We start from the raw sequence: 112,443 nt of genomic DNA, 5'->3' as shown, positions 1-112,443 counted from the left end.
CGCCGATCAGCCCGAGCAGAGGGAAGGTCGAGCGCACTCGCACGTGGACGGTCTCCTGACCCCGAGCGCCCGAGGAGCCGATCCGGATGTCCTCGGAATACGACGCGCCGACCGCGCGGGTGATGACTTCCCTCGTGCGCTCGATCCCCTCCTCCTGCGTCGTGTCGGCGAGGGCCGCGTGATACGCACCCTCCACCGCCGCGTCGTGGACGACGTTGCGCACGTACACGGCGAGCGCGAGCTGGAGGACTCCGAGCGTCAGCGCTGTGAGGAGCGTCCCGACCAGCAGGAACTCGACCGGGCTGGATCCCCGGTCGTCCGCGAGTGACCGCGCGAAGCGCATGTCAGAGACCGGAGACGCGCTGGATCGCCTGCTCGAACAGCGCGGTCAGTGCGGGGCCGGCGACAGCCCAGATCAGCACGACCAACCCGGCCGTCATCAACGTGACGAGCACCCACCCGGGTACATCTCCGGTCTCGTCGCGGGCGAACGCATCGAGACGGCTCACCGCAGAGCGCCACGGGCGTCGACGGGTGCTCTGGCCGCGATGGGTGTCCTGCGATGGTGCGATCATGGTCGTCCTTTCATAGCCGATCAGCCGATGCCGAGTCGGAGGATGAACAGTCCCGGATAGACGGCGAACAACACCGACAACGGGAGGATGAGGAAGACGAGCGGCAGCAGCATCAGGATCTCCTTGCGCCCCGCCTGCTCGATCAGCGTTCGCTTCGCGTCTTCCCGCGCGTCTCCCGCCTGCGCGTGCAGCACTGCAGCGAGCGGCGCGCCATGTTCGAGGGCGGCGATCACCTGGTCGACGGCGCGCGACAGCGCGCTCAGGTCGAGGCGTCGCGCCATCTCGCTCAGCGCGTCGGACAGCGGCGACCCGGTGCCGACCGCGAGCACCACCCGGCGAAGCTCACCGGTCAGCTCGCCGGAGCCGACTGCGGCCACACGACGCAGAGCATCCAGGAATCCCTCGCCGGCCGACAGGCAGAGGGCCAGGAACTCGAGAGTCGTCGGAAGCTCCTCGGTGAGACGCACGCGGCGCGCCTTGACTCGCGCCGACAGCTGCAGGTCATATGCAGTGGCGGCGGCCGCGCCGCACAGCAACGGCATCACACCAGTGGGAACGGAAAATCGTCCGAGAAGGGCGAGCACGATCAGGACGGCCGCACCCGCACCGATACCGGCGAGCGCCCAGCCCAACTGCCTGCCACGGAACGTCGCCGGTTCCAAGGTGGCACCCGCTTGGGAGATTCGCTGTCGAAGCGCCTCTCCCCCACCCACCATGCGCGCGAACGCATCTCGCGATCGACCCCACAGCGTTCGGGCGCTCGCGGGCAATGTACCCGCGAGCGGGAGAACTCCCCGCGGAAGGTTCTCATCCGCGACCACGTCACGGATGTAGGGCCCGATCCGCACGCTCAGCGAGGCGGCCCTCCAGCGCGGGAGGCCGGTGAGAATGCTCAGCACACCGGCGGCGAAGGCTCCACCGACGAGCACGGCACCGGCGAGTGCAGAGAACCCGCTCACCCGAACCACCGCCGAGGTTCCGGGAGCCGGCCGATACGGACCATGATCTGGAAGGCGATGACCGAGACCCCCGCGCCCATGCAGATGACGATCACGCCTTCCGGTGTGCCATATGCCGAGGCTCCCTCCGGACGCATGACCAGCAGGCCGAGGATGACCCACGGTGCGATGGCGCCGAGGACCGCCGCGCCACGGATCCATGACTGTCGCGCCTCGACCTCGCCCCGCAGCGCGGCGTCCGCGCGTACGGAGGAGGAGAGCGCTCGAAGCACACCGACCAGTTCGGTGCCGCCCACCTGACGTGCCATCCGCAGGGTCTCGACGATGCGATCGCCGATCGGATCCGCCAACGACGACTTCAGCCGGTCGAGGCTCGTCTCGAATCGACCACTCGCCTGCAGGTCTCTGGCGAACACCGCGAATGCGGGTCGCAGCATCGACGGCGCGGACTCGGCCAGGCTCGCCACGGCATCGGGGAGCGAGAGTCCGACACGGATCGACGCGATGAGGAGATCGCAGACGTCGGGCCACAACTGCCGACGCAGGCGGCGCAGTCGCAACCGTCGTCCACGCAGGAACATCATCGGCGCCATCGCTCCGGCCGACGCGGCGAGCAGCGCCAGCACCGGCAGCCCGGTCAGCAACCATGCCGTGGAGGCGGCGATGAGCGCGGCGGCGGCGATCACGACGATGACCGCGCGGGACGCCACGTCGTCGTACCCCGCCTCGGCGATCAGCCGGACCAATCGCGCCCTGGGGACCGTCGGGGTGGCATCGGGCCGCGGCGGCCACATCCACGGTGATACGCAGAGGAGGACGCCGGCGGCGAAGACCGCCCCGATCAGGAACGTCACGACGCGACCCCGGCAAGGTACACGCTGTCGGTGAGGATGCGTCCGTCGTCGACATCGCCGGTGGGCGCGACGATCTCGTGCACGCGCCGACCCCCGGCATGGTCGCGAACGCAGTGCACCACGAGATCCACCGATGCCGCGAGCGCGGGTGCGATGAACCCGCGGTCGATGTTGCGGCCGGCCAGCAACGGCAGGATGCTCAGCTTCTCGAGCGCCTCCGTGGCGGAGTTCGCGTGGACGGTGCACGCGCCCGGCACGCCGGTGTTGAGCGCGAGCACCAGGTCGAGGGCCTCGGCGTCACGCACCTCGCCGACGACCAGGCGATCCGGCCGCATGCGCAGTGCCTCCTTGACCAGTCGGCGCAGGGTGATCTCTCCCGTGCCTTCCAGGCTGGCCTGACGACCCTGGAGTGCGACGAGGTCCGGGCCGTCCACGGCCAGCTCGAAGGTCTCCTCGACGGTCACGATGCGCTGAGATCCGGCGCACGAGTCCAGCAGCGCACCGAGCACGGTCGTCTTGCCGGCATGCGTCGCTCCGGAGACGATGACGCTGCGGCCCTCGTTCATCGCGATACGCAGCAGGTTCGCCACCTCATCCGGCATCATGCCCTGCTGGGTCAACGCCTCGAGCGACCGGTACTTCGGCAGGAACTTGCGGATGTTGACTGCCCAGGAGCCGCGCACGACATCGGCGATGGCCACGTGCAGACGAGAGCCGTCGGGCAGCGACGCATCGACGAACGGCTGGCTGATGTCGACGCGTCGTCCGGTGGACTGCAGCATCCGCTCCACCAGGTCGCGTACCGCGATCTCGTCGAGGCGCAGTCGGGTCCGTTCCGCTACGCCTTCCCGCGCCACGTGCACGTGCCCGGTGCCGTTCAGCCAGATCTCCTCGACCTCGGGATCGTCCAGCAGCGGCTGCAGCGCCCCGAATCCGCTCAGGGATGCCAGCACGTCGCGCACACATGCCGCCTCATCCTCGATCAGCGCCTCCCCCCGCGCCAGGGCGAGGTCATCATGACGACGCACCTCCGCATGGGTGATCCGCCACGCCGAGTCCGGATCGACGGTCGGATCGATCCCCTCGGACCGCAGACGCATCCGCACACGTTCGGCGACGAGGGCGGAAGGATGACTCACCCCGGCATCCTCGCAACAATCCGCAACCCGGGTCCGAAGTTATCCACAGTCGTCCTTGGTGGCAGGCGTGGAAGACCCGCCTCACCACATCCCTCACCGCAGCGCAAGGGAGCAGACACCGCGGTCGCGCCCTGCTGAACTCGCCTGGAAGACCCTGTCGCCGTTCTTTCTGACCTGGATGCAGCTTGACGCCGTCGGGCGACGGTCTTTGGTCCGAACGCACGCTCCGGCGCTTGCTCGACTCCGGATTCGCGGCAGTACTCATCAGCACCACGGGGAGACAAAGCGGGGCATCCACGCACCACTCATCGCGCCCGAGGAATGGGATGCGTACCTCGAAGCCCGCGGCCGTCGGCGCGTGTATCGAAGGAGCGAGCGGTCTCTCTACGCATTCTCCGGAATGGTGTGGTGCGCGTGCCGCTCGAAGATGCACGGGGGTGCTGATGGAGCCGACCCCGCGGCGGCCTACCGATGCAAGGACGCGAAGGAAAAGGGCAAGCATTCGGGGAGCTACGTGCAGGAAAGCACCATCGACCGCGCGGTGCGGGGATGGCTGAAGGAGCGCGAGGACAGGATTCGGCAGGAGACGGCCGAAGCCATGGTCCAGCGCCCTCTACGCATCGCCAGCGACCCGACCGAGGGCATCAAGCGCAGACTCACGCAGCTGACAAGCAAGCAGATTTCACTCATTGAGGGTCGTCTTGAATTGGAATCCCGCAGGCGGCGTACGAGACGCTTCGCGATCGCTATGACACAGAGCAGGAGTCATGGAGCAGGAGCTCCGTACGACGGAAGCGCGGCAGGCTGCTCCGCTCCGGGTGCTCCCGATTCTTCTTGAACGCTGGGACGACCTCGACATCGGAGAGCGCCGAGAATTCCTCCGGACGGTCATTGCAACGGTCACCGTCACGCCGGGCAGGCCGCGAGCTCGCATCGACATCGCGGGGCACGGCGACGACTAACGGATCAGGCACCGGTCAGATTTGTGACTCGTGCCTGATCCCTGTCGCTAGGGTCAGAGCATGGAATGGCTCACTCTGGTCACGGCTCTCATAGCGGTCGGTGGAACGCTCGGCGGTGTTGCGCTGACGCAGCGCGCCGCAGCCAAGCAAGCGGAACGGGATCGCGAGGTCGTGCAACAGAAAGAGCAGGATGCTCGGCTCCGAGACGCGGCGCTCGTGACGGCGAAATTATTCAGGAAGGAGCTCGATGCAGTCCTGAGCATCACGAGGGACCAGTCCGACGAGGACATCGACCGCCAGATGAAGATCCTCGACAAGAAACTGGAGGAGCACATCCATAGCCCGAGCACGAGCGACCTCCGTCTGGCGATCATCCTGATTCCTGATTCTGAGGCGCGGGAGCAACTCTCGGCGATCATGGGTGCGTACGCGCAAAGCCTGTCAATTGAGGGTGGGCTTGCTGGAGCGCACTCTTCGTTCATCGCTGGGTCGATTCTTCAGTCAGGGAACCAGATCAGCGCTGCATACGCACGAGGAGAGAAGCCCGGCGAATACGAGATGCGGCAGTACCAGAAGTTCACGACCTGGGCGCCGGGCGGAAAGGTAGATAGCCCTTCGCCCAGATGACGGTGTCGCAACCGTCGGCATAGAATCGACGTCTCAGCCGGAGGAAGGACATGCCGGCATGGGGAACCCTGGGATGACGCTCTCTGCGTACCGCGACCTGCACTCACAGGCACGTTCGATCCTTGAGGCGGCGAAGCGAGCTCCGCTGCAGTCGCTCACCGCGCGCGAGATGGACACGCGCGAGCAGCCGATGACGATCTACCCGCGACCGAAGCGTGTCCGCGCGTGGGTCAGGTTCGGCCCCGAGGCAGTGCGCGTCGACGCGACACTCGTCCGCTCCACTCCCCGCCGGCATCGAATTCCGTGCCGAGGACCAAACCTTCCGCTGCTGGGTGTGGGGAAACGCCGTGCAGCTCGACGACGTCGACGGCCAGGCGTAAGGTCGCTGCCAAGTCCGGACGATTCGCGAACGATGCCATGACGGACGAGATGGTCCGGGAGTACGTTGCGGAGGGTGGCAGGCCCGAAGACTGGGACACGAAATCCGCACTCGCTGGCCGGGATGGGCCCGTGAAGGTGAACGACCACTCGCTCGACGGCGGGCGGTACGTCATCGCCACGACCGATTCGATGTGGCGACCGGCGCTGAACTGGTCGCTCGCGGCCTGAGTCCGTGGCTACACGAAGTAGTTCGTGCCGAGCGCGCTGATCGTCTCGACGTGGCCGAGAGGGCTTGCCCAGTGGATCACGTAGGCCGTTCGGTCGAAGATGCGTTGGTCGACCTGCGTGAACCCGTCCTCATCAGTAAAGGTCGCCACGTCAGGCACCTCGTAGCGAGCTTCCTCACCGGGGCGGAGGTTCCCGAGCTTCCGGAGCACCCGCTGGTTGTTGTGGTTCAACGCGAGGGTCACGTCTTTCGCTTCTGTCAGACCATCATTGAGGACGAGAAACGCGACGTTGCCCTCGACGTCGGTCTGCCACCCGCACCGCCAGGAGACGTCGCGAAACTCCCGCTCGCGTTCATCAATCCTCGCCTGCAACGCGAGCGCCTCCCTGGATGTCTTCGTGGCCTCGCCAGCAATCGCGTTCGCCTCAGCCGACTTCCCGTTGGCACGGATCGCGACGATCCAAGCCCCAACCGCAGCGAGTCCGCCGATCACGCCACCAATCGCGCCGATCCAGGCTCCAGCAGCTGCGTCCATCACCAGCCGCCGGTGACCTTCGACGCTTGGTCGCTGCAGAGCAGAACCCCGGCGCCCATGATCACGTTCTCGGACAGGACGGCGGATATCCCGCTGTCGACGAGAGTCGTCTCGATCTCTGCAGGGCTCACGTTGGCCTCCAGCGAATCGCAGATGCCGTGCCCGAGCTTCACGGGGCTGGCGTCGGGGTAGGTGACGAGTCCTGCTTCGCCGACCTGCTCGTGCACCGTCTCGACAAAGCCCTCCTCGAGCGCACGCATGTCGATCGTGTTGGCTGATGCTGTCGGTGTCGGCGTGGACGACTCGGCTGCCGGCGTCGTGGGTGCCGCGTCCGGCGTCGGATCAGCGCACCCGGCGAGGGCGAGAACACACACCAGGACAGCGGGGACGATGAGGCGACGCATGCTGCGAGCCTAGTTCCCGCCGGTCGAGGTCACAGCAACGATGATCGACACTATGGCGCCGAGGAGCGCCGCAGAGGTCAGGACGATGATCGCCGTCTGCTGTCTGACGCTCGTCTTTGCGTCCTTCTCGTGCTGTGTCGCCTGAGTCCTAGCCAGATCCAGCGAATCCCGCAGCAGCCTGATCTGCTCGGCGCGCTGATCCATCGCATGCTGCTCGTTCGTACGCAGAAGCTCGGCGGCAGTCTTGATCGGTGCGAGCGGGGTCGTGTCCTCGTCTGCCGGAAGCTCGACCTCATGGGGCTCGTCAGGCTCAGATTCTGGCGCTGACAATGTGACGTGGGTGTATCCCCATGCGCTGTCGGCCATCGGGAGCGGGAATCTCACCGACGGCGACATGGCTTTCGCGAGCTTCTCGGACCACTCGGTCGACTGCTTGGCGAGCATCTCGCGGACCGGAGAGAACGCGGCCAAGAGCACCTTCTGGGCATCGCCATGCAACGGGTTCGTCTCATCGTCGAGCGCAGCCTGCAGGTCCTCCAGAGGCGCGTCCCACAACGGCGAATCCGCAACGGATGGGTCGATCGCCTTGTAGTCGTCGTCCGGATCGTCGGCGCTCACCGTGCTCTTAGTCATTGCCGCCCTCTTCTCGCTTTCCGCTCTCACCGTAGGCGCCCGCAATTGAAGGGCATGACGGTAGCGCAGCCTGTGAGATGACGCATGCGCTCAGCGTAATAGACCAGCTAGAAATGGCGCTTCGTCTTGTATTCGAACGGGTCGCCTTCGACTGACCAACCGATCGTCGCGACAGCCCCGGCTCCAGCCCTGTCACCAGAGATCGCGGTAAAGGTCAGGACGTCACCGTATTCGACGTAGGCAGGCAGATCCTGCGGGAAGAAGAGCTTGACGTCGCCTCCTTCCACATCCAGAGCGTTCACGATGACTGCCTGTCCCGAAGTGTTGGGGATGCCGTAGCCGGACTTGTCGTCTCCTAGCCTGAAAGGAACGCCCCACGGCGCCGGCAGAGTGCGGCGCTGAGCGTCGAGCGCGTCCTTCGCAATCTGGTTTGCTTCCACGAGCGCAGTCGCAGATGCCTTCTGCGCCGCAACAGCTTCGTTCTTCGCGTTCTTGGCCGCCTCCGCGTCATGTAGCGCTGCCCGAGCCTGCACGAATGCGACGAGAGCCATGGCTCCGGTCAGGACCAGGATGCCGACGTTGACGAACAGGGCGGGCAGGTCAGTCTCGTTCATGAGGCGAGATTGTCCAGGAAGCCCGGCAAACCGAGGATGACGCTGACAAGCAGAGTCACGACCGCGACGATGAGCGTCGCCCATGCGATCCGGCGGCCCGACTTCTCACGCTCCCCGCTCTTCGCTGCTTCGTCTTTCTGATGCGACAGCTGATCCGACTGGAGATCGCGCTGGGCTGTCTGGAGGTCGACGAGGCGTTCGAGGTACTGGTTCGCCGCGAGCTGTACGGCGTCCTGCACCTGCGCGGCCGTCTCCGTAGGCGCTTCGTCCGCCGCAAGGTCGACCGACACCTCGGCATTGCCCGTCACGGTCAACTCACCCTTCGCCGTCCGGTAGATCATCGGGATTCCGGTAGCGGGGTCGATGGTGCTCTTGGGCAACGTCGAAACGAAGTCGGTCAGCGACTCCGTCGCCCACTTCCCCAGACCGAGATTTACGGGCTTGGCGAGTCCCAAGTCGAAGTGCTTCGTCAGGTTCCAGCCCGGGTGTATCTCGAATAGCGGTCGCATCGGCGCGATCACCTCGCGCGCGACTTCCTTCGCCTTCTCGTGTAGCGGGTTCTCGGGGTCGGTCTCGATTTCAGCCAGTTCGCGAAACGACATCTTCCACAACCGCTGATAGTCCGGGTCACTCGACTCCCGCGTCGACGGTTCATCTGCCATGCCGCGATCGTAGCGGTCCGCGATACTTCCCGGCGCGATGCCGGGTAGGCCCCGTGACGGGGCTCTCACAGGAAGGGCGACCATGCCTAGAGAACAGATCACCCACAACCGCATCATGCCCCAGCCTTCCGAGGTGCCGGTCGGCACGAGCACCCCTGACGGCGAGACGGTCGCTCCGGCGATTGTGCAACAGGAAGTTGCACGCCGGAACCTGCATGTCAGATGGAACCGCGACGCCGGATGGATTCAGGTCGCGGTCGATATGACGGTGGCCGAGATCCGCAGTCTGCTGGAGCACGCCGAGCACGAAGCCACAGCGGCGGCGCGGGCAAACGAGCACATCGGCGAGTACTTCACCGAGCAGCACCAGGTGAAGGTCTGGTCCGACGTCCTGGACCGCGGTGAGACGAACAAGGCGATCCTCGCGCTGCGCCGAGCACGCGACGCCGCCTACGGGAAGGACGCGTGATGGGCCGCCGCGACGCGATCTCCGCCGTCTTCGCCTGGGTCTTCATCGTCGGATTCGTGATCGCGCTCTGCGCTGTCACCTTCGGCATCCGTCTCGCGATCACCGGCGGCGACGTCGGTTGCGTGTTCGTGACCGACCCCGCGCTCTGCGTCGTTGTGAAGGGAGCCGACCAATGAGCGAGTCCGTCCACCATTGCCCGACGTGCGCCGTCCCCGGGCCGACCTGAGGGAGCGGGGTGCACCCGTGCCTAACGGGTCCGCTTACCTCTCCCTCTGGCCGCTGCCGCTTTCTTGCGAGCGTCGTCGTACGTCTTACGGATCTGCTCGGCGTTGTCTTCCCGCTCCTTCGCAACCGCTGCGTCATCCGATGCGAGTTCACCCTCGACCGCTTTCGGGTCTCTCGCCCACGCCGTGAGCAGGGGTGCTAGCTCCTCCAGCTCGTTGTTCATTCGAGAGGGGTGGCGACGTTTGCCCACTTCAACGGACGGCAACGCGCGGATCTCTCGGTCCAGGTTTCTGAGTCGTCGCTGGAATAGCTTCATCAATCGAAGGCCGTTCTCCTCGCCCTCGCGCTCTAGCCGCTTCTCGATCTGCTTGCGCTGTTCCTCAAGCTCCTCACCCCGGGGATCGTCGTAGCTCACGTAGACCCCGAACTTTGCCCGCCAGGTTGCTTCCGCCAGCCACTCACGAGCATCCACAGCAACCCCGCGCCGAAAGCGCGCGTCCTTCTCAGCACGATCCTGCTGTCGGTGCGTCTCGACTATCTGGTTAGCTCGGCGCGATGTCCTCCACGAAAACACCGCGACCACAACAGCGGCGAGTGCCAGCACGATCGTCGCGATCGGAGCTACAAATTCGTTGATTGCATTGTCGGGAAACCGCTCGTCGACGAGTCGGACGAGGTCGCGCACCGTCTCCGTCAGTTCTCTCAGGTCTGGTGTCGGCGTCGGCGTCGGAGTCGGAGTCGGCATGGGGAGACCCTAGCGCGTCAGGGGAACTGCCCGACGACGTCCCCGACGCGGCTCAAGACGGCCAGCAGCGCGATCACAGAGCCGCTGGCGATCACGATGCCGACCGCTCCGCCAACGGCTGTCCAACACTGCGCGAGGGTCGTCTGAGAATCCGCGAAGGATCCCATGAAGCCACCCCAGCACGGCGAAGACACCCTGCGCCCCTCCACACCCTCACCATCGCCCCGGAAGGAGCCACCATGCCGCTGCCCGAAGGGAACGCCGTCTGGCCGCCGAAGGAGTTCGACCCGTACCTGGATCTCCTCGAAGTGTTCGACGGCTGGTACACCGGCGACATCGAGGCTCTGGCGAGCATCTACCCGTCGCGGCCGATCACGCACCATCCGCTCAGGGATGCCAGCACGTCGCGCACACATGCCGCCTCATCCTCGATCAGCGCCTCCCCCCGCGCCAGGGCGAGGTCATCATGACGACGCACCTCCGCATGGGTGATCCGCCACGCCGAGTCCGGATCGACGGTCGGATCGATCCCCTCGGACCGCAGACGCATCCGCACACGTTCGGCGACGAGGGCGGAAGGATGACTCACCCCGGCATCCTCGCAACAATCCGCAACCCGGGTCCGAAGTTATCCACAGTCGTCCTTGGTGGCAGGCGTGCAAGACCCGCCTCACCACATCCCTCACCGCAGCGCAAGGGAGCAGACACCGCGGTCGCGCCCTGCTGAACTCTCCTGTTCATGGCGTGATTCAGCGAAAGGACACCGACATGACCGACACCTCCCCCTCCCCGTCGAATCCCGACGAGCCCTCACCGCTCTTCCCCGACGAGCCGCTCGCCCCGAACCCGGAAGAGCCGCTCGCCCCGAACCCGGAGGAGCCGCTCGCCCCGAACCCGCAAGAGCCACTGGCGCCGAACCCCCAGGAGCCTCTCGCGCCGAGCCCGTCGGAACCCGGCATCCCGCCCTCGACCCCTCAGACGTGAAGGGAGGGCCGCCGGACGGCAGGCAGGAACTGCGGGCTGATCCTCAGATACACCGTTTCGGCGGTCACTAGAATGATTCCACCGCGCGGGAGTGGTGGAATTGGCAGACACGCAGGATTTAGGTTCCTGTGCCCCAGGGCGTGTGGGTTCAAGTCCCACCTTCCGCACGAGAGACGATGGGGCCGTCCTGCGACCGCACGCGTCGCTCAGCTGCACCGCCGACCAATCACGACCGACGGGACTCCCCTGTGCTCGAAACCATGCTGCACGCGCCGACCGCCCTCATCCCCTGGCTCGACCCCGCAACGATCATCGGGACCGCCGGGCCGTGGGCGCTGCTCGTGGTGTGCTTCATCATCTTCGCGGAGACCGGTCTGCTCGTCGGATTCCTGCTGCCAGGAGACACGCTCCTCGTGATCGCGGGACTCCTCTCGCACCCGATCGCAGGCTCGGAGCACGGGGTCTTCGGCATCAGTGTCTGGTGGGTCGCCCTCCTCATCGGTCTCGCCGCGTTCGTCGGTGGGGAGGTCGGATACGTCATCGGCCACAAGGGCGGACCCGCCGTGTTCGAACGCAAGGAGTCGGGTCTCTTCAGCAAGAAGAACGTCGAGCGCACGAACGCCTTCTTCGAGCGTTTCGGCGGCATCACCGTGATCCTCGCGCGCTTCGTGCCGATCGTGCGTACCTTCGCCCCGGTCGCCGCCGGCGTCGGCCACATGCCGTGGCGCAAGTACACCCTCTACAACCTGATCGGTGCGGTCCTGTGGGGATTCGGGCTCACGATGTTCGGCTACCTCATCGGGTTCATCCCCCCGGTCGCCGAGTTCGTCGAGAGCTACATCGACCTCATCCTCCTCGCCGCGGTCGGCGGCACGGCGCTCGTCACTCTGTGGCACTATCTCTCCGAGCGCCACAAGGCGAAGAAGGCCGCAGCGGCCGGTGAAGACGTCGTGACGGATGCCGAAGAGGCACAGGAGCTCGTCCTGGACGCCGACGTGTTCGACCGCGCGCCCGACCTCGACGGCGACGGCAAGCACTGATCTCGATCGGCGCCGCCACCGCGGCGCCGAGGTCTCAGCCGGCGTTCTTGGCTCGCTCCTCCTTGGTGCGCGCGACGCTGGCGCGGAGCGCCTCCATCAGGTCGATGACCTCTCCACCCTCGGCGGCCTTCTCGGCCTCGCCGAAGGTCTCGGCCACGTCGAACGTGTCGCCCGCCTCGATCTTCGCGTCGATGAGCGTGCGCAGCTCCTTCTGGTATTCGTCGACGAACTCCTCGGGGTCGAAATCGGCCGAGTAGCTGTCGACGAGGGATGCCGAGAGCTCGAGCTCTTTCTTCGAGATGCGCACGTCCTCGTCCAGCGCGGGGAACTCGGCTTCGCGAACCTCATCGGCCCACAGCAGCGTCTGCAGCACGAGTACCTTCCCCCGCACGCGGAGCGCGGCGAGTCGCGTCTTCTGCCGCAGAGTGAACCGGACGATCGCGGTGCGGTCGGTCTGTTCCAAGGTCTTGCGCAGCAGCACGTACGCCTTGGGAGACTTCGAGTCCGGCTCGAGGTAGTACGGCTTGTCGAGCGTGAGCAGATCGACCTGATCCGAGGGGACGAACTCGACCACGTCGATCTCCCGGCTCTTCTCCGCGGGCAGAGCTGCGAGGTCGTCCTTGGTGAGCACGACCGTCTGGCCCTCCTCGACGTAGGCACGGTCGATGTCGGCGTATGCCACGGTCTCGCCGCACACCTCACAGGTGCGCTGGTAGCGGATGCGCCCGCCGTCCTTCTCGTGCACCTGATGCAGCGGCACGTCGTGGTCCTCGGTCGCGGAGTACACCTTGACCGGCACGTTCACGAGGCCGAAGGTCAGCGCACCCTTCCAGATCGTTCTCATGTGACCAGTGAACACCAGCCGACGCCGTCGCGGCCAGACCCTTGACTACGCTGGCTGCATGGTCGGACAGGGGCAGGTGGTGCAGGTCGACGGTCGTCGTCTGCGCGTCACCAACCTCGACAAGGTCGTGTATCCCGAAACCGGCACCACCAAGGGCGAGATCATCGCTTACTACAGCGCGATCGCCCCGCTCCTCCTCCCTCTGCTGGATCGGCGCCCGGTGACCCGCAAACGCTGGGTGGAGGGCGTCGGAACGGCGGATGCGCCGGCCGATGCGTTCTTCACGAAGCAGCTCGAACCCGGGGCGCCCGACTGGATCCCCCGTCAGGCCATCCAGCATTCGGACGGCCCGAAGGAGTACCCGCTGGTCGAGGACGTGCCGACCCTCGTGTGGCTCGCGCAGGTCGCCGCGATCGAGCTCCACGTGCCGCAGTGGCGCTTCACCGCGGATGGGCTGCCCGGCCGTCCGGATCGACTCGTCCTCGACCTCGATCCGGGCCCCGGGGTGGGACTCGCGCAGTGCGCCGAGATCGCCCGATTCGCCCGCGTCATCCTGGCCGACATGGGTCTCGATCCGTTCCCCGTCACGAGCGGCAGCAAGGGCATCCACCTCTATGCCGCTCTTCCGGGCGAGCAGACCAGCGACGAGATCTCCGCCGTCGTGAAGGAACTCGCGCGCCTGATCGAGAACGACCACCCCGACCTCGCCACCAGCGTCATGTCGAAGGCGGTGCGCGGGGGCAAGGTCTTCCTCGACTGGAGCCAGAACAACGGCAAGAAGACCACCATCTCGCCGTACTCGCTCCGTGGTCGCGCACGCCCCTGGGTCGCCGCCCCTCGAACGTGGGAGGAGCTCGATGACCCGTCACTGGGGCAGCTCGACATCGACCAGGTCCTGGCCAGGGCCGCCTCAGGGACCTACCCGCTCTCGAGTCTTCGGCCCCTGGCCGACAGATCCACGCCGACGCCGCCCACGGCGACGATATCGCCCCGTCGGCCGTCACGCCATCCGCGCGGCGGCCCCGCTCCGGCGGTCGACCGCACCGCCGCGACGCTCGCACCGATGCTCGCGGAGAACGGCACCCCCGGCGTCGCCCGCGCGCTGAGCGATCCCTCGTGGGTCGAGGTGAAGTGGGACGGCATCCGCGCGATGGGCACCTGGCACGACGGCCGGATGCTGCTGCACGCGCGTCGCGGCACCGATATCACGGGCCGTTACCCCGAACTGACAGCGGATGGGGCACCGTTCCTCCCGATCACGGATGCCGTTGTCGATGGCGAGATCGTGGCGTTCGACGCCCACGGGCGGCCGAGCTTCTCGCTGCTCCAGAATCGGATGCACCTCACACGACCGCGTGAGATCGAACGCGAGGTCATCCGCACGCCGATCGTCTACATGCTGTTCGATCTGCTGCGCCTCGACGGCCATGACCTCACGGGTATGCCGCTGCGCGAGCGACGCACGCTGCTCGAGGACGTGATCGCCGACCTCGATGCTCCGGTCCAGCTCCCGCCGGTCTTCGACGACGTCGATGCGGCCCTGGCTGCGAGCCGGGAGTTCGGGCTCGAGGGGGTCGTGGTCAAGGATCCGCAGTCGCGATACCGCCCGGGGCAGCGGAGCCCCTCCTGGCTGAAGCTCAAGCACACGCGGATGCAGGAGGCCGTGATCGTGGGTATCCGCCCGGGAAAGGGCGATCGGGAGAGCACCCTCGGCTCGCTCCTGCTCGCGGTGCCCGACACCATCGGCGGATCGACGCAGCTCCGCTACGTCGGCCGCGTGGGCTCCGGATTCACAGACCGCATCCTGCGCGACCTCCTCGCTCGCCTCGAGCCTCTCCGAGTGAAAACCGCGCCCCTCGACGGGGTCCCGGCCCCGGACGCGTCCGACGCGCTCTGGGTGCGTCCCCAGCTCGTCGGCGAAGTGGAGTTCGCGAACTGGACCCCAGACGGAGTGCTGCGACACGCGCGGTGGCGCGGGCTGCGCCCGGACAAGGAGCCGGACGACATCGTCGTGGAGCTCTGACCTCGGCGCTCGTCGGGCCTGCTCAGGCGTGATGCGGTTCGCAGTCCGACTGCTCGGCCGGCTCGATCTGGAACGTCGAGTGCTCGACATCGAAATGATCCGCGAGACACGCCTGCATCTCGGAGAGCAGCCGCGTCGATCGTCCGTCGGCGAACAATTGCGGATCGACGCTCACGTGAGCCGTGAAGACGGGCGCCCCTCGGGTCAGCTGCCACACGTGCACGTCATGCACCCCGACGACACCCGCGTACCCGAGCAGGTGAGTCCGGATGTCGCTGACGGTCGTCCCCTTCGGCGCGGACTCGGCGAGGACCGAGAAGACCTCGCGCAGGAGCGTGATGGCCCGCGGGATGATCATCGCCGCGATGAAGAGCGACGCGATGGCATCCGCCGGCATCCATCCGGTGAGGAGGATGACGATCGCCGCGACGATGACGGCCGCGGATCCGATCAGGTCGCCCATCACCTCGAGATAGGCGCCGCGCACGTTGATGCTCGTCCGCTGCGCGCGGCTCAGCAGCCACATCGAGATCGCGTTGGCGAACAGGCCCACCACGGCGACGACGAGCATGAGCCCCCCGGCCACCTCGACCTCTCCCGGGTTCACGAGGCGACCGATGCCTTCGACGGCGACCCAGACTGCCAGGGCGATCAGGATCAGGGCGTTGATCAGCGCACCGAACACCTCGGCGCGCTGATAGCCGAAGGTGCGTCGGTCGTCGGCCGGACGCGCCGCCACCGTCGCCGCGATCAGCGCGATGACGAGAGCGGACGCATCCGTGAACATGTGGGCGGCGTCCGCGAGCAGCGCCAGCGATCCGGTCAGAACCGCGCCGACGACCTGCACGACCATCACGGTCGCGGTGAGCGACAGCGAGATCGTCAGCAGGCGGCGACTACTGGCCGAACGGATGCCGCCGGCGGCGGGTGCGTGATCGTGCATGCCCCCAGGCTAGACCGCGAAACCGGGCCCGAAGCCCGGTTCCGGCTAGTCGGGAAGGGTAACGATTCTCACCGTCATCTGCGATTCAGCGACGAACTCTCCGAGGGTCAGAGTGCGCCGAGGAGCGGCAGCAGCTCAGCGAACGCGCGGGCACGGTGCGACTGCGACTGCTTCTCCTCCGCGGAGAAATCGCCTACGGTCCGCTCCTGCCCTTCCGGCTGGCCGTCCGGGACGAAGATCGGGTCGTAGCCGAAGCCGCCGCCCCCGGAAGCCGACGGCGCAAGCCGCCCCGGCCACCGCCCCTCCACGACGTGCTCGCGCCCATCCGGCAGCACGAGGGCGATCGTCGAGGTGAAGTGGGCGGCCCGGTGCGGATCGGCGATGTCGCGCAGCTGATCGAGCAGGAGCTCGAGGTTCGCCGAAGCATCCTTCTTCTGTCCGGCCCAGTAGGCGGAGAAGACGCCGGGCGAGCCGCCGAGCACGTCGACGCAGATCCCGGAGTCGTCCGCCAAGGCCGCGAGTCCGGTGTGCGCCGCAGCAGCGCGCGCCTTGATGAGGGCATTCTCGGCGAACGTGACGCCGTCTTCCACCGGCTCGGGGCCGTCATAGCCGACGACCTCGAGATCAGGTCGAGCCTGAGCCACGATCTGCTGGAACTCCGCGACCTTGTGCGCGTTGTGGGTCGCGAGGACGACCTGCATCGTCACTCCCCCGCCAGTGCGGCGAGCTGCTTGCCCTTCAGGTCCTCGCAGCCGGCCACACCGAGCTCGAGCAGCGCATCGAGTTCGCGCTTGTCGAACGGTGCGCCCTCCGCGGTGCCCTGCACCTCGACGAAGAGTCCGCGACCCGTGACGACGACGTTCATGTCGGTCTCGGCCCGGACATCCTCGGTGTATGCCAGATCGAGCATTGGCTCGCCGTCGATGATCCCCACCGACACGGCGGCCACGGAGTCGAGCAGCGGCGTGGAGTTCTTGCCGATGAACTTCTTCTCGCGACCCCACTCGATCGCGTCGGCCAGGGCCACGTAGGCACCCGTGATGGCCGCGGTGCGCGTGCCACCGTCTGCCTGCAGCACATCGCAGTCGATCACGATCGTGTTCTCTCCGAGCGCCTTCGTGTCGACGACGGCGCGCAGCGCACGACCGATCAGGCGGGAGATCTCGTGGGTGCGACCGCCGATACGACCCTTGACGCTCTCGCGGTCGTTGCGGCTGTTCGTGGCGCGAGGAAGCATGGAGTACTCCGCCGTCACCCATCCCTTGCCCTTGCCGGTCAGCCAGCGCGGCACCCCGTTGGTGAAGGACGCCGTGCACAGCACCTTCGTGCCGCCGAAGCTGATCAGCGCGGACCCCTCGGCGTGCGCGCTCCAGTTGCGCTCGATGGTGATCTCTCGCAGCTGATCGGTGGAACGGCCGTCGACGCGGACGATTTCGGACATGTGCTTCTCTCGGTCGGGGTGGGACGAATCGACGGACGATTCGAGGAGGGGCTTACTCGGAGGCGATGTGAGGAAGAGCGATGACTCCGGTCTGCACGAGCTGCACGTCCCGCACCTCGCGGCCCATCAGTCGGTTGGCCAATGCCGTGAATTCATCGGCCGAGGCACCGGTGGCCTCGTAGACGTAGGTCGCCGCCGCATCGGGCGACGCCAGGAGGTCGCCTCTGACCAGTTGGCGGTACACATCGCCGGCGGTCTCGTCGTCGCTGGAGACGAGGGTGACGCCCTCTCCCATGACGTAACTGATGGCACCACGCAGGAAGGGATAGTGCGTGCATCCGAGCACGAGGGTGTCGACCTCCGCGTTCCGCAGCGGCGCGAGGTACTCCTCGGCGACCGCGAGAACCTCGGGTGTGCCGGTGATCCCCGCTTCGACGAACTCGACGAACCGCGGACAGGCCGCCGTGAAGACCTGCAGCCTCTCGTTCACCTCGAGCATGTCCTGATAGGCGCGGGACCCGATGGTGCCCACCGTGCCGATGACGCCGACCCGTCCGTTGCGCGTCGTGGACACGGCTCGGCGCACGGCCGGCCCGATGACCTCGACGACCGGGATGTCGTAGCGCTCGCGAGCGTCACGGAGCATGGCGGCCGACGCCGTGTTGCACGCGATCACGAGCATCTTGACGCCCTGGTCGACCAGGGTGTCGAGCACCTCGAGGGAGTAGCGGCGGACGTCCGCGATCGGCTTGGGCCCGTACGGGGAGTGCGCGGTGTCGCCGATGTAGACGAACGACTCCCGGGGCAGCTGGGCGCGGATGGCCCGCGCCACCGTGAGCCCGCCGACACCGGAGTCGAAGATCCCGATCGGCGCGTCGTTCATGACTCCCCAGCCTACCCGCGTGCGACGCGTCGCGCGCATCAGCGCGCTCAGTATGCTGAGCGCATGACCACGTCGACGGCGCTGCTCACCGACCGTTACGAGCTGACGATGCTCGCCGCTTCCCTCCGGGACGGGACCGCCTTCCGCCCCAGCGTCTTCGAGCTGTTCTCCCGTCGATTGTCCGGAGGCCGTCGATTCGGCGTCGTGGCCGGCACGGGCCGTCTTCTCGGACTGCTGCGCGAGTTCCGCTTCGGCGAGGAGGAGCTGCGATTCCTCCGCGACGCGCAGGTCGTGGATGCCGAGTCGCTGAAGTACCTGGAGGACTACCGATTCACCGGGTCGATCCGTGGTTACCGCGAAGGTGAACTGTACTTCCCCGGTTCCCCCATTCTCACGGTCGAGGGAACATTCGCCGATGCGGTGGTCCTGGAGACCCTGGCGCTCAGCGTGCTCAATCACGACTCCGCCGTCGCCACCGCCGCCGCGCGGATGAGCATCGCGGCGGGCGAGCGTCCGCTGGCGGAGATGGGTTCGCGGCGTGCGGCCGAGCGCTCAGCCGTGGCCGCCGCCCGCGCCGCCTACATCGCAGGGTTCGGCGCGACGAGCAACCTCGAAGCCGGCAGAAGCTGGGGCATCCCCACGATGGGCACGGCCGCCCACTCGTGGACGCTGCTGCACGACACCGAGGAGGAGGCGTTCCGCGCCCAGGTGGCGAGCATGGGCACCGACACCACGCTGCTCGTCGACACCTACGACATCCGCACCGGCGTAGAGACGGCGATCCGCGTCGCCGGCACCCGTCTCGGCGGCGTGCGCATCGACTCCGGCGACCTTCCGATCGTCGCCGCGGATGTGCGCGCGCAGTTGGACGAGCTCGGGGCCGCCGACACGCGCATCACCGTGACCAGCGACCTCGATGAGTACGCCATCGCGGCCCTCGCCGCGTCGCCGGTCGATGCCTACGGTGTCGGTACTTCCGTGGTGACCGGATCCGGCTACCCCACGGCGAGCATGGTCTACAAGCTCGTCGCCCGGCAGGATGGCGCCGGCTCGTGGATCGGCGTCGCGAAGGCATCTGCCGACAAGGCGTCGTACGGAGGTCGCAAAGCCGCATTCCGCACGCTGGTCGACGGGGTGGCGACCGCCGAGACGGTCGTCGTGTCCGACGGGTTCGAGGAACTCGATACGCCGGATGAGCACCCGGATGGTCGCCCGCTCCAGGCGACCTTCGTCGAGGTGGGCGATATCGACACCGCCCACGAGGGATCAGAGGGGACGGCGGCCGCACGGGCGCATCACCTGCGCGTGCGCGAGGAACTTCCGGTGCGCGCTCTCGCGCTCAGCAAGTCCGACCCGGCGATTCCCACCGTGTACGTCGAAGCCGACTGACGTCAGCTGATCATCGACTCGTAGATCTCCTTGCACGTGGGGCAGATCGGGAACTTCTCCGGGTCGCGACCCGGCGTCCACTTCTTGCCGCACAGTGCGCGTACCGGCTTCCCGGTGATCGCGGATTCGAGGATCTTGTCCTTCTTCACGTAATGCGAGAAGCGCTCGTGGTCGCCCGGTTCGAGATTCTCCTCGCGGAGGAGCTCTTCCAGTTCGCGATCAAGCGTTGCCACGCCGCCCTGATCGGGGCTGTCCAGCGGAGTACTCATCCCGTGAGTCTAGCGGCGTCGACGGCGTCGCGGGCGGTCGTCACGCGGTCTCGACGAACTCCATCAGCCGCTCGCCGCTGCGCTCGAAGATGCGTCCGCCGATGACCGATCCGGCCGCCAGCACGGCAAGCCCGACGAGGAGCCCGACCCAGAACGTCGCCGGTGCATAGGCCGAGCCCTCGAGGAGGGTGGCCGCGAACAGCCAGATGGTGGGGATGCTGACCACGATCGCTCCGAGGAAAGCCGCCGCCGGTCCGTACGTGCCCCGAGAGGTGGGCCGCTGCGGCTGCTGGAAGGGACTATCGCCGGGACGGGAGACCGCATACGGGGCCACGACCGACACGATGCTGGAGATACCGAGAGCCGAGAACAGGAGGCTCGCCGCCAGGCCCCCGAGCGGCAGCAGGAGACTCCAGTCGCCGACCAGGAGGAGTGACAGCGGTGTGGCGATCGCGAGGACCGGCACAGCCACCAGCAGCACCGGGATCAGGCGACCGAGGCGATCGGGAAGTCCGCGCACGCCGCTGGCCACATGGGTCCACAGGGCCGTCGAGTCGTAGGCGACGTCGTTGTGCGGCAGCCAGCCGAAGAACAGCGCCATCACCGGGACAGGCACCAGCGCGGCGACCTCGACCGGCACACCGGCGACGATGAGCGGCAGCACCGTCAGCACCCCGGCGACCGGGACGACGATGAGGTTCATGATGTATCGGCGGTCTCGGAGCCAGTAGACGAGACTCCGGGCGGCGATCGCGCCGAACGCGTTGGACGGCAGCAGACCGAACCAGCCGAGCCCGGTGCGCTCGCGCGCGGCGACCGGGCGTTCGGTCGTCGTGAGCAGCCGACGCACGAGCCATGACCACGCGAACCAGAGCAGACCGACGGTGACGACCGCGACGATGCCGCTGACCCATGCGGTCGCCGTCTCCCCCGCGGCCGACGAGAAGAGGAAGGCGGGCGAAGCTGCGAACGGACTGAAGCCGAGCACGGTCGACAAGGTCGCGAGCGAGTGGGGCACGAGGCCGTCCCACCGCAAGGATCCGAAGAACACGGCGACCGGGAAGGCGATCACGAGCAGCGCGAGGGCGAACAGCGCGGTGAGCTCGCGAGAGCGGCGCTCCGGCAGCAGGAGGGCGTTGACCGCCATGCCGATCCGCGAGATGAGCACGGTCGTGACGACGCCGAGAAGGGTCATCAGGACGGCGAGGGGCCACGGCGTCCCCGCCCCGATCGCGACGATGCAGACGCTGACGTAGACGGCGAGCAGCGCCAAGCTGGGGACACTGACGAAAGCAGCCAGGAGGAGCACCCACGGCATCTGGCGTTCGTCCACGCCGAAGACGGCGAACCGTCTGGGGTCCAGCTGGTCGACCGCGCCGACGAGGATCGGCCCCACGAGGAAGCCGAGGAGCAGGGCGGCCCCACCGAGCACGGTGACCGCGCGTGCGACCGGAACTGGAGCATCCGCGAGGCTGAACACCGCGAAGCAGACGACGACGGTGACGGCGACGACCGCTGCGAGCAGAACCAGCATCCGAACCCGACGGTCGCTGCGCAGCGCTCCGATGAGGAGCGCGAGTCTCAGTCGGAGAACGTGTGCAGCCACTCGAGCCCCTCCACCTCTCCGCTGGAACCCGCGAGTTCCACGAAGCGCGCTTCGAGGGTCTGCCCTGCGCGCACCTCGTCGATCGTTCCCTCTGCCAGGACCTCACCGTTGACGATGATGGCCACGCGCGAGCAGACGCGCTCGACCAGGTCCATGCCGTGGCTGGAGAGGATGACGGTGCCGCCGTGCGAGACATAGGCGCGCAGGATGTCCAGGATCACGGCGGACGAAACCGGATCGACCGATTCGAACGGCTCATCGAGCACGAGGACGCGCGGCGAGTGGATCATGGCCCCGGCGAGCATGATCTTCTTCGTCATGCCTGCCGAGTAGTCCGACACCACCCGGCTGAGCGCATCACCGAGATCGAAGGCACGAGCGAGGTCCGCCGCCCGCTTCTCGATGACGTCGGCCGTGAGCCCCCGCAGCAGCCCGTAGTAGTAGAGGAGCTGACGGCCGGTGAGCCGGTCGAACGTGCGCAGCCGGTCGGGCAGGACGCCCATCATGCGCTTCGCCGCCTGCGGCTTCACCGCCTGATCGATCCCGCAGATCACGACGCTGCCCTCATCGGCTCGCAGCAGACCGGCGACGATCGAGAGCGTGGTGGTCTTGCCTGCACCGTTGGGCCCGACGACCCCATAGAACGACCCGGCCGGGACGGTCAGGTCGATCCCGGCGACGGCACGATTGTCTCCGAACTGCTTCACGAGGCCGCGGATGCTGATCGCCTCGCCGCCCGATGCACTGTCGATCGCGCCGACGGCGTCCGACGCCGCATCGTCGGAGTCGACGGCGGCTTCGACGACCTCGACCGACGTCGTTTCCTGCGCGAGTTCGGTCGCGTCGGCGGCGGTAGCTACGGTGACATCGTCCTCGACGGTCATTGCGGGCGCGTCGGCCTCACCGAGCTTCGGGAACACGGAGGCGTCCTCGACCGCAGGGTCGGAAGCCACGGGCGGCATCTCGTCGACGGCCGGCGATGCCTCGACGACGGGCGACGCGGGGATGACGGCACGCGTCTCGACCGCGACCGCCTGCTCTGCCGCAGCCCTGTCTGTCACAGCCTGCTCGGCCGTTGCCTTGTCCGCCACAGCCTGCTCGGCCGCTGCCTTGTCCGCCACAGCCTGCTCGGCCGCCGCCTTTGCGGCAGCCGCCTTCGCCGCGGCCGTCTTGGCTGCCGCTGTCTTGGCTGCCGCCGTCTTCGCTGCCGCCGCCTTCGCGGTCGTCGACCGGGCCGTGGACTTGGCTGCCGCAGTCTTGGCTGCCGCAGTCTTCGCCGCCGCCGTCTTCGCTGCCGCTGTCTTCGCCGCGGCCGTCGTCGAAGACGGCGGTTTCGCCGCTGCGGCCCGTGCGGCGGTGTTCTTCGCTGCAGCAGTGCGAGCCGCCGCCGGGACCCGCTTCGGAGCCGTTTTCGCTGCCGCCCCGTCGAGCATCGCGTTCTTCAGCGGCTCGACGATGACGTCAGCGGTCGGTGCTGCCTTCTCTGCAGCGGACTTCGTGGTCGTCTTCGCGGCCGGCTTCTTCGGTGCGGCACGTTTCGCGGGGGCAGGCTTCGCCGGAGTGCGGTTCCCCGTGCCGGGTTTCTTCGCGGCAGTCGTCTTCGCGGCAGTCGTCTTCGCGGCAGTCGTCTTCGCGGCAGTCGCCTTCGCGGCAGTCGCCTTCGGCGCAGGCTTCGTCGATGCCTTCGGCTGCGCGGTTTCGGTATCGTCCACCTCGGCGGCGCGGTCGTCAGGGGAGGAAGTCACCGTCCTACGGTATCAATGGGGAGCCGCATGCCAAGGCCGCCGCGCAACATTCACCGCTGAACCCTCAGATCCGACACAATGGGCCGGAGGGCGAGCCTGTGCGTCCGGTGTGTACTCGATCACGAAATGACAACGGGAGGCTCCCCGACCCGGGGCTTCCCAGGGTCCCTCGCTACCATGAACTCGGCACGACGAAGTGTCTGGTCGGTGAATCGACCGTGAACACAACTTCCTTTAGGAGCACTCGTGACTCTTCAGACCGTCATCCTCGCCGCCGGCATGGGCTCGCGCCTCGGCCGCGCGCTGCCGAAGCCGCTCACCGAACTGAGCGACGGCCGCACGATCATGGGCCAGCAGCACGACAACATCCGCGCCGCCTTCGGCTCGCACGCACGTATCACCACGGTGGTCGGCTACCGTGCCGAGACCATCATCGACGCCTTCCCCGCAGTCAACTACGTCCACAACGAGCGGTACGACGAGACGAACACGTCGAAGAGCCTGCTGCGCGCCCTCGGCGCGACCGGCAAGGGCGGCGTGCTGTGGATGAACGGCGACGTGGTGTTCGACCCGATGATTCTCGGACGCGCGGCCGCCTACATCGAGCGCGACCAGTCGTTCGTCACCGTCAACACCTCCAAGGTCAGCGATGAAGAGGTGAAGTACACGGTCACCGCCGAGGGCTTCATCAACGAGCTGTCCAAGACCGTCAAGGGCGGTCTCGGCGAGGCCGTGGGCATCAACTACATCTCGTCCACGCACAAGAAGGCGTTCATGCGCCAGTTGCAGCGCGTCGAGGACCAGGACTACTTCGAGCGGGGCCTCGAGCTCGCCATCGCCGAGGACGGCCTGCTGCTCGAGCCGATGGACGTCTCCGATCTGTACGCGGTCGAGGTCGACTTCGCCGAAGACCTGGAGCGGGCGAACCTCTTCGTCTGATCTCTCGTCACGAAAGCCCGGTCCCTTCCGAGAGACCGGGCTTTCGGCGTTTTCGCGGCCGGGCTTCGTAGGATCACTGCATGGCCCCCAAGGTGCACAAGATCCACTCCCTGCCGGATGACGCCCCGTGGGACAATGGCGTGCCGCCCACAGGTTCCCCGGAGCATCCGATGATGGTGCGCGGACTCGACCGCGTCCTGTCGATCCAGCGCCCCCTCGTCCTGGCCCACATCCGCAGCATCCGCTTGCGCAACCCCCACGCCTCGCCCGCCGAGATCGTCCGCATCCTCGAGCGTCGCTACCTCGCAGCCGTGACCACGGGCGGCGCAGCGGTCGGCGCGACCGCCGTCGTCCCCGGCATCGGCACGGGCGTCACGCTCGCGCTCTCCGGAGTGGAGACCGTCGGTTTCGTGGAGTCGACCGCGCTCTTCGCGCAGTCCGTCGCCGAGGTGCACGGCATCGCGGTCGCGAACCCCGATCGCGCGCGCGCCCTCGTGATGACGCTCATGCTGGGCAAGGAGGGCGTCGACCTCGTCGGACAGCTCGCCGGGCAGGTGGCCGGACGCGGCGGGAGCAGATCGTCCTACTGGGGTGAGTTGGTCACGAAGTCCCTCCCCCGCGCCGCTGTCGGACCTCTGGTCGACCAGCTGAAGAGCATGTTCGTGAAGCAGTTCGCGGCCAAGGGCGGGGCCTCGGTCATCGGCAAGGCGCTGCCGTTCGGCATCGGCGCCGCGATCGGAGGCGCCGGAAACCACATCCTGGGTCGTCGCGTGCTGACCACATCGCACAAGGCATTCGGGGCCGCACCGATCGATCTGCCCCTCGAACTGGAGCCCGTTCCGGGCGCCGAGAAACTCGAACTGCGGATGCTGCGCGGCGCGCGCTACGCCGGCTCCGCGGTGGCGGGCGCCGCCGGGACGACCGTGCGGGGTGTCGAGTGGGTCGGTCGCAAGGCGCTCTCCCTCGGGCGCACCCCGAAGACGGACCCCGCCCTGGAACAGGTGGAGTCCGGGAACACGAGCGTCCCCGCGCCGCCGGAAGTGGCCTCATCGTCCGAATCAGACGACGCGCTTCGCTGAAGTCCGCGCGCTCATCGCCAAAGGATCGGCCGACCCGTTGTGCCGAGCATCCAACGGAGCGCGTCGACCCGACGCTAGGGTGGAATCCGTGACGGACAAGCCCGACCTCTTTACCACCGCCGGCAAGATCGCGGATCTGCGCGCTCGCTATTCGGAAGCCGTCGTCGACGCGGAAGCGAAGGCGAAGGAGAAGCAGCACGCGAAGGGCAAGATGACCGCCCGTGAGCGCATCGAGCTGCTCGTCGACCCCGGGAGCTTCGTCGAGTTCGACGAGTACGTGCGCCACCGCACCACCGCGTTCGGCATGGACCGGTCCCGCCCCTACGGCGACTCGGTCGTCACCGGCGTCGGCACGATCAACGGGCGCACCGTCGCGGTGTACTCCCAGGACTTCTCGACCTTCGGCGGATCGCTCGGCGAGGTCGCCGGCGAGAAGATCGTCAAGATCATGGAGTTCGCACTCTCCGGAGGCATGCCCTGCATCGGCATCCTCGATTCGGGTGGCGCACGCATCCAGGAGGGCGTCGTGGCGCTCGGCAAATACGGCGAGATCTTCCGCCTGAACACCCGCGCATCCGGCGTCATCCCGCAGATCTCCATCATCATGGGCCCGGCGGCCGGCGGCGCGGTGTACTCGCCGGCACTCACCGACTTCGTGATCATGGTCGACAAGACCAGCCAGATGTTCGTCACCGGACCCGATGTGATCAAGACGGTCACCGGCGAAGACGTGGGCATGGAGGAACTCGGCGGCGCGTACACGCACAACACCCGCTCGGGCGTCGCGCACTACCTCGCGGAGGATGAGGACGACGCGATCGACTACGCGCGCACGCTCCTCAGCTTCCTCCCCGACAACAACATGGCGGAACTGCCCTCGTACGAGAGCACGTTCGAGTTCGAGACCACCGACGCCGATCGCACACTGAACACGATCGTGCCGGACTCGACGAATCAGCCCTACGACATCCACACCGTGATCGAGCACATCGTGGACGAAGGCGACTTCCTCGAGGTCCAGCCGCTGTTCGCGCCCAACATCGTGATCGGATTCGGGCGCATCGAGGGACGATCGGTCGGGGTCATCGCCAACCAGCCGTCCCAGATGGCCGGAACGCTCAACATCGAGGCCGGTGAGAAGGCCAGCCGTTTCGTGCGCTTCTGCGATGCGTTCTCGATCCCGATCGTCACCCTCGTCGATGTGCCCGGCTACCTTCCCGGCACCGACCAGGAGTGGACCGGCGTCATCCGCCGCGGAGCCAAGCTGCTCTACGCGTACGCCGAAGCCACCGTGCCGTTGGTCACCGTCATCCTGCGCAAGGCCTACGGCGGCGCGTACATCGTCATGGGCTCGAAGCAGCTCGGCGCGGATGTGAACCTCGCATGGCCGACGGCGGAGATCGCGGTCATGGGAGGTCAGGGCGCCGTCAACATCCTGTACCGAGGCGAGATCAAGAAAGCCGAGGAGGCCGGCGAAGACGTCGCCGCCGTACGCACCCGTCTCGCGAACGAGTACACGTACAACGTGGCGTCGCCGTTCCTCGCAGCCGAGCGCGGCGAGCTCGACGGCATCATCGAGCCGGCGAACACCCGCGTCTCGATCGCCAAGGCACTGCGAGCATTGCGCGGCAAGCGCGCCGACCTTCCGCCGAAGAAGCACGGGAACATCCCGCTGTGACCGCGCACGACACGCCGAGCGGAGTGTCGGGGGATGCCGCCCCGATGCTCGAGATCACCCGCGGGGCGGCCACCGAAGAGGAACTCGCCGCACTCATCGCGGTGATCAGCGAGGCGTACGTCACCGAGGCTGCGGACGCCGTGGTGGAGGAGCCCTCGATCTCCGCCTGGACCCGCACGCAGCGCCCCCTCCGCCGTCCGCTGCGTCGCGACATCCCCTGGGGAAGATTCTCCGGCTGATCCCGGCTCAGTGGCCGAGCAGCAATGCCGACGCCCGCGGGCTGAGAACCGAATCGAGCACCACGCAGCCGGCTCCCACGGCGCCGACGTCGTCGCCGACGACCGTGCCGTCGACAGGCAGCGAGCGCACCGCGCGCGTGGCGCTCGCCCGTTCGAGCCGGTCGGGGATCTCACGCAGGTAGACGTCGGCCAGTCGCGACCAGAACGGGCCGCCGAAGACCACGCGATCGACGTCGAGCATGTTCGTCAGCGCGGCCGTCAGCACCGACATGTGCGCCGCGGCCTGGCGCAGCACGCCGTCTGCGAGCGCGTCGCCGTCGGCCGCCCGGTCGCACAACTCCGTGAGACGCGCCTCGACGGCGTCCACATCGCTCATCCCCTGATCCTCGGGGAAGACTCCCGCATGCGCCGCCTGTGCCACGATGGCCTGCGGCGTGCAGACGACTTCGACGCAGCCGCGGGATCCGCAGGTGCACGACGGTCCATCCGGGTCCACGATGATGTGGCCGACCTCTCCGATGTTGCGTGTGCTTCCGCGGACCGCCTCCCCCTCTCGCACCAGCGCCGCACCGATACCCGTACCCAGATACACGAACACGAACGAGTCATCGGCCGACGCCCTCCGCATCCAGAGCTCGCCCACCGCGGCAGCGGTCGTGTCCTTCTCCAGCACCACCGGGAAACCGGTCGCTTCGGCGAGCACTGCCTGCAGCGGCACCCGGTTCCAGCCCCGGAGCTTCGGCGGGTCGATCACGGTCCCCTTCTCCGCATCGAGCGGGCCGGGGGCTGCGATCCCCACACCGGCGATCGATGTCCGGTCGACCCCCGATCCCGTGATGAGCGCGTCGATCGTCGCCGCCATGGCCTCGACGATCCGCCGCGGCTCCATGTCGGGGGTATGCGCGCTCGTCCGACGCACGACCGCACCGGAGAGATCGAGCAGCACGAACGTCATGACCGCGGGGTCCAGATGCACTCCGACCGCGAACCGGCTGTCCGGGACCAGCCGCAGCGTGACCCGGGGCTTGCCCGGCCCGTTGATCGTGCGCCCGGCCTCGCGGATGAGACCGTCGTCGAGCAGCCGCCGCGTGATGTTCGTGACGGTCTGGGCCGACAGGCCGGTGGCCTCGGCGAGCTCGATCCGGCTCGACCCCTCGCCGGACCGACGGATGGCCTCCAGCACGACGGACTGGTTGAAGTCGCCCATCCGTGGAAGATTCGTGCCCCGGCGCGTTCGCATCGTCCCATGATCCCCCATCGAAGGAGAAAACGTGTCCCCCAAAATACCTACAGACAACGATTGGAAGAACCTTCAGACTGAGTGAGACGCTTCGCGTTCGGCTGGTCTCTCTGTCCCAGGGTAGACAGACGCTGATCGGCCACCAGCGGACGGTTTTCGGGTAACTGTCCGCACGGCGAGGGGCAGGCGGATACGCCGCCCCTCGCCCACTCTCTACCGCCTCGACTCCGGTCCCCTCCCCCACCGGAGCCGAGGGGCGGCGATCAGCCCGCTGCGGAGACCCGCAGGATCTCGTGCCACAGGTCGACGGAATCATCGTCTCCGGAGGAGCGCGTTCCTGCTCGGCCGACCACCGTCACCACGACGCGAGGATCACGGGCCGAGCGGATGATGAGTCGAGCGCTCTGCGCGCGGGTGAGCACGGCGGCCAGTTCATCGCGGATCTCGACCCGGCGCGCCTCCGCTATGCCGTCGAAACCACCCTCGTCGAACACCGTGACGACCGCGCCGCGCCGACGCGCGGCATCGATCGCGTTGCGCACGGCATCGTTGAGCAGGTCCGCACCCCGCAACTCGTCCCGCAGCCGCCCCTCGGCAAGGCGCGCATCCAAGCGTTCCTTCTCGTTCAGGGCACCGCGAGACGCCACCACACGGCTCAGCACGGGACCGGCGACAGCCAGAGCGAACTGCGTGCGCAGACGCCGCTCGCGCTGACGCACGCGCTGTGTGGCGTGCCAGGCCGAGACCGCCTGTTGGATCTCGGCGAGGCGCTCGGTGTCGCGGACCGCACGATCCCAGAACATCACCAGCAGTCGGGCGACGACGACCCACATGATCGACCCCACCAGACCGAGGCTCAACGCCACACCGAGGCCCAGATACGCGGATGCCTCCATCACCAGCACCGCAAGCGTCGCCCAGCCGACCAGGAACCGACGACGCACGATGCACACGACCCCGAGCAGTCCGAGCGCACCGATGTACCAGGTCGCGAAAGGCGCCGTGCGGTCGGCGGGGTCGAGCGCGAACGTCACGAGCGCAGGGATCGCGGCGCTGGCCAGCAGCGCCAGCACAGCCGACCACAGCGGCATCCGCACCGAAGCGGCGCCGCCGAGGATCGCGATGTTGACCACGGCGAGGTACAGACCGATCGCGACGACCATCAGCAGCGGTACGGTGGGCTGCTCGATCCACCAGATTCCGCGCGCGACGAAGTACAGCGCGAACCCGACGGCGAGCGAGGTGGCGACGCTGCGGACGGTGCGGTTCACGAGCGCTCCCATCCGAGGACCACGGTCGTGCCGTGCTCGTCCGACCGGATCTCCGCCGTGCCGGCGACACCGGCCATGCGAGCCAGGATCGACGCCCGGATGCCCAGGCGGTCCGCGCCGATGCTCTCGACGTCGAAACCCGGTCCGGTGTCGGACACCGTCACGGCGATCCCCTCATCGCCATGGCCCTCGGCGATGATGTGCAGTCCGCGCCCGTTGGCGTGCGCGACGGCGTTGCCGATGGCCTGACGCGCTGCGAGCACGAGGGCCCGGGCAGCGCGACCGGGGATGAGCCCGATCCCGCCGCGCTCCTCGACGATCGCATCGGCGCCCAGCTCGGAGAGCGCTCGACGGAGCTCCACCACGATCTGCGCCGTTCCGATCGGCTCGTCGCTCCCCTCCTGTGCCACCGCGGCCTCGGTGTTGGCGAGGCGGGTGAGCGCTTCCCGTGCCATCGCGACCGCCAGCTCCTTCGCCCGTTCGCCCTCCGCGCGCTCGGCGGCGATCAGCGCAGCCAGAACGCTGTCGTGCATGAGTGCGGACATGGCCACCCGCTCCTCCTCCGCGGCGGCGGCGGCAGCAGCGGTCGAGTACGACGCGACGGCCTGCCCTCTGGCCTCATCGACGCCTGCCGCGACCGAGCGGAACATCCAACCGAGCGAGATCATGACCACGCCCAGGATCAGCGTGAACGACACATCGAAAGCGGTCGTGACCCAGAACTCCCGCGAGAACTCGCCCTGGACGAGCCGGACGTAGCCGTAGACGAACGGCATCCCGGCCGCCCAGGCGAACTGGAGCCGCAGCGGGAACGCGAGCATGGCCGCGACGACCCCGACGTTGACGAGAAAGAAGATCCACGGCTGATCGCCCGCACTCTTGTCCGTCGGGTCGACGACGGTCGGCCATGCGGCGAGTGCGAGCACGTAGACCACGGCGAAGATGCCGGAGAAGAGGCGAACACCGCGGCCGATCAGACAGGCCGCGAGCATGGCCGCCAGGGGCACGAACACCACGGTCAGGATCATGACGTCCGCCGCGTCGGCCCGTGACGGAGAGCTCAACGCCGCGATCAGAGCCTGCACGCCGAGCGCGGCCGAACCGATCGCCACGACGATCGCGAGGATCCGCTCCATGCGCTTGCCGGTGAAGCGCTCGAAATCGGTGTCCGCGCTGCCGGGCGAGGGGATCTTGCTCCAGGCATCACGGATGCTGAGCGGATCAGCGGGCACTCGGCGCCCCGTCGGCCGCGACGATCCCGTCTTCCATCGCGCGACGGAGGAGGTCGACCTTGGTCGGTGCCGGGCGACCGACCTCTACGTACTTCACCCGGACGCGGGTGATGTTCTCCTTGGCCGTCGAGTACGCGACGCCCAGGCGTTCGGCGACGGCCTTCAGCGGCAACCCCGTGGCGTAGAGCCGGAGCACCTCGCGCTCGCGGGTGGAGAGCTGCGCGTCGGCGAACGCCCGATCACCGTCGACGGCGCTGGCCCACTCGACGTTGTTGAGCGCTTCGCCCTGCGCGACGGTCCGGATCGCATCCAGGACGTCGTCGAGAGCGGATGACTTGCTCACGACGCCGGCGGCCCCGGCCGAGAGCGCCTCGCGCACCGCTGCGGGACGGTCGGCGACGCTGTGGATGACGACGCTCGCCCCGTCGTTCACGAGCGAGGTCACGTTCTCCGTCACGGTCGATCCGTCGCCGAGCGTGAGGTCGAGCACGACCACGTCGGCCGGAGCGGACCCGGAGGCCACTCGCCACTCAAGGTAGGAGACGACCGTGCTGCCGGAGAAGACCACCGTCTGCGAATCGCGCGCGCACGCGGCCTCGAGGCCGAGGCGAACGGACTCGTGATCGTCGATGAGTGCGACCCTGCTCATCCACCCAGCCTAGTGAGTACCGGGCGGCGGCCCGGATCGGTCACCTCGTGAGCAGGGCGACGACCTCGAAGTGGTGCGAGTGCGGGAAGAGATCGAAGCCGCGCAGGCGGTCGACCTTCCACCCGAGGGTCCGGAACGTGCCGAGGTCTCTGGCGAGGGCGACGGGATCGCACGCGACGTAGGCGATCGCCTCCGGCGCGAGGGCGTGCACCGCCTCGACGACTTGGCGACCCGCCCCGGCGCGCGGCGGGTCGAGGATGACGGCTCCGGTGCGCCCCGCGCCCTTCTGCGTGGAGAGGAAGCGGTCCACGCGCGCCGTCACGGCCTTCACCTCGAGCGGGGCGAGGTTCGCGGCAGCGTGCTGGGTGGCCCGGGCGCTCGACTCGACCGTGACGATGTCGGTGCCGCCGAGGTCGGCAAGGGTCGCAGCGAAGAGCCCGACGCCGCCGTAGAGGTCGTAGTGCGTCTTCTCCTCGTCGACGTGACCCTCGAGGACGCCGTAGACGGCGGCGTCGAGCACGGATGCCGCCCGCGGGTGCACCTGCCAGAAGCCCGTCGAGTCGACCTGGAAGCGGCGGTCGCCGACGATCTCCTCGATCACTTCCGGTGTCGGGCGACGACGGAAACCGCGAGCGACCTTCGCGGGCCGCTCGGTCTCCTCCCGCCGGATGACGCGGACCCGGCCGTCTGCGGGCTCGACGAGTTCGATACGTCCCGGTGCCTCGCCGTGCAGGGCGAGTGCTGCCTCGGCGATGGCGGGACGCGAGAGCGGGTAGTTGCTGACGGGGATGACGCGGTGGCTGCGCGCGGCGAAAGGACCGACCTCGCCCGACTCGTCCACGTGCAGGGTGACGCGGGTGCGCCACCCGGTGCCGTCTCCGGAATCGACGGCCTCGATCTCCGGAGCGTCGAGCCCCTGACCCGCGAACCGGTCGAGGGCCTCCGTCAGCACCTGGCGCTTGAGCACCCGCTGGTGTCCGAGGTCGATGTGTCCGAGATCGGCTCCGCCCGGACGGTCCGCAGGATCACGGGAGAGGTCGGCTTCGGCCCAGATGTGCGGGCGGCGGTGCTCCGACGCGTCGAGGACCTCGATCGTCTCGGCTCGCCAGAAGCTGCGCGTCGACGCGTCCGCCCCTTCCTGCGGGGCGATCACCCTGGCGCGCACGCGCTCCCCGGGGATCGCATCTGAAACGAAGACCACGCGGCCCTCATGGCGGGCGACGAAGGTGCCCCCGTGTGCGATGCCGGTGATGTCGAGCTCGAGCACGTCGGCTGGGGAGGAAGTCATCCTTCGAGGATACGGTGGTGGACATGCGCGTCTGCCTCGCCTCCACGTCTCCCGCCCGACTGATGCTGCTGCGGCAGGCGGGGATCGAGCCGCTCACCCTCTCTCCGGACGTCGACGAGGATGCCGTCGCCGCCGCCGCCGAGGCAGAACGAGGCACCCCGCTCGCCCCCGCCGAGCTGGTGCTGCTCCTCGCCCGCGCCAAGGCCGCGGCGGTCACCCGGTCCCTTGCCGAGGCAGGGGAGTTCGACGGTCTCGTGATCGGCGGCGATTCGATGTTCGCCCTCGGCGGGCGGGTCTACGGCAAGCCGTACACCGCGGAGGAGGCGACCCGGCGCTGGCAGGAGATGCGCGGCGCGACCGGCATCCTGCACTCCGGGCACTCGGTGTTCCGGATCATCCCCGGCGAGGACCCCGTCGAGGCGACGGCGGTCGCCGAGGCGGCGGTGACCTTCGCAGACGACGTCACCGACGCCGAGATCTCGGCCTACGTCGCCTCGGGCGAGCCCCTGCACGTGGCCGGAGCGTTCACGGTGGACAGCCTCGGCGGCGCCTTCATCACCCGGGTCGACGGCGATCCCTCGACCGTCGTGGGCATGTCCCTGTCGACCGTGCGGCGCCTGGCCGCAGAGCTCGGCGTCCGGTGGACGGATCTGTGGTCGTAGACTCCCCTCCACGTTTCCCCCACTTTCTTGTGGGGAGTCGTCAAAGGGATCGAGGGCCTTCTCGCTAGGCTGGCAACCATGCCTGCTATCGCCAAGGTGCTCATCGCCAACCGCGGCGAGATCGCCGTACGCATCATCCGCGCCGCCCGAGACTCCGGGATCGCGTCGGTCGCCGTCTACGCCGACCAGGATCGAGATGCCCTGCACTCCCGACTCGCCGACGAGGCCTACGCGCTCGGCGGCTCCACCAGCGCAGAGACCTACCTGCAGATCGAGAAGATCCTCTCGATCGCCCGCCGCGCCGGAGCCGACGCCGTGCACCCCGGCTACGGGTTCCTTGCGGAGAACGCCGAGTTCGCCCGCGCCATCATCGATGCGGGGATGACCTGGATCGGCCCATCGCCCGAGGCGATCGAGGCCCTCGGCGACAAGGTGACCGCGCGTCACGTCGCCGAGAAGGTCGGCGCTCCCCTGGCTCCCGGAACGCCGGGTCCCGTGTCCGGAGCCGACGAGGTCATCGCCTTCGCGAAGGAGTTCGGCCTCCCGATCGCCATCAAGGCGGCCTACGGCGGCGGCGGACGCGGCCTCAAGGTCGCCCGCGAGCTCGACGAGGTCGCCGAGCTGTTCGAGTCGGCGACTCGCGAGGCCGTCGCCGCGTTCGGTCGTGGCGAGTGCTTCGTCGAGAAGTACCTGGACAAGCCGCGCCACGTCGAGACCCAGTGCCTGGCCGACGCCGCGGGCAACGTCGTCGTGATCTCGACGCGCGACTGCTCGCTGCAGCGTCGCCACCAGAAGCTCGTCGAAGAGGCTCCTGCTCCGTTCCTGACCGAGGAGCAGAACGACCTGCTCTACTCGGCGTCGAAGGCCATCCTCAAGGAGGTCGGCTACGTCGGCGCCGGCACCTGCGAGTTCCTGATCGGCGCCGACGGCACCGTCTCGTTCCTCGAGGTGAACACCCGTCTGCAGGTCGAGCACCCGGTATCCGAGGAAGTCACCGGCATCGACCTCGTGCGCGAGCAGTTCCGCATCGCCGCCGGTGGAACCATCGACTACGACGACCCGAAGCCGCAGGGCCACTCGATCGAGTTCCGCATCAATGGCGAGGACCCGGGCCGCGGGTTCCTCCCCCAGCCCGGTCCGATCCACGTCTTCAAGACCTTCGGGGGTCCCGGCATCCGTCTCGATTCCGGGGTCACCGCCGGCGACTCGGTCTCGGGAGCGTTCGACTCGCTGCTCGCGAAGATCATCGTCACCGGCAAGGACAGGGCGGAGGCGCTGGAGCGCTCCCGCCGCGCACTCGACGAGTTCGAGGTCGCCGGCCTCCCCACCGTCATCCCGTTCCACCGGAAGGTCGTCCGCGACCCCGCGTTCACCGCGGAGAACGGTGAGTTCGCCATCTTCACCCGCTGGATCGAGACCGAGTTCGTGAACGACATCCCCGCGTGGGACGGCGAGCTCGAGTCGCCGGCCGCCGGCGAGTCGCGCCACACGGTCGTCGTCGAGGTCTCCGGCAAGCGTCTCGAGGTGAGCCTGCCGGATCGCGTCGCGGTCGCTCCGGGCACCGCGGGTCGCCCCGCCGTCGTACCGCCGTCGCGTCGCAGCCACGCCACCACGGCGAACGCCGGCGCATCCGGCGATGCCGTGAAGTCGCCCATGCAGGCCACCGTCGTCAAGGTCGCCGTCGAAGACGGGCAGCAGGTCGTCAAGGGCGACCTCGTCGTCGTGCTCGAGGCGATGAAGATGGAGCAGCCGCTGCAGGCGCACAAGGACGGCGTCATCGGCAACATCAACGCGGATGCCGGCTTGACGGTCTCCGCCGGACACCAGCTGCTCACGATCAGCTGATCCCTCGCCTCCTCGCCTCGGCGAGGCCCCCGACTACCGCCGAGACCCCGGGTCGCAGACACATGCGACCCGGGGTCTCGGCGTGAAGTAGGGGTTTCGGCGAAGACCCTCCCGTCAGGAGATGTTCACGAGGTGCATCGCGCGGCTCGCGTCGGTGATGCTGCTCGAGAGCGACGGGTACGCGGCGAAGACCCGCGAGACCTGGTCGACCGTGAGGCGACGCTCGACGGCCACGGCGATCGGGTAGATCAGCTCGGAAGCCTTCGGAGCCACGATCACGCCGCCGATGACGGTGCCGGATCCCTTGCGCGCGATGAGCTTGACGAAGCCGTCCTTGATGCCCATCATCTTGGCGCGGGGATTGGCCGCGAGCGGGAGCTTGTAGACCATGCCGTCCGCGACGCCGTCCTCGACGTCCTTGACGCCGTATCCGACGGTCGCGATCTCGGGAGCGGTGAAGATGTTCGAGGTGATCTTGATGAGCTCCAGCGGGATCACGATGTCACCGAGCGCGTGGAAGACCGCCGTGCGCCCCTGCATCGAGGCGACCGAGGCGAGCGGGAAGAAGTTCGTGCAGTCCCCGACCGCGTAGACGTTGGGCACCGAGGTGCGCGCGACCTTGTTCACCCGCACGTGACCCGAGTCGTCGAGCTCGACGCCGGCCTCCTCCAGGCCGATCCCCGCGGTGTTCGGGATCGAGCCGACGGCCATCAGGCAGTGGCTCCCCTCGACCGTGCGACCGTCCGACAGCGTGACGGTCACGCCCTCCTTGGTGGCTTCGACCTTGTCGGCACGGGACTTCGAGAGCACCTGCATCCCACCACGCTTGAACACCTTCTCCAGGACGCTCGCCGCGTCCTTGTCCTCGCCGGGAAGCACCTGCTCGCGGCTGGAGATGAGCGTGACCTTGGCGCCGAGGTTCATGTAGGCGGAGGCGAACTCCGCACCGGTCACACCGGAGCCGACCACGATGAGATGCTCCGGCAGCGCCTTCATGTCGTACAGCTGCGTCCAGGTGAGGATGCGCTTGCCGTCGGGCTTGGCCGAATCGAGCTCACGAGGTGAGGCGCCCACGGCCACGACGATCGTGTCGGCCTCGACGCGATCGAAGTCGGTGCCTTTCTCGCCCGTCGACACCACGATCGCGGTGGGGCCCTCGAGGCGCCCATGCCCGGAGAGGATCCGGACGCCGGCTTCGAGCAGTGTCGCCCGCATGTCCTCCGACTGCTGGCCCGCGAGCGCGATGAGTCGCTTGTTGACAGCGGCGAGGTTGATCGCGATCTCGGGCTTGAGCGGCTTGCCGTTCTCGCCCTTGGCGTAGAAGTTCACGCCGAGGTCGCTCGCCTCGGAGATGGCCACCGCCGCATCGGCCGTGGCGATCAGGCTCTTGGAGGGCACGACGTCGGTGAGGACGGCCGATCCGCCGACTCCCACCCGCTCGACCAGGGTTACCTCGGCCCCGAGCTGAGCGGCCGCGAGAGCCGCCTCGTAACCGCCGGGACCGCCGCCGAGGACGGCGACGCGCTGAGTGCGCTCGAAAGTGGTGGAAGACATGCAACCCATTCTTCCGCAATCCTGGCCCCGGAGCCTGCACCTTCCTAGAGTGGATCCATGCCCGAAACGCACAGCAACCCTCTCGACGACCCGACCGCGAACCCGTTCGAGGTCGCTGCACAGGCCGCCGCCGACATCGCGCGTCTGACCCGAGTCGAGAATCACGACATCGCACTCACCCTCGGCAGCGGCTGGGGCAAGGCCGCCGACATCATCGGCGAGACCGTCGCAACGATCCCCGCCACCGAGGTGACCGGGTTCTCGAAGCCCGCGCTGGAGGGACACGTCGGCACGCTCCGCAGCATCCGCACGCCCGGAGGCAAGAACGTCCTCGTGATCGGCGCGCGCACCCACTACTACGAGGCCCACGGCGTCCGTCGCGTCGTGCACAGCGTCCGCACCGCCGCCGCCACGGGGGCGAAGATCATGGTGCTCACGAACGGTGCAGGAGGCATCCGCGAGACGTGGACGCCCGGCCAGCCGGTGCTGATCAGCGACCACATCAACCTCACCGCCGACTCCCCTCTCGAGGGCGCGACCTTCGTCGACCTCACCGACCTGTATTCGAAGCGACTGCGCGACATCGCGCGCTCCATCGATCCGATGCTCGACGAGGGCGTCTACACCCAGTTCCGCGGCCCGCACTACGAGACCCCGGCCGAGGTGCAGATGGCGAAGCACATCGGCGGACACATCGTCGGCATGTCGACCGCTCTCGAGGCGATCGCCGCCCGCGAGGCCGGCATGGAGATCCTCGGGTTCTCCCTCATCACCAACCTCGCCGCCGGGATCCAGCAGACTCCGCTCAGTCACGCCGAGGTGATCGAGGCGGGCCGCGAGGCCGAGCCCGTGATCTCCGCACTCCTGGCCAGGGTGGTCGAGGCCCTGTGAGCGAGGAGCGGCTCGCGCAGGCACGGGCCTGGCTGCGACAGGATCCCGATCACGAGACGCGCGACGAGCTCGCCGCCCTGATCACGCGGGCGTCCGGCGGGGATGACGCGGCCCTGGCCGAACTCGACGACCGCTTCCGCGCACGCCTCGAGTTCGGCACCGCCGGCCTCCGCGGCGAGCTCGGCGCGGGAAGCAACCGGATGAATCGGGTGCTCGTGGCACAGGCGGCCGCCGGATTCGCCGCGTACCTCGGCGAGAAGGCGGTTCCCGGGCACACCCCGACCGTCGTGATCGGCTACGACGGGCGACGCAACTCGCGTGTGTTCGCCACGGACTCCGCCGAGCTGTTCGTCGGCGCCGGTCTGCGCGCGATCCTGCTCCCCCGCCTGCTGCCCACGCCCGTGCTCGCGTTCGCCGTCCGCCACTTCGGTGCGGATGCCGGAGTGATGGTCACCGCGAGCCACAACCCGCCGAACGACAACGGCTACAAGGTGTATCTCGGCGGGGCAGACCAGGGCTCGCAGATCGTCTCGCCGGCGGATGCCGAGATCGCGGCGCACATCCAGCGCACGGCCGACTCCGGATCCGTGGCGGCGCTGCCGCGCTCCACGGCCTACGAGACCGCCGGCGAGGATGTCGTCGACGCCTACATCGCGGCCACCGCGGCCGTGGCTCCCGCGCCCGCCGGATCTTCCGGTATGCGGTGGGTCTACACCGCCATGCACGGGGTGGGCTGGGAGACGCTGTCGCGCATCGTGCGAGAAGCCGGATACCCCCAGCCGTTCGTCGTCGACGAGCAGCTCACGCCCGACGCGACCTTCCGCACGGTCTCGTTCCCGAACCCCGAGGAGCCGGGGGCGATGGATCTCGCCTTCGCACGGGCACGCCGCGTGAAAGCAGACTTCATCCTCGCCAACGACCCCGACGCCGACCGCCTGGCCGTCGCGGTTCCCGACGACTCCGCCGCGGACGGCTGGCGTCGCCTGACGGGAAACGAGGTCGGGCTCCTGCTCGGCGCGCGGGCCGCTCGCGCCGCCGCCGGGACGCCCGGGGCCTCGTTGGCCTGCTCGCTCGTCTCGTCGCCCGGCCTCGGTGCCGTCGCCGCCCACCACGGGCTGGACTTCCACGAGACCCTGACCGGATTCAAGTGGATCTCCCGCGCCCCCGGCATCGTCTTCGGATTCGAGGAGGCACTCGGCTACCTCGTGAACCCCGAGACGGTGCGCGACAAGGACGGGGTCTCCGCGGCGATCGCCGTGCTGGGACTCGCGGCCGAGGCGCGCGACCGCGGAGCCACGCTCATCGACCTCCTCGACGAGCTGGGCGAGACGTACGGGCACTACGCGAGCGGCCAGGTGTCGGTGCGCGTCGAGGATCTCTCCATCATCGGCAACGTCATGCTCGCGCTGCGCTCGCTGCCACCGACCCATATCGCCGGACGGACGATCGCCTCGGCCGAGGACCTGCTGCAGGCGGCACCGGGACAGCCCTCCGGCGACGTGCTGCGGTATCGCCTCGGCGACGGCTCGCGCGTCATCGTCCGACCGAGCGGCACCGAACCGAAGCTCAAGGTGTACATCGACGCCCGAGCAGACTCCGCCGACGCGGCACGCGATGCCGTGGCAGAGCTCGAGGCAGGAGTGCGCGCCCTGCTCGACGAGCGCTCCTGAGCATGCCCACCCGACGCCTGATCGTCAGCGCGCACAACGGTGCGCACGCCCGGCCGGTGGCAGAGCTCGTACGACTCGCGCAGTCGCACGGCTCCCCGGTGACCCTGCGGACCGCCGACGGCACGACGGTCGACCTGAGCAGCGTGCTGGCGGTCATGGACCTCGGGATCTCGTCCGGTGACGCGGTCGTGCTCGAGACGGCGGCATCCGCCACCGCGGACGACGTGCTGGATCAGCTCGCCGAGGTGCTCGCGCCGCGGGAGTGAGACGCGCGGATCAGCCGTCGATCACCGCGACGAGTTCGTCGAGGAAGGCCTCGAACGTGGTGCCCCTGCGGACGATGCGCTGGACGCTCTCGCGCTCGCTGAACACCTCGACCAGCTGCTCGAACACCGTCTGGAACGCCGCCCGATCGCTCTCGCTGAAGGCGGCGAGCGCGACGACCTGCACGCGCCCGTCGCCCCACGCGGCCGAGCCGTCCGCCACGCCGATCGCGATGGCCGTGCGCGTCGCCGTCATCTGCAGCGCGTGCGGCACCGCGAGCGCATCCGTGAAGGCGGTCGACGACATCCGCTCGCGCACGATGGTGTTCTCGATGTAGTCCTCGCCGATGAGTCCCGCCTGCAGCAGCAGCCCGCCGAGGCGTCTGATGATCGCCTCCTCGCCCTCATCCGGGAGCGGGAAGACGTAGGCGTCGGCCAGGAAGTAGCGTGCGAGCTCGCCGCGCAGACGGGTGAGGCGCCTCCCACGGCGGACACGTGCCGCGGCCTGCTGGATGCGGTCGACATCGGCATCCGTCAGGAACGGCTGGATGCGCACGAAGCGGTCGCCCGTGTCCCCCGGCTCGATCGTGCTGAGCACGAGATCGGTGTCGAACGACGCCCAATCAGGGTCCACGTTCGTGACCACGGTCGTGACCTCGATCGCGGAGCCGAGTGAGCGGTCGACGCTCGATCGCAGCAGCTCGTGCAGCTCCTGGTAGCCCGGGCAGACGATCGTGGCGGTCAGGATCGACTCCGCCTTGCGACTGCGCTCGAGCCGCCCGCCCACGTGCATGGCGATGTAGGCGATCTCGTCATCGTGGATGGGGGTGCCGACGCGATCGTGGAGTCCACTCGCGATCGACACGGCCACCTCGAAGATCATGGGATACGTCGTCTTGAGCGAGCGCGTGAGCGGGTTGCGCGTCAGCGCGCTCTCCTCCGCCCGTCGCAGCAGGTTCTGCACGTGCAGGGCGAGGCGGAGGACGAACGTCTCGTCCACGAGGTCGACCTGGAAGTCGTCGGCGGCTCGGGCGATCTCCGCCCGGACTGCGGCTTCGACCGCCGGCTCCACACCGCTGCGCGCGACCTCCCGCGTCGCATCCTCCCCCGGCGCGACGATACGGGTCAGGACCAGGGAGGCGAGGTGACCGCTGTCGCCGTCGCCGAGGACCACGTCGAAGTGCTCGGCGGCGAGGCGGGCGATCACGGCACCGACCCGCGGAATCTCTTCCCGGGCACCCGCCGGCGACGATTCGAGGGCGTGCCCCGCGGCCACCCGTTCGGCGGCGATCGCGATGTGCAGCAGGACATCGGCGATCGCGAGCTCGTTCACGTAGTAGCCGAGCTCCCCGAGCTCCCGCACGAGCGATGTCTTGAACGGACCGACCGCACTGGCGGCCACGGCCGACCGCGACAGCGCACGTCGGAACGTCTCGGGGTGGAAGGAGGCGTCATCCATCTCGTCGTGCGCGAGCCTGCTGAGCAGACGCCGTTGCGCGGCTTCGTTCCCGCGCAGTCGCACCCTCTCCCGGTCGCGCTCGAGCGCGAGTTCGGTGCCGTCGAGCAGGCTGCGCACCCGGACCAGATCCGCCTCGAGCGTCGCCTCGCTGACGTGCAGCTCGTCCGCCGTGTCGAACACGTCGATCCCGGCGGGCTCGTCGAGCAGCCGCCGCACCAGGGTGTGCAGGCGGTCGCGGGGCGCGGACTCTCCGGTCTGCCGCATCCGCAGCGCGCCGCGGGCGCCGGAACCCGCGCGATACCCGGCCGGGCCGGACTCGATCACCCCGGCGCCCGGAGTCCGCGCGTTCAGCGCCGCGACGTAGGACCGGATGCTGCGCGGCGTGACCCCGAGCAGATCGGCGAGGCTGGCAGCCGTCGCCCAGCCTTCCTGGCGCAACAGAGCGGCGAGGAGCTGGTCCTGGCGCTGGCGCGACATGGTCCTCCCCTTCCCGCATGCTGACCGCACTGTCTCGACGTCGTCTCCATGATGTCAGCATGCCGGCATGCGCGGGCGGAAGGAGGTGTTCCGCGGGGGCGGAAAGGAACCTGTTGGTGCGGTGCACCTCCCGGTTCCCAGACTGTTCTCAGGAAGGTGGGAGTCGATGAGGATCCTCGTGGTGTGCGGCGCCGGGGCGTCGAGCACGTTCGTCGCACTGCGGCTTCGCACTGCGGCAGCCTCGGCCGGTCTCGGCTGGGACGCGGTGGCGGGCACCGAGAGCTCCGTCGCCGGCTCCGATCACGACCTCGTCCTCGTCGGTCCGCATCTCGGCGACCGGCTCGAGATGTTGCGCCGCAGCGTCGAATCGCCCGTGGCCGTGCTTCCGGATGACGTCTTCTCCGACCGCGACGGCTCTCGCACCCTCGACTTCGCCCGATCGATCCTCGCCGCCGCCGGCGACACCCCGAAAGGAACATCATGACCGCCACCCGCACCGTCCGGATCGGCTCCTCCCACGGACTGCACGCCCGCCCGGCGAAGCTCTTCGCGCAGGCGGCGAAGGACTCGGGCATCGCCGTGACGATCGCCAAGGACTCGGGCAAACCGGTCAACGCCGCCAGCATCCTGGGCGTGATCGCGCTCGCGATCGAGTACGGCGACTATGTGACGTTGACGGCCGACGGCGACGGGGCCGAGGGCGTGCTGGACACGCTCACCGAGCTCCTCACCACCGACCATGACCAGGACGCCGCCGGATGAGCGAGCTGCGCGGGGTGGGCATCGGTCTGGGCGTGGCCCAGGGACCGGTCGTCCGCATGGCCGAGGCGATGCCGGCTCCGGAGAACTCGCCGAGCACGGCGGGCACCGAAGCCGAGCGCGTGCGAGTTCGCGAAGCGGTCGCGACCGTCGCCCGCGAACTCAACGAACGTGGTGAGGCGGCAGGCGGCGCAGCCCGAGACGTGCTCGAAGCGCAGGCGATGATCGCCGAGGACCCGACGCTCCAAGACGAGGTCGATACCCGGATCGATGCCGGAGCGACGGCCGAATGGGCGGTGCACGATGCGTTCGCGGGGTTCCGCGCCACGCTGGAGGCCGTCGGTGGTTACCTCGGCGAGCGCGCCGCAGACCTCGATGACATCGCGCAGCGGGTCCTCGCACACCTGCGCGGCGTCGATGCCCCTGGTGTCCCGAACCCCGGGCACCCGTTCGTCCTGGTCGCGCGCGACCTGGCTCCGGCCGACACCGCACTCCTCGACCTGGATCAGGTACTCGCGCTGATCACGACCGACGGCGGGCCCACCTCCCACACCGCGATCCTCGCGAGGGAGAAGGGCATCGTCGCGATCGTCGGCGTCGGCGACGCCACGCCGCTGGTCACGGGCGAGACGGTGATCGTCGACGCCGCCAGCGGGGTGGTCACCCGCGAGCCGACGGAGGACGAGAAGGACCGCGCGGCTCAGCGCGCCGCCGCCCGCCAGTCGGCCGAGGCCGCTCCCCCTACTCCCGGCGCCCTCGCCGACGGCACGCCTGTCGCGCTGCTCGCGAACCTGGGGAAGCCCGCAGACGCGGCCGATGCGATCGTTCGGGGGGCCGAGGGCGTCGGGCTGTTCCGCACCGAGTTCCTGTTCCTCTCCTCGGCACAGGCGCCGACCATCGCCCAGCAGCGGGAGTCGTATCGCGAGCTGCTGGCCGCCTTCCCCGGCAAGAAGGTCGTGGTCCGGATGCTCGACGCGGGCGCCGACAAGCCGCTGGCGTTCCTCAACGACGCGCACGAGGAGAACCCGGCGCTCGGGCTGCGGGGCCTTCGCGCGCTGCGCGCCAGCGAGGACATCCTGCGCGAGCAGCTGACCGCGCTGGCCGAAGCCGATGCCGAGACCGATGCCGATCTCTGGGTCATGGCACCGATGGTCGCCACGGTCGAGGAGACGATCTACTTCACCGGGCTCGCACGCGAGTACGGGCTGCAGACCGCCGGGGTGATGGTGGAGATCCCCGCGAGCGCCCTGCTCGCCGACCGGGTGCTCGCGCACGCCGACTTCGCCTCGATCGGCACCAACGACCTCACGCAGTACACCCTGGCGGCCGACCGCATGCTCGGCTCGGTCGCCGGCTTCCAGGATCCCTGGCATCCCGCCGTGCTGCGCCTCGTGCGCGAGGTCGGCGACGCCGGTGCACGCCTGGCCAAACCGGTCGGCATCTGCGGCGAGGCCGCCGCCGATCCGCTCCTCGCCGTCGTGCTGGTCGGCCTCGGCGCCACCAGCCTCTCGATGGCTCCCTCGGCCCTGGCCGACGTGCGACACGCGCTCTCCGAACGCACCCTGTCCGAGGCGCGGGGCCTCGCGGAGGCCGCCCTGGCCGCCGACGACGCTCCCTCCGCCCGAACCGCCGCGGCCACTCTCGCCGCGGAACTCCCCCTCCACAAGAAAGAGACGACATCATGACGACGACGTCACCTGCCGCCACGAAACCCGGCGGTCTCCGCGTGGGCGTGCAGCGCTTCGGCACGTTCCTCTCCGGCATGATCATGCCGAACATCGCAGCCTTCATCGCCTGGGGCTTCATCACGATGCTCTTCATCCCGGCCGGATTCTTCGGCGCCAAGAGCCCCTTCGGCTGGCACTGGGCGGGTGTGGCCGAGATCATCGGCGGCGGCGGCGACTCCGCCGTCATCGGCTGGCAGGGCGCCATGACCGCGGTGGCGGAGGGCGATGGCGGCAACATCCTCGCGTACGTCGGCCTGGTCGGCCCGATGGTGACCTACCTGCTGCCGCTGCTGATCGCCAACACCGCCGGCCGCATGGTCTACGGCGAACGCGGCGGTGTGGTGGCCACGATCGCCACGGTCGGCGTGATCGTCGGCACCAACATCCCGATGTTCCTGGGCGCCATGATCATGGGGCCGATCGCCGCGTGGATCATGAAGAAGGTCGACAGCATCTGGGACGGGAAGATCCGCCCCGGCTTCGAGATGCTGGTCAACAACTTCTCCGCCGGGATCCTGGGCATGCTCCTCGCGATCGTCGGCTTCTTCGCCTTCGGACCGGTCATGCTCGGCATCAGCGCCGCGCTCGGCGCCGCGGTCGACTGGCTCGTCACCCTGCAGCTGCTGCCGCTCGTGTCGATCATCGTCGAGCCGGCGAAGGTGCTGTTCCTCAACAACGCCATCAACCACGGCGTCTTCACCCCGCTCGGCATCGAGCAGGCGGCGGAGACCGGCAAGTCGATCCTGTTCCTCATCGAGGCCAACCCCGGCCCCGGCCTCGGCCTGCTCCTCGCCTTCAGCTTCTTCGGCGTGGGCGCGGCGAAGGGCTCCGCGCCGGGTGCAGCGATCATCCAGTTCTTCGGCGGCATCCACGAGATCTACTTCCCGTACGCGTTGAGCAAGCCCACCACGATCCTCGCCCTCATCGCGGGTGGTGCCGCCGGCGTCACGACGAACATGCTCCTGAACGGCGGTCTGGCTTTCCCGGCGGCGCCCGGCAGCATCATCGCGGTGACCTTCGCCGCCCTCGGCGCGGGTGTGCCGAACCTGCTGGTCGTGTACCTCTCGGTCATCGTCGCCGCCACCGTGACGTTCCTCATCACCGGTGTGATCCTGCGGGCTTCGCGCAAGCGCGACCTCGCCGCCGAGGGCGACGCCTTCGGCGCGGCGATCGCACAGACCGAGGCGAACAAGGGCAAGTCGTCGGCCGCGATGGATGCGCTGCGCACGTCGACCGCGGCTGCGGCACCCGAGGCCGCCGCGACTCCGGGCACGACCGCCGTCGCCACGGCACCGATCGAGCGGATCGTGTTCGCGTGCGACGCCGGCATGGGCTCATCGGCGATGGGCGCCAGCGTCCTCCGCAACAAGCTCAAGAAGGCGGGCATCGAGGACGTGAACGTGACCAACCAGGCCATCGCGAACCTCGACGGAACGGCCGACGTGGTGATCACGCAGCAGCAGCTCACCGAGCGCGCCGCAGCGAAGTCGCCGAACTCGGTCCACGTGTCGGTCGACAACTTCATGAACTCGCCCAAGTACGAAGAGGTCGTCGAGATGGTGCGATCCCAGCGAAAGGACACAGAATGAGCGTTCTCACCCCCGAGCAGGTCCGCATCCACCCCGGTGGGGCGACCCGCGACGAGGCGCTCCAGGAGGCGACGGACATCCTCGTCGCCGCCGGAGCCGTCACGCCGGCCTACGTTGACGCCATGCGGCAGCGTGAGGAGACCGTGTCGACCTTCATGGGCAACGGACTCGCGATCCCGCACGGCACCAACGACGCGAAGGACGCCATCCTCGCCTCGGCCCTGTCGGTCGTGCGCTACGACGGCGGCGTCGACTGGTCGGGGGATCCCGCGACCTTCGTGATCGGCATCGCCGGCGTCGGCGACGAACACCTGGAGATCCTCTCCCGGATCGCGATCCTGTTCTCCGAGGAGGACGACGTGGCACGGCTCTCCGCGGCGCAGACCCCGGAGGAGCTCTACGCCCTGCTGTCGGAGGTGAACGAGGGATGAAGGCGGTCCACTTCGGGGCGGGCAACATCGGGCGCGGGTTCGTCGGTCTGCTGCTGCGCCAGGGCGGGTACGAGGTCGTGTTCTCCGACGTCGCGGATGCCCTGGTCGACGCGATCAATGCGGTCGACTCGTACACCGTGCACGAAGCCGGCCCCGGAGGGACCGATCACGTCGTCACCGGGTTCCGTGCCGTCAACAGCCGCACCGATCCCGCCGCCGTGGCGGAGGAGGTCGCGACGGCCGATGTCGTCACGACAGCGGTCGGGCCCACGGTGCTGCGATTCGTGGCACCGTCGACCGTGGCCGGACTCGCCCTCCGCTCCCCCGATGCCGCGCCGCTGCAGGTCATGGCCTGCGAGAACGCGATCGGCGCGACCGATCTGCTTCGCCGGGAGATCGCGACGGCTGCGGGGGCGGATGCCGGGACGCTGCTCGCCCGCGCGGTCTTCGCGAACACCGCGGTCGACCGCATCGTGCCGGCACAGCCCGCCGACGGCGGCGTGGATGTCACGGTCGAGCCCTACTTCGAGTGGGCGATCGAGTCGGGGCCGTTCGGCGGCTCCCTTCCGACCATCCCCGGCGCCCACTTCGTCGACGATCTGGCACCGTACATCGAGCGCAAGCTCTTCACGGTGAACACGGGGCACGCCGCCACCGCGTACTTCGGCGCGCGAGCCGGGATCGAACGGATCTCGGACGCCCTGGCCGACCCCGCCATCGCGGCGAACGTGTCTGCGGCGCTGGAGGAGACCTCGGCCGTGCTGGTCGCCGAGCACGGGCTGGATGCGGCGGACCTCGCGGCGTACCGCGCCACGATCCTCGACCGTTTCCGCAACCCGGCGCTGGTCGACACCGTGCAGCGCGTCGGACGCCAGCCGCTGCGCAAGATCTCGCGGCACGAGCGGTTCGTGGGACCAGCCGCCATGGCCGCGGAGCGCGGCCTGCCGACCGAGGCGCTCGTGGCGGCCGTGTCGGCGGCGCTCGAGTTCGACGATCCGGCCGACGAGCAGTCGGTCGAGCTACAGGACCTGCTGCGCGCGGAGGAGCCCGCGGCCTTCACTGCCCGCACCACGGGCCTGGATCCGGAGCATCCGCTGTTCCCGGCCATCCGGGACGCCGTCGCGGCGCGCCGCCAGCACCTCGGAGCCGCCTGACCGGTGGAACTCGACGCCCCCGCCTAGCCGTTACGATCGGTGGGCGGGGGCGTTTTTTCGAGCACACTGACGTGCGGGGAGCAGCATGAACAGATACGCCGTGATCGGCGCGGGTCCATCGGGTCTGGCCGCGGCGCGCGCGCTGCAGAAGCGCGGAATCGTGGTGGACGGCTATGAGGCCGCACACGGCGTCGGCGGCCTGTGGGACATCACCAATCCCCGCAGCACGATGTACGAGTCCGCGCACCTGATCTCCTCCCGCACCACGACGGAGTTCACCGAGTTCCCGATGCGGTCGCGGGTCGACTACCCCGGCCACCGCGTGCTGAAGGAGTACTTCGACGACTTCGCCGATCACTTCGGGCTGACGGGCCTGTTCCGGTTCGACACGCGGGTCACGCGCCTCGAACCCCGCGACGACGGTTGGGACCTGACGAGCGCCGGGCCCGACGGCGAGCACACCCGCTGGTACGCCGGCGTCGTCCTCGCCAACGGAACCCTTGCCGAGCCGAACGTGCCGACCTTCCGCGGGGAGTTCACGGGCGAGCTCCTGCACACCAGCGCGTACAAGTCCCCCGAGCAGCTGCGCGGCAAGCGGGTGCTGCTGATCGGCGCCGGGAACTCGGGCTGCGACATCGCCGTGGATGCCGTGCATCACGCCGTGTCCGTCGACATGAGCGTGCGGCGCGGCTATTACTTCGTGCCCCGCTACCTGTTCGGCAAGCCCAGCGACACCCTCAACCAGGGCCGTCCGCTGCCGGCGCGCCTCAAGCAGGCCGTCGACAGCCGCGTCCTCCGCGCGTTCACGGGCGACCCCGTGCGGTTCGGCTTCCCGAAGCCCGACTACCGCATCTACGAGTCGCACCCGATCGTGAACACCCTGATCCTCAACCACCTCGGCCAGGGTGACCTGCGCATCCGCCCGGACGTCGACCGCTTCGCCGAGCGGACGGTGCACTTCCGCGACGGCAGCTCGGACGAGTACGACCTGGTCCTGCTCGCCACCGGCTACACGCTCGACTACCCGTTCGTCGACCGGGAGCACCTGCACTGGCAGGGCGCCTCGCCCCGACTCTTCCTGAACGTGTTCCCCGCCTCCTTCAACGGGCTCTACGTGATGGGAATGATCGAGGCGTCCGGCATCGGGTGGCAGGGCCGCTACGAACAAGCCGAGCTGCTCGCCGCCTACCTCGACGCGGTCGAGATCGACTCCGCGCGGGCGACCCGCTTCCGCGACCGGGTCACCGGCACCGCGTGGCCCGATGTCACGGGCGGCTATCACTACCTGGGCCTGGACCGGATGGCGTACTACGTCAACAAAGACGCCTATCGGGGCGCGGTGCGGCGCGAGAAGGACGCACTCGAGGCCTCGGCATGAACGTCGACGACGTCGTCCTCTCGTTCACGCCCGGCACGCTCACGATCCTCAACGTGGTGCTCGGACTCATCATGTTCGGCATCGCGTTGGACACTTCGCCGAGTGACTTCCGGGTCGTGGTGAAGCATCCGAAGCCGTTCGCGATCGCGATCCTCGCACAGCTGCTCCTGCTGCCGATCGCGACGTTCTTGCTGACGCTCATACTCCCCGTGCCGCCGTCGATGGCGCTCGGGATGCTGCTCGTGGCCTGCTGCCCCCCGGGGAACATCTCGCAGGTGCTGACTCATCGCGCCGGCGGCAACGTCGCCCTCTCGGTCTCGCTGACCGCGGTGGGGAACCTCATCTACATCGTCGCGATGCCGCTGAGCATCACCTTCTGGGCCTCGCTGCACCCGACCGCCCGCACGCTGCTGCGCGACATCACCCTCGACCCGTGGCGGATGCTGCTGGAGATCTTCCTCATCGTCGGCCTCCCCTTCGCCCTCGGCATGCTCCTGCGCGCCAAGGCACCGGGGTTCAGCGCCCGCGTGCAGCCGTTCGTGAAGTGGTTCAGCCTGATCGCCCTGCTCGGCTTCATCATCGCCGCTCTGGTCGGCAACTGGGCGGTGTTCGTGCAGGTACTCGGCATCATCCTGCTGGTGGTCGCGGTGCACGACGCCGTGGCGCTCGCGCTCGGCTACGGCACGGCCGTGGTCGGGGGTCTCGGCACTCGTGAGCGCAAGGCGATGACCTTCGAGGTCGGCATCCGCAACGCCGGCCTCGGCCTCGGCCTGGTGTTCCTGTTCTTCGACGGACTCGGCGGCATGGCCATCGTGGCCGGCTGGTGGGGCATCTGGGACATCATCGCCGGGCTCGTCCTCGCTGGGCTCTGGGCCCGGCACACGAGGAAGCGCACAGGGTCCAGCACCGGCGACGCGAGCGGCCGCACCACCGTCGAGGCGGTCTGATGCCCCGGGTGCTGATCACCGGCGGCAGCGGTTTCCTCGGCTCGCACGTGGCGCAGGCCCTCTCCGCGAGAGACGACGTGGATGTCGTGGTTGCCGCGGACCTGCGAGCGGGTGCCTCCCGCGCAGGCGTCATCGATGCGCTCCTGGACGTGACGGATGCCGCTGCGATCGCTCCTGTGCTGCGGCAGCATCGCATCGACACGGTGGTGCACCTCGCGGCAATCGTGAATCCGGGCCACGACGTCGACCTGGAGTACCGCGTCGATGTGACCGGATCCGCGAACGTCCTCGCCGCGTGCGTCGAGGCGGGCGTGCAGCGCATCGTGGTCTCGAGCTCGGGGGCGGCGTACGGCTATCACGCCGACAATGCGGAGTGGATCGACGAGAGCCAGCCGCTTCGAGGCAACGACGCGTTCCCGTACGCCCGGCACAAGAGGCTGGTGGAGGAGATTCTGGCCGAGCACCGGGAGAGCCATCCGAACCTCGAGCAGGTGGTCTTCCGCATCGGCACGATCCTCGGCCCGACCGTGCGGAATCAGATCACCGCACTCTGGGACGGGCGGCGCATCCTCCGCATCGCGGGATCGGAGTCGCCCTTCGTGTTCGTCTGGGTGGACGACGTGGCGGCCGCGATGGTGCGGGCGGCGACCGACGGCCCCGCCGGCATCTTCAACGTCGCAGGCGACGGACGGATAACCGTGCCCGAGATCGCCGCTCGTCTGGGCAAGCCGCAGCTCGTGCTGCCCGCCTGGGCGCTGTCGGCCGCGCTGCGACTCGGACGGATGCTGCGCCTCACCCCGCACGGACCGGAGAAGGTGCCGTTCCTGCGGTACCGACCGGTGCTGACGAACCGCCGGCTGAAGGAGGATTTCGGCTATTCCCCGCGTCGCACGACACGCGAGGCATTCGAGGAGTACCTCCGCACCCATCCCGCCGTCGCGCGGACGGGCGCCGACGCGGGGTAGCGTTGATCCGTGCAGAAGAAGCGTGGCCGCCGGGTCCTGAAACGAGTCCTGTGGAGTATCACGATCGTGCTGGTGCTGGCGGTGATCGGCGTCGTCGCATACACGCAGATCGGCGTCATGGCCGCGGAGCCGGAGCCTCTCGCGTCCGTGCGGGAGAACCCCGCGATCACGGTCACCGACGCGGATGAGGGCATCGTGCTCGCCCCCGCCGACGGCGAGTCGGATCTCGGGCTGGTCTTCATCCCCGGCGCCAAGGTCGACCCGTGGGCCTACGCGGCCACCCTCCAGGGGCTCGCCGAGGAAGGAACCACGGTCGTGATCACGCGCCCCTGGCTGAATCTGGCCTTCTTCGATCCGCGTGGACTCGACGCCTTCACCTCGGCTGCACCCGATATCGACGTCTGGGGTGTGGGTGGGCACTCGCTGGGCGGCGTCCGAGCCTGCCAGCTCGCAGCGGATGCCGACGCACTGGTGCTGTTCGGCTCGTACTGCGCGACCGACGTGTCGGACAGCGGCCTTCCTGTGCTCAGCATCTCCGGCAGCGAAGATGGTCTCTCCACTCCGGAGAAGATCGCCGACGCGCGGGACCTGCTACCCGCCGACGCCGAGATGGTGGAGATCGACGGGGCATCGCACGCGTCCTTCGGCGACTACGGCCCGCAGGCCGGCGACGGCACTCCGACGATCTCGACCGAAGAGATGCACGACGAGGTCACCCGGCTCACCGAGGAGTTCCTCGCCCCGCTCGCGCCCTGAGGGTCACTCCCCTGCGTCGACGACCGCGTCCAGCAGCGGATGCAGGTGCCGCGAACGGAGAACGGCCGCGGCTGTCCGCGCGCCCGCCTCGAGTGCCGCGCCGACTCCCGCCCCGTCCAGGCGCGCATCGAGCACACCCGCGAGGAAGGCGTCGCCCGCGCCGTTCGTGTCGATGACCTCGACGGGCACGGCCGCCACCCGATGTTCGACCCCCTCTGCATCCACGGCCACCGCACCCTCGGCTCCGAGCGTGCACACGGCGAGTGAGGCACCGGCGGCGATGCGCGCACGCAGGAACGCGACCGGGTCCGGGAGGCGATCCGCGTTGCAGAACACCGCGTCAGCCGCCGCCAGGAACGGGCGGTGGAACTCGGCGTCACCGTCGTAGTCGTGCACGTCGACCCAGATCGGGACTCCGGTCTCCCGCGCCATCGGCAGGAGCCGCAGCGGCTCGGCGGCGAGGTCGAGCACGATCGCACCCGCCTCCCGCATCCGTACGCGAACCCAGGCATCGTCCTCGCCCGCGGTCGCGGCCGGCGACGACAGGTACAGAGAGACCCGTTCGCCGGCGCGGGTCATGAGGTTCAGATGCCGCTCGGTCACCCCTTCGCCCCAGTGCACCTGGACTCCCGCGGCGTGCAGGGCTGCTCGCACCCGTTCGCCCTCCGCGTCGCGGCCGGCGAGAGCATGGAGCTGCGTCGCACGCCCCAGCCCGGTGAGACTCAGGGCCTTGCCGGCACTCGTTCCGCCGACCGTCGTCCAGGTCTCCTCAGCGAACTGCATGTGGGGCACGGGCTCGGGAAGTCGATCGAGCACCACGATCGTGTTCCACGTCGCGGGACCTGCGATGAAGACGGAGTCGGGCATGCGACCATCCTGCCGCCTCGACGACGGTCAGCCGATGCGCGACACCAGGGCGTCCAGCCCCATGCCGTAGTCGATGCGCACCACGGGGAGGGCGAGCTTGTCGGTACCGATCGTCACGAACCCGGGTTCGATCGTCCGTGCCATCTCGTAGCCGGCCTGCATGACGCCCTGCTTGGCGGTGTCGTTGTAGTGCCCGAAGGGGTAGGCGATGACCTCGCGAACACCCAGGGTGTCGCCGGAGAGGTTCAGATCGGCGGCGATCTGATCCGCGGTCCAGTTGACCATCAGGCCGTCGCCGTTGTCTCCCGCCTTGTGCATGTCGTGCGTATGCGAGCGGCGGAGCACGAAGATCGATGGTGGCGGGTCCGACCGGTACGCGGTCACCATGAAGGAGGTCGCGAGCAGCTTGTGCGCCGCCACCACGGGTGCCCCGAGGTCGAACCAGGTCTGGTCGGCATCGTCGTCGGTGATGATCACGCTCCGCGCGGGCAGCGAGAGCCGGCCGTCGATGAAGGCGCTCAGCTCATCCCAGGTGGGCAGGTAGAAGCCGGTCGTCGCGATGTGGTTCATGTGCGCGTCGAAGTCGCCGATGTAGGCATAGTTCCCGCGCAGCCAGCCGGACTCCCCCTCGGGATTCGCCGTGAACTGGTGGTACATGAGGATCGGAACCTGCACGCCCTCGGCGGTGTTCTGCTCCGGCGTCTTCCACGCGGCGAAGAGCTCGACCTGCTGCTGGTCGCAGACCACGGGGTCCGCGCCGTTCACCCGGGCAGCGACCGTGTACGCCGCGGCATCCGCCGCTGTCGGGTACCAGCCGGCGAACACACGGCCGGCGAGGGCCGGGATCGGGAGCGCCTGGTACAGGCCGTCCTGCCGCTGCAGCTGCGGGTCGGCCGGAGCCCCCTCGCCGGTGAACGTCACCGCACAGGCAAGCGGATCAGCGGCGTCCGCGATGAGCTGCTCGGCGGGAGTCAGCGGCGGCGGAGTCATCACCGGTGTCGGCGTCCGCGACGGCTTCGCTTCGGCTTCGGCCTCGGCCGGTGCGTGGTTCAGCCAGACGTACGCCGTGAAACCGCCGCCCACGACGACGATCACCGCTGCGATGATGATTCCTGCGACGCCCCCGCGCCGTCTCCCCCCGGAGGCCACCGTCAGATGTCGAATCCCTCGGCGATCAACTCGACGAGCTCCTCCCGCTCCTCGACGGGGAGGAACGCGGCCGCAGCTGCATTGAACTGGAACGTCTCGAGATCGTCGAGGTCGTACTCGAAGGTCTCGACGAGCAGGGCGAGCTCGCGGGTCAGCGAAGTGGCGCTCATGGTGCGGTTGTCGACGTTCACCGTCACCGAGAACCCGAGCTGATACAGCAGATCGAACGGGTGGTCGGCCAGGGTGTCACCCCACGCGGCGATCGCGCCGGTCTGCAGGTTCGACGACGGCGAGAGCTCGAGCGGGATCTCACGATCGCGCACCCAGCGGGCCAGGTCGCCGAACTGCACCTGCACCTCGTCGCCCTCCTGCGTGACGACCTGGAGGTCTTCGGCGATGCGCACACCGTGGCCGAGACGCAGCGCCCGACCGTCGATGAGCGCGGAGCGGATCGATGCGAGACCCGCGGCCTCGCCCGCGTGCACGGTCACCGGGAAGAAGTTGTCGGCGAGGTAGTCGAAAGCGGCACAGTGGTTCGACGGCGGGAAGCCGTCTTCCGGGCCGGCGATGTCGAAGCCGACGGCACCGCGACCGCGGAAGTCGACCGCGAGTTCCGCGATCTCCCGTGCCCGGTCGGTGTGCCGCATGGCGGTGATGAGCTGGCCGACGCGGATGCTGCGTCCGTCGCGATCCGCCGCGTCCTCGCCCTCCTCGATGCCCTGCTGCACGGCTTCGACGGTCTGCTCGAGCGTGAGGCCGCGCGCCTGATGCTGTTCCGGAGCCCAGCGCACCTCCCCGTAGACCACACCGTCGGCTGCGAGGTCCTGGACGAACTCGCGCGCGACGCGGGTGAGCCCTTCCTGGGTCTGCATGACGGCGGTGGTCAGGTCGAAAGTCTTGAGGTACTCGACCAGCGAACCGGAATCGCTCTGCTTCGCGAACCACCTGCCGAGGGCGGCGGGGTCGGACTCCGGGACTTCGAGGCCGATGGAGTCCGCGAGCTCGAGGATCGTCGAGGGGCGCAGAGCGCCGTCGAGGTGGTCGTGCAGCGACACCTTCGGGAGGCTCCGCAGGGAGACTCCCTGCAGCGTGACGTCGCCGTTCGCATCGATCGACATGGTGATCCTCTCGGTCGCGGATGTGCTCAGTTCAGGCTAGCGGTCGCAGCTCACGCCGTGATGCGCTCGCGCACGATGGGACCGGTTGCCGGAGCCTCGTCGCCGATCTCCCACGAGCCGTCGAGGGCGTCGAGTGCTCGGCCGAACCGCGCATCGTCGGCGGCGGAGAGCGTGAACAGCGGCTGCCCCGCGACGACGCGGTCACCGGGCTTGGCGTGCAGGTCGATCCCCGCCTCGAAGATCACCGGATCCTCGGCCCTGGCGCGCCCGGCTCCGAGTCGCCAGGCGGCGATGCCGAACGGCAGCGCATCCATGCGCGTGATCACGCCATCCGCCGGGGCCGTCACGACGTGCGTCTCCCGCGCGGTCGGCAGCGCCGCATCGGGGTCGCCGTCCTGGGCGCGGATCATCGCCTTCCAGGTGTCCATCGCCCGGCCCTCGTCGAGCGCGGCCTCCACGTCGGCATCCGGCTGTCCGGCGAGGGCGAGCATCTCCCGCGCCAGGGCGAGGGTCAGCTCGCGGACATCGGCGGGACCGCCGCCGGCGAGGATCTCGACGGATTCGCGGACCTCGTTGGCGTTGCCGATCGCGAGTCCGAGCGGCACGTTCATGTCGGTGAGGAGCGCGGTGGTCGCCACGCCGGAGTCGGTGCCGAGCGCAACCATCGTCCGCGCGAGCTCCCGGGCGCGGTCGATGTCCTGCATGAAGGCGCCGGAGCCGAACTTCACGTCGAGCACGAGCGCGTCAGTGCCCTCGGCGATCTTCTTCGACATGATGCTCGACGCGATCAGCGGGATCGCCTCGACCGTGCCGGTGACGTCGCGGAGGGCGTACAGCTTCTTGTCGGCGGGTGCGAGGCCCGAGCCCGCCGCGCAGATGACCGCACCGACGTCGCCCTGCATCTGCGCGAACATCTCCTCGTTGCTGAGGGCGGCACGCCACCCGGGGATCGACTCGAGCTTGTCGAGCGTGCCGCCGGTGTGTCCGAGTCCGCGGCCGCTGAGCTGCGGGACGGCGACGCCGAACGACGCGACCAGCGGGGCGAGCGGCAGGGTGATCTTGTCGCCGACGCCGCCGGTGGAGTGCTTGTCGACGGTCTTCTTGCCGAGGGAGGCGAAGCTCATCCGCTCCCCCGACGCGATCATGGCGTCGGTCAGCACTCGGATCTCATCGCGCTCCATCCCGCGCTGGAAGATCGCCATCGCGAACGAGGCCATCTGCGCGTCGGAGACGTAGCCGCGGGTGTACGCGTCGATCATCCACCGGAGCGCCGCCTCGGGGACCGCACCGCCGTCGCGCTTGGCGCGGATCACGTCCACCGCGTCGAAGGGCTCAACAGTCATCGTGCTTCTCCTTCTGGTCCCTGAGCCTGTCGAAGGGCGCGCGGCCCGAACGCATCGGGCAGCACCTCGTCGATCGTGCGGATGCCGGAGACGGTCTCCAGCAGCATGCCCGGCATGGCGTGCTCGAACAGCAGTTGCCGGCAGCGGCCGCACGGCATGATCGTCTGCCCGTCGTTGTTCACGCACACGAAGGCGACGAGCTGGCCGCCGCCCGACATGTGCAGATCCCCGACGAGGGCGCACTCGGCGCACAGCGTGACTCCGTACGAGGCGTTCTCGACGTTGCAGCCGGCGACGATGCGACCGTCGCCGACGAGCGCCGCCGCCCCCACGCGATAGCGCGAGTACGGCGCGTACGCCTTCGTCATCGCATCCGTGGCGACCTGGCGCAGTTCATCCCAGTCGATGTCTGTCATTGCGATGCTTTCCTCTTCCGACCGGGCTAGGACTTTATGTAGGGCTTGCCGTCGGCGGCGGGCGCTTTGATCTGCCCGGCGAATCCGGCGACGGCGAGCAGCGTGACCAGGTACGGCAGCATCAGCATGAACTCACCCGGGATCGGCGTCTTCAGGATCGACAGCAGGTTCTGCAGGTTGGTCGCGAAGCCGAACAACAGCGCGGCCAGCGTGGCGCGGATCGGGTCCCAGCGGCCGAAGATCACAGCGGCGAGGGCGATGAAGCCGAGCCCCGCCGTCATGTCCTTGCCGAACTGCGGCACCGAGACGAGGGTGAAGTACGCGCCGCCCATACCGGCGATCGCACCTGCGAGCAGCACGTTCCAGAACCGGGTCGGGTTCACCTTGATGCCGACGGTGTCGGCGGCCTGCGGGTGCTCGCCGACGGCACGAAGCCGCAGACCCCAGCGGGTGCGGTACAGCCCCCACGCCACCACGGCGACGGTGATGAACATCAGGTACCCGATGAACGTCTGGTTGAACAGGACCGGTCCGATGATCGGGATGTCGCTGAGCACCGGGATCTCGACGCGCGGGAACCGGACCGGGGTGTTCAGGGTCGCCTCGTTCGGTGCGAGCAGAGCTCCGTAGAGGAAGCCGGTGAGGCCCGTGACCAGCACGTTGAGCACGACACCGACGATCACCTGCTCGACGAGGTATTTGATGGCGAATGCGGCCAGCACGCTGGCCACCAGCACGCCGCCCACCATCGCGCCGATCAGACCGACGAACGGGTTCCCGGTGATGCTCGAGAGCAGAGCGGCGGAGAAGGCGCCGAGCAGGAGCTGCCCCTCGATCGCGACGTTCACGACACCGGCACGTTCGCCGATGACGCCGCCCAGCGCACCGAACACGAGCGGCACCGACAGCGACACCGCTCCGAACAGCAGGCTCGTGACGGGCACGAGCCCCCCGGCGGACGCCCAGACGAGGAACGCGAAGACGGCGAGCACGCCGTAGGCGACGACCAGCCACAGTGAGGGCTTGCGGTAGGTCCACGCCCGGAGGAAGGCTCCGACCGTGAGGACCACCAGGATGCCGAACACCACCCAGAAGGTCGAGGCGGTCGGCAGGGCCACGTCGGGCAGCGAGAGTGCCGAGGACTGGTCGGAGAGGCGGAAGGTGCTGGTGCCCGTCCGCGGCACCGCGAGGAACAGCAGCGCCAGCAGCGCGGTCGCCGCGGCGAGGACGATCGGCGCCTTGAGGTGCCGCTCCTTGACCGTCGCGAGCTGCACCGTGCCGTCGGCGGCCTGGGTCTGAACGAGGGACATCATGCCATCACCGCCTTCTTCGCGGCCTTGGCTCTGGCCTTGGCCGCCTTCTCCGCATCGGTCTTCGGAAGGAAGAACACCGTGCGCAGCAGCGGCGGCGCCGCGATGAACAGCACCACGAGGGACTGCACCACGAGCACGATGTCGACCGGGATGTCCTGCGCCTGCATCGAGAACGAGCCCGCCTTGAGCGCCCCGAACAGGATGCCGGCCGCGAACGTGCCCCAGGCGCGGCTGCGTCCGAGGAGGGCGACCGTGATCGCGTCGAAGCCGATGCCGGCGTCGATCGTCTCGGTGACGCCGGTGGTGACGGCCCCCTGGATCTGGTTCATGCCGGCGAGACCCGCGAGCCCTCCCGCGAAGAGCATGGCGTAGACGTAGATGCGCTGCACGCTGATGCCGGCGGCGCGCGCGGCGTGCGGGTTCTCACCCACGGCGCGCATCCGCATGCCGAGCGACGAACGCTCGATGAGCCACCACACGAACAGGGTCGCCACGATCACGATCACGAAGCCGAGATCGAGGAGGGGGAACTGCGGGCCGAGCAGGGTCGGGAACTGCGCGCTCTGCGGCGTCGCCGATCCGAGGGCCTGGTTGGTGCCCGGCTTCTGCAGCAGGCCCGGCGTGCGGATCATCCACAGCAGCAGGTAGTACGCGATGTAGTTGAGCATGATCGTGAGGATCACCTCGTGCGCACCGGTGCGCGCCTTGATGAGTCCCGCGATGGCGCCCCAGAGCGCACCGCCGGCGATGCCGGCGATCAGCGTGACGGGGATGTGCAGCCAGATCGGCAGGTCGAGGGAGAACGTCAGCAGTGCCGCGACCGCGACACCGATGAGCATCTGGCCACGGGCACCGATGTTGAACAGGCCGACGCGGAACGCGAGCGCGACGCCGAGACCGGCCGCGATCAGCGGTGCCGCGAAGCCGAGGGTGTTCGTCAGCGGGCGGATCTGAGCTGCGAAGTCCGCGCCGCGGGCGTTGAAGATCGCCCCGCGGAAGAGTGCCTCGTAGCCGTTGTACACCGCGTTCCAGGCGGCGACGAAGGTGTCGCCCGGCTGCGCGAAGAAGTACACGGAGGCCGTCTGCACGTCTTCGTTCGTGAAGGCGATGAGGATGCCGCCCACGATGAGCGCCAGGACGATCGCGAGGATCGTGGTGACGGCGTTGCCGCGGAGGATCTCCTTGAGGATGACGTTCCCGCGCGGAGGCGGCGGCACGTCGGAGGGGTCGCGCGGGACGGTGCCGGTGCTCGTCGCGAGCTCCTGCGGCGGGATCCCCTTGGTCACATCTCCTGCGCCGGGCGTCGCTCCGCTCACGCGGCCACCTCCCCTTCGGCCGCTCCGGCCATCATGAGTCCGAGTGTCTCCCGAGGCGTGTCGCCGGGGACGATGCCGACGATGGTGCCGCGGTACATGACCGCGATCCGGTCGGCGAGAGCTGCGACCTCGTCGAGCTCCGTGGAGACGACGATCACGGGGATGCCCGCATCGCGCGTCTCGATGATGCGCTTGTGGATGAACTCGATCGAGCCGACGTCCACGCCGCGGGTCGGCTGCGCGGCGACGAGGAGCCGCAGGTCACGGCTCATCTCCCGGGCGATGACGACCTTCTGCTGGTTGCCGCCCGACAGCGTGCCGGCCGGAGTCTCCGGCCCCTGCGTGCGGATGTCGTACTCGGTGATGCGGGCGCGGGCGAACTCGTCGAGCGCCGAACGGCGCAGCGTGCCGGCACGGCTGAATGCCGGGTCGTCCGAGCGGTCGAGGATGAGGTTCTCCGCGACCGAGAAGCCGGCGACCAGGCCGTCCTCCGTCCGGTCTTCCGGGACGAAGCCGACACCGGCGTCGAGGATGGCGCGCACGCTCTTGCCCACGAGCTCCTTGCCGTCGAGCACGATGCTGCCCTCGACGCGGGCGGCGAGGCCGACGATGGCCTCCACCAGCTCGGTCTGGCCGTTGCCCTGCACACCGGCGATCGCGAGGACCTCACCCGGTCGGACGGCGAGGTCGACACCATCGACGACGATCGCGCCCGTGGGTGTAAGAACGCGCAGTCCCTTGACTTCGAAACCGCCCTCGCCCAGGCGGGGCGGGTCCTTGTGCACGGTCAGTTCGACCGCGCGACCGACCATGAGGGAGGCGAGCTCCGCGTTGGTCGCGGTGGGAGATGCCTCGCCGACGACCTTGCCGAGGCGGACGATGGTGATCTTGTCGGCCACCTCGCGCACCTCGCGCAGCTTGTGCGTGATGAACACGATCGCCGTGCCCTCGTCGCGCAGCTGACGCATGATGTTCATGAGCTCATCGGTCTCCTGCGGGGTGAGCACCGCCGTCGGCTCGTCGAAGACGAGCACCCTCGCGTCGCGCGACAGGGCCTTGATGATCTCGACCCGCTGCTGCACGCCGACGGGCAGGTCGCCCACGAGTGCATCCGGGTCGATGTCGAAGCCGAATCGGGACGCCACCGACCGCACGTGCTCTCGCGCCTTCGCGATGTCGAGCGTGCCGAGGGCCTTGGTCTGCTCGTGACCGAGCATCACGTTCTCGGCCACCGTGAAGACCGGGACGAGCATGAAGTGCTGGTGCACCATGCCGATCCCTGCAGCCATCGCATCACCGGGACCGCGGAAGCGCTGCACCTCGTCATCGAGGAGGATCTCTCCCTCATCGGCCTGGTACAGGCCATAGAGGACGTTCATGAGCGTTGACTTGCCTGCGCCGTTCTCACCGAGGAGCGCGTGGATCTCCCCCGGCTCGACCACCAGATCGATGTGGTCGTTGGCCACGAGGCTACCGAATCGCTTGGTGATGCCGCGAAGTTCGAGCTTCATATCTGCACCTTATCCAGAAGAGTTATCCAGAAGAGTCATCCAGGAGAATCATCGTCCGTCCACGGCACGGGGCGAGTGGCAGCCTGCTCACCACTCGCCCCGTGCTGGACCGGTTACGACTTACGGGGAGTTCTCGGACTCCACCGTGATGTCACCGGCGATGATCTGCTTCTGCAGCTCGGCCAGCTCGTCGACCAGGCCCTCGGGCAGGTCGCCCTCGAAGTCGCCGAAGCCGGAGAGCTTGACGCCCTCGTTCTCGAGCGTGCCGACGTACGGCGCTGCGTCGAACTCGCCGGCGGCAGCCGCGACGGTGGCGTCGTGCACGGCGACGTCGATCGCCTTCATGATCGAGACCAGCGTCATGCCGGCCACGTTCGGGTCAGCCACAGCGAGGTCGCTGTCGACGCCGAGCATCAGCGTGTCCTTGCCGCTGTCGGTGATCGCCGCAGCCGCGCTCTGGTAGACGGGGCCGCCGACCGGGAGGATGACGTCGACGCCCTGGTCGAGCACGCCCTGCGCGGTCTGCTTGGCGGTGTCGTTCGCGTCGAAGCCGCCCGTGAACGAGCCCTTCTGCGTCGCGGCATCCCAGCCGAAGACCTCGACCGCGGCCGACTTGTCCTCGTTGTACTTGTCGACGCCGAGCTGGTAGCCGTCCATGAACACGGCGACCGACGGGATCTGCATTCCGCCGAAGGTGCCGACCTTGTTCACGCCGCTCTGCGCGGACCATGCTGCCGCGGCGTAGCCGCCGAGGTAGGCCGCCTGCGCGGTGTCGAAGACGAGGGGCTTGATGTTCGGAGCATCGGTGGTGCCGTCGAAGTCGTTGTCGGCGTAGTCGTCGATGATCGCGTAGTCGATCTCGGGGTTCGCGAGCGCGGACTCGACCGTGGCTGCGGAGAGCTTGAAGCCGACCGCGACGATGAGCGAGCAGCCCTCGGAGACCGCGGTCTCGAGGTTCGGGGCGTAGTCGTTGTCGTTCGCCGACTCGAACTCGAGGGGCTTGATGCCGAGCTCGTCAGCCGCGCTGTCCATGCCCTCCTTGGCCGACTGGTTGAACGACTTGTCGTTCCAGCCGCCCGCGTCGGAGATGAGGCAGGGAAGGAAGTCGGAGTCGACCGGCTTCTCGGAGCCCTCGGGCTTGTCGGTCGGCGCCTGGCCGCAACCGGCGAGCGCGAAGATGACGCCCGCGGCGACGGTCGCGCCGAGCAGCTTCTTGGTGGTGGAGATGGTCAACTGATGCCTCCCTCAACGAAACCGCGGCCATCGCGGATCGATCAAAGTTACCTACTGTTTCGTCTTTTGCGCACGTGCGCAGCGGATGCGCTGGCCAAAGGTTACAAAGCTGAAATCAAGCCACCCGATGAGCGTGACGCCCTGCTCATCGGCGCACTCCTCAGAGCACGTCCCCGCGACCGGTGAGCTTCAGGGACTCGACCACACCCTTCACGCGCTGCGCGTGCTCCACGGTGGTGACCAGGAGCGCGTCGGGGGTGTCGACCACGACGATGTCCTGGACGCCCACCAGACTGATCACTCGCGACGTCTGGCTGACGAGGATCCCGCTCGCGCCGTCGGTGAGCACGCGCGCGTTCGGCCCGAGCACGGCGAGGTCGTTCTTGCGTCCGTTGTTGATGAGCTTGGTCAGCGAGGCGAAGTCCCCCACATCGTCCCAATCGAAATGACCGGGGACGACGGCGAGCCGTCCGCGGAGGGCAGCGGGCTCCGCTACCGCGTAGTCGATGGCGATCTTCTTCAGGCGCGGCCAGATGCGGTCCACCGCAGGACCGCGCAGCTCGCGGTCGTCCCAGGCCTCGGCGAGTTCGAGCAGCCCTGCGTGCAGCTCGGGTTCGTTCGCGGCGAGTTCCTCCAGCAGCACACTCGCCTTCGCGATAAACATGCCGGCGTTCCACAGATAGTCGCGATCGGCGAGGTACCCCTTCGCCGTCTCCAGGTCGGGCTTCTCGACGAAGCTCTCGACGAGGGCGGCCTCGCGCGCGCCGTCGACGACCAGCTCCGGACCCTTCTTGATGTAACCGAAGCCGATCGCGGGCTCGGTGGGCGAGATGCCGATGGTGCAGATGTATCCCTCGCGGGCGACCTCGACGGCGTCGCGCACCGCGAACTCGAACACTCGGGTGCTGCGGATCACGTGGTCGGCACTGAACGAGCCGATGATCACATCGGGCTCGCGCCGGTGCAGGATCGCGGCGGCGAGTCCGATCGCGGCGGCGGACTCCCGCGGCTCCGACTCCAGGAACACGTTGAGGTCGGCGATGCCCGGCAGCTCGGCTTCGACCGCGGCGCGGTGCGCACGGCCGGTGACCACGGCGATCCGGTCGGATCCGCTGAGCGGCTCCAGCCGGTCCCAGGTATCGCGGAGCAGCGAATGGCCCGACCCCGTGAGGTCGTGCAGGAACTTGGGTGCGTCCGCACGGGAGAGCGGCCAGAGGCGGCTGCCGATGCCGCCGGCGGGAATCACTGCGTAGAAATCCTTGATGGGTGCGCTCACCCTGCCAGGGTAGCCCGAGGAGACATCTCGACATCGAGATACTTAGGCTCCCCTTCGTCGCTCCCCGTCTTCGGACAGGAATAGGATGGACACCGATCGGGCGTGCCTGACTTCGACAGGCTCACACTTGAACGAGAGCAGCGCATGCGACCGACGCACATCGATCAGGGAGGACGACCGTGTCCACGAGCGCTCGCTTGACACCGTCGATTTCGGAAACCACGTCCAAGACCCCCCGCGGCACCCTTTATCGGGGCCGCGAAGGCATGTGGTCGTGGGTGCTTCACCGCATCACCGGAGTCGCCATCTTCTTCTTCCTGTTGGTGCACGTGCTCGACACGGCACTCATCAGGGTCTCGCCGGAGGCATACAACGCCGTGATCGGCACGTACAAGAACCCCGTCATGGCGCTCGGCGAGGTCGTGCTCGTGGCCGGCATCGTGTTCCACGCGATGAACGGCCTGCGCATCATCGCCGTCGACTTCTGGTCGAAGGGCGCCAAGTACCAGCGGCAGCTCTTCTGGGGCGTGCTGCTGGTGTGGGGCATCATCATGGCCGGCTTCGTGCCCCGCCACCTGATGCTCGCGTTCGCCGGGTTCGGAGGGGGACACTGATGACCGCGCAGACCATCGCCGCCCCGGCTCGCCGCCGACGCGGAGTCAACCTCGAGAAGTGGGGCTGGGTCTTCATGCGCGCATCGGGCATCGTGCTCGTCGTGCTGATCTTCGGCCACCTCTTCGTCAACCTCATGGTCGGCGAGGGCATCCACGCCCTCGACTTCGCATTCATCGCCGGCAAGTTCGCCACGCCGTTCTGGCAGTGGTGGGACGTGCTGATGCTGTGGCTCGCCCTGATCCACGGCGCCAACGGCATGCGCACGATCGTGAACGACTACGTCACGAACACCACCGCCCGGAAGGCCCTCACCTGGGCCCTGGGGCTCGCCGCCGGCCTGCTCATCATCCTCGGCACGCTCGTCGTCTTCACGTTCGACCCGTGCCTGGGTGTGACCGAGGACAGCGTCCTGTGGACCGAATGCGCCGCCCTGGTCGGGAACTGAGAAGAAGGCTAAGAAGAAGTGACTACCGAGACGCAGGATTCCGTCGTCCGTGACGGCGTGCACTACCACCAGTTCGACATCGTGATCGTGGGTGCCGGTGGCGCCGGCATGCGGGCGGCCATCGAGGCCGGCCCCGGGGCGAAGACCGCCGTGATCTCCAAGCTGTACCCGACGCGCTCGCACACCGGTGCGGCGCAGGGCGGCATGGCGGCAGCCCTCGCGAACGTCGAAGAGGACTCCTGGGAGTGGCACACGTTCGACACCGTCAAGGGCGGCGACTACCTCGTCGACCAGGACGCGGCGGAGATCCTCGCGAAGGAGGCCATCGAGGCGGTCATCGACCTCGAGAACATGGGTCTCCCCTTCAACCGCACGCCCGAGGGCAAGATCGACCAGCGCCGCTTCGGCGGGCACACCGCGGAGCACGGCAAGACCCCGGTCCGCCGCGCCTGCTACGCCGCCGACCGCACCGGCCACATGATCCTGCAGACGCTGTTCCAGAACTGCGTCAAGCTCGGCATCAACTTCTTCAACGAGTTCTACGTGCTCGACCTGCTGACGGTGAAGGACGCCGACGGCAAGACCCAGGTGTCGGGCGTCGTCGCGTACGACCTCTCGACCGGTGAGCTGCACGTGTTCCAGGCCAAGGCCGTGATCTTCGCTACCGGCGGCTTCGGAAAGATCTTCAAGACGACCTCCAACGCGCACACCCTCACGGGCGACGGCGTCGGCATCGTCTGGCGCAAGGGCCTCCCGCTCGAGGACCTGGAGTTCTTCCAGTTCCATCCGACCGGACTCGCAGGTCTCGGCATCCTCCTCACCGAGGGCGCACGAGGCGAGGGCGCGATCCTGCGCAACGCCTCCGGCGAGCGGTTCATGGAGCGCTACGCCCCGACCATCAAGGACCTCGCTCCGCGTGACATCGTCGCCCGCTGCATGGTGCAGGAGGTCGCGGAAGGCCGCGGCGCCGGCCCCCACAAGGACTACGTGCTGCTGGACTGCACACACCTGGGCGCCGAAGTCCTCGAGACCAAGCTCCCCGACATCACGGAATTCGCCCGCACGTACCTCGGTGTCGACCCGGTCGTCGAGCCGGTCCCGGTGATGCCGACCGCGCACTACGCCATGGGCGGCATCCCGACGAACAACAACGGCGAGGTCCTGGCCGACAACGACACGGTCGTCCCCGGACTGTACGCCGCCGGCGAGTGCGCCTGCGTCTCGGTGCACGGCGCGAACCGTCTCGGCACCAACTCGCTGCTCGACATCAATGTGTTCGGAAAGCGCAGTGGCCGCAACGCCGTCGAGTACGTCAAGACGGCCGAGTTCGTCCCGCTGCCCGAGAACCCCGCCGGCTTCGTCTCCGGGATGCTCGAGGACCTGCGCAACAACCAGGGCACCGAGCGGATCGCCGTGCTGCGCAAGACGCTGCAGGACGAGATGGACAAGGGCGCGCAGGTGTTCCGCACCCACGACTCGCTGCAGCACGTGCTGGGCGTGATCGCCGAGCTGCGTGAGCGCTACAAGAACGTGCACGTCGACGACAAGGGCAAGCGGTTCAACACCGACCTGCTCGAGGCCGTCGAGCTGGGCTTCCTGCTCGACATCGCCGAGGTCGTCGTCTACGCCGCGCAGAACCGGGAGGAGAGCCGCGGCGGCCACATGCGCGACGACTTCCCGACGCGCGACGACGAGAAGTACATGAAGCACACCATGGCCTACCTCACGGGCGACCCGCACTCGTCGACCCCGAGCGACCACATCAAGCTCGACTGGAAGCCCGTCGTCTTCACGAAGAACGATCAGGGCGAGTTGAACTACCCGCCGATGGAGAGGAAGTACTGAGCATGTCGAACGCCATCGCCGAAGCACCCGCGGACACGACCGCAGAGACCGGCATCCAGTCCTTCATCGTCACGTTCAACATCCGCCGGTTCGACCCGGAGGTCGACGCGGAGCCGCACTGGGTCGACTACGACGTGGAGCTGTATTCCACCGACCGCGTCCTCGACGCGCTGCACAAGATCAAGTGGGAGGTCGACGGCTCGCTGACCTTCCGCCGCTCGTGCGCGCACGGCATCTGCGGCTCCGACGCCATGCGCATCAACGGCCGCAACCGCCTGGCCTGCAAGACGCTGATCAAGGACCTCGACATCTCGAAGCCGATCTACGTCGAGGCGATCAAGGGTCTGCCGCTCGAGAAGGACCTCGTCGTCGACATGGAGCCGTTCTTCGCGTCGTACCGCGAGGTGCAGCCGTTCCTCGTCGCCAGCTCCGTCCCGGAGAAGGGCAAGGAGCGCGTCCAGACGATCGCCGACCGCGAGATCTTCGACGACACCACCAAGTGCATCCTGTGCGCCGCGTGCACCTCGTCGTGCCCTGTGTTCTGGACCGACGGCCAGTACTTCGGCCCGGCCGCCATCGTCAACGCGCACCGCTTCATCTTCGACTCCCGCGACGACAACGCGGCTGTGCGTCTGGACATCCTCAACGACAAGGAAGGCGTGTGGCGCTGCCGCACGACCTTCAACTGCTCCGAGGCCTGCCCGCGTGGCATCGAGGTCACCAAGGCCATCGCCGAGGTCAAGCAGGCAGTACTTCGCGGTCGTCCCTGACACGCCGCGTCAGGCGATCATCCGAGAACAGGCGGTTCCCATCGGGGACCGCCTGTTCTCGCGTGTCCCCCTGTTCTCGCGTCTCCGGCTGCTCTCGCATCGCGCGGTGCTTGGATAGGGTGGGAACGTGTCTGAACCCGATGGCTCCGCGGCCGAGCCCGGTCGCCTCGATGCGGCCGTGGAGCGCGCGACCGCGCTGACGCAGAAGACCCTCGCCCTGTTCCCCGTCCGGGTCTGGCGGCACTTCCTGCAGCACAACGGATTCCTTCTCGCGGCGGGGGTGAGCTATCAGGCGCTGTTCGCGATCTTCGCGGCGATCTACCTCGCGTTCGCGATCGCCGGCCTCTGGCTCGGCGGCAGCGAGGAAGCCGTCAACGGGCTGATCGACATGATCAACAGCTACATCCCCAACCTGATCCTCCCCGAGGGCGGCGTCTTCACCCCGGAGCAGGTGCAGGACGTCGCCGCGAGCACGGCCAACGTCCTCGGCGTCACCGGCCTGATCGCCCTCGGAACCGTCATCTGGACGGCCATCGGCTGGGTGACGTTCTCCCGGCGCGCGACCAGGGACATCTTCGGTCTTCCACCGGACCGGCGCAGCTACGTCATCCTGAAGGCCCGCGACCTGCTCGCGGCTCTGATCTTCGGCGTCTCGCTGATCGTCGGCTCGCTCCTCAGCTCCGCCAGTGCCGCGGTGCTCAGCTGGCTCCTCAGTCTGCTCGGATGGGATTCCGGCTCGGACGGACTGAACCTCGGCATCCGCATCGCGACCGTCATCGTCTCCTTCGCCCTGATGTCGACAGCGCTGGCGGCCATGGTCCGCTTTCTCACGGGAACGTCGCTGGAGTGGCGGACCATCTGGCCCGGCGCCCTTCTCGGCGGGGGCGCGATGACCGTGCTCCAGTACGGAGCCGGCTTCCTCCTGAGCTACACCCCCTCGAATCCGCTGCTCGCGACCTTCGCCATCTTCATCGGCCTCCTGTTGTGGTTCCGCGTGAACGGGGTCGTGATGCTGGTGGCCTCCTCGTGGATCGCGGTCGCCGCGCAGGACCGGGACCAGCCGCTGCTCGAGCAGACCGAGGCGGAGCGCCGATTGATCGAGTACGAGACCCTGCTCACCGCGGCCCGGATCCGCGTGCGAGAGGCTCGTGAGGCCCGCGACGCCGCACCCTGGTTCAGCGCGTGGACTGCCGGACGAGCCCTGCGCGCTGCGGAGAACGAGCTCGCGGCTCTCGAAGCCTCTCCTCCCCCGCCCGTGGCATCGCCCACCCCCTTCGCGCAGCGCCTCATCGCCGACCTGCACCGCCCGTCCCGGGATGTCGGCGACGCTCGTTAGGCTTGTTCCCATGCCCCATCTGCGTATCGCCACGGTCAATGTCAACGGGATCCGAGCGGCGGCTCGCAACGGGATGAGCACCTGGCTCGACGAGGCCGGGGTCGATATCCTCACGCTGCAGGAAGTCCGCGGACAGGACGAGCACCTGGAAGCCGCGCTGCCCGGCTGGTCGTTCGTCCATGACGAGGCCACCGCCAAGGGGCGCGCGGGCGTCGCCATCGCGAGCCGCACGCCGGCCATCGCTTCGCGCACCGAGTTCGGGCCGGAGGACTTCGACTCCAAGGGCCGCTGGATCGAGGCGGACTTCGTGATCGGCGACCGCCCGCTGACCGTCGTGAGCGCGTACGTGCATTCCGGCGAGGCCGACACCCCGAAGCAGGACGAGAAGTGGAAGTTCCTCGACGCGTTCGGCACGCGGCTCGGCGAGCTCGGGGCCGGCGGCGCACTCGCGCTCGTGACCGGCGACCTGAACGTCGGGCACCGCGAGCTCGACATCAAGAACTGGCGCGGCAACCGCAAGAAGGCCGGGTTCCTGCCCCGCGAACGTGCCTACTTCGACCGCTTCCTCGGCGAGTCGGGGGCGGAGGTCACCGCTGTCGACGGCACGATCGGCACCGGTCTCGGCTGGGTCGACGTGGGCCGCCGGTTCCACGGCGAGATCGACGGCCCGTACACGTGGTGGTCGATGCGCGGCCAGGCCTTCGACAACGACTCGGGGTGGCGCATCGACTATCACCTCGCGACACCGGCACTCGCCGAACGCGTCACGACCTATCACGTTGCCCGCGCGGCGGCCTACGATCAGCGCTGGAGCGACCACGCTCCGGTCGTCGTCGACTACTCGTACTGACGGGGTCCGGCGGCGTCGTCGGGAACCGCGGGGGAAGCCGCGTAGCGGTACCAACCGCGATACTCGAGGACCGTCCCGAGCAGAGGACTCGTGGCCCGCATCACTATGGTGCGATGCTTCTCCGCCTCGTCCCAGCCGTCGACGAGGTCGACATCGAGGCGCAGGATGCCGCGGAGCGTGATCCGGCGCCCGCCGATGCGGAGGGCGACCGCGCGGGAGCGCATCCGCAGAGCCCCCTCCGCCGTGACGGAACACTCTTCGAGCATCTCCACCCGCCCGCGGGCCCCCAGGACGTTATGCACGATCCCGGGGCGGGCGGTCGCCGTGAGCCGATCCGTGATGCGCTGAGTCGTCCCCGAGAACCGGAACTCCCTCGTGGCGGCGAGGGTCGCCCGCCCCGAACTCGACCGGCCGGCGACGGTGTGGATCCGGAACGGGACATCGCGGGCGAAACGCGTGACGAGCAGGCCCGGACCCACCACCGGGAGTGCCAGGGCGGTGAGTCGGCCGAACCTGCTGCCGGCCACGGCGAACACGCCCTCGGCACTGTCGCTCTCGGCCTCGATCCGCATCTGCGCGAGGATCTCCGGGTGCAGCCGCTCCGCGTCGTCGCCGAGCGCGGCGAGGAAGACGGCACCCCTGGATTCCCGCGTCATGCGCCCATCGTAAGGGCCGCGCACGCACCCCATAGGATTGAGGGTGTGACGAAGCCTCGCCTTTACTCCGGAATGCAGCCCTCCGCCGACTCCCTCCAGATCGGCAACTACATCGGCGCGCTGCTCCAGTGGCGAGACCTGCAGAGCTCCTACGATGCGTACTTCTCGGTCGTCGACCTGCACGCGCTCACGGTCGCTCAAGACCCGGCCGAGCTCCGTGAGAAGACGCGTCGCACCGCCGCGCAGTACATCGCCGCGGGTATCGAGCCGTCACTGTCGACCCTGTACGTGCAGTCCCACGTGCGCGCGCACGCCGAGCTCGCCTGGATCCTCAGCACGATCACCGGTTTCGGCGAGGCCGGCCGGATGACGCAGTTCAAGGACAAGTCGTCGCGGTACGGAGCCGATGCAACCAGCGTCGGCCTGTTCACGTATCCGGTCCTCATGGCCGCCGACATCCTGCTCTACCAGACCGATGTGGTGCCGGTGGGCGACGACCAGAAGCAGCACGTCGAACTCACCCGTGATCTCGCCGAGCGCTTCAACTCCCGCTTCGGCGAGACCTTCACGGTGCCGATGCCGGTCATCCAGAAGGAGACCGCGCGCATCTACGACCTGCAGAACCCGACCGCCAAGATGTCGAAGTCGGCGGAGAGCGACGCGGGGGTCCTGTGGATGCTCGACGACCCCGCGAAGTCGGCGAAGAAGATCATGCGGGCGGTGACCGACAACGAGGGCTCCGTGCGCTTCGACCGGGAGAACAAGCCCGGCGTCTCGAACCTGCTCACGATCTACGCGGCGCTCAGCGGTCGCCAGGTCGCAGCGATCGAGGACGAGTACGCGGGTCGCGGCTACGGCGACTTCAAGAAGGGCCTCGCCGAGGTCGTCGTCAACGAGTTCGAGCCGGTGCGCGCGCGTGCGCTCGAACTGCTCGACGATCCCGCCGAACTCGACCGCATCCTGGCGGAGAACGCCGGACGCGCGGACGCCGTCGCCGACGCCACCCTGTCGAACGTGTACGACCGCGTGGGGCTCCTCCGGCGCGTCTGAGCCGCGCCCTAGGATGGGGGACGTGACTGATCCGCAGCTGCCTCCCCCTTCCGGTGCCGCGCCCTCCGCGCCGCCGGCACCGCCCGCGACGACGGTTCCGCCGGTGCCGGAAGCTCCTTTCGGCGCAGTGCCGCCTCCGGCAGCCCCCGGCTATCCCGCCGCAGCGCCGACGTATCCTGTCGCACCGCCCTACGTGACAGCGCCGAACGCGCCGGCTGCCGCGTATCCGGCAGCGCCTCCGGGCGCCTACCAGGTCCCCGTCGGCGGCTATGCCGCCCCGGCGGGCGCCTACACGGCCCCCGACACCACGGTCCGCCCCTCGGGGCTGCTCGGCACGATCTCGCTGGTCCTCGCGCTCCTCGCCGCGGTCGTCGCCCCCATCGTCGTCGGCATCGCCGCCTTCGAGATCGGACGCGTCCTCCCGCAGGGTGTCACGACGACCACGACCGAAGATCTCAGCGTGCTCTCCCCCGCGCGCGATCAGGTTCTCTGGGCCGAGCTGTCCTTCTGGATCGGCACCATCCTCGGGATCGCCGCGATCGTGCTCGGCATCGTCGCCATCGCCAAGCGCCGGGGCCGCGGCACCGGTATCGCGGCAATCATCGTCGCCGTGCTCGGCGCGGTCATCTTCTTCACCGTGCTGGTCGCCGCTCTTGCGGCCGGCGGCGCCGCCGGCTTCGCGACCTACTCGTCCTGACGACGCTCGCGGGGCCTCGGAAGCGGGTCAGCGCCGCGTCAGCGCGGTGCGTGATGCTTCTGCTGCGCCGCGAGGAGTCCTTCTCCGACGAGGAGTTCGACCGCGTCGGCCGCATCGTCGATGAGGATCGGCAGGTTCGGCCGTTCCTCCTTGCCGAAGGGTGACAGCACCCAGTCGGCGGGGTCCTGGCGGCCGACCGGACGGCCGATCCCCACACGCACCCGGGGGAACTCCGCCGAGCCGAGAGCCCGGGCGATATCGCGCACGCCGTTGTGGCCCCCGTGCCCTCCACCGATCTTGAGCTTGACCGTGTCGAAGGGGATGTCGAGTTCGTCGTGCACGACCACGACCTGCTCGGCGGGCACCGAGTAGAAGCGCGCCAACGCTGCGACCGGCGTGCCCGAGACGTTCATGAAGGTGTTCGGCTTGGCCAGCACGAGCTTGTCCGCGCCAGGACGCAGCCATGTCTCGACGACGCGCGCTCCGCCCTTGTGCTCGCGGAACGCCTCGCTGCGTCGCGAGGCCAGCTCGTCGACCACCATCTGCCCGATGTTGTGACGGGTGGCCTCATATCGCGGGCCGGGGTTGCCGAGCCCCACCACGAGCCAGGTGGATGCCATGTCGTCGTCCTCTCACTCCTCGGGCCGCGAAGCCTCGGTCTGGATACGACAGAGGGGACGCGATCGGATCGCGTCCCCTCTGTGATGAATCAGCCGGAGATCACTCCGCGGCGGCCTCTTCGGCTGCCTCGGTGGCCTCGCCCTCGACCTCGGCCTCGTCATCCTCGGTCGGTGCGGCCGGGACGGAGATCGCGACGACGAGGACCTCGGGGTCGGAGAGCAGCGTGGAGCCCTTGGGAAGCTTCACGTCGGCACCGGTGATGTGCGCGCCCTCTTCCAGGCCCTCGACCGAGACCTCGATGTTCTGCGGGATGTGCGTGGCCTCGGCCTCGATCGACAGCGTGGTCGCGTCGAGGTTCACGATGGTGCCGGCAGCCGACTCGCCCGTGACGACGATCGGCACGTCGATGGCGACCTTCTCGCCCTTCTTCACGACGAGCAGGTCGATGTGCTCGATGATCTGGTGCACCGGGTCGCGCTGGACGTCCTTGACGAGGGCGAGCTGGCCCTTGCCCTCGATGTCGAGCTCGAGCAGCGCGTTGGCGCGACGGATGATGAGCGAGACCTGGTGGCCCGGCAGCGCGACGTGCACCGGCTCGGTGCCGTGGCCGTAGATGACGGCGGGGATCTTGCCGGCGGCGCGGAGGCGGCGGGCGAAGCCCTTGCCGAAGCTCTCGCGGAGCTCGGCCTGGACCTTGGTGTCTTCAGACATGGGGTTCTCCTTCGGGGCACGCAGCGAAGGCGCCGCGCGGTGGTCTTGGAATTGTCGAACTCGCTGACGCAGGAGGAAAGCCACCGGGCTTGCTTCGCCGCGTCGATAACGGATGAACGCGCACGCGCAGAAGCATCCCTCGCCGAGGTACAGCCTCAATGGTACCGGATGACCCGATAGGCTGAGGACACCGGTCCTTTTCTGCAGAACACGGAGAACCCCCATGCTCGACGGCGCCTTCCTCTCGCACGCAATCCTCTGGCTGATCGGCGCCATGACCGTGTGCGCCGCCGTCACGTCGTTCTTCGCTCTGTTCGCCATGGGGCGCTCGAGCTACCGTAAGGACTGAGTGCGGTCCAGAGGGACTGACTGCGGTTCAGGCCGCCGGCGCCTGCACCGCATCGCGGATGAGGCGCAGCTCCTCGTCCAGAGCCAGTGACGCCGAGACCCGGATCCCGTTCTCATCGTCCTGCAGCGACTCCAGGGTCTCCAACTGCGAATCCAGCAGCGACGCGGGCATGAAGTGCTCTGCGCGCTGCGTCAGGCGCGCCTCCAGCGTGGCGCGCTCGACCACCAGCTCCACGAAGAACGCGTCCGGCGCCTCCTCGCGGATCGCGTCCCGGTAACGGCGGCGCAACGCGGAGCAGGCGATGACGATCCGATCCTCGCCGTGGAGCGCCGCTCCGACGGTGCGAAGCCACGGCATCCGGTCCCCATCGTCGAGCGGGATGCCGGCGGCCATCTTCTCGACGTTCGTCAGCGGATGCAGGTCGTCGCCGTCGATGAAGCGCGCACCGATGCTCTCGGCGAGCGCTGCGCCGACCGTGGACTTGCCGCAGCCGCTGGGACCCATCACGACGATGCGCACACTCATATCTCCAGGCCGAAGTCGATGAGCACCTTGCAGGAGCTCGCGGGATCGGCTGCCAGCGCGAAGGCATCGTGAGAACGCTCGACGGGCAGCACCTCGCTGATGATACCGCGGACGTCCAGGCTGCCGTCGGCGAGCGCGGCGATGACGTCGTCGAACTCGTCGCCGAAGCGGAACGAGCCGCGAAGCGTCAATTCGCGGGTGATGGCCGTGGCCAGAGGGGCCGGCACGTCTCCCCCACGCTGTAGGCCGAGCAGCACGACCGTCCCGCCGCGGATCGCCGCCGAGACCGCGGCCGCGAGTCCGGGCACGGTACCGCTGGACTCGACCACGATGTCGGCGTGGAGCTCGGCGATCTCCGCCTCGGCCCTGGCATCGATCGCTCGGATACCGCGCGCCTCGGCGATCTCACGCGGACGCTGCTGCAGGTCTGTGACGGTCACGGACGCCGCGCCGCCGCGCTGGGCGACAGCGGCGACCAGCTGACCGATCGGGCCGGCGCCGATGACGACGACACGGCGCCCGCGCACCTCGCCGGCTCGCTGCAGGGCATGCCAGGCGACGGCCGCGGGCTCGGCCAGCGCGGCGGTTCTGAGATCGAGACCCGCGGGCAGGGGATGCAGCATGCGCGTGGGCATCGCAGCGCGCCGTGCGAATGCACCCTGCGTGTGCGGCAGGTGCATCGCCGAGCCGAGGTACGTCGATGCCGGCGCGAGATTCGGCTGATCGGACGGCCAAGGCGTGCGCTCGTCGCCGTACGCGGTGAGCGGGTGCACGGCCACCGAGGTTCCGACGGCGGGACCCGAGCCGTCCGCCGCGGCGACGGCCACGACACCTGAGACCTCGTGACCCAGGATCATCGGCTCGCGCAGCACCGAGGCCCCGGCCGCGCCGTGCCGGAAGTAGTGCAGGTCGGAGCCGCAGATTCCCCCGTAGGCGATGTCGATGACCGCCTCGTCGGTGTGGGGCGCGGGAGCGCCGATGTCGTCGATGCGCAGATCTTCGGCGGCGTGGGCCACCACGGCGAGATTGTCCACCAGGTCTCCTCCTCGGTCAGACGAACGCCGTGACCAGTTCGACTCCGGCCACCCGGATCGTCACGCGCTGGCCGGGTCGCACCGGCGCCTGCGAATGCGGAGCACCGGTCATCACCACGTCGCCGGGTCCCAGAACGGACCACGCGGCGACGTAGGCGAGGCATTCGCGGATCGCCATCGGCAGCTCCCTGCTCCCCGTCCGGGCGACGAGGAGCCCGTCGACCTCGACATCGAGGTCGACATCGTCGATCCCCACCTCGGTGTCGATCCACGGACCGAGGGGCGTGTACCCCTCCCCCGACTTGGACTCGAAGTTGCGCGGATCGACGCTCGCGCGGTCGGGGCTGGAGAGATCGTTCACTGCCGTGACGCCGAGAACGTACTCGTGCGCGTTCCGGGCCGTCAATCCGTGCGTCGTCCGGCCGATCACGACGGCGATCTCGCCCTCGGCCACCGGGGCGCCCGCATCGCGCCGCAGCACGACCTCCGCACCGCTTCCGATCACGGTGCGCGGACTCTTGAGCCATGCCTGCACCGGCGAGACGTGGCCCGGACCGTTCTGGGCGATGCCGACGATGACGAGCGGATCGACGGGAGCGACGACGGTTCCGGCAATGGCGTCACCCTCATCATCCGGGGCGCGGCCCTCCGCGAACGCGAGGAACGGGTCGGAGACCGGGATGAGCCCATCGGGCGTCTCACGCACCCAGCGGGGGCCTGCTGCGGACGCGACTCGACCGAGACGCATCAGACGACCGCCGTCATTCCGCCGTCGACGAAGAGCGTCTGGCCGTTGACGAAATCGCTCGCACCGCCGGCCAGGAAGAGCAGGGCGCCGACCAGGTCGCGGGTGTCTCCCCAGCGTCCGGCCGGAGTGCGTCCGCGGACCCATGACGAGAACTCCTCGTCCTCGACGAGTGGCTGCGTGAGGGCGGTCGCGAAGTAGCCGGGAGCGATGGCGTTGGCCTGGATGCCGTGCGGGGCGAGGTCGGCGCAGAGCCCCTTCGTGAACATCACGATCGCGCCCTTGGTCGCCGCGTACGCGGCGATCGACGGACGGGCGAGTTGCGACTGCACGCTGCCGATCTGGATGATCTTCCCCGAACCGCGGGCGATCATGCCGGCCGCGACGCGGCGAGACAGGTGGAACACGCTGGAGAGGTTGGTCTGCACGAGCGCATCCCAGTCCTCGTCCGCGAACTCCGCGATCGGCGCCCGCCGCTGGACTCCGGCGTTGTTCACGAGGATGTCGGGCGTGCCGACGATCTGCTCGACCTCGTGCATCCCCGCATCCACCGCCGCGGCGTCGGTGACGTCGAAGACGACGCTGTGGACCACGGCTCCGGTGGCCTGCGCGATCTCGCGCGCAGCCGCCGCCGCTTTCTCGGCGTCGCGCCCGTGCACCACCACGGTCGCACCCGCTCCGGCGAGTCCTTCCGCGAGCGTCCGGCCGATGCCCTGGCTCGATCCGGTCACGAGCGCCGCGCGGCCGCCGAGGTCGAAGAGGGCGAGGCCCGCAGGCAGCACGCTCACCGTCCCACGGCCTTGATCGACACCGTCGTGGCGAAGACGTCGTCGCCACCCTCTTCGCGGGATACCTTGATCGCGTCGTCGACGCGGGTGAGATCGCGGCGCAGCGTCTCGGGAGCGAGGAACGTCGATGCCGTCGTGATGAGGGCGAGCACCGCCATGTAGATCGCCAGGAGCACCCAGTTCCCGTCGCTCACCGCGATGAGGTACGCAACGAGCACACCGGCGAGACCACCGGCGAGCACGGCCGAGATCTCGCGGGCCATCGCCACACCCAGGTAGCGGTGACGGTTGCCGAAGAGCTCGGGGAGCATGGCGCACTGCGGTCCGAGCATGGAGTTCACGGCCACGCCGATGCCGATCGCGATCACGCCGATGGCCACGGCGTAGTTGCCGAGCGACAGCAGCCACCACGCGGGGAACGTGTAGACGAGCATGAAGACCGCTCCGAAGCGATAGACCGTGCGACGCCCGAAGCGGTCGGAGAGGTGTCCGGTGAACGGGACCGAGAAGACGCCGATCAGCGACCCGAGGGTGACACCCCAGGTGAGCAGGCTCTTGTCCGCGCTATCGCCGACCACGGTGACGAAGAAGGCGAGACCGAGGGTCTGGAACATGTAGGAGCCGCCGTTCTCGGCCATCCGCAGACCGATGCCGACGATGACGCCGGGGAGCCCGTGCGTGAAGATCTCCTTGATGGGGCGGTCGGCGATCTGCTCGTGCTTCTCGAGTTCGATGAAGGTCGGCGTCTCGCGCAACCGCATCCGGATGAACAGGGCGAGGAGGATCAGTGCGAACGAGGCGAGGAACGGCACGCGCCATCCCCAGCTCAACAGCTGGTCCTCGGGGAGCAGCGTGATCAGCCCGAACACGACCGCGGCGAGCAGGGTGCCGGCCTGGATGCCGACGAACGGCAGGGCCGAGAAGAACCCACGGCGCTTGACCGGCGCGTACTCGGCCATCAGCACTGTCGCGCCCGCCTGCTCGGCCCCCGCGCCGAAGCCCTGCAGGAGGCGCATCAGCACCAGCAGGATGGGGGCCCAGAGCCCGATCGCCTCGTAGGTGGGCAGCAGACCGATCGCGGTCGACGCCCCGCCCATCAGGACGATCGTGGCGACCAGGACCCACTTGCGCCCGAGCTTGTCGCCCAGGACACCGAAGAACAGGCCGCCGAACGGCCGTGCGAGGAAGCCGACGCCGAAGGTCGCGAACGCAGCGACCGTGGCCATCGCGGGGTCGTCCTGCGGGAAGAACAGGACGTTGAAGATCAACGCCGTCGAGAGCCCGTAGAGCGCGAAGTCGAAGTATTCGAGCGCGCTGCCGATGCTGGACGCGAGCGTCGCGCGGCGCAGATTCGCCGCGTACTCCGGGTCATCGGACACTGCTCGTGCTGAGGTGCGGTGGTCGTTCACTGCCATCTCCTTCGATCGGCTTCGCCAGCGGCGTGAGCACGACTGTACCAGCCTGTTGGATTGCGTTCAACCCTTTGGACCGTTCTTCGACGCGCCGAACACCAACCGCGCCGAGGCGCGGCAGTGCGAGAGCGGTCAGCGGCGTACGGCGGTACTGAAGGGGTTCGTCAACGCCGCGGCGGCCGCACGCAGGGCCTCGCCCACGCGCTCGATGCGTTCGTAGTCCGCCTCGGCGGCACGGATGGCGACGCCGAGTGCGAGCGGTGGATCGGTCGGCGCCCAGCCCTCGAGCGGCACGGCGACGCCGACGATGCCGCGGAAGGATTCCTCCGCATCCAGCGCCCAGCCGCGCCGACGGGCGGTGGCCAGCACATCGAGCAGACCGGTCATGGTGGTCGCGCTCCGGTCCGTGAGCGCGGGGAAGACCGCGTCCTCCCCCAGGAGCTCGACCACTTCGGCATCGCTCATCGCCGCGAGCAGCGCGCGCCCGGTGGCCGAGAGCGGAGCGGGGAGTCGCGAGCCCAGCGGGGTCCCCAGCCGCAGCGACCGAGACCCTTCGTGCCGGGCGAGATACAGCGCATCCGTGCCGTCGAGCATGGCGACCTGCACGAGCTCGGACGCCAGCTGCGGCGAGGCCTCGCACACGCTGTAGAACTCGCGCACCTGGTTGAACTGCGCGGCGAACGCACCCCCGAGCTCGGCGGTGCGCACTCCCAGGCGGTAGCCCTGCGGCGTTCGGTCGACCATGCCCCCGGCCTCGAGCGCGAGACACAGATTCGCGGTCGACGACTTCGCCAGCCCGAGTTCGCCGGCGAGTTCGGTCAGGGTTCGGGGACCACCCGCGTCGGCGAGGAGGCCGAGCAGGCGGATGCTGCGGGTGACGGCAGGCGCGGGATCGCGTCCCTCACGGGTGTCGTCATCCATGGCTGCGCCTTCCGCCGTCAGTGGGGCCGCAGGTGCGCGAACACCCGCGTGCCGATCAGTAGAACTCGACCGTATCGACCACGGCGGTCAGCGGCTCGCCATCGAGCAGGCGCGCCGCATTCTCTGCGAAGCGACGCGCGATCCGCTCCTCCTCCTTCGAGCTGAGCGCGGCCGTATGCGGGCTCACGAGCACGTTCGGATGCGTCCACAGGGGCGACGCGTCATCGAGCGGCTCACGCTCGAAGACATCGAGGGCGGCGAACGCGACACGTCCGTCGTCGAGGGACGCGAGCAGGGCGGCTTCGTCGATCACCGTGCCGCGGCCGACGTTGGCGACGATCGCGCCCGGCTTCACCGCGTCGAGGATGTCGGCATCGATCAGATGGTGGGTCTGCGCCGTCCCCGGCAGCGTCACGACGATCGCATCGACGTGGGACACCGCGTCGCGCAGCTCGTCGAGGCGCACCAGGCGATCGACGCCGGCGACCGGCTCCCCCGACCGGGTCGTGCCCCAGACTCGTGCACCGAGCGCGTGGAAGCGCCGCGCGCACTCCGAACCGATGCCGCCGAGACCGACGATCAGCACGGTCATCTCGTCGAGCTGACGCATCTCCCAGCGGTCGGGCCACGTGCGGGTGCTCTGATCGGCGAGGAGCCGAGGGAGGTTCTTCGCTCCCGCCATCACCCCGAAGACCGCGAACTCGGCCAGCGGCCCCCCGTGCACGCCGGCGCTGGTGGTGAAGACGATCCGGTCGAGGTCGGCGCGCTCCAGCCCTGCGGCCTTGATCGCGGCCCCGCCGCCCGCGGCCGTCGTCATGACCCAGCGCAGGCGGGGGTTCGCGGCCACCGAGCGGGCGAGCGCCGCGGCATCCACATCGGGGATCCCGAAGAGCACGTCGGCGGAGTCGACCAGTTCGTCGAAGGCCTGCTGCTCGCTCGCCGTGCGCGTGAAGTCCGGATCGCCGGACCAATCGGCGGGGCCCCGCATCGGCGGGAGGAGCGAGTGATCGCGGACCACCTCGATGCGAGGCTCGAGCTCTTCGATGAGCCGGCACAGGTCTTCCCGCAGCGGCACCGTCACGACGGCGCGCAGCTTCTTCTCGGTCCCCGTCATGGTGATCCCTTCCTCGGGAAGTCGTGGATCCCCCACTTTAGCTCAGATCCATCCCGTTGGACACTGTTCTATCCATTGGATTGTTGCTACCGTGTGCGCATGGACATCTCATCCGTCACCGTCGGGGCCGTCGGTCTCGGCGCCATGGGCCACCCGATGGCCGACCGCCTGCTCGCCGCCCACGGCCGACTCGTCATCCATGCCCGTCGCCCGCAACCGGAGCTGCTGGCGGCCGGAGCCTCCTGGGCGGAGACGCCACGCGAACTCGCCTCCAGAGTAGATGTCCTCCTGATGATGCTTCCGGACCTACCCCCGTTCGAGGCGATGCTCGACGGGCCGGACGGACTTCTCGCGGATGCCGGCGAACTGCTCATCATGATCGGCTCCACCTCGTCGGCACCGGCCGTGCGAGAACTCGCGGAGCGCATGGGCGTGCAGACCGACGGCCGGGTGCGGGTCGTGGACTGCCCCGTCTCGGGCGGGGAAGACGGCGCGATCGCCGGGACCCTCTCGATCATGCTCGGCGGCGACCCGAAGGATGCCGCCCTCGCCGCCCAGGTGCTCGCGCCGTGCGGCACGCCCGTCCTGCTCGGGCCGCTCGGCGCCGGCGAGGTCGCCAAGGCCTGCAACCAGCTCGTCGTCTCGGCCACCATCCTCGCGCTCGGGGAGGCGACGGTGCTCGCCGACCGCTCCGGACTCGACCTCGAGGCACTCTGGTCGCTGCTCTCCGGCGGCTACGCCGGCTCGCGACTGCTCGACAGCCGTCGCGAGAAGCTCGTCACCGGCGACGACTCCCCCAGCGGCGTCGCGCAGTACATGGTGAAAGACCTCGGCTTCGCCGCCGACATCGCCGAGGCCACCGGCACCTTCCCCGTGCTCCTGCCCACCCTGCGCGCCGCGTTCGACGAGCTGGTGGCCGCGGGTCTCGGAGACCGAGACATCGCCGTGTCCCGACGCTTCATCGCGTCGCGTGACACAGGCGAGCACTGACCTCCCGGACAGCGATACGCTGAAACCACCCCTTCTTCACCCTCGAGGAGCCTTCTGTGCCCGAAGCATCAGCGAATATCGGAGTCGTCGGACTCGCCGTCATGGGATCGAACCTCGCCCGCAACCTCGCCAGTCGCGAGGGGAACACCGTGGCGATCTTCAACCGCAGCTACGAGAAGACCCAGACGCTCCTCGACGAGCACCCCGAGGCCGGCTTCGTCCCGGCCCGCACCTACCAGGAGTTCGCCGACTCGCTGCAGAAGCCGCGCACCGCGATCATCATGGTCAAGGCCGGTGGCCCCACGGATGCCGTGATCGACTCGCTGGTCGAGGTCTTCGAGCCGGGCGACATCATCGTCGACGGCGGCAACGCCTACTTCCCCGACACGATCCGCCGCGAGAAGGCCGTCCGCGAGACCGGCATCAACTTCGTCGGCGCCGGCATCTCGGGCGGCGAAGAGGGCGCCCTGCTCGGCCCGTCGATCATGCCCGGCGGCTCGGACGAGTCCTGGGTCACGCTCGGACCGATCCTCAAGTCGATCGCCGCGGTCGCCGAGGGCGAGCCGTGCGTCACGCACGTCGGCCACGACGGTGCCGGACACTTCGTGAAGATGGTGCACAACGGCATCGAGTACGCCGACATGCAGTTGATCGCCGAAGCATACGATCTGATCCGTCGCGGCACGGGCAAGACCCCCGCGGAGATCGCCGAGATCTTCGCCGAGTGGAACCGCGGCGAGCTGGAGTCGTACCTGATCGAGATCACCGCCGAGGTGCTCCGCCAGGTGGATGCCGAGACCGGCAAGCCGCTCGTCGACGTGATCCTCGACCAGGCCGGCGCCAAGGGCACCGGCGCGTGGACCGTGCAGACCGCGCTGTCGCTCGGCGTCCCCGTCTCGGGCATCGCCGAAGCGACCTTCGCCCGCTCCCTCTCCTCGCACCCCGAGCAGCGCGCGGTCTCCCGCGATCTGCCGGGTCCGGAGGAGGAGTTCTCGGTCGAAGACACCGACGCGTTCATCGAAGACGTCCGCCTGGCGCTCTACGCCTCCAAGATCGTCGCGTACTCGCAGGGCTTCGACGAGATCCGCGCCGGCGCCGCCGAGTACGGCTGGAACATCGACCTCGGCGCGATCAGCAAGATCTGGCGCGGCGGCTGCATCATCCGCGCCCAGTTCCTCAACCGAATCGCCGACGCCTACGCCGAGACTCCGGAGCTGCCGGTCCTGCTCACCGCCCCGTACTTCACCGAGGCGATCACCCGTGCGCAGGCAGCCTGGCGCCGAGTCGTCATCGCGGCCGCTGAAGCGGGTATCCCCGCCCCGGCGTTCTCGTCGTCGCTGTCGTACTACGACGGCATCCGCGCCGACCGCCTCCCCGCCGCCCTCGTGCAGGGACAGCGCGACTTCTTCGGCGCACACACCTACAAGCGCATCGACAAGGAAGGCACCTTCCACACGCTGTGGTCGGGCGACCGCACCGAGATCGAGGCGGAAGACACGCACTGACCTCTCGTCATCGAAAGCCCGGGAACCTCGTGGTTCCCGGGCTTTCGTGCATCACACGAGGATGTTGTGGTTGCGTCGGAACACGTTCTGCGGGTCCCAGTCCGCCTTGACCGCCCGCAGCCGGGTGAGTGCCTCGGCCGAGAACATCCCCGGCAAGGCTTCGGGCCGCTCGGTGTCGGCGAAGTTGCCGTACTCGGCCAGCCGTCCGGCCCGGATGCCCTCCCCGTCGGCCTCGATCGCCGCACGGGTCTGCTCATCGAGCATCCCCGGGATGTCGAACGCCCCGGCCATCACGAACCAGTTCGCGGTGCGGGCAGGGAAGGCCGTTTCCTCCTGGGCGACATCGTGGAACGCACCGCCCAGCGAGCGGAGGAACACCACGGACGCCGGATACGCGCGCCGGAAGGCGACGAGCCGCTCGATCAGCGCATCATCGAGATCGGCGTAGAGCCCGTTGCCGCCGAGGAAGCCGGGAGGGGTGGGAGCCTCCTCCCCTTCGGGCTGGGGCATCTCCATCAGCACCTCGCGATACGGCGGTGTCGTCACGTCCGTCTGCACGCCGGGGAGCACGGAGATCGGCTCCAGCACGGCGCGCAGCCGATCGGGCTCCGGTGCCGCCCACACCGCGCTCAGCCGCGCTCCCGCCGGGGCGCTCGGGTCCATCGCCGGCACGTCCATGTACGTGACCGTGAGCTCGCGGGGAGCGTCACGGAGCAGATCACGCGCGGCACGAAGCACGGCGGCCGCATCGCCATCGATCACGCTCTCGGCGAAGGCGATACCGGGCAGCGGGTGCGCCTCGAAGTCGAAGCGCGTGACCACGCCGAAGTTGCCGCCGCCGCCGCGCAGCGCCCAGAAGAGTTCGGGGTTCGTCTCGGATGACGCTTCGACCACATCACCGGAGGCGGTGACGACCTGTGCGCCGATCAGCTGATCGACGGCGAGACCCCAGGCCCGCACCATCCAGCCGATTCCGCCGCCGAGCGTGAGCCCGCCGACACCGACCGAGGCGGTGTCGCCCGAGCTGAGCGCGAGACCGTGCGCGGCGAGCGCCGAAGCGACATCACCCCAGACGGCGCCGCCGCCGATGCGCACGGTGGTGCCATCCACCTCGATGCCGGACAGACCGCCGAGCTCGAGCCGGATCCCCTCGGCAGGGGCATGCGACCACGGCCCGTGCCCTCCGGCGACCAGGGTCAAGGGGACGGCCTCGCGGGAGGCGAGTCTGACGACGTCGGCGACCTCATCGACGGTGGAGGGGCGGTGGACGGAGGGAACGGAAGCAGCAGCGCTATCAGCCATGGCGACATGGTAGCCACGGCCGCCGACATCGCGCACCGGGTTCTCTGCGGCGCCGGGGCGGACCTCGATCAGGCGGGGCTGGCGGCCTGCACGAACGACCGTGCGCGAACCGCGAGCGCCTCGAGATCTCCCCCGGGGGTCGCCGCGTCGCCGACGAGCGGTCCCCCGACCCCGATCCCGAACGCCCCGGCCGCGAGGTACTCGCCCACGGTGTCGACGCTCACCCCGCCCACGGGGATGATCCGCGCGTCGGGGAACGGATCGCGCACGGCACGGATGAAGCCGGGCCCGAGCGCCGAGGCGGGGAACAGCTTGACCGCGGCGCTGCCGAGATCGTGACCTCTCTGGATCTCGGTCGGCGTGTACACCCCCGGGAGCACACCGATGCCCTGCGCGACCGCGTATCCGACCGAGGCGCTGAGGGTGGGCGTCACCATGAACTGCGCCCCGGCCGCTGCCGCCCGCTCGACGTCGTCCTCGCTGAGCACGGTCCCGGCGCCGATCAGCGCCGACTCCGGAGCATCCTTCACGACCTGGGCGATCGCCTCTTCGGCATCCGGCAGGGTGAGGGCGATCTCCAGCGTCAGCACACCGGCGTCGATCAGCGTGCGCGCCGCGGCCACCGTCGCATCGACATCCGTGCCGCGGAGGATCGCGACGAGCCGGGTGGCGCGCAGCCGCTCTTCGAGCTGGGCGTTGTCCACGGTGCTCACAGGGCGGCCTCCGCGGTCGGTACGGCCCCGCGCACGATGGGGGCCTCACCTCCCCAGGGCCACGCCGGAGTCCCGCCGACGTCGACCTGGACGCCGAGCAGCGCGCCGTCTGCCTCTCCGGGTTCTGCCAGTCCGATACTCGCCGTCGTGATCACGAGCAGCGTGCCGACGAGGGCGACCGCGGTCGGGCGCTTCGCGGGAAGCGAGATCGTCTCGAGGAGTGCGCCGTCGGGCGAGTAGCGACGCACTTCGGCGGCGTCCCAGACCGCGACCCAGAGCATGCCGTCGAGGTCGATCGTCATGCCGTCGGGGTTGCCGCCGTCGACCCGGCACACCGTGCGGCGGTTCGAGAGTGCGCCGTCGGCGGCCACATCGAAGGCTTCGATGCTGCGGTGCGGAAGGGTGTCGATGTAGTACAGCGTGGAGCCCGTGCGATCGAAGGCGAGACCGTTCGACACGGTGACCCCGCCGAGCCGTGCGACCGGGATGCCCTCGGCGCCGATGCTCCACAGCGTGCAGTGCGGATCGCGGGGCATCGACTGGCTGCCCACCCAGAAGCGCCCTGCGGGGTCGCCGCCGCCGTCGTTCATGTAGTCTCCCGCGGCGGCGATGTCGTCGGTGAGGGGAGTCACGACCGCGTCGTCGTCGACGTGCACCACGCGGCGATCGACGCCGACCAGCCATCCGGCTCCCGGCTGGGCGAGCGGGATGGGGGCGCCGATCTGCGCTCCGACGACGACCGCGGTCTCGGGGATCACTCTCCCCTGCTCGATCCGACCGCGATGCAGTGACCCCGTGGCCATGTCGATCCAGGCGAGGCTGCCGTCGCGCCCGTCCCAGCGCGGAGACTCGGCCTGCACGTAGCGGGCATCGGAGAGGATCTCCACGGTTCGGGAGGGCGGGGTGTGCGACATCCGGATCATCCTTCGCTGGTAGCTCGTAACCGTTATGTGGCAGACTATCTCACAATATGCATAACACTTGCGAGAAATGTGGATACACGATGATGAAGCGGGGAAACAGCTGATGGCTCCGACACTCCACGGCTTGATGCCCATTCTGGCGACTCCGTTCGACGAGACGGGCGCCCTCGACCGCGCGAGCCTGCGCCGACTGGTCGAGTTCCAGCTCGCGTCCGGCGTCGACGGCGTCGCCGTGTTCGGGATGGCGAGCGAGGGCTTCGCCCTCACGACCGACGAGCGACGCACGATCCTGGACGACGTCGTCCGGGTCGTGGACGGCCGCATCCCCGTGATCGCCGGCGTCAACGGCACCTCCACCGCGACGTCCATCGAGCAGTCCCTCCTCGCCGAGGACGGCGGAGCGGATGCCCTCATGGTGCTCCCGCCGTTCATGGTGAAGCCGCCCGCCGGCACGCTCGTGGACTTCTACGGCGGCGTCGCCGCCGCGACCTCGCTCTCCGTCATGGTGCAGGATGCGCCCGGCGTCACCGGCGTCGCGATGGCGCCGAGCCTGATCGCCGAGATCGCCCACCTCGACGGCGTCGACTCCGTCAAGGTCGAGGCGCCGCCGACAGCACCCAAGGTCGGCGCCGTGGTCGCCGCGATCGAGGATCCCGACTTCGCGGTGCTCGGCGGTCAGAACGCGCAGTTCTGCCTCGAGGAGTACGCCAGGGGCGCCGTCGGCACGATGCCGGCCTGCGAGTTCCCCGATCTGCTCGGCCCCGTGCTCGCACTGTTCCTCGAGGGGCGCGTCGAGGAGGCCCGCGCCGAGTTCCGTCGTATGCTCCCTCTCGTGCTCATCGGTCTGCAGGGAGGCATCGCCTGGGCGGTGCACAAGGAGGTTCTCGTCGCACGCGGGGTGATCGATCACGCGACGGTGCGCTACCCGGCATCCCGCCTGGACGCGGGCAGCCGCGCCTCGGTCAAGCTCGTGATCGACGAGCTGGCGCTTCCGCCGATTCCCGCCACGGTGCGCGTGTGACACGCCGCGGCGTGCTGCTGATCGGCGGCAGCTCCGACATCGGGCTCGCGATCGCCCGCGCCTTCGTCGACGGCGGAGACGCCGTCGTCGGCGTGGGACTCGAGGACTCCGCAGACCCGGTCTTCGAGCGCTACCTGGTCGCGGACTGCAGCGCGCCCGAAGCCGCCGATCGCGCCGTCGCCGATGCCGAGCAGGCTCTCGGACGGCTCGATGTCGTGGTGCTCGCCGCCGGCCGCATGCCGATCGCGCGCGCTGAGGCCACGAGCGACGACGACTGGCGCGGAGCACTGGGCGCGACACTGGACTCGGCGTTCTTCGTGGCTCGCGCGGCACTCCCCCGCCTCACCCGCGGGTCGTCGATCGTGGCGGTCACCTCGGTGAACTCGTCGCTCGCAGCCCCCGCCCTGCCCGCCTACGCGGCCGCCAAGGCGGGCGTGGACGGCCTCGTGCGGCAGCTCGCGCTCGACTACGGCCCCCAGGGCATCCGGGTCAACGCCGTGCAGCCCGGGAGCATCTCGGCCGCCGACACGGGCGAGAGCGAGGGCTACCCCCTCGGACGCATCGGGCGACCGGAGGAGGTCGCCTCGGTGGTCGCCTTCCTCGCCTCCGACGCCGCCTCGTTCGTCACGGGAACATCCATCGCGGTCGACGGCGGTCTCTCGGTCTCGTCCCCCGCGGCCTGGCTGAAGCCGGTCCTGCGGGAGCGCTGGCTCTGAGCCCCGTCCCCCGTCGCCACACGATGAAGGCCGCGTCCCCCTTTCGGGACGCGGCCTTCTTCGTGTGAGGGGGCTCAGGCGTTGGAGTCGAGCAGCCCCTGGACTTCCTTCTTCAGCGCGTTCAGGCCCGCCTGGGCCTCGACCTGACCGGCGAGGATCGTCGCGACCCCGGCACCGATCGCGGCATCGATCTGCGCCGTCACCGCGACGCGGTCCCACGCGGCACCGCGAGCGTGCTCGGAGACCTCCGTGCGGAACGCGCCCTGGAACTTGTCGGCCGCGAGCGCCGGGATCTTGTCGGCGACGCTCTTGGCGGCCGGAGCCACGGCGGAGTTCTCGTAGAGCGCGGTGGCCGCCTCGACGTTGGTGGCCGCGTACAGGATGAAGTCGCGGCTGGTGAGCTCGCCTTCCCCTGCGGTGGCGAACACGCCGCTGCCCCAGGCCCGGTTGAAGGAGTCCTTGCCCCCGGCCGTCGGACGCGAGATCGCCCCGATGTTGTCGATGATGTTCTGCGCGGCACCGTTCGTCTTGACGAAGGTCGAGGCGAGCGGGGCGTCGTCGTAGAGAGCAGCCCGGCCGCTGGCGAACAGGATGCGGGCATCGCTGCGGGCGACGTTCGTCTGCGTCAGCCCCTGATCCTGCAGCGACTTGTACCAGGTGACGGCCTCGACGCTCTCGGCGTCGCCCAGCGTGCATTTGAGGTCGTCGGTGACGACATCGCTGCCGAAGCCCCACATCCACGGGACCGAGTCCTTCAGGTCGGGGTTCTTGGTGACCGCGGCGTACGGGATCAGCGACTTGTCCTGCTTCTTGATCTTCTCGAGCGCGGTCGCGAACTGCTCCACCGTCATGCCGGACTTGATGCCGACGCTCTTCGCGATCTCGCCGTTGGTGATGATGCCGATGCCGGCGGCCGTCAGCGGCAGCACGAGCAGCTTGCCGTCCATCGTGTACGAGTCCAGCACGCCCTGCGGGATGCCGAGACCCTTCGCGAGGTCGCTGAGGTCGGCAAGGATGTTCATCGGGGTGAGCACCTGCCATCCGCCCGACTGACCGACACCCATGAGGTTGCCGGAGCGTCCGGTGAGGGCGAGCTGCGTCGCGGCCTGGTCGTACGGGTAGATGACCGGGGCGACCTTGACGCCCTCCTTCTTCGAGAACCCGTCGAGGATCCCCTGCCACGCGGACTTCAGCGCCTCCTCGCCGAGCGAGTTGCCGTAGAAGTTGATGGTCGCAGCTTCGGTCGCGCCGCCCGCCGAGGCACCTCCGGCGCCGGCACCGGGTGCGGCGGGCGTCGCGCACCCGGCGAGCGCGAGTGCACCGAATGCGGCGAGCACGGTGCCGCCTCCGAGGAAGGCTCGGCGGCTCAGCTGTGAGTTCGAGATGGTCATGGAGACTGCTCCTTCGAGGTGATGGGGGTAGAGCATTTCGGGAGACGCATGGCTACCCCTTGACGGCACCGGCGGCGAGGCCGGAGACGAAGTAGCGCTGCAGGAGGACGAAGATGATGACGAGCGGAAGCGACGTGATGAGGGACGCTGCCATGAGCGCCGGCCAGTCGGCGGTGCCCTCGCGGATGAACGCCTGCGTCAGACCCGCCGGCAGGGTCTGCTTGTCGGGTCCGGCGAGGGTGAGGGCGAAGAGCAGGTCGCTCCAGCCGCGCATGAAGGCGAACATGCCCGCGGTGATGAGCCCGGGGACCACGAGCGGGAACACGATGCGGAACATCGTCCCGGTGCGCGAGAGACCGTCGACCTTGGCCGCCTCGAGGATGTCGTCGGGGAGGGCGTCGATGATGCCCTTGAGCAGGAACACCGCGAGCGGCAGCGTGAACGTCGTGAACGAGATGATCAGCGCCGTGTAGGTGTACAGCAGTCCGGCCGAGCTCAGCATCAGGTACAGCGAGATGAGCAGCAGCGCGCCCGGGATGAGCTGACCGATGAGGAACATGAACATGACCGCATTGCGGCCGCGGTAGCGGAACTTCGACAGCGAGTACGCCATCAGACCGCCGACGAGGACCGCGAGCAGGGCGGTGCCGGTGGAGACGATGATGCTGTTCAGGAGGTTCTTCAGCAAGAGGTCGTTCTGGAAGAAGCCGACGAAGTTCTCGATCGTCGGATTGACCGGGAAGAACGGACGATCCGCAGAGAAGACGTCTTCCTTCCTCGTGAACGCGGTCGCCGTGAGCCAGTAGACCGGCAGCAGGCCGAACAGGGCCAGCAGCAGGAGCAGGACGCGTCCCGGGATGGACAGGTGGGGGCGGATGATCGACTCCCCCACATCACGACTACGGCGCATCACTTCTCCAGCCGACGGTTGAGGAACAGGTATCCGCTCGTGATGATCGCGAGCAGGACGAGCCAGAGGGCGCCCATCGCGGAGGCCTTGCCGAGCTCGTAGCTGCCGAACGCGAGATCGTAGAGGCTGACCGCGAGCGTCGTGGTCGAGTTGCCGGGTCCGCCGCCGGTCATCACGAAGATGGTGTCGAAGTTGCCGAAGTTGTAGATGAACTCGAGCACGGCGACAAGGGTGACGGGGCCCGCGATGTGCGGCAGCGAGATGTGCCGGAACCGTTGGGCGCGCGTGGCGCCGTCGATCGTGGCGGCCTCGATCTGCTCGCTCGGCAGCGTCTGGAGGACGGCGAGGGCGACGACCATGATCCACGGGAACGAGTGCCAGGTCTTGGCTATGACCACGGCGGCCATGGCGCCGGTCGGAGTGCCGAGCATGCTGATCTCGGGCAGTCCGAAAGTTGCGAGGACGTGGTTGACGACGCCGTAGCTGTCGTTGAAGATCCACGCCCAGAGGAACGAGACGACGACACCGGGCAGCAGCCACGGCAGCATGAGGGCACCGCGGAGGATGTTCCGTCCGCGCATGCGGGCGTTCAACAGCAGCGCGAGGGCGACGCCGAGGATGAGCGGGAACACCGTCGCGAGTGAGGCGAACACGAGGGTGGTGCCGAGACGGGCGAAGAACTCGTCCCAGACCGCCGCATAGTTGTCGAGGCCCACGAACGTGCGCTCGGGGCGCAGGAGCGATTGGTCGAACAGACTCGTGAAGATGCTCGACACGAGGGGGAAGATCGCGATCACGAGGAACAGGAGGACCGCGGGAAGTGCGATCATGAAACCGAAGGTGCGATCCTTCGCGCCCAGCGTGGAGCGTCGCCCGGAGCGGGGCTCGACAGCCTTCTGCTCGCTCTCCGCGGGCCGCTCGAGTATGGCTTGTTGCATTGCAGTCACTTTCCAGTAGAGACGACCCCGGAGGGCCCTGCGCGTCGTCGTCACAGTCGTCAACGTCGACGTGCGGCCAGTTAACCACAATGCGGATGCGAAATCCACAAAATGCATAAGACACCCACATTTGTGTTGCTCTAAGCCATTTCGCTGAATAGGATGACTGGCAGCGGCGACGAGCCGCAGCGTCGCAGATGCGGCCACATCACCAAGGAGGAGTCACCATGGCGTCGGAATCGGTAGGCGGCACGCAGACCGTCGAACGGGCGATGTCGTTGCTCGCGTGCTTCACGGAGGAATCCGGGGAGCTGAGGGTCTCCGAGCTCTGCACGCTGACCGGCCTCGGCCAGTCCACGGTCTCGCGCATGATGTCGGCACTCGATCGCATGAAGTTCGTGGTGCAGGATGCCCGCACGGGCCTGTACCGCCTCGGCCCCGCGGCGGTGTCCCTCGGCACGGTCGCCATCAACGGCTCTCCCATCTTCCGCGCCTCGCGACAGATCGCGCAGAACCTCGCACGGCGGATCGAGATCGGCGTGAACGTGGCCGAGCTCAGCGGCTTCACTTTCACCTACCTCTGCAACTTCGAAGGCGCCCTGGCACCGAAGTCGTTCGCCATGGCAGGTCGCACCGGGCCGCTGCACGCCACCGGCATCGGCAAGGCCCTGCTGTCGGGCATGTCCGACGCGCAGGTCGACGAGTACTTCGCGCAGACGCCGCAGCGCTTCACGCCGCACACGATCGTGGACCGCGCCGCCATGCAGACCGCTCTCGACGAGACGCGCAGCCGTGGCTACGCGACCGAGATCGAGGAGCTGGCGTTCGGCCGTGCCTGCATCGCCGCGCCGATCCGCAACCGGGCCGGTGAGATCGTCGCGGGCATCTCGGCCAGCGGCCCCCTCTCCGTGCTCGACCTGCACGCACCGCATCAGGAACTCGCCCTGCAGCTCATCGAAGCAGCCGACGAGATCTCGGTGGCCCTCGGGTACAGCCCCTCCCGGACCGCATCGGCGTTCGCGGCACTCTGATCTCGGCCGCGATGCGGCTTACCCACCTCTGACGACGGCACCTGCCGCCGGCCGTTCGACCACCCCGTCTATTGGAGACCCCTGTGAAGATCACGCGCGTCCAGACCTTCCCCCTCTACTTGTCGAAGGAGGATGCCAACAACTCGTATGCCGGTGACACCGCGGTCGACCACCGCGGCTACGTGATCCGCCCGCCGTGGCGGAGCCTGTACTCCCCCGGCTACGAGACGCTGCTCGTGAAGATCGAGACCGACGAGGGTCTGGTCGGCTGGGGCGAGGCCCTCGCGCCCGTCGCCCCGGTCGTGGCCGCGGCGATCGTCGACAACCTGCTCACCCCGCTGATCCTCGGCGAGGACCCGCGCTCGGTGCGGACGCTCTGGCACCGCATGACGGAGTCGATGCGCGAGCGCGGGCACCTCACCGGACACCAGGCCGACGCCATGGCCGCGGTCGACATCGCGCTCTGGGACCTCTGGGGCCACGCCACCGGCCTCTCGGTGTCCGAGCTCGCCGGCGGACGCTTCCACGAGGTGCTGCCGACCTACGTCTCCGGCATCCGCGGCGTCGACGACGTCGAGCGCGCCGAGAAGGCCGCAGAGCTCGTAGAGGGCGGCGTCCGTCGCATCAAACTGCATCTCGGCGTCGACATCCGCACCGACCTGGCGACGTACGACGCGGTCCGCGGCGTGCACCCCGACCTCGACGTCGCGCTCGACGCGCACTGGACGTACCGACTCGGCGAGGCACGTGCGCTCGGTCGCGAACTGGACGACCGGCGGGCCTGGTTCTTCGAGGCGCCGCTCGCGCCGGAGGACGTCGAGGGGCACCGCGACCTCGCGACCGCCCTCGCCACCCCGATCGCGATCGGGGAGGCCATGCGCAGCCGCTTCGAGTTCACCGACTGGCTCACCCGCCGCGCCGTGGGCCTCACGCAGCCCGACATCGGCCGCACCGGCATCACCGAGGGTCTCGCGATCGCGGCGGTCTCGGATGCCTTCCACGTGCCCGTCGCCCCGCACCACTCGGCCGCGTTCGGCATCGCGATGGCCGCCGGCGTGCATGTCGCCGCGAGCGCCGCGTCGCTCCTCGCGTTCGAGTACCAGCCCTTCACCCTCCCCGTCGCCAACCGTCTGCTGACGACCCCGCTCGAGGTCCGTGCGGACGGCGGGTTCGTGGTGCCGACCGGCCCCGGGCTCGGTGTGACCGTCGACGAAGACGCCATCCAGGAGTACGTGCGGCACTGACCCGCATCGCCATCCGACGAAGAACGGGTGGGCGGGCCGGATCTCTCCGGCCCGCCCACCCGTTCTTTCGTGTCAGTTCCCGATGCGCACGAACTGCGCGGCGCTGACCCGGTGGATGCTGGTGTTGCGGACCTCGAGCCGCACGGTGCCGGTCGCTCCGGCGGCGTAGCGGAACGAGCCCAGCGAACGCCAGGCCGCCGCGCCCTGCGTCTGGTCCACGATGACCTCGGAGCTGCCGTTCTGATGCTCCACGACGTAGGCCGCCGAGGTCGTGGTCGTCGAGTTCGTGGGGTACCAGACCGAGACCCGGTAGAGACCGGCCTCCGGCAGCTCCACGTTCCACGTCACCGTGCTGCCGACCGAGTCGGAGTCGCTGTACCGCGTGCGCGTGCCGTTCCACCCCGAGAGTCCGCTGGGGTACCAGTTGCCGGACTCCAGGTAGCCCGGCCACGGGGACTGGGTGTGTGCGATGACGCCCTCGTCGGCCACGCGCACGAGCACGCCCCGGCGCAGGGTCTGATCGAGCCGCGCCTCGAACCGCGTCGAAGATCCGGGCGCGACGCCGGAACCCGCGGTCACCGTCCAGGTGTGGGTGAGGTCGGATCTCGGCGGCACCGTGATGCTCGTGCTCTGCTGCCCCACGCTCCACCCGCTGAGTCCGTACAGCGCGAGGGTGCCCTGCAGCGGCGTCACCCCGGTGTTGATGACGAGGGCGGTGAGTTCGGCGACCGCACCGGGCCCGCTGACGATCTCGACATCCGAGGTGAGGGAGACCAGTCGTCGTCGGTCGATCACCTCGATCGCCGCCGCGCGCAGCTTCACGGGGTCCTCCCCCGCGACCGTGAGGGTCGCCGTGACGTCGACCTCGCCGAGCGGTGGCGCGGTCGCGATCACCGCCGCCGATTCCACCCGTGCGGAGCCCTCTGCGGGAACCGTGATCGCCGGCACCGTCCCGTCGAGCTGCCACCCCGTCGGCAGGGTCACCGCGATGGCGCCGGTGATCGGATCCGCGGTGGCGTTGCGCACCTCGAAGGTCAACAGGACGCGGTCCCCGGCCGTGCCCGTCGCCTGCGCGATCACGTCGCCGACGATTCCGGGGTTGGCTCCGCTGATCCTGGCCGGCAGCCGCAGGGTCACCTCTTCGGTCGTCGTCCCGCCCGTGGTGATCGTGTACCGGAACTTGTCGGCGAGGTCGTCGACCGGGATCGTCCACTCGTAGGGATAGGCCTTCGCGGGAGCCTGCTTCACCGGACCGCCGCCGATCCGATACGACAGCGTCGCCTGCTGCTCGGTATCGATCTGCACGTAGGCGTCGTATCCCTGACCGTCGGGCCGCACCAGGAGCATCCCGCGGGCGACGCCGTAGTCGGTGGCGGGGTCGGTGTCGACCTCGTGGAAGCTGTCGCGTCCGTGGTCGGCCACGTCGTCGAACGGCAGCCCCGGGCGCTGCACGTCCACGTTCCGGATGACGAGGGCGACGAGCCCGCGCGCCGGCACGCTGACGGTGACCCGACCGCTGACGGCCGCGCCGGTGGACCGGCTGCCGTTCGCGGTCACCAGTTCGACCGCGCCCGAGAAACTTCGCGGGATGCCCGTGAGCTCGGTCGAGAGGTCGACGATCACCTGCTGCGCCTCACCGGCGGAGTTGGTGAGACTGACGTAGAGAGCATCGTTGCCGACGCCGCCGATCCAGTTGACGAGCGGGTTCGAGACCGAGATCAGCCCCGCGGGGAGATACGGCCAGACGCCGTCCTCGCCGAAGAACGTCCCGGGCGCATGACCGTAGGCGAAGAACTTGAAGTAGGCGAAGTCGGCCTCGAACACGTGCGGGAACTCGATCGCGCCGCCGCTGCGGTAGAAGCTCTCGCTGAGCAGGTAGTCCATCGCGAGACCGAGCTGGGCGGGCGCGTGATGGAAGTAGTAGCCGGTGATGCCCACCGGGCCGCTGGTCGCGAAGTCTGGCTTCATGTGCGCGACCTGGAACTGTCGGCCGTAGTAGCCGGGGTATGTCGTGAACCGGCCGATCACCATGTTGTGGGCGATGTCGGCCAGCAGTTCGTCGCCGGTGTGATGCGCCAGCCGCAATAGGGCTCCCGCCCAGCACGGGTTGAACACGTAGCCCCCGCCCGGGTCGGTCAGCGTGCTGACGCCGAGCTTGAACGACGAGAGCGCCTCGAACGTGAGGCCCGAGGGAGACACGTACCAGGCCGGGACGGTCTCGGTCGGCACGTTCGTGGTCGGGTACGACGGCAGCGACGAACGCGACTCCCAGTCATACTGCTGCTTGATGACGTGGCCGGCCGGCACCGTGACCGTGCCACCGGGAACGGGACGGACCGCCGTCTGCGTGATGAACCGCTGGACCTCCCGATACGCGCCGTCGAGGAACTCGTCCTCACCCGTCGCCTCGAACATCTCCAGGAGGTCGACCCAGTACTTCGAGAAGCTGTACGCGAATCCGCCGGGCGGCTGACCGTTGCTGCGGTACGGCTCCAGGATCTGCTCCTGCGAATAGCGGCGGGCGATCAGCGTCGCCTCCGCGAGGTACGCCGGATCCCCGGTGACCCGGTAGGTCGCGAGCGCGTTCGAGAACGGCGCCCTGCTCTGCCCGACGACACCGGCCTTGGTCGCCTTCACCGCGAGCCGCTGGATGCCGGCGTTGCGGCCGTGCGTGAGCTGGTAGAGCGACGCGAGGTTCACGGCATCCGTGGGGATCCTGCCGATGCGGTACTGCGTGGTGTCGTTGTAGACCGGGCTGCCGATGACCGGAGAGTGACCGATCCCCTTCCGGGAGAGCTGGTACTCGACGAGCGGCCGGGCGCGACGGTCGTAGAGCGTGCCGTCGGCCGTGCCGGTGAGATAGTGCGCCGCGAGCACGACGCCGCTGGCCGCGGCGCGCACGGCATCCTCGTTCTCCACGTCGACGAACCCCTTGGCGCGGTTCCACCATCCGGAGTACGAGGGGATGTAGTCGGTCGAGTCGTCACCGTCGGGCTCCACCGCGATCAACGCCGCCATGGCGTGCACCGCATCGGTGAGAGACCGGTCGTAGACGTTGCGGCGGTAGGCGGTGAGCCCGTACTCGTTCCGGCACAGCTGCGAGTACGTGCCGTACAGCGTGTCCGGGCGGGCCGCGAGACCGAAGGCGAAGCCGCGCTGCTCGCCGACGGCCATGGCCGTGCGCAGGCCCGGCTGCGGTGCGTACATGCTGGGCACGATGTCGAGGCTGTCGTTGCGCAGACTCATCCCATAGGGCTGCCGGTCGGCCATCAGCTGCCGCTCGTGCACGAACTCGGCGACCTCGGCGGGCAGGTACACCCCCGAGGTGACGGCCACGTCACCCACCGCGTACTGGGTCAACGCCATCGGCGCGAAGAGTTCCCACGCGCCCAGCGGCGCTGACCCGTCGAGCACCGAGAGGGCATGCTGATACGACCCGCACAGCACCTCGTCGAGATCGTCGAGCGACTTCGCGTCCTGGCTCTGGTAGCCCACGATGTAGTCACCGGCGGTCTTGGCGGTCAGCACGTAGTGCGCCTCGGGATGGGCGCCCTCCAGACGCCAGCGGACGACCAGATCGACGTCGTCCGTGCTCGTGGTCAGTTCGATGGCCTGCGAGCCGAGCACCTGGTACGAGGTGAAGCCGAGCCAACTCGGTGTGAGCGGCCCGTACAGCTCGGGCGCGCTGCCCGACGGCAACGTCCCCTCCAGCACGAGCCACTGCTCGTCGAAGCGGTGCGCCGGATCTGTGACCTGCAGCCATCCGCCGTTGTGCGCGACCTCGAGGTCGCGGACGATCGTGGCCCCGCCGTCCCACGTGGCCTGCAAGAAGGTCATCCGGTGGTTCTGCCCGACCAGCTGCGCGACCTGTGTGAAGGCCAGATTCGGCTTGTCGAGGCGCCGAAGGGCATCGGCGTAGGCGCCGGTCGTCGTCGTGAGCTCCGTCGCCGCCGCGGGGGCGGCTCCGAACGACGAGCCGAGCACCGGGGGAAGCACTCCCGCGATCACAAGCGCTCGCAGAACGGAGCGTCGGCTCCACAACAGAGGATTGTCTTCGGCTCCATCGCCAGGCATTGAATCCATGATGCACATACTGCAATCCGTATGCGATCATGTCAATGCGTCGGCTTCGCGGGCCGCGGCGCCGCCTCGTCGCGCCGCGCCGGTAACGTCGAGCAGGCAGAACCACCCGAAAGGACACATGCGGTGCCCCAGGATCCTCCCGACGAGCTGACCGAGTACTCGCTGAGCGCGCTGCTGACCCCGCCCACGCCACCCCACGAGCCGGACGACTTCGACGACTTCTGGCGCGCGACCTTCCAGGAGTTCGGCACGGGTCCCGTAGCGTGGGAGCTCACCCGCGAGCTCGCTCCCACCCAGACGCATCGGATTTCGGAGATCCGCTTCCGCTCCTCGGCCGACGAGGCCGCCGCGGCATACGTCATGCTGCCGCACACGCTCGGGAATGCGCCTCGCGGGCTGGTCGTCGGGCACGGCTACGGCGGCCGCACCGCGCCCGACCTCGACCGGGTGCCCGGCGACACCGCCGCGATCTTCCCGGTCGCGCCCGGCACGCATGTCGGCACCCCGAGCCGCTTCCCCGCATCGCCGGACGAGCATGTGCTCGCCGGGATCGGCCACCGCGACATCTACTCGCACCGCTTCAGCGCGGCCGACATCTGGCGCGCAGCCACCGTGCTGCTCGAGGTGGTGCCCGCGGCGGCGGGTGCCCTCGACTTCAGCGGCGGGAGCTTCGGGGGCGGCATCGGCGCGCTCGCACTCCCCTGGGATGCACGCTTCCGCCGCGCCGTGCTGGACGTGCCGAGCTTCGGCGACCACGAGGTGCGGCTCACGCGCCGGTGCACGGGAAGCGGGGAGGCCGTGCGTCAGCATCTGCAGCGACACCCCGAGGTGCGGCCGGTGCTCGACTACTTCGACGCGGCGATCGCGGCACGGAGGCTCCGGATTCCCGTGCACGTGACCGCGGCGGTGCAGGATCCGGCCGTCGATCCCCGGGGCCAGTTCGCCGTCTATCACGCGCTGACCGGGCCGCGTCGCCTGAGCGTCCGCGCCGCGGGGCACCTTCCCGGCGAGATCGGCGAGCTGTCGGACCGGCTCGCCCTGCAGGCCGGCATCGACTTCCTCGCCCTCCCCGACGAGCGGCTGGCGTGACCGCGCCCGGGGCCTCCCAGACAACACATAGCGATCTCCATAGAAATCACATAGGAGATTCCGCAGAATAGGGACATGACCAGCGACCTGCCCGAACTGCGCCGCCCCGACGGCACCCCCCTGCGCATCCTCGCCGTCGACGACGAGCAGATGCTGACCGACCTGCTCGCGATGGCCCTGCGCATGGAGGGCTGGGAGGTGCGCACGGCATCCTCCGGTCTGGAAGCGCTCCAGGTCGCGCGCGATTTCGAACCCGATGCGCTCGTGCTCGACATCATGATGCCCGACCTCGACGGCATGTCCGTGTTGAAGCGGCTGCGCGAATCGGGGAACCTCGTGCCGGTCCTGTTCCTGACCGCGAAGGATGCCGTGGGCGACCGCGTCGCCGGCCTCACCGCGGGCGGCGACGACTACGTCACCAAGCCGTTCAGCCTGGAGGAGGTCATCGCACGGCTGCGCGCGATCATCCGCCGCACCGGCCACGCGACCACCGACGACGGACAGTCGATCCTGCGCGTCGCCGACCTCACGCTCAACGAGGACAGCCACGAGGTCGTGCGCGACGGCACCGAGATCGAGCTCACCGCGACCGAGTTCGAGCTGCTCCGCTACCTCATGCGCAACGAACGGCGCGTGCTGTCGAAGGCGCAGATCCTCGACCGGGTCTGGAGCTACGACTTCGGCGGCAAGTCGTCGGTCGTCGAGCTGTACATCTCGTACCTGCGCAAGAAGATCGACGCGGGCCGCACGCCGCTGCTGCACACCGTCCGCGGCGTCGGCTACATGATCAAGGCTCCGCAGTGACCCCAGCGACGATGATGAGGCGGCCGATGAGCCTGCAGACACGGCTGATGACCGCCGTGATCGGGTTCGTGTCACTGATCCTCATCATCGTCGCCGTCATCACCAGCGCCACGCTGGGCAAGACCATGGAGGACCAGCTCGACCAGAAGCTGAGCACCTACGCGCACCAGTTGGCGGATCGGACCGGAGCCTTCGCACCATCTTCTGCCACGGCGCAGAACGTCCTCTCCGGCCCCACGGCGTCACCGCCGGCCGGACTCGTGTTCGTGGTCTCGAGCCCTGTCACCGGCTTCAGCGGGGTGGTCGCGAAGAACTCGTCGGGAGAGGAACTCACCGGATCCCTGGAGCCACTCAGCAGCACGCAGCTGGCGGAGATCGCACTGTCCCTGAAGGGCACATCGGTCGCCACCGTGTCCCTCACCGACCTCGGCTCCTACCGGATCATGGCCCTGCCCGCGACCAACGGCGTCGTCGTGATCACCGGGCTCCCCCGCGACGAGATCCAGAGCCAGCTCACGCAGTTGCTCACCGTGATCGCCCTCGCCACCATCGGCGGTCTGATCCTGTTGGCGCTGACCACCGCGATCACCATCCGGGTGAGCCTGCGCCCGCTGCGGGCCGTCGCGCTCACCGCGACCAGGGTCGCGAACCAGCAGCTCGATCGGGGCGAGGTGACCATCACCGAGCGTGTACCGGCATCTGAAGCCGATCCGCGCACCGAGACCGGTCTCGTCGGTGCGTCGCTCAACAAGCTGCTCGATCACGTGAACACGTCGCTCGCCTCCCGGCAGAAGAACGAGGAGCGGATGCGCCGGTTCGTCGCCGACGCCAGCCACGAGCTGCGCACCCCGCTCGCCTCCATCCGCGGCTACTCGGAGCTGTCGCTGCGCGCCCTGCATCGGCATCCGGCCGCGGAGCAGGGCCCCGAGGTCATCGAGAGCACGACCTCGTCGCTCGAGCGCATCCAGGCGCAGTCCCTGCGGATGACCCGCCTCGTCGAGGACCTGCTGCTGCTCGCGCGGCTCGACGAAGGGCAGGAGCTGGTCTACGGCACGGTGGACCTCACCCAGCTGGCGCTGGAAGGACTCTCGGATGCCCGCCCGACCGCGGCCGACCACCACTGGAGCATCGAGGTCCCAGACGAGCCGGTGACGGTCGTCGGCGATGCCGGGCGGATGCACCAGGTCGTCGCGAACCTCCTCGCGAACGCCCGCACGCACACGCCGGCCGGCACGACGATCACGCTGAGCGTCGCGAGGGAGGGCGAGGATGCCGTGCTGCGCGTTCACGACGACGGCCCCGGCATCGACCCCGCCATCCGCGACGAGCTCTTCGCACGCTTCGCCCGCGGCGACAGCTCCCGGGCCCGCCAGACCGGGGGAACCGGACTGGGCCTCGCGATCGTCAAGGCCATCGTCGAGGGCCACCACGGCGTCATCTCGGTGGCCAGTGAGCCCGGCGACACCACCTTCACGGTACGCATCCCGGTCACCCCCGCGGCCGCCGGAGATGTCGCGCCCGAGGCGTGAGCCGGATCCCACTCGCGCACACATGTCGGGAGGATGCACGGATGTCGGAGGATACCGCGGCGAGTCGTCCGATATCCGTCCGATCTCCCGACATCCGTACCGGCAGGGTGACCGAAGACGTCAGCTGCGGGCACGCAGGCGGGTGATGGCGGCGAGCACGGCAGCCTCGACCGTAGGCCAGGCGTGGACGATCTGCGCGTAATCGAACCTCAGCGTCTCGAATCCGAGAACCGACGCCGCGGCATCCCTCACGAGATCACGGTGGCGATGCGCAGGACTGTCGTGGTTGCCCTTCCCGTCGGCCTCGAGGATCAGGCGCCCGTCGAGCACGAAATCCACTCTCCCGACGGTCGAGATCGTCACCTGGCAGTCCAGGCTGATGCCGTGCAGGTGCAGACGCAACCGGAGCAGCGATTCGAGACCGCTGTCGGCATCCGATCGCGCGAGGTCCACGAGCCAGTGCGCGCGGGCCGGTAGTCGACGACGGATGCGGCGCAGTCCCGCACCGCTGATCTTCTGCTGTACCAGTGCGGACTCCAGAGCCGCGAAGAACGCCTCGTCGCCGGCACAGCGGTAGACGTGGATCAGCACTTCCTCCAACGGGGCGAGTCCGACACCGGCATGACCCGCGTCGTAGTGCGCGACACACTCGCACTCTTCGTGATGCACGCGGCCCTTCGCGCCGAGCCACACGTGCACGGGGCCGCCGGGGTCGAGTGCCCAGACACCGTGCAGGCGCAGCGCGTGCGCGCAGGTGAGGGCGCCGCCGTGCGCGGCGGCCTCCACGACGCTCGTGTCGGCGTTCGGCCCGGCGAACACTCCTGCTCTCACGCGGATCAGGGCGCCGGCGCGCACCGCATCCGCTCGCATCCGACGAGTGAATCCGTACTTCTCGAGCAGTGTTCCCCGCACGACGCCGCCGTGCCGGTCGGTCGCGGATTGAGCGCTGAGCATCCACCGATCCTGATGCTCCCCACGGACTGAGCGAGCTGGATGCCGCCGTTGTGGGGCGATCCGAGGCGGATGCGGGATGTGCAGAAGGGGATGCGCCGCACACTCGTCGGGAGGATGCGCAGATGTCGGGGCATCTCGCGGCGATTCGTCCGACATCCGTCGATACTCCCGACAGGTGTACGGAGACAGGACGGGCCAGGACAGGACGGGCGGGACGGGGCGGGCGGGACGGACGGGGCGGGCGGGACGGGCGGGACGGGATCGATCAGTAGCCGGCGAAGGCGTCGGTCGTGAGAGCACGGGCCTTCTGCAGCGCGGGAGCGAGGTCGGCGATCAGGCGCGGAGGCCCGGAGATGAACGCATGGCGGGCGGCGAGGTCGGGCACCGTGCGCTCGAGGGTCTCGGCATCCAGTCGTGCGCCCTGCGCCCAGGACCAGTGCGCGGGCAGGTCGAGCGGCTCGTCGCGGGTGAACACGACCGTGCGCACGCCCGTCGCGGCGAGCTCATCGCGGAAGGCGAGCTCGGACGCCTCTGATGCCACGTACACGAGCACCACGTCGCGCTGCTGCCCCGCAGCCTGAAGCTGGCGCAGCTGAGACACGAACGGCGTGACGCCGATCCCGGCCGCGACCATGAGCACCGGATGGTCGCCGCGCGGCAGGATGAAATCACCCCAGGTGCCGGTGACCGCGAACGTCGCGCCCGGCTCGGCGGCGGCCAGGGCCCGCTTGTAGCTCGACGGATGCTTCTGGTCGCCGTTCTTGTACGCGATGCGCAGGGTGGGCAGGTCGGCCGGCGCCGACACGATGCTGAACTCCCGCCGGGTGCCGCGCGCGTCGGGACGGTGATGCGGGACGTCGAGCTCGAGGTACTGCCCCGGGAGGAATCTGACCCGGCCCTTGGCACGGAAGGTCAGCTCCTGCGCGGTCGGGGTGATGAAGTCGCGCCGCTCGAGCACGAGTCGCACCGACCCCCGCAGCGCGAACGCGAAGGCCACCAGGTTCCCGATCAAGAGGGCCCGCTCCTGGCCGAGCGTGAACAGGCCGGCGACCGAGATCGGCCACCCCGCCAGGAGACCCACCACGACGGCCACCGCGAACTGCTGGCGACGACGCGGCGGAAGGGTCAGCGGCTCGGAGAGCATGAACGCCCCGAGGAACAGGAACGGCGACTGCAGCACCGCGAACTGCAGCGCGGTGAGCACATCGAAGTCGATGTCGAACTGCGCGGCCTGCACCGCTTGGCGCACGACCGAGGTGGCGACGGCGACGAGCACGAAGATCAACACCACCCGCACCTTCTCGGTGCGCCACAGCACGGCGAGACCGAGGACGAGCACGGGGATCGTCAGCACAGGCGTCCCGACCCACCAGGACGACGAGGTGCCCAGCCATTCGAACGCCCCGAAGGCGCCGAGAATCGAGACGACCGCCGCACCGAACGCCGCCGGGTTGAAGATGTGTCGACCGCGCCAGGCGATGAGGTACTTCGACACGCTGGCCACGGCTCCGGCGAGAGCGAGTCCGAGGAGGGCGCCGAGTTCGAGACCGGGGCGGAGGACGAACAGCAGGATCAGCGCCGTGACGAGGGAGGATTCGATGCGCCACGGCAGCCGCAGGATGCGCTGGGCTGCGGCGTCGACCGCCGAGATCACGATCGCGAGCACCAGGAACGACGCCACCATCTCGAGCGGCGTGGGCGAGACGATCACGCCGAACAGCGAGAGCACGAACGCGATGACGGCGAGGGCGATCAGCGCGAACAGCACGAGGCGATACATCGAGAGCGAGCCCAGAACCGCGAGGACCCGCTGACGTGCGGCGGCGAATGAGGTGATCACGTTCTCCACTCTTCCCTAATTCGTTGCTGTGGGGCGCGTCTTCGCCTTCGTGAGGAACAGTTCCGCTGGGCATCCCGGCGAGCGCTGCACCCGGCCGTCGGTGCTCATCCGCACCCATTCCACGCCCCAGGCGTCGGCGAGCTCCGGTCCGCCGTCGAAGAACAGCGCGGTCGAGACGGCATCCGCCGTCATCGCGTCGGGGGCGAGCGCCCACGTCGCCGCCCAGGCGCGCACCGGAAGCCCCGTGCGGGCGTCGAGTACGTGGTGCAGTCCGTTCCGCCACGCCCGCCGGTTCACGGCGGAGGCGCACAGCGCCTGGTCGCGCACCTCGACGACGCCGATCGCTTTCGTCGCGTCGTACGGATGCTCCAGCCCGATGCGCACGGCCGCACCACGCACCCGGATGTCGCCGCCCGCATCGACCACCACATCGCCCGGCACGTCCGCGAGCGCGCTCATCACGAGGTCGACGAGCCGCCCCTTGCCGAGCGCACCGACGTCGAGGAGCGCCGGGGCGGATGCCGTGACCTCGGCGGTCGTCCACGACACCTGCTCCTGCCAGGCATCCGGAGCGCGCACCGGATCGCCGTCGACGAGCGAATAGCCCGCGTCGTACCCGAGGGCTTCGAGACTGACCGCGACGAGCGGATTGACGGCTCCGCCCGTCGCGGCGGAGATCTTGCGATAGGCGTCGAGCATCGGGCCAGCGTCCGGTGAGGCGAAGGAGCCGCCCTCCCGGCCGAGCCGCGTCACGTCCGAGTCGCGGCGGAACCGGGACCACTCCCGGTCGAAGCGTTCGACCGCGGCACCGACCGCCGCACGCGCGGAATCCGCGAGCGGATCGGTCGTCTCGATCTCCCAGTGCGTTCCGATCGCCTCGAAGCGCCAGCTCGCCATGCGGCCTCAGGCGCCTAGGCGGCGGCCTGCTCCTTGATCGACTCGACGGCGTCGTTGAACCCGCCGCTGGTGAGCGACGAGCCGGCGACCCGACTGACGTTCAGCTCGTCGATCGACTTGCCCTCGACCTCGTCGGCGATGCCGTCGACGAACTGGCCCTGATACTGCTCGGTCTCGGGCGCCTGCGGGTCGCCCGTGACCTCGACATCGGTCACGACGCCGTCGGCGAGGGTCAGCGTGACGGAGATCTGCTCGACGGTCTCGGGCGTCTGGTACGAGCCGTCGGCCGTGTAGGTGCCGTCTTCGTAGGTGGCGGTGGAGTCGCCGCCCGACGACTCCGACGAACCGGCATCCGGCGTGCTGCCGGTGTCGTTCGATGAATCATCCGCGTCGGTGGCGCCGGAGCAGCCGGCGAGGACGAACAGCCCCGCGATCCCGAGGATCGCGGACCCCTTGCGGACAGAGGTCGGTACGGTCGTGCGGATCATGCTGGTCCTCCCGGCGCGGTGTCGGTCGACGGGATCGTCGACCTTTCGACCGTAAGCACCGTGTCTATGCGCGGGCTGTGCCGTGACGATGCGTTACGCGTCGCCGCCGAACATGCTCGTCACGGAGCCGTCTTCGAAGACCTCGTGGATGGCACGGGCGAGCAGCGGCGCGATCGGGAGGATCGTCAGGCTGTCCCACCGGCGCGACTCCGTGAGGGGGATCGTATCGGTGATGACGACCTCGTCGATCGACGAGTCCTGCAGGCGATCGGATGCCGGGTCGCTGAAGATCGCGTGGGTCGCCGCGACGATCACACGGTGCGCGCCGGCCGCCTTGAGTGCCTGAGCGGCCTTGACGATCGTGCCGCCGGTGTCGATCATGTCGTCGACGAGGAGGCAGGTGCGCCCCTCGACGGTTCCGACGATCTCGTGCACGGAGACCTGGTTGGCCACCTTCGGGTCACGGCGCTTGTGGATGATCGCGAGCGGGGCACCGAGGCTGTCGGACCAGGTGTCTGCGACGCGGACACGCCCCATGTCGGGCGAGACGACGGTGAGGATCTCGCGGTCGGCCGGCGAGAGCGTGCGCTCGAAGTAGTCCAGCAGCACGGGCTTGGCGAAGAGGTGGTCGACGGGTCCGTCGAAGAAGCCCTGGATCTGCGCGGCGTGCAGGTCGACGCTCATGACGCGGTCGGCACCGGCGGTCTTCAGCAGGTCGGCGACGAGGCGGGCGCTGATCGGCTCGCGACCGCGGCCCTTCTTATCCTGACGCGAATACGGATAGTACGGCGCGACGACGGTGATGCGCTTGGCCGATGCGCGCTTGGCGGCATCGATCATGATGAGCGTCTCCATGAGCCACTCGTTGACCGGCTCGCCGAACGTCTGGATCAGGAAGAGATCGACGCCGCGGATCGAGACCTCGAAGCGGGCGTAGATCTCACCGGAGGCGAATGTGCGGTGCTCGACCGGGGCGATCTCCGTGCCGAGCGCTTCGGCGACCGCCGCCGTGAGCGCCGGGTGCGAACGCCCGCCCGCGACGACGAGTCGCTTCTTCGTCTTGGCGATGATGCCGGGAGCCACGCCGTTGTCGCGATCCAGATCGACCGTCTTCTTCTTGCGCGCCATGCTCCGCCTATTCCGCCGAATTCTCGCGGGACGCAGCATCCGCCGCGCCCGTGCCTGCTCTGTTCTTCGCGACCCAGCCTTCGATGTTGCGCTGGGGTGCGACGGTCATGGCCAGTGCGCCGGCCGGGACATCCTTGCGGACGACCGCGCCGGCGCCGGTCTTCGCGCCAGCTCCCAGCCTAACGGGCGCGACGAGCACCGTGTGCGAGCCGGTGTGAACCTCGTCGCCGATCTCGGTGCGGTGCTTGTTCACGTCGTCGTAGTTCGCCGTGATGGTGCTGGCACCGAGGTTGACACCGCGGCCGATCGTGGCGTCGCCGACGTAGGACAGGTGCGGGACCTTGCTGCCCTCGCCGATCTCGGCGTTCTTCGTCTCGACGTACGCGCCGATCTTGCCCTTGGCGCCGAGGACGGTACCGGCGCGGAGGAACGAGAACGGGCCGACCGTCGCCTCCGCCCCGATCACGGCGAGGGTGGCATCCGTACGACGGACGGTCGCGTCTTCGCCGACCTCGCAGTCGACGAGGGTCGTGTCGGGTCCGATCACGGCGCCTGCGGCGATGACCGTCGCGCCCAGGATGTGGGTGTTCGGGAGGAGGGTGACGTCGGGCGAGAGCTGCGCGTCGTCGTCGATCCAGGTGGTGGTCGGGTCGATGACGGTGACGCCCTCGAGCTGCCAGCGGCGCACGATGCGCTGGTTGAGCAGGCGACCGACCTCGGCCAGCTGTGCCCGATCGTTCACCCCGAACGTCACCGCGATGTCGGAGACCACGGATGCCGCCACCCGGTCGCCGTCGCGACGGAGCAGTCCGGGGACGTCGGTCAGGTACATCTCGCCCTGTGCGTTGTCGACGCCGACCTGCGGCAGGTATGTGCGCAGGGTCTCGGCGCGGAACACGTACATCCCGGCGTTGATCTCGCGGACGGCGGCCTCTTCTGCGCTCGCGTCCTTCTGCTCGACGATGCGGTCGACACCGCCGTCGGCGTCGCGGACGACGCGGCCGTACCCCGTCGGGTCGTCGAGCAGTGCCGTCATCAGCGTCGCCGGAGCGCCCGATGCGCGGTGCTCCGCCACGAACGCGGAGAGGGTGTCTGCGTCGGCGAGCGGGCAGTCTCCGGAGAGCACGAGCACGTCGCCGTCGAAGTCCTCGGGGAGCGCGTCGACCGCCACCTGCACGGCCCGTCCGGTTCCCGGCACGTCATCCTGGTCGATGAACACCGCGTCGGGGTAGTCCTTCGTGAGGGCAGCGACCACCTGGTCGCGCTCGTGCCGCACGACCACCTCGATGTGCGCGGCCTGCAGCCGCCCGGCCGTGGTGAGCACATGCCCCACCAGCGGACGCCCGCCGATCGGGTGCAGCACCTTGGGCAGACGCGACTTCATGCGCGTGCCCTGGCCTGCAGCGAGGACGATGATGGCGAGATTGTTCCCAGTCATGCTCCGCCGCCAGGACTCGAACCTAGACCTAACAGCTCCAAAGGCTGTCGTGCTGCCATTACACCACGGCGGACCGCGCCGCCCACGAGGGCGCCGCGGATCAAGTCTGCCATGCCCCGGCCGGTGTTCCGATGTGCGCGGACGTCGGCCCTCCCGCCCCGTCACGGTTCCGAAACACGACTCTGGAATGCTGACCCCATGAGCATCGTGATCGAAAGGGTCGAGTCGGCGACCCCCGCCCTCGCAGAATTCCTGGTCGCGCACCACGCGGAGTTGGAGCACACCGCGCCGGCGGAGAGCCGTCACGCGCTGGTCTTCGAGCGCCTGCTCGCCCCCGGCGTGCGGCTGTACGCGGGCTCCGCCGACGGCCGCCCCGTCGCCACCGGCGCGCTGGTCATGGTCGAGGACGACCATGAGGAGCTCAAGTCGATGCGCACCGATCCGGCCATGCGCGGCCGAGGGCTCGGGAAGTCGATGCTGGCCTTCCTCCTCGCCGATGCGCAGGCGCGCGGCATCCGCCGGCTCTCGCTGGAAACCGGCAGCGACGACTTCTTCATCCCGGCGCGCGCGATGTACGCGGCGGCCGGCTTTCAGGAATCCGGCCCGTTCGGTCGGTACCTCCCCGACCCGTACAGCTTCTTCATGACGCTCGAGCTGCCCGTGGCGTCCGTCGCGCACGACCCGCACACGCGATAATGGGCGGATGAGCGAGGCGGATGAGGTCGACCGGATCGTCGGCGCGTGGAACACGCAGCGACCCGACCTCGATTTCTCACCCCTCGAGGTGCTCTCCCGGATGGACCGCCTCTCGCGCCATCTCGACCGCGCCCGCCGCGACGTGTTCCGCCGCAGCGACCTGGAGCACTGGGAGTGGGATGTGCTGTCGGCGCTGCGCCGTGCGGGCACGCCGTTCCAGCTCTCGCCCAAGCAGCTGCTGCAGCAGACCCTCGTGTCGAGCGGCACCATGACCAACCGGATCGACCGGCTCGTCGGCCGCCGCTTCGTGCGCCGCGAGGCCGACCCCGGCGACGGACGCAGCGTGCTCGTGACGCTCACCGACGACGGACGCATCCGGGTGGACGCCGCGATCACCCGTCTCGTCGACGTCGAGGCCGATCTGCTGCAGGCACTCTCGCGCTCGGACCGGGATCGCCTCGCCGCGCTGCTGCGCAAGCTGAGTCTGAGCTTCGACGCGTGAGCATCGACGCCTGAGCATCGACGGCTGACGTCGCGCTTCTCAGCCTGCGGCGTCGAGAAGCAGCCTGCGGTTCTTCTCCGGGACGCCGGCAGGGAGGCCGGCGACGATCTCGGCGACCGTGACACCGGCCAGCGACTCGCGCCACGCCTCGTGGGCACGACGCATGACCGACGCGAGGGCACAGGGCCGCGTGCAGTCCTCAGGACGTGCCGCCCCGCGCCCCTGCTGCCGCAGCTCTCGGCAGACGTAGGGGTCGGCAGCGCCGTCGACGGCGGTGACGAGGTCGAGGATGCTGATCCGCTCGGGCTCCCTGGCAAGACGGAATCCGCCGCGCGGACCGGTGCTGCCGGTGAGTATGCCGGAGCGCACGAGCTTGGCGAGCTGCTTCGAGAGGTACGGGCCGGGAACGCCGAAGTGCTCGGCCAGCTGCGCTCCCGAGACGGTCGACCCCGCGGGGAGCTGCGCGATCGCGGCGACCGTGTGCAGCACCCACTCGGATGTCTCCGGAAGTTTCACTTGCCCAGTGTATCCGCACCCGCCTATTGTGGACACGTAATATCCATTATTGAGGAGCAGACATGCGCATCGCAGTGGCGGGTGGAACGGGTCGGATCGGACGGCTGGTCGTGACCGAGCTGGCGAGGGAAGGCCACGAGGCCGTCTCCCTGAGCCGCGGCGAGGGGATCGATCTGCTCACGGGCGTCGGTCTGCGCCAGCGATTGGAGGGCGTGGGTGCCGTGATCGACGCGACCAATCCCCCGGTCGCCGACATCGCGGAGGCCGAGCACGCCTTCGCCACGATCACGCGCAATCTCCTCACCGCCGAGGCCGAGGCCGGCGTCGGCCACCACGTCGCCCTGTCGATCGCCGCGCTCGACGCCGTCGCCGGAAATCCGCACTATTACGGCAAGCGCGCCCAGGAGCGCGAGGTCATCGCGGGCGCGGTGCCGTTCACGATCGTGCGAGCGACACAGTTCCACGACTTCCCGGCGATGATCGCCGAGTGGACCGTCGTCGACGGCGAGGCGATCGTGCCGCCGCTGCTGCTGCAGCCGATCGCCCCGGCCGACGTCGCTGCCGCGCTGGTCGCGACCGCCGCTACGGCACCGCTCTCGGCATCCTTCGACATCGCGGGACCCCGCACGGAGGACGCCGTCGACATGGCTCGACGCACCCTCGCCGTGCGTGGCCAGGACCTTCCGCTGCGGGCAGCGTGGCGGGATGCCGCTCTGGGCGTCGAGTTCGCCGGCGAGGTGCTCCTCCCCGCTCCGGACGCCCGCGTGGCACCGACATCGTTCGACGACTGGCTCGCCGCGGGAGCCGACTGACCGACGGAGGCGGCGTCGCGGGTCGCTTAGGCTGGGAGCATCCCGTTCGCGACCCGCGACACTGTTCTCCGGAGGCCGATCGATGGGCATGCCCTCTCCCCTCCCGGTGCGCGACGGCGTCGGGGCGACCCGGCTGCACGTGCCACTCAGCGGCTCCTGGCCCACGGTCGCCGCATACATGGTCGAGCGCTTCTTCCACCTCGACCCCGAGCGTCTGCGCGAACGGTTCGACCGCGGTGACATCGTCCGTGCCGACGGCTCGCCCGTCCCCCGCGACGCCCCGCTCGGCAGCGTCGAGTTCGTCTGGTACTACCGCGAGCCCGCGGTCGAGACCCGGATGCCGTTCGAGATCGAGATCCTGCACCAGGACGACCATCTCGTGGTCGTCGACAAGCCACACTTCCTGCCCACCACGCCGGGCGGCAAGTTCCTGCAGAACTCCGCGCTGGTGCGACTGCGCAACCTGCTCGACAACGCCGACCTCGCGCCGATCCATCGCCTGGATCGCGCCACGGCCGGGCTGCTGATGTTCTCGACGCGCCCTGCGACCCGCGGCGCCTACCAGCTGCTCTTCGAGAGGCGGCAGGTGCAGAAGGTCTACGAGGCGGTCTCCGCGCTTCCCGAGGACCGGCCTCTCCCCGCGTTCCCCCTCGTGTACCGCAACAACATCGAGAAGCTCCGCGGCCAGGTGCGCGTGCAGGTCGACGACGCCAAGGAGCCGAACTCCGAGACGGCCGTCGAGCTGATCCGCGCCGACGACCGCGTGGCGCACACGCTGCTGCGCCCGCACAGCGGCAAGATGCACCAACTGCGGGTGCATCTCGCCGCCCTCGGCATCGGCATCCTCAACGACCGCTTCTACCCCGAGCTGCAGGACGACCTGCCGGACGACTACGACCGCCCGCTGCAGCTGCTGGCGCGAGAGCTGCGCTTCGTCGACCCGATCAGCGGGAAGGACCGGGTGTTCACCACCCGGCGCACTCTGCAGGAAGCGCCCGTCAGCGACGCATGACCTTGCGGGCGAGGCGTGTGCCGAGCATCTGCACGAAGTGCACGAACACGACGATCAGGACGATCGCCGCCCACATCACGAGCGGCTCGAACTGCCGGAAGCCGTAGATCTGCGCGAAGGCACCGAGTCCGCCACCCCCGACGAGTCCCGCCATGGCTGTCATGTCGATCAGCGCCACGAGGATGAACGTGTAGCCGAGGATGAGCGGACCGAGCGACTCCGGGATGGCCACGGTGAAGAGGATGCGCCAGGGACCTGCGCCCATCGCCCGCGCCGCCTCGATGACTCCGGGAGAGACCGAGACGAGGTGCTGCTCCACGATGCGCCCGATCGCGAACGCGGCCGCGAGACCGATGATGAAGGCCCCGGCAGTCGTCCCGATCCCCACGCCCACGACCGCGCGCGCAAGCGGCTGGGCGACCACGAGGAAGATGATGAACGGGATCGGACGGAAGAAGTTCACCACGAGGTTCACGATCACCGAGATCACCCGGTTCTGCGCGAGTCCGCCGGGGCGCGTGACGTAGAGGATGATGCCGATCGCGAGCCCGAGGATGCCGCCGAGCACGAGTGCGAACGACGTCATGTAGAGGGTCTCGAGCGCGGCCGCCCAGAACTCGGGCCACAGTTCGTTCAGGCGATCCATCAGCGGGCCTCCTCTGCGGCGATCTCGGTCACTTCGACGCGTTCGGCGATGCGGGCCAGGGCGCCGTCGATCGCCGCCGCGTCGCCGCGGATCGCGAGCGTCAGATGCCCGAAGGCCCGCCCGCGGATGTCGTTGATGCCGCCGAACACGAGCTCGAAGTCGAGGCCCGCCCCGGCGAGGTCGAGGAACACCTGCGCCTGCGACGAGTCGCCGTCGCGGAACGAGAACGTCACCAGGCGTCCGCGGTGGCGCTCGCGCAGCACCGCCAGCTCGGCCGGCGACGGCACCCCCTTCACGACCGTGCCGACGAACCGCTGGGATGCCGGGTTCTGCGGAGCGGAGAAGACGTCGAACACGTCGCCGTGCTCGATCACGCGGCCGTTCTCCATGACGGCGACCCGGGTGGCGATGGTCTGGATGACGTCCATCTCGTGCGTGATGATCACGATCGTGACGCCCTGCTCCTGGTTGACCCGCTTGAGCAGGTCGAGCACCTCGTGCGTGGTCTGCGGGTCGAGGGCGCTGGTGGCCTCGTCGGCGAGCAGAATGGCGGGGCCGGTCGCGAGCGCGCGGGCGATGCCGACACGCTGCTTCTGGCCGCCCGAGAGCTGTTCCGGGTAGGCCTTGGCCTTGTCGGCGAGACCGACGAAGGAGAGCAACTCCGCGACCCGCTTCTCGATGTCGTCCTTGGACCAGCCGGCGAGCTTGAGCGGGTAGGCGATGTTGGCCTTGACGCTCCGCGAGGAGAACAGGTTGAACTGCTGGAAGATCATGCCGATGCCGCCCCGGACCCGGCGCAGCTCGCTCTCCTTGAGCGCGGTGATGTCGACGCCGTCCACCGTGATGGTGCCGCTCGTCGCCGGCTCGAGGGCGTTGATCAGCCGCACGAGCGTGGATTTGCCGGCGCCCGAGTATCCGATGATGCCGAAGACGTCGCCCTTCTCGATCTCGAGGGTGACGTCGTCGACCGCGACGACCTCGGACCCGTCACGGGTGCGCGACGGGTAGGTCTTGGAGACGTTCGTCAGGGTGACGATCGGCATATGCTGCTCCGGTCTGCTTCGGGAACGAAGAATCGGGTGACGCTTTTCGCGCCACCCGATTCTCCCTCATCGGACGAAGGTGGGATTCCCCCGACGTCCTACTTCTTCGACTCCGCGTCCTTCTGGACCTTCTCGAGCGAGGCGACGAGATCCTCGACCGGCGTCTGCAGAGCCACGGCGGTGTCGCCCGACGACTTCAGCAGGCCCTTCTGGACGTCCTCGTTCGTCTGGAAGATCTCGACCAGCTTGAGGTAGGTCTCGTTGTCGGCATCCTCGGCGCGCGCGGCGAAGATGTTCACGTACGGCAGTGCGCTGGCATCCTCCGGGTCGTCCTGGGCGATCGCGTCGTCGAACGTGAGACCGGCATCCTGCACGAAGTCGTTGTTGATGATCGCGGCGGCGACGTCGGGCAGCGACGTCGGGATGATCGCGGCCTCCAGCGCCTTGACCTTGACGTCGGACTTCTCGGTGTCCACGTCGGCGAGGTCGGAGTACGGGGTGCCGCCGCTCTTCAGCTCGATGAGTCCGGCCTGCTGCAGCACGTTCAGCGCGCGGGCCTGGTTGGAGGCGTCATCCGGCACGGCGACGGTCTCGCCCTTCGGGATGTCCTTCACATCGTCGTACTTGGTCGAGTACAGCCCGAGCGGGTAGATCGCGGTCGACCCGATCGGGGTCAGATCCTCACCGGAGGCGTTGTTGTACTCGGCGAGGTACACGATGTGCTGGAACTGGTTGAGGTCGATCTCGCCCTCGGCGAGCGCCGGGTTGGGCTGCTCGTAGGAACCGAAGTCGACCAGCTCGACGGTGATTCCCTCATCGGCCGCAGCTTCGACGAACGCCGGCCACTGCTCGTCGGCCTTGCCGACGACGCCGATCTTCACGACCTCGTTCTCGGACGATCCCTCGCTGCCGGAGCCGGATTCGGACGATGCCGTCG

General features: G+C 68.9%; 113 protein-coding genes, 2 tRNA genes and 2 pseudogenes (2 of these 117 cut by a window edge). 52 read left to right on the top strand and 65 right to left on the bottom strand.

Annotated elements, in window-relative coordinates; all coding sequences use genetic code 11:
• The 5 genes in view from ACFC14_RS18245 to ACFC14_RS18225 are tightly spaced (at most 20 nt apart) and all read right to left on the bottom strand, a layout consistent with a single transcriptional unit that may run on beyond the window.
• Positions 1–343: the 5' portion of a TadE/TadG family type IV pilus assembly protein gene (locus ACFC14_RS18245; protein WP_376107805.1), read on the bottom strand. Its footprint begins 59 nt before the window's first position; only the first 343 of its 402 coding nucleotides appear in the window; its start codon is at positions 341–343; its stop codon lies beyond the left edge, outside the window.
• Between the two features lies 1 nt (position 344).
• The gene (locus ACFC14_RS18240; RefSeq protein ID WP_376107802.1) at positions 345–575 is read right to left on the bottom strand and encodes a hypothetical protein; all 231 of its coding nucleotides are present in this window, start codon (positions 573–575) and stop codon (positions 345–347) included.
• A gap of 20 nt (positions 576–595) precedes the next feature.
• Entirely contained in the window at positions 596–1,534 is a 939-nt protein-coding gene (locus ACFC14_RS18235) for a type II secretion system F family protein (RefSeq protein WP_376107798.1), read from the bottom strand.
• A complete protein-coding gene (locus ACFC14_RS18230) occupies positions 1,531–2,388 on the bottom strand; it encodes a type II secretion system F family protein (RefSeq protein ID WP_376107795.1) in 858 nt (285 codons plus the stop codon). Before ACFC14_RS18230 ends, ACFC14_RS18235 begins: the two co-directional genes overlap by 4 nt.
• The gene (locus tag ACFC14_RS18225) at positions 2,385–3,527 is read right to left on the bottom strand and encodes a CpaF family protein (protein ID WP_376107792.1); all 1,143 of its coding nucleotides are present in this window, start codon (positions 3,525–3,527) and stop codon (positions 2,385–2,387) included. The genes ACFC14_RS18230 and ACFC14_RS18225 overlap by 4 nt, the downstream gene beginning before the upstream one ends.
• A gap of 178 nt (positions 3,528–3,705) precedes the next feature.
• Between ACFC14_RS18225 and ACFC14_RS18220 the strand changes: the two genes are divergently transcribed.
• Genes ACFC14_RS18220 through ACFC14_RS18210 form a run of 3 tightly spaced genes read left to right on the top strand, consistent with a single transcriptional unit; the run spans position 3,706 to position 5,116 of the window.
• Entirely contained in the window at positions 3,706–4,365 is a 660-nt protein-coding gene (locus ACFC14_RS18220; protein WP_376107956.1) for a zinc ribbon domain-containing protein, read from the top strand.
• The gene (locus ACFC14_RS18215) at positions 4,295–4,489 is read left to right on the top strand and encodes a hypothetical protein (protein WP_376107964.1); all 195 of its coding nucleotides are present in this window, start codon (positions 4,295–4,297) and stop codon (positions 4,487–4,489) included. The genes ACFC14_RS18220 and ACFC14_RS18215 overlap by 71 nt, the downstream gene beginning before the upstream one ends.
• 60 nt (positions 4,490–4,549) lie before the next feature.
• Entirely contained in the window at positions 4,550–5,116 is a 567-nt protein-coding gene (locus ACFC14_RS18210; protein WP_376107789.1) for a hypothetical protein, read from the top strand.
• Between the two features lie 617 nt (positions 5,117–5,733).
• Here the strand turns inward: ACFC14_RS18210 and ACFC14_RS18205 are convergent.
• The 5 genes from ACFC14_RS18205 to ACFC14_RS18185 all read right to left on the bottom strand — a co-directional run bounded on the left by ACFC14_RS18205 (position 5,734) and on the right by ACFC14_RS18185 (position 8,571).
• Positions 5,734–6,258 (bottom strand): hypothetical protein, encoded by a 525-nt coding sequence (locus ACFC14_RS18205; protein ID WP_376107786.1) that lies wholly within the window; start codon positions 6,256–6,258, stop codon positions 5,734–5,736.
• Positions 6,258–6,662, bottom strand: coding sequence for a DUF732 domain-containing protein (locus ACFC14_RS18200; RefSeq protein WP_376107783.1), 405 nt, complete (start codon positions 6,660–6,662; stop codon positions 6,258–6,260). Before ACFC14_RS18200 ends, ACFC14_RS18205 begins: the two co-directional genes overlap by 1 nt.
• 9 nt (positions 6,663–6,671) lie before the next feature.
• On the bottom strand, positions 6,672–7,295 hold the full coding sequence (locus ACFC14_RS18195) for a hypothetical protein (RefSeq protein WP_376107780.1): 624 nt from the start codon (positions 7,293–7,295) through the stop codon (positions 6,672–6,674).
• Between the two features lie 107 nt (positions 7,296–7,402).
• Positions 7,403–7,909 carry a hypothetical protein gene (locus tag ACFC14_RS18190; RefSeq protein WP_376107777.1) on the bottom strand — a complete coding sequence of 169 codons (507 nt, stop codon included), beginning with the start codon at positions 7,907–7,909 and terminating at the stop codon, positions 7,403–7,405.
• Positions 7,906–8,571, bottom strand: coding sequence for a hypothetical protein (locus ACFC14_RS18185; RefSeq protein ID WP_376107774.1), 666 nt, complete (start codon positions 8,569–8,571; stop codon positions 7,906–7,908). The genes ACFC14_RS18190 and ACFC14_RS18185 overlap by 4 nt, the downstream gene beginning before the upstream one ends.
• A gap of 82 nt (positions 8,572–8,653) precedes the next feature.
• Between ACFC14_RS18185 and ACFC14_RS18180 the strand changes: the two genes are divergently transcribed.
• On the top strand, positions 8,654–9,040 hold the full coding sequence (locus ACFC14_RS18180) for a hypothetical protein (protein WP_376107771.1): 387 nt from the start codon (positions 8,654–8,656) through the stop codon (positions 9,038–9,040).
• On the top strand, positions 9,040–9,216 hold the full coding sequence (locus tag ACFC14_RS18175) for a hypothetical protein (RefSeq protein ID WP_376107768.1): 177 nt from the start codon (positions 9,040–9,042) through the stop codon (positions 9,214–9,216). Before ACFC14_RS18180 ends, ACFC14_RS18175 begins: the two co-directional genes overlap by 1 nt.
• A 71-nt stretch (positions 9,217–9,287) precedes the next feature.
• Here the strand turns inward: ACFC14_RS18175 and ACFC14_RS18170 are convergent, their stop codons facing one another.
• Entirely contained in the window at positions 9,288–10,010 is a 723-nt protein-coding gene (locus tag ACFC14_RS18170; protein WP_376107766.1) for a hypothetical protein, read from the bottom strand.
• Positions 10,011–10,365: 355 nt separating this feature from the next.
• Positions 10,366–10,599 carry a hypothetical protein gene (locus ACFC14_RS18165; RefSeq protein ID WP_376107763.1) on the bottom strand — a complete coding sequence of 78 codons (234 nt, stop codon included), beginning with the start codon at positions 10,597–10,599 and terminating at the stop codon, positions 10,366–10,368.
• 179 nt (positions 10,600–10,778) lie between these two features.
• Here ACFC14_RS18165 and ACFC14_RS18160 point away from each other — a divergent pair, with 179 nt between their 5' ends.
• The 3 genes from ACFC14_RS18160 (at position 10,779) to ACFC14_RS18150 (ending at position 12,034) form a co-directional block, all read left to right on the top strand.
• Complete coding sequence (locus ACFC14_RS18160; RefSeq protein ID WP_376107760.1) at positions 10,779–10,994, top strand: hypothetical protein; 216 nt, start codon at positions 10,779–10,781, stop codon at positions 10,992–10,994.
• Between the two features lie 85 nt (positions 10,995–11,079).
• Positions 11,080–11,161, top strand: a tRNA-Leu gene (locus tag ACFC14_RS18155).
• A gap of 93 nt (positions 11,162–11,254) precedes the next feature.
• Complete coding sequence (locus ACFC14_RS18150; protein WP_168429506.1) at positions 11,255–12,034, top strand: DedA family protein; 780 nt, start codon at positions 11,255–11,257, stop codon at positions 12,032–12,034.
• A 34-nt stretch (positions 12,035–12,068) separates the two neighbouring features.
• Here the strand turns inward: ACFC14_RS18150 and ACFC14_RS18145 are convergent, their stop codons facing one another.
• Entirely contained in the window at positions 12,069–12,878 is an 810-nt protein-coding gene (locus tag ACFC14_RS18145; RefSeq protein ID WP_029262512.1) for a Ku protein, read from the bottom strand.
• A 58-nt stretch (positions 12,879–12,936) separates the two neighbouring features.
• Between ACFC14_RS18145 and ligD the strand changes: the two genes are divergently transcribed.
• Complete coding sequence (ligD, locus tag ACFC14_RS18140) at positions 12,937–14,901, top strand: non-homologous end-joining DNA ligase (protein ID WP_376107756.1); 1,965 nt, start codon at positions 12,937–12,939, stop codon at positions 14,899–14,901.
• 22 nt (positions 14,902–14,923) lie between these two features.
• Here the strand turns inward: ligD and ACFC14_RS18135 are convergent, their stop codons facing one another.
• The 4 genes from ACFC14_RS18135 to murI form a co-directional block, all read right to left on the bottom strand.
• A complete protein-coding gene (locus ACFC14_RS18135; RefSeq protein ID WP_376107753.1) occupies positions 14,924–15,844 on the bottom strand; it encodes a cation diffusion facilitator family transporter in 921 nt (306 codons plus the stop codon).
• A 107-nt stretch (positions 15,845–15,951) separates the two neighbouring features.
• Positions 15,952–16,545, bottom strand: a complete 594-nt coding sequence (gene rdgB / locus ACFC14_RS18130; protein WP_376107750.1) for an RdgB/HAM1 family non-canonical purine NTP pyrophosphatase — start codon at positions 16,543–16,545, stop codon at positions 15,952–15,954.
• 2 nt (positions 16,546–16,547) lie between these two features.
• A complete protein-coding gene (gene rph / locus ACFC14_RS18125; protein ID WP_091030304.1) occupies positions 16,548–17,285 on the bottom strand; it encodes a ribonuclease PH in 738 nt (245 codons plus the stop codon).
• 52 nt (positions 17,286–17,337) lie between these two features.
• On the bottom strand, positions 17,338–18,168 hold the full coding sequence (gene murI / locus ACFC14_RS18120) for a glutamate racemase (RefSeq protein ID WP_136041556.1): 831 nt from the start codon (positions 18,166–18,168) through the stop codon (positions 17,338–17,340).
• Here murI and ACFC14_RS18115 point away from each other — a divergent pair.
• A pseudogene (locus ACFC14_RS18115) lies at positions 18,166–19,557 on the top strand (nicotinate phosphoribosyltransferase); the annotation flags it as partial. The gene murI and the pseudogene ACFC14_RS18115 sit on opposite strands and share 3 nt — an antisense overlap.
• A 2-nt stretch (positions 19,558–19,559) precedes the next feature.
• On the opposite strand, the gene ACFC14_RS18110 reads toward ACFC14_RS18115, so the two are convergent.
• The 3 genes from ACFC14_RS18110 to ACFC14_RS18100 are packed head-to-tail and all read right to left on the bottom strand — an operon-like array spanning position 19,560 to position 22,865.
• The gene (locus ACFC14_RS18110; RefSeq protein ID WP_046013003.1) at positions 19,560–19,826 is read right to left on the bottom strand and encodes a DUF3039 domain-containing protein; all 267 of its coding nucleotides are present in this window, start codon (positions 19,824–19,826) and stop codon (positions 19,560–19,562) included.
• Between the two features lie 40 nt (positions 19,827–19,866).
• Positions 19,867–21,432 (bottom strand): hypothetical protein, encoded by a 1,566-nt coding sequence (locus ACFC14_RS18105; RefSeq protein ID WP_376107745.1) that lies wholly within the window; start codon positions 21,430–21,432, stop codon positions 19,867–19,869.
• Positions 21,408–22,865 carry an ATP-binding cassette domain-containing protein gene (locus ACFC14_RS18100; protein WP_376107952.1) on the bottom strand — a complete coding sequence of 486 codons (1,458 nt, stop codon included), beginning with the start codon at positions 22,863–22,865 and terminating at the stop codon, positions 21,408–21,410. Before ACFC14_RS18100 ends, ACFC14_RS18105 begins: the two co-directional genes overlap by 25 nt.
• 186 nt (positions 22,866–23,051) lie before the next feature.
• Here ACFC14_RS18100 and ACFC14_RS18095 point away from each other — a divergent pair.
• The 5 genes and pseudogenes from ACFC14_RS18095 to ACFC14_RS18075 all read left to right on the top strand — a co-directional run.
• Positions 23,052–23,237: pseudogene (locus ACFC14_RS18095) on the top strand (hypothetical protein); the annotation flags it as partial.
• Positions 23,238–23,423: 186 nt separating this feature from the next.
• On the top strand, positions 23,424–24,116 hold the full coding sequence (locus tag ACFC14_RS18090) for an NTP transferase domain-containing protein (RefSeq protein WP_376107742.1): 693 nt from the start codon (positions 23,424–23,426) through the stop codon (positions 24,114–24,116).
• 80 nt (positions 24,117–24,196) lie between these two features.
• On the top strand, positions 24,197–25,195 hold the full coding sequence (locus ACFC14_RS18085) for a hypothetical protein (protein ID WP_376107739.1): 999 nt from the start codon (positions 24,197–24,199) through the stop codon (positions 25,193–25,195).
• 88 nt (positions 25,196–25,283) lie between these two features.
• Positions 25,284–26,873 carry an acyl-CoA carboxylase subunit beta gene (locus tag ACFC14_RS18080; protein WP_376107736.1) on the top strand — a complete coding sequence of 530 codons (1,590 nt, stop codon included), beginning with the start codon at positions 25,284–25,286 and terminating at the stop codon, positions 26,871–26,873.
• A complete protein-coding gene (locus ACFC14_RS18075; protein WP_376107733.1) occupies positions 26,870–27,112 on the top strand; it encodes an acyl-CoA carboxylase subunit epsilon in 243 nt (80 codons plus the stop codon). The genes ACFC14_RS18080 and ACFC14_RS18075 overlap by 4 nt, the downstream gene beginning before the upstream one ends.
• A gap of 7 nt (positions 27,113–27,119) precedes the next feature.
• On the opposite strand, the gene ACFC14_RS18070 is transcribed toward ACFC14_RS18075, so the two are convergent.
• The 5 genes from ACFC14_RS18070 to ACFC14_RS18050 form a co-directional block, all read right to left on the bottom strand.
• Complete coding sequence (locus ACFC14_RS18070) at positions 27,120–28,319, bottom strand: ROK family transcriptional regulator (RefSeq protein ID WP_376107950.1); 1,200 nt, start codon at positions 28,317–28,319, stop codon at positions 27,120–27,122.
• A gap of 296 nt (positions 28,320–28,615) precedes the next feature.
• The gene (locus tag ACFC14_RS18065; protein WP_376107730.1) at positions 28,616–29,623 is read right to left on the bottom strand and encodes a hypothetical protein; all 1,008 of its coding nucleotides are present in this window, start codon (positions 29,621–29,623) and stop codon (positions 28,616–28,618) included.
• Positions 29,620–30,855 (bottom strand): ATP-binding protein, encoded by a 1,236-nt coding sequence (locus tag ACFC14_RS18060; RefSeq protein WP_376107728.1) that lies wholly within the window; start codon positions 30,853–30,855, stop codon positions 29,620–29,622. The genes ACFC14_RS18065 and ACFC14_RS18060 overlap by 4 nt, the downstream gene beginning before the upstream one ends.
• On the bottom strand, positions 30,845–31,504 hold the full coding sequence (locus tag ACFC14_RS18055) for a response regulator (protein ID WP_376107725.1): 660 nt from the start codon (positions 31,502–31,504) through the stop codon (positions 30,845–30,847). Before ACFC14_RS18055 ends, ACFC14_RS18060 begins: the two co-directional genes overlap by 11 nt.
• A 40-nt stretch (positions 31,505–31,544) precedes the next feature.
• Positions 31,545–32,792, bottom strand: coding sequence for a class I SAM-dependent RNA methyltransferase (locus ACFC14_RS18050; protein WP_376107722.1), 1,248 nt, complete (start codon positions 32,790–32,792; stop codon positions 31,545–31,547).
• A 23-nt stretch (positions 32,793–32,815) separates the two neighbouring features.
• Between ACFC14_RS18050 and ACFC14_RS18045 the strand changes: the two genes are divergently transcribed.
• Both ACFC14_RS18045 and ACFC14_RS18040 read left to right on the top strand, forming a co-directional pair.
• Positions 32,816–33,454 (top strand): Maf family protein, encoded by a 639-nt coding sequence (locus ACFC14_RS18045; protein ID WP_376107948.1) that lies wholly within the window; start codon positions 32,816–32,818, stop codon positions 33,452–33,454.
• A 78-nt stretch (positions 33,455–33,532) separates the two neighbouring features.
• On the top strand, positions 33,533–35,299 hold the full coding sequence (locus tag ACFC14_RS18040) for an acetyl/propionyl/methylcrotonyl-CoA carboxylase subunit alpha (protein ID WP_376107719.1): 1,767 nt from the start codon (positions 33,533–33,535) through the stop codon (positions 35,297–35,299).
• Between the two features lie 114 nt (positions 35,300–35,413).
• On the opposite strand, the gene ACFC14_RS18035 is transcribed toward ACFC14_RS18040, so the two are convergent.
• Positions 35,414–36,862 (bottom strand): NAD(P)H-quinone dehydrogenase, encoded by a 1,449-nt coding sequence (locus ACFC14_RS18035; RefSeq protein ID WP_029262532.1) that lies wholly within the window; start codon positions 36,860–36,862, stop codon positions 35,414–35,416.
• A gap of 48 nt (positions 36,863–36,910) precedes the next feature.
• Between ACFC14_RS18035 and ACFC14_RS18030 the strand changes: the two genes are divergently transcribed.
• Genes ACFC14_RS18030 through ACFC14_RS18020 form a run of 3 tightly spaced genes read left to right on the top strand, consistent with a single transcriptional unit; the run spans position 36,911 to position 39,680 of the window.
• Positions 36,911–37,744: a purine-nucleoside phosphorylase gene (locus ACFC14_RS18030; RefSeq protein WP_376107716.1), complete on the top strand. Its 834-nt coding sequence runs from the start codon at positions 36,911–36,913 to the stop codon at positions 37,742–37,744.
• On the top strand, positions 37,741–39,414 hold the full coding sequence (locus tag ACFC14_RS18025) for a phospho-sugar mutase (RefSeq protein ID WP_376107713.1): 1,674 nt from the start codon (positions 37,741–37,743) through the stop codon (positions 39,412–39,414). Before ACFC14_RS18030 ends, ACFC14_RS18025 begins: the two co-directional genes overlap by 4 nt.
• Before the next feature lie 2 nt (positions 39,415–39,416).
• Complete coding sequence (locus ACFC14_RS18020) at positions 39,417–39,680, top strand: HPr family phosphocarrier protein (protein ID WP_376107710.1); 264 nt, start codon at positions 39,417–39,419, stop codon at positions 39,678–39,680.
• A 10-nt stretch (positions 39,681–39,690) separates the two neighbouring features.
• Here ACFC14_RS18020 and ACFC14_RS18015 read toward each other — a convergent pair whose 3' ends face one another.
• On the bottom strand, positions 39,691–41,613 hold the full coding sequence (locus ACFC14_RS18015; RefSeq protein ID WP_376107707.1) for a BglG family transcription antiterminator: 1,923 nt from the start codon (positions 41,611–41,613) through the stop codon (positions 39,691–39,693).
• A gap of 166 nt (positions 41,614–41,779) precedes the next feature.
• On the opposite strand from ACFC14_RS18015, the gene ACFC14_RS18010 reads away from it, so the two are divergent.
• The 10 genes from ACFC14_RS18010 to ACFC14_RS17965 all read left to right on the top strand — a co-directional run bounded on the left by ACFC14_RS18010 (position 41,780) and on the right by ACFC14_RS17965 (position 51,319).
• Positions 41,780–42,097 (top strand): PTS sugar transporter subunit IIB, encoded by a 318-nt coding sequence (locus tag ACFC14_RS18010; RefSeq protein WP_376107704.1) that lies wholly within the window; start codon positions 41,780–41,782, stop codon positions 42,095–42,097.
• Positions 42,094–42,375: an HPr family phosphocarrier protein gene (locus ACFC14_RS18005; protein ID WP_136041541.1), complete on the top strand. Its 282-nt coding sequence runs from the start codon at positions 42,094–42,096 to the stop codon at positions 42,373–42,375. The genes ACFC14_RS18010 and ACFC14_RS18005 overlap by 4 nt, the downstream gene beginning before the upstream one ends.
• Entirely contained in the window at positions 42,372–44,057 is a 1,686-nt protein-coding gene (ptsP, locus tag ACFC14_RS18000; protein ID WP_376107701.1) for a phosphoenolpyruvate--protein phosphotransferase, read from the top strand. The genes ACFC14_RS18005 and ptsP overlap by 4 nt, the downstream gene beginning before the upstream one ends.
• Positions 44,054–45,688 (top strand): PTS mannitol transporter subunit IICB, encoded by a 1,635-nt coding sequence (locus tag ACFC14_RS17995; RefSeq protein WP_376107698.1) that lies wholly within the window; start codon positions 44,054–44,056, stop codon positions 45,686–45,688. Before ptsP ends, ACFC14_RS17995 begins: the two co-directional genes overlap by 4 nt.
• Positions 45,685–46,119, top strand: a complete 435-nt coding sequence (locus ACFC14_RS17990) for a PTS sugar transporter subunit IIA (protein WP_376107695.1) — start codon at positions 45,685–45,687, stop codon at positions 46,117–46,119. Before ACFC14_RS17995 ends, ACFC14_RS17990 begins: the two co-directional genes overlap by 4 nt.
• Complete coding sequence (locus ACFC14_RS17985) at positions 46,116–47,273, top strand: mannitol-1-phosphate 5-dehydrogenase (RefSeq protein WP_376107692.1); 1,158 nt, start codon at positions 46,116–46,118, stop codon at positions 47,271–47,273. Before ACFC14_RS17990 ends, ACFC14_RS17985 begins: the two co-directional genes overlap by 4 nt.
• 85 nt (positions 47,274–47,358) lie before the next feature.
• A complete protein-coding gene (locus ACFC14_RS17980; protein ID WP_376107689.1) occupies positions 47,359–48,651 on the top strand; it encodes a flavin-containing monooxygenase in 1,293 nt (430 codons plus the stop codon).
• Complete coding sequence (locus ACFC14_RS17975) at positions 48,648–49,598, top strand: bile acid:sodium symporter family protein (RefSeq protein ID WP_376107686.1); 951 nt, start codon at positions 48,648–48,650, stop codon at positions 49,596–49,598. The genes ACFC14_RS17980 and ACFC14_RS17975 overlap by 4 nt, the downstream gene beginning before the upstream one ends.
• Positions 49,598–50,563 carry an NAD-dependent epimerase/dehydratase family protein gene (locus ACFC14_RS17970; RefSeq protein WP_376107683.1) on the top strand — a complete coding sequence of 322 codons (966 nt, stop codon included), beginning with the start codon at positions 49,598–49,600 and terminating at the stop codon, positions 50,561–50,563. The genes ACFC14_RS17975 and ACFC14_RS17970 overlap by 1 nt, the downstream gene beginning before the upstream one ends.
• Positions 50,564–50,572: 9 nt before the next feature.
• Positions 50,573–51,319 carry an alpha/beta hydrolase gene (locus ACFC14_RS17965; RefSeq protein ID WP_376107681.1) on the top strand — a complete coding sequence of 249 codons (747 nt, stop codon included), beginning with the start codon at positions 50,573–50,575 and terminating at the stop codon, positions 51,317–51,319.
• Positions 51,320–51,322: 3 nt separating this feature from the next.
• On the opposite strand, the gene ACFC14_RS17960 is transcribed toward ACFC14_RS17965, so the two are convergent.
• From ACFC14_RS17960 to ACFC14_RS17915, 10 genes are all read right to left on the bottom strand, one after another.
• Positions 51,323–52,186 (bottom strand): carbohydrate kinase family protein, encoded by an 864-nt coding sequence (locus tag ACFC14_RS17960; protein WP_376107677.1) that lies wholly within the window; start codon positions 52,184–52,186, stop codon positions 51,323–51,325.
• Between the two features lie 27 nt (positions 52,187–52,213).
• Positions 52,214–53,281, bottom strand: a complete 1,068-nt coding sequence (locus tag ACFC14_RS17955; protein ID WP_376107674.1) for a polysaccharide deacetylase family protein — start codon at positions 53,279–53,281, stop codon at positions 52,214–52,216.
• Positions 53,282–53,337: 56 nt separating this feature from the next.
• The gene (locus tag ACFC14_RS17950) at positions 53,338–54,453 is read right to left on the bottom strand and encodes an adenosine deaminase (protein WP_376107671.1); all 1,116 of its coding nucleotides are present in this window, start codon (positions 54,451–54,453) and stop codon (positions 53,338–53,340) included.
• A 50-nt stretch (positions 54,454–54,503) separates the two neighbouring features.
• A complete protein-coding gene (locus ACFC14_RS17945; protein ID WP_376107668.1) occupies positions 54,504–55,796 on the bottom strand; it encodes a thymidine phosphorylase in 1,293 nt (430 codons plus the stop codon).
• Positions 55,793–56,218: a cytidine deaminase gene (locus tag ACFC14_RS17940; protein WP_376107946.1), complete on the bottom strand. Its 426-nt coding sequence runs from the start codon at positions 56,216–56,218 to the stop codon at positions 55,793–55,795. The genes ACFC14_RS17945 and ACFC14_RS17940 overlap by 4 nt, the downstream gene beginning before the upstream one ends.
• 20 nt (positions 56,219–56,238) lie before the next feature.
• Positions 56,239–57,522 (bottom strand): ABC transporter permease, encoded by a 1,284-nt coding sequence (locus tag ACFC14_RS17935; protein ID WP_376107943.1) that lies wholly within the window; start codon positions 57,520–57,522, stop codon positions 56,239–56,241.
• Entirely contained in the window at positions 57,522–58,841 is a 1,320-nt protein-coding gene (locus ACFC14_RS17930; RefSeq protein WP_136041528.1) for an ABC transporter permease, read from the bottom strand. Before ACFC14_RS17930 ends, ACFC14_RS17935 begins: the two co-directional genes overlap by 1 nt.
• Positions 58,838–60,352 carry an ABC transporter ATP-binding protein gene (locus ACFC14_RS17925; protein WP_376107664.1) on the bottom strand — a complete coding sequence of 505 codons (1,515 nt, stop codon included), beginning with the start codon at positions 60,350–60,352 and terminating at the stop codon, positions 58,838–58,840. Before ACFC14_RS17925 ends, ACFC14_RS17930 begins: the two co-directional genes overlap by 4 nt.
• 120 nt (positions 60,353–60,472) lie before the next feature.
• Positions 60,473–61,585: a BMP family protein gene (locus ACFC14_RS17920; RefSeq protein ID WP_376107661.1), complete on the bottom strand. Its 1,113-nt coding sequence runs from the start codon at positions 61,583–61,585 to the stop codon at positions 60,473–60,475.
• 160 nt (positions 61,586–61,745) lie between these two features.
• A complete protein-coding gene (locus ACFC14_RS17915; protein WP_376107658.1) occupies positions 61,746–62,861 on the bottom strand; it encodes a mannose-1-phosphate guanylyltransferase in 1,116 nt (371 codons plus the stop codon).
• Positions 62,862–63,040: 179 nt separating this feature from the next.
• Here ACFC14_RS17915 and sdhC point away from each other — a divergent pair, with 179 nt between their 5' ends.
• The 6 genes from sdhC (at position 63,041) to ACFC14_RS17885 (ending at position 68,722) form a co-directional block, all read left to right on the top strand.
• On the top strand, positions 63,041–63,475 hold the full coding sequence (gene sdhC / locus ACFC14_RS17910) for a succinate dehydrogenase, cytochrome b556 subunit (protein WP_074731658.1): 435 nt from the start codon (positions 63,041–63,043) through the stop codon (positions 63,473–63,475).
• Positions 63,475–63,921, top strand: coding sequence for a succinate dehydrogenase hydrophobic membrane anchor subunit (locus tag ACFC14_RS17905; protein ID WP_301113129.1), 447 nt, complete (start codon positions 63,475–63,477; stop codon positions 63,919–63,921). The genes sdhC and ACFC14_RS17905 overlap by 1 nt, the downstream gene beginning before the upstream one ends.
• Before the next feature lie 18 nt (positions 63,922–63,939).
• Entirely contained in the window at positions 63,940–65,766 is a 1,827-nt protein-coding gene (gene sdhA / locus ACFC14_RS17900) for a succinate dehydrogenase flavoprotein subunit (RefSeq protein WP_091030825.1), read from the top strand.
• A 2-nt stretch (positions 65,767–65,768) separates the two neighbouring features.
• Positions 65,769–66,536 (top strand): succinate dehydrogenase iron-sulfur subunit, encoded by a 768-nt coding sequence (locus ACFC14_RS17895; RefSeq protein ID WP_105710885.1) that lies wholly within the window; start codon positions 65,769–65,771, stop codon positions 66,534–66,536.
• Positions 66,537–66,663: 127 nt separating this feature from the next.
• Positions 66,664–67,872, top strand: coding sequence for a YihY/virulence factor BrkB family protein (locus tag ACFC14_RS17890; protein WP_376107652.1), 1,209 nt, complete (start codon positions 66,664–66,666; stop codon positions 67,870–67,872).
• A gap of 10 nt (positions 67,873–67,882) precedes the next feature.
• Positions 67,883–68,722, top strand: coding sequence for an exodeoxyribonuclease III (locus ACFC14_RS17885; RefSeq protein ID WP_376107649.1), 840 nt, complete (start codon positions 67,883–67,885; stop codon positions 68,720–68,722).
• Here ACFC14_RS17885 and ACFC14_RS17880 read toward each other — a convergent pair.
• Positions 68,710–69,378: a DUF4166 domain-containing protein gene (locus ACFC14_RS17880; protein ID WP_376107646.1), complete on the bottom strand. Its 669-nt coding sequence runs from the start codon at positions 69,376–69,378 to the stop codon at positions 68,710–68,712. The genes ACFC14_RS17885 and ACFC14_RS17880 overlap by 13 nt on opposite strands.
• A 45-nt stretch (positions 69,379–69,423) precedes the next feature.
• Here ACFC14_RS17880 and trpS point away from each other — a divergent pair, with 45 nt between their 5' ends.
• Complete coding sequence (gene trpS / locus ACFC14_RS17875; protein WP_376107643.1) at positions 69,424–70,428, top strand: tryptophan--tRNA ligase; 1,005 nt, start codon at positions 69,424–69,426, stop codon at positions 70,426–70,428.
• A 22-nt stretch (positions 70,429–70,450) separates the two neighbouring features.
• Complete coding sequence (locus ACFC14_RS17870; RefSeq protein WP_376107640.1) at positions 70,451–71,125, top strand: hypothetical protein; 675 nt, start codon at positions 70,451–70,453, stop codon at positions 71,123–71,125.
• A 38-nt stretch (positions 71,126–71,163) separates the two neighbouring features.
• Here ACFC14_RS17870 and pth read toward each other — a convergent pair whose 3' ends face one another.
• Together pth and ACFC14_RS17860 are read right to left on the bottom strand one after the other, a co-directional pair.
• Positions 71,164–71,745 carry an aminoacyl-tRNA hydrolase gene (gene pth, locus ACFC14_RS17865; RefSeq protein ID WP_376107637.1) on the bottom strand — a complete coding sequence of 194 codons (582 nt, stop codon included), beginning with the start codon at positions 71,743–71,745 and terminating at the stop codon, positions 71,164–71,166.
• Between the two features lie 100 nt (positions 71,746–71,845).
• A complete protein-coding gene (locus ACFC14_RS17860; RefSeq protein WP_376107634.1) occupies positions 71,846–72,457 on the bottom strand; it encodes a 50S ribosomal protein L25/general stress protein Ctc in 612 nt (203 codons plus the stop codon).
• 223 nt (positions 72,458–72,680) lie between these two features.
• Between ACFC14_RS17860 and ACFC14_RS17855 the strand changes: the two genes are divergently transcribed.
• Entirely contained in the window at positions 72,681–72,806 is a 126-nt protein-coding gene (locus ACFC14_RS17855) for a hypothetical protein (protein WP_376107631.1), read from the top strand.
• Positions 72,807–72,833: 27 nt separating this feature from the next.
• Here ACFC14_RS17855 and ACFC14_RS17850 read toward each other — a convergent pair whose 3' ends face one another.
• The 7 genes from ACFC14_RS17850 to ACFC14_RS17820 form a co-directional block, all read right to left on the bottom strand.
• Positions 72,834–73,331: a gluconokinase gene (locus ACFC14_RS17850; protein WP_376107628.1), complete on the bottom strand. Its 498-nt coding sequence runs from the start codon at positions 73,329–73,331 to the stop codon at positions 72,834–72,836.
• Positions 73,328–74,365: an alcohol dehydrogenase catalytic domain-containing protein gene (locus ACFC14_RS17845; protein WP_376107625.1), complete on the bottom strand. Its 1,038-nt coding sequence runs from the start codon at positions 74,363–74,365 to the stop codon at positions 73,328–73,330. The genes ACFC14_RS17850 and ACFC14_RS17845 overlap by 4 nt, the downstream gene beginning before the upstream one ends.
• 16 nt (positions 74,366–74,381) lie before the next feature.
• A complete protein-coding gene (locus tag ACFC14_RS17840; protein ID WP_376107622.1) occupies positions 74,382–75,071 on the bottom strand; it encodes a fumarylacetoacetate hydrolase family protein in 690 nt (229 codons plus the stop codon).
• Between the two features lie 41 nt (positions 75,072–75,112).
• Positions 75,113–75,898: an SDR family NAD(P)-dependent oxidoreductase gene (locus tag ACFC14_RS17835; RefSeq protein WP_376107619.1), complete on the bottom strand. Its 786-nt coding sequence runs from the start codon at positions 75,896–75,898 to the stop codon at positions 75,113–75,115.
• Positions 75,895–77,313: an MFS transporter gene (locus ACFC14_RS17830; protein ID WP_376107616.1), complete on the bottom strand. Its 1,419-nt coding sequence runs from the start codon at positions 77,311–77,313 to the stop codon at positions 75,895–75,897. The genes ACFC14_RS17835 and ACFC14_RS17830 overlap by 4 nt, the downstream gene beginning before the upstream one ends.
• Positions 77,314–77,442: 129 nt before the next feature.
• Positions 77,443–78,231, bottom strand: a complete 789-nt coding sequence (locus ACFC14_RS17825) for an IclR family transcriptional regulator (protein ID WP_136041512.1) — start codon at positions 78,229–78,231, stop codon at positions 77,443–77,445.
• A gap of 55 nt (positions 78,232–78,286) precedes the next feature.
• On the bottom strand, positions 78,287–79,345 hold the full coding sequence (locus ACFC14_RS17820; RefSeq protein ID WP_376107612.1) for a D-2-hydroxyacid dehydrogenase: 1,059 nt from the start codon (positions 79,343–79,345) through the stop codon (positions 78,287–78,289).
• Positions 79,346–79,444: 99 nt separating this feature from the next.
• Here ACFC14_RS17820 and ACFC14_RS17815 point away from each other — a divergent pair, with 99 nt between their 5' ends.
• Positions 79,445–80,335: an NAD(P)-dependent oxidoreductase gene (locus ACFC14_RS17815; protein WP_376107609.1), complete on the top strand. Its 891-nt coding sequence runs from the start codon at positions 79,445–79,447 to the stop codon at positions 80,333–80,335.
• A 56-nt stretch (positions 80,336–80,391) separates the two neighbouring features.
• The gene (gene gndA, locus ACFC14_RS17810) at positions 80,392–81,840 is read left to right on the top strand and encodes an NADP-dependent phosphogluconate dehydrogenase (RefSeq protein ID WP_376107606.1); all 1,449 of its coding nucleotides are present in this window, start codon (positions 80,392–80,394) and stop codon (positions 81,838–81,840) included.
• 51 nt (positions 81,841–81,891) lie between these two features.
• On the opposite strand, the gene ACFC14_RS17805 is transcribed toward gndA, so the two are convergent.
• The 3 genes from ACFC14_RS17805 to ACFC14_RS17795 all read right to left on the bottom strand — a co-directional run bounded on the left by ACFC14_RS17805 (position 81,892) and on the right by ACFC14_RS17795 (position 84,769).
• Entirely contained in the window at positions 81,892–83,142 is a 1,251-nt protein-coding gene (locus tag ACFC14_RS17805) for an FAD-binding oxidoreductase (protein ID WP_376107603.1), read from the bottom strand.
• Between the two features lie 68 nt (positions 83,143–83,210).
• Positions 83,211–83,855, bottom strand: a complete 645-nt coding sequence (locus ACFC14_RS17800) for a bifunctional 4-hydroxy-2-oxoglutarate aldolase/2-dehydro-3-deoxy-phosphogluconate aldolase (RefSeq protein WP_376107600.1) — start codon at positions 83,853–83,855, stop codon at positions 83,211–83,213.
• Positions 83,852–84,769: an SMP-30/gluconolactonase/LRE family protein gene (locus ACFC14_RS17795; protein WP_376107597.1), complete on the bottom strand. Its 918-nt coding sequence runs from the start codon at positions 84,767–84,769 to the stop codon at positions 83,852–83,854. The genes ACFC14_RS17800 and ACFC14_RS17795 overlap by 4 nt, the downstream gene beginning before the upstream one ends.
• A 136-nt stretch (positions 84,770–84,905) precedes the next feature.
• On the opposite strand from ACFC14_RS17795, the gene ACFC14_RS17790 reads away from it, so the two are divergent.
• Both ACFC14_RS17790 and ACFC14_RS17785 read left to right on the top strand, forming a co-directional pair.
• Positions 84,906–85,799 carry a dihydrodipicolinate synthase family protein gene (locus tag ACFC14_RS17790; protein ID WP_376107594.1) on the top strand — a complete coding sequence of 298 codons (894 nt, stop codon included), beginning with the start codon at positions 84,906–84,908 and terminating at the stop codon, positions 85,797–85,799.
• The gene (locus ACFC14_RS17785) at positions 85,796–86,515 is read left to right on the top strand and encodes an SDR family NAD(P)-dependent oxidoreductase (RefSeq protein WP_376107591.1); all 720 of its coding nucleotides are present in this window, start codon (positions 85,796–85,798) and stop codon (positions 86,513–86,515) included. The genes ACFC14_RS17790 and ACFC14_RS17785 overlap by 4 nt, the downstream gene beginning before the upstream one ends.
• A 74-nt stretch (positions 86,516–86,589) precedes the next feature.
• Here ACFC14_RS17785 and ACFC14_RS17780 read toward each other — a convergent pair whose 3' ends face one another.
• From ACFC14_RS17780 to ACFC14_RS17770, 3 genes are read right to left on the bottom strand one after another with little or no spacing between them, the layout of a single operon-like run.
• Positions 86,590–87,906: a hypothetical protein gene (locus tag ACFC14_RS17780; protein ID WP_376107588.1), complete on the bottom strand. Its 1,317-nt coding sequence runs from the start codon at positions 87,904–87,906 to the stop codon at positions 86,590–86,592.
• Between the two features lie 52 nt (positions 87,907–87,958).
• Positions 87,959–88,816, bottom strand: a complete 858-nt coding sequence (locus ACFC14_RS17775; protein ID WP_376107940.1) for a carbohydrate ABC transporter permease — start codon at positions 88,814–88,816, stop codon at positions 87,959–87,961.
• On the bottom strand, positions 88,816–89,754 hold the full coding sequence (locus ACFC14_RS17770; RefSeq protein WP_136041503.1) for a carbohydrate ABC transporter permease: 939 nt from the start codon (positions 89,752–89,754) through the stop codon (positions 88,816–88,818). The genes ACFC14_RS17775 and ACFC14_RS17770 overlap by 1 nt, the downstream gene beginning before the upstream one ends.
• 227 nt (positions 89,755–89,981) lie before the next feature.
• On the opposite strand from ACFC14_RS17770, the gene ACFC14_RS17765 reads away from it, so the two are divergent.
• Positions 89,982–90,785, top strand: coding sequence for an IclR family transcriptional regulator (locus ACFC14_RS17765; protein ID WP_136041502.1), 804 nt, complete (start codon positions 89,982–89,984; stop codon positions 90,783–90,785).
• 83 nt (positions 90,786–90,868) lie between these two features.
• Complete coding sequence (locus ACFC14_RS17760; protein WP_376107584.1) at positions 90,869–92,029, top strand: mandelate racemase/muconate lactonizing enzyme family protein; 1,161 nt, start codon at positions 90,869–90,871, stop codon at positions 92,027–92,029.
• Between the two features lie 72 nt (positions 92,030–92,101).
• On the opposite strand, the gene ACFC14_RS17755 is transcribed toward ACFC14_RS17760, so the two are convergent.
• On the bottom strand, positions 92,102–96,112 hold the full coding sequence (locus ACFC14_RS17755; protein ID WP_376107581.1) for a hypothetical protein: 4,011 nt from the start codon (positions 96,110–96,112) through the stop codon (positions 92,102–92,104).
• A gap of 123 nt (positions 96,113–96,235) precedes the next feature.
• Between ACFC14_RS17755 and ACFC14_RS17750 the strand changes: the two genes are divergently transcribed.
• The 3 genes from ACFC14_RS17750 to ACFC14_RS17740 all read left to right on the top strand — a co-directional run bounded on the left by ACFC14_RS17750 (position 96,236) and on the right by ACFC14_RS17740 (position 99,534).
• Positions 96,236–97,201 carry an acetylxylan esterase gene (locus ACFC14_RS17750; protein ID WP_376107578.1) on the top strand — a complete coding sequence of 322 codons (966 nt, stop codon included), beginning with the start codon at positions 96,236–96,238 and terminating at the stop codon, positions 97,199–97,201.
• A gap of 75 nt (positions 97,202–97,276) precedes the next feature.
• Complete coding sequence (locus tag ACFC14_RS17745; RefSeq protein WP_136041498.1) at positions 97,277–98,005, top strand: response regulator transcription factor; 729 nt, start codon at positions 97,277–97,279, stop codon at positions 98,003–98,005.
• A 26-nt stretch (positions 98,006–98,031) separates the two neighbouring features.
• Positions 98,032–99,534, top strand: coding sequence for a sensor histidine kinase (locus tag ACFC14_RS17740; RefSeq protein WP_376107575.1), 1,503 nt, complete (start codon positions 98,032–98,034; stop codon positions 99,532–99,534).
• Between the two features lie 120 nt (positions 99,535–99,654).
• Here ACFC14_RS17740 and ACFC14_RS17735 read toward each other — a convergent pair whose 3' ends face one another.
• The 7 genes from ACFC14_RS17735 to ACFC14_RS17705 all read right to left on the bottom strand — a co-directional run bounded on the left by ACFC14_RS17735 (position 99,655) and on the right by ACFC14_RS17705 (position 106,352).
• Positions 99,655–100,488 carry an endonuclease domain-containing protein gene (locus ACFC14_RS17735; RefSeq protein ID WP_376107572.1) on the bottom strand — a complete coding sequence of 278 codons (834 nt, stop codon included), beginning with the start codon at positions 100,486–100,488 and terminating at the stop codon, positions 99,655–99,657.
• 265 nt (positions 100,489–100,753) lie between these two features.
• A complete protein-coding gene (locus tag ACFC14_RS17730; RefSeq protein WP_376107570.1) occupies positions 100,754–102,328 on the bottom strand; it encodes an FAD-dependent oxidoreductase in 1,575 nt (524 codons plus the stop codon).
• 15 nt (positions 102,329–102,343) lie between these two features.
• On the bottom strand, positions 102,344–103,225 hold the full coding sequence (locus ACFC14_RS17725) for an FAD:protein FMN transferase (protein ID WP_376107567.1): 882 nt from the start codon (positions 103,223–103,225) through the stop codon (positions 102,344–102,346).
• A 14-nt stretch (positions 103,226–103,239) separates the two neighbouring features.
• Positions 103,240–103,713, bottom strand: a complete 474-nt coding sequence (locus ACFC14_RS17720; RefSeq protein WP_376107564.1) for an FMN-binding protein — start codon at positions 103,711–103,713, stop codon at positions 103,240–103,242.
• A gap of 93 nt (positions 103,714–103,806) precedes the next feature.
• A complete protein-coding gene (locus ACFC14_RS17715) occupies positions 103,807–104,841 on the bottom strand; it encodes a ribose-phosphate diphosphokinase (RefSeq protein WP_136041490.1) in 1,035 nt (344 codons plus the stop codon).
• A gap of 7 nt (positions 104,842–104,848) precedes the next feature.
• Positions 104,849–106,279, bottom strand: a complete 1,431-nt coding sequence (glmU, locus tag ACFC14_RS17710) for a bifunctional UDP-N-acetylglucosamine diphosphorylase/glucosamine-1-phosphate N-acetyltransferase GlmU (RefSeq protein WP_376107560.1) — start codon at positions 106,277–106,279, stop codon at positions 104,849–104,851.
• Position 106,280: 1 nt separating this feature from the next.
• Positions 106,281–106,352: transfer RNA gene (locus ACFC14_RS17705), tRNA-Gln, on the bottom strand.
• Between the two features lie 125 nt (positions 106,353–106,477).
• On the opposite strand from ACFC14_RS17705, the gene ACFC14_RS17700 reads away from it, so the two are divergent.
• Together ACFC14_RS17700 and ACFC14_RS17695 are read left to right on the top strand one after the other, a co-directional pair.
• Positions 106,478–106,975, top strand: coding sequence for a GNAT family N-acetyltransferase (locus ACFC14_RS17700; RefSeq protein ID WP_376107557.1), 498 nt, complete (start codon positions 106,478–106,480; stop codon positions 106,973–106,975).
• Positions 106,976–106,982: 7 nt separating this feature from the next.
• Positions 106,983–107,477, top strand: a complete 495-nt coding sequence (locus tag ACFC14_RS17695) for a MarR family winged helix-turn-helix transcriptional regulator (RefSeq protein WP_376107554.1) — start codon at positions 106,983–106,985, stop codon at positions 107,475–107,477.
• Positions 107,478–107,516: 39 nt separating this feature from the next.
• Here ACFC14_RS17695 and ACFC14_RS17690 read toward each other — a convergent pair whose 3' ends face one another.
• Positions 107,517–107,993 carry an RrF2 family transcriptional regulator gene (locus ACFC14_RS17690; protein WP_376107551.1) on the bottom strand — a complete coding sequence of 159 codons (477 nt, stop codon included), beginning with the start codon at positions 107,991–107,993 and terminating at the stop codon, positions 107,517–107,519.
• A 62-nt stretch (positions 107,994–108,055) separates the two neighbouring features.
• Between ACFC14_RS17690 and ACFC14_RS17685 the strand changes: the two genes are divergently transcribed.
• Positions 108,056–108,805: an SDR family oxidoreductase gene (locus ACFC14_RS17685; RefSeq protein WP_376107548.1), complete on the top strand. Its 750-nt coding sequence runs from the start codon at positions 108,056–108,058 to the stop codon at positions 108,803–108,805.
• Positions 108,806–108,893: 88 nt separating this feature from the next.
• Positions 108,894–109,817, top strand: a complete 924-nt coding sequence (locus tag ACFC14_RS17680) for a pseudouridine synthase (RefSeq protein ID WP_376107545.1) — start codon at positions 108,894–108,896, stop codon at positions 109,815–109,817.
• Here the strand turns inward: ACFC14_RS17680 and ACFC14_RS17675 are convergent.
• The 3 genes from ACFC14_RS17675 to ACFC14_RS17665 form a co-directional block, all read right to left on the bottom strand.
• Positions 109,804–110,463, bottom strand: coding sequence for a methionine ABC transporter permease (locus tag ACFC14_RS17675; protein ID WP_136041480.1), 660 nt, complete (start codon positions 110,461–110,463; stop codon positions 109,804–109,806). The genes ACFC14_RS17680 and ACFC14_RS17675 overlap by 14 nt on opposite strands.
• The gene (locus ACFC14_RS17670; protein ID WP_376107542.1) at positions 110,463–111,506 is read right to left on the bottom strand and encodes a methionine ABC transporter ATP-binding protein; all 1,044 of its coding nucleotides are present in this window, start codon (positions 111,504–111,506) and stop codon (positions 110,463–110,465) included. The genes ACFC14_RS17675 and ACFC14_RS17670 overlap by 1 nt, the downstream gene beginning before the upstream one ends.
• A gap of 98 nt (positions 111,507–111,604) precedes the next feature.
• Positions 111,605–112,443: the 3' portion of a MetQ/NlpA family ABC transporter substrate-binding protein gene (locus tag ACFC14_RS17665; protein WP_376107539.1), read on the bottom strand. 73 nt of this gene lie beyond the right edge of the window; only the last 839 of its 912 coding nucleotides appear in the window; its start codon lies off the right edge, out of view — the gene reads right to left on this strand; the stop codon is at positions 111,605–111,607.

Origin of the sequence: Microbacterium sp. NPDC055988, assembly GCF_042269505.1 — a bacterium.
Taxonomy (GTDB): Bacteria; Actinomycetota; Actinomycetes; order Actinomycetales; family Microbacteriaceae; genus Microbacterium.
Note: the sequence above shows the minus strand (reverse complement) of the source record. Positions and strands in the feature narration are given on the sequence as shown.

Coding starts and splice junctions, on each gene's coding strand:
- ACFC14_RS18145 (WP_029262512.1), bottom strand. CDS start 12,878: ATGAGAACGATCTGGAAGGGTGCGCTGACCTTCGGCCTCGTGAACGTG.
- ACFC14_RS17975 (WP_376107686.1), top strand. CDS start 48,648: ATGAACGTCGACGACGTCGTCCTCTCGTTCACGCCCGGCACGCTCACG.
- ACFC14_RS17980 (WP_376107689.1), top strand. CDS start 47,359: ATGAACAGATACGCCGTGATCGGCGCGGGTCCATCGGGTCTGGCCGCG.
- ACFC14_RS18110 (WP_046013003.1), bottom strand. CDS start 19,826: ATGAGTACTCCGCTGGACAGCCCCGATCAGGGCGGCGTGGCAACGCTT.
- ACFC14_RS17685 (WP_376107548.1), top strand. CDS start 108,056: ATGCGCATCGCAGTGGCGGGTGGAACGGGTCGGATCGGACGGCTGGTC.
- ACFC14_RS17815 (WP_376107609.1), top strand. CDS start 79,445: ATGGACATCTCATCCGTCACCGTCGGGGCCGTCGGTCTCGGCGCCATG.
- ACFC14_RS18195 (WP_376107780.1), bottom strand. CDS start 7,295: ATGACTAAGAGCACGGTGAGCGCCGACGATCCGGACGACGACTACAAG.
- ACFC14_RS17905 (WP_301113129.1), top strand. CDS start 63,475: ATGACCGCGCAGACCATCGCCGCCCCGGCTCGCCGCCGACGCGGAGTC.
- ACFC14_RS17675 (WP_136041480.1), bottom strand. CDS start 110,463: ATGGATCGCCTGAACGAACTGTGGCCCGAGTTCTGGGCGGCCGCGCTC.
- ACFC14_RS17830 (WP_376107616.1), bottom strand. CDS start 77,313: ATGGCAGTGAACGACCACCGCACCTCAGCACGAGCAGTGTCCGATGAC.
- ACFC14_RS17670 (WP_376107542.1), bottom strand. CDS start 111,506: ATGCCGATCGTCACCCTGACGAACGTCTCCAAGACCTACCCGTCGCGC.
- ACFC14_RS17880 (WP_376107646.1), bottom strand. CDS start 69,378: ATGACGCGGGAATCCAGGGGTGCCGTCTTCCTCGCCGCGCTCGGCGAC.
- glmU (WP_376107560.1), bottom strand. CDS start 106,279: ATGACTGGGAACAATCTCGCCATCATCGTCCTCGCTGCAGGCCAGGGC.
- ACFC14_RS18010 (WP_376107704.1), top strand. CDS start 41,780: ATGAGGATCCTCGTGGTGTGCGGCGCCGGGGCGTCGAGCACGTTCGTC.
- ACFC14_RS17720 (WP_376107564.1), bottom strand. CDS start 103,713: ATGATCCGCACGACCGTACCGACCTCTGTCCGCAAGGGGTCCGCGATC.
- rdgB (WP_376107750.1), bottom strand. CDS start 16,545: ATGCAGGTCGTCCTCGCGACCCACAACGCGCACAAGGTCGCGGAGTTC.
- ACFC14_RS17925 (WP_376107664.1), bottom strand. CDS start 60,352: ATGAAGCTCGAACTTCGCGGCATCACCAAGCGATTCGGTAGCCTCGTG.
- ACFC14_RS18220 (WP_376107956.1), top strand. CDS start 3,706: ATGCAGCTTGACGCCGTCGGGCGACGGTCTTTGGTCCGAACGCACGCT.
- ACFC14_RS18215 (WP_376107964.1), top strand. CDS start 4,295: ATGGAGCAGGAGCTCCGTACGACGGAAGCGCGGCAGGCTGCTCCGCTC.
- ACFC14_RS18205 (WP_376107786.1), bottom strand. CDS start 6,258: ATGGACGCAGCTGCTGGAGCCTGGATCGGCGCGATTGGTGGCGTGATC.
- ACFC14_RS17725 (WP_376107567.1), bottom strand. CDS start 103,225: ATGGCGAGCTGGCGCTTCGAGGCGATCGGAACGCACTGGGAGATCGAG.
- ACFC14_RS18020 (WP_376107710.1), top strand. CDS start 39,417: ATGCCCACCCGACGCCTGATCGTCAGCGCGCACAACGGTGCGCACGCC.
- ACFC14_RS17765 (WP_136041502.1), top strand. CDS start 89,982: ATGGCGTCGGAATCGGTAGGCGGCACGCAGACCGTCGAACGGGCGATG.
- murI (WP_136041556.1), bottom strand. CDS start 18,168: ATGAACGACGCGCCGATCGGGATCTTCGACTCCGGTGTCGGCGGGCTC.
- ACFC14_RS17755 (WP_376107581.1), bottom strand. CDS start 96,112: ATGGATTCAATGCCTGGCGATGGAGCCGAAGACAATCCTCTGTTGTGG.
- ACFC14_RS17735 (WP_376107572.1), bottom strand. CDS start 100,488: ATGCTCAGCGCTCAATCCGCGACCGACCGGCACGGCGGCGTCGTGCGG.
- ACFC14_RS18210 (WP_376107789.1), top strand. CDS start 4,550: ATGGAATGGCTCACTCTGGTCACGGCTCTCATAGCGGTCGGTGGAACG.
- ACFC14_RS17770 (WP_136041503.1), bottom strand. CDS start 89,754: ATGCAACAAGCCATACTCGAGCGGCCCGCGGAGAGCGAGCAGAAGGCT.
- ACFC14_RS17895 (WP_105710885.1), top strand. CDS start 65,769: ATGTCGAACGCCATCGCCGAAGCACCCGCGGACACGACCGCAGAGACC.
- ACFC14_RS18190 (WP_376107777.1), bottom strand. CDS start 7,909: ATGAACGAGACTGACCTGCCCGCCCTGTTCGTCAACGTCGGCATCCTG.
- ligD (WP_376107756.1), top strand. CDS start 12,937: ATGGTCGGACAGGGGCAGGTGGTGCAGGTCGACGGTCGTCGTCTGCGC.
- ACFC14_RS18050 (WP_376107722.1), bottom strand. CDS start 32,792: ATGACTTCCTCCCCAGCCGACGTGCTCGAGCTCGACATCACCGGCATC.
- ACFC14_RS18160 (WP_376107760.1), top strand. CDS start 10,779: ATGACCGACACCTCCCCCTCCCCGTCGAATCCCGACGAGCCCTCACCG.
- ACFC14_RS18150 (WP_168429506.1), top strand. CDS start 11,255: ATGCTGCACGCGCCGACCGCCCTCATCCCCTGGCTCGACCCCGCAACG.
- ACFC14_RS18070 (WP_376107950.1), bottom strand. CDS start 28,319: ATGGGCGACTTCAACCAGTCCGTCGTGCTGGAGGCCATCCGTCGGTCC.
- ACFC14_RS18175 (WP_376107768.1), top strand. CDS start 9,040: ATGGGCCGCCGCGACGCGATCTCCGCCGTCTTCGCCTGGGTCTTCATC.
- ACFC14_RS17950 (WP_376107671.1), bottom strand. CDS start 54,453: ATGTCGATCGATGCGAACGGCGACGTCACGCTGCAGGGAGTCTCCCTG.
- ACFC14_RS18035 (WP_029262532.1), bottom strand. CDS start 36,862: ATGGGTTGCATGTCTTCCACCACTTTCGAGCGCACTCAGCGCGTCGCC.
- ACFC14_RS17700 (WP_376107557.1), top strand. CDS start 106,478: ATGAGCATCGTGATCGAAAGGGTCGAGTCGGCGACCCCCGCCCTCGCA.
- ACFC14_RS17985 (WP_376107692.1), top strand. CDS start 46,116: ATGAAGGCGGTCCACTTCGGGGCGGGCAACATCGGGCGCGGGTTCGTC.
- ACFC14_RS18085 (WP_376107739.1), top strand. CDS start 24,197: ATGGCCCCCAAGGTGCACAAGATCCACTCCCTGCCGGATGACGCCCCG.
- ACFC14_RS18055 (WP_376107725.1), bottom strand. CDS start 31,504: ATGAGCAGGGTCGCACTCATCGACGATCACGAGTCCGTTCGCCTCGGC.
- ACFC14_RS18135 (WP_376107753.1), bottom strand. CDS start 15,844: ATGCACGATCACGCACCCGCCGCCGGCGGCATCCGTTCGGCCAGTAGT.
- ACFC14_RS18240 (WP_376107802.1), bottom strand. CDS start 575: ATGATCGCACCATCGCAGGACACCCATCGCGGCCAGAGCACCCGTCGA.
- ACFC14_RS17780 (WP_376107588.1), bottom strand. CDS start 87,906: ATGACCATCTCGAACTCACAGCTGAGCCGCCGAGCCTTCCTCGGAGGC.
- ACFC14_RS17745 (WP_136041498.1), top strand. CDS start 97,277: ATGACCAGCGACCTGCCCGAACTGCGCCGCCCCGACGGCACCCCCCTG.
- rph (WP_091030304.1), bottom strand. CDS start 17,285: ATGTCCGAAATCGTCCGCGTCGACGGCCGTTCCACCGATCAGCTGCGA.
- ACFC14_RS18030 (WP_376107716.1), top strand. CDS start 36,911: ATGCCCGAAACGCACAGCAACCCTCTCGACGACCCGACCGCGAACCCG.
- ACFC14_RS18100 (WP_376107952.1), bottom strand. CDS start 22,865: ATGCTCGACGGGGCGGCAGCGAAAACGGCTCCGAAGCGGGTCCCGGCG.
- pth (WP_376107637.1), bottom strand. CDS start 71,745: ATGGCATCCACCTGGCTCGTGGTGGGGCTCGGCAACCCCGGCCCGCGA.
- ACFC14_RS17850 (WP_376107628.1), bottom strand. CDS start 73,331: ATGAGTGTGCGCATCGTCGTGATGGGTCCCAGCGGCTGCGGCAAGTCC.
- ACFC14_RS18185 (WP_376107774.1), bottom strand. CDS start 8,571: ATGGCAGATGAACCGTCGACGCGGGAGTCGAGTGACCCGGACTATCAG.
- ACFC14_RS17775 (WP_376107940.1), bottom strand. CDS start 88,816: ATGCGCCGTAGTCGTGATGTGGGGGAGTCGATCATCCGCCCCCACCTG.
- ACFC14_RS17795 (WP_376107597.1), bottom strand. CDS start 84,769: ATGTCGCACACCCCGCCCTCCCGAACCGTGGAGATCCTCTCCGATGCC.
- ACFC14_RS17945 (WP_376107668.1), bottom strand. CDS start 55,796: ATGACTGTTGAGCCCTTCGACGCGGTGGACGTGATCCGCGCCAAGCGC.
- ACFC14_RS17970 (WP_376107683.1), top strand. CDS start 49,598: ATGCCCCGGGTGCTGATCACCGGCGGCAGCGGTTTCCTCGGCTCGCAC.
- ACFC14_RS17740 (WP_376107575.1), top strand. CDS start 98,032: ATGAGCCTGCAGACACGGCTGATGACCGCCGTGATCGGGTTCGTGTCA.
- ACFC14_RS18200 (WP_376107783.1), bottom strand. CDS start 6,662: ATGCGTCGCCTCATCGTCCCCGCTGTCCTGGTGTGTGTTCTCGCCCTC.
- ACFC14_RS17805 (WP_376107603.1), bottom strand. CDS start 83,142: ATGGCTGATAGCGCTGCTGCTTCCGTTCCCTCCGTCCACCGCCCCTCC.
- ACFC14_RS18170 (WP_376107766.1), bottom strand. CDS start 10,010: ATGCCGACTCCGACTCCGACGCCGACGCCGACACCAGACCTGAGAGAA.
- ACFC14_RS18005 (WP_136041541.1), top strand. CDS start 42,094: ATGACCGCCACCCGCACCGTCCGGATCGGCTCCTCCCACGGACTGCAC.
- ACFC14_RS17960 (WP_376107677.1), bottom strand. CDS start 52,186: ATGCCCGACTCCGTCTTCATCGCAGGTCCCGCGACGTGGAACACGATC.
- ACFC14_RS17715 (WP_136041490.1), bottom strand. CDS start 104,841: ATGGCGCGCAAGAAGAAGACGGTCGATCTGGATCGCGACAACGGCGTG.
- ACFC14_RS17825 (WP_136041512.1), bottom strand. CDS start 78,231: ATGGATGACGACACCCGTGAGGGACGCGATCCCGCGCCTGCCGTCACC.
- ACFC14_RS17995 (WP_376107698.1), top strand. CDS start 44,054: ATGACGACGACGTCACCTGCCGCCACGAAACCCGGCGGTCTCCGCGTG.
- ACFC14_RS18015 (WP_376107707.1), bottom strand. CDS start 41,613: ATGTCGCGCCAGCGCCAGGACCAGCTCCTCGCCGCTCTGTTGCGCCAG.
- ACFC14_RS18045 (WP_376107948.1), top strand. CDS start 32,816: ATGCGCGTCTGCCTCGCCTCCACGTCTCCCGCCCGACTGATGCTGCTG.
- ACFC14_RS17990 (WP_376107695.1), top strand. CDS start 45,685: ATGAGCGTTCTCACCCCCGAGCAGGTCCGCATCCACCCCGGTGGGGCG.
- ACFC14_RS17820 (WP_376107612.1), bottom strand. CDS start 79,345: ATGACGGGGACCGAGAAGAAGCTGCGCGCCGTCGTGACGGTGCCGCTG.
- ACFC14_RS18180 (WP_376107771.1), top strand. CDS start 8,654: ATGCCTAGAGAACAGATCACCCACAACCGCATCATGCCCCAGCCTTCC.
- ACFC14_RS17695 (WP_376107554.1), top strand. CDS start 106,983: ATGAGCGAGGCGGATGAGGTCGACCGGATCGTCGGCGCGTGGAACACG.
- ACFC14_RS17855 (WP_376107631.1), top strand. CDS start 72,681: ATGCTCGACGGCGCCTTCCTCTCGCACGCAATCCTCTGGCTGATCGGC.
- ptsP (WP_376107701.1), top strand. CDS start 42,372: ATGAGCGAGCTGCGCGGGGTGGGCATCGGTCTGGGCGTGGCCCAGGGA.
- ACFC14_RS17860 (WP_376107634.1), bottom strand. CDS start 72,457: ATGTCTGAAGACACCAAGGTCCAGGCCGAGCTCCGCGAGAGCTTCGGC.
- ACFC14_RS18040 (WP_376107719.1), top strand. CDS start 33,533: ATGCCTGCTATCGCCAAGGTGCTCATCGCCAACCGCGGCGAGATCGCC.
- ACFC14_RS17680 (WP_376107545.1), top strand. CDS start 108,894: ATGCCCTCTCCCCTCCCGGTGCGCGACGGCGTCGGGGCGACCCGGCTG.
- ACFC14_RS17935 (WP_376107943.1), bottom strand. CDS start 57,522: ATGTCCCTCGTTCAGACCCAGGCCGCCGACGGCACGGTGCAGCTCGCG.
- ACFC14_RS17885 (WP_376107649.1), top strand. CDS start 67,883: ATGCCCCATCTGCGTATCGCCACGGTCAATGTCAACGGGATCCGAGCG.
- ACFC14_RS17790 (WP_376107594.1), top strand. CDS start 84,906: ATGCCCATTCTGGCGACTCCGTTCGACGAGACGGGCGCCCTCGACCGC.